The following is a 94,340-nucleotide window of genomic DNA, read 5'->3' as shown; positions in this document are numbered from 1 at the left end:
AATTCCGCGGCCAACCTGGTCTCGGTGCAGGTGACCGACGCCAACACCTCGAACGATCTGACGGTGCAGCTCAACGAGCGCAACACCAACGCGATCACGGTGAAGTCGCAGAACCTGACCACCAGCGGCCAGGGCCTGCGTCTGGACTATGCGCAAAACGACTGGACCGACCGCGCCGACATCGACAAGGCGGTCGCCAGCATCGACTACGCGAAGCAGACCCTGCGGTCGTCTTCGCAGACGCTGTCGACCAACCTGAACATCATCACGACCCGTGAGAACTTCACCAAGGAGTTCAGCGACGTGTTGACGGAGGGCGCGAGCAAGCTGACGCTGGCCGACCAGAACGAGGAAGGTGCGAACCTGCTGATGCTGCAGACCCGTCAGCAGCTCGGCACCATCGCCCTCTCGCTGGCCAACCAGTCGCAGCAGTCGATCCTGCGCGGCGGCGCAAGCCGCCGCCCGTTTCATTTGGTGCGGCGCTTTCCGGCAAACGCTTCCCGCTTCCGCGCGCCGCCGAGACAAGGACCGGGTCCGTTTCATGCCTCTGAAGTTCGTTCTCCGCCCCAATGAAAAGGTCATCATCAACGGCGCGGTCATCGGGGCCGGCGATCGCCCCGGCTCTTTCTTTCTTTACAACACCGCCAACTTCCTTCGTGGACGTGAGGTGTTGAAGGAAGAGCAGATCGATTGCATTGAGAAGAAGCTCTACTTCGTCATCCAGCTCATCTATATTTTTCCGGAAGATGCGGTGCTCAACCTGCAACGCTTTGCTTCCATACTGGCCGAGACGCGTGAAGCCCGGCCGGATTGCCGTGAGGACCTCGAGGAGATCGAACGGCTGGTCGAAGCGCGCAACCACTACCGCGCTCTGAAAATCTGCCGGAAAATGTTCAAGGGCGGGTCCGAGACCTCACCCAACGCCGCCGAGGGCGCGGCGGAGAACCCGGCGGTCGATCCGGCGCCGTGATCGAAGCGGGTGTGCAGGAGTGGGGCGGTCGGTCGGCCGACGAACTTCTGACCGACGCCATCGCACAGCATCGCGCGGGGAAACTGGAGGAAGCGCGGACCCTTTACAGCCGCATTCTGTCCGCCGCCCCGTCCCACACCGATGCTCGTCACCTGTCCGGCATCGCCGCCTATCAGGCCGGTCAGCCGGGGCAGGCGGCGGCGTGCTTCAAGGCGACCCTGGCAATCGATCCGTCCTTCGCCCCGGCTTACAACAGCCTCGGCAATCTCCTGGCCGACCGGAGCCGTCCGGACGATGCGGACCGCGCCTATCGACGCGCCGTCGCGCTTCAGGACGGCTATGCGGAAGCGCTCGGCAATCTCGGCCTCCTTCTGGAGACGCAGGAGCGGATCGACGACGCCATCGCAGCTTATGAAGGGGCGCTGCGCGCCGATCCCGGTCGGACCGCCACCCGGTTCGATCTGGCCGTCCTCCATCGGCGCCGTGGCCGTTTGGAGGAGGCCGCCTTGGGTTTCTTCCGGGTGGTTCAAGCGCAGCCGGACCATGCCGGGGCATGGCGCAGCCTGGCGCTCGTGCTGCGCGCCCTCAACCATTCCGATGCGGAGCTGTGCCTGCGCCGCGCCCTGTCCGACGATCCGACGGATCGTGAGGTGGCGCGGGATCTGGGGACGCTTCTGAACGAGCGTGGCGACTTCGCCGAGGCGGCGGCGGTTCTGGCTCCGGCGGTGGATGCCGACGCCGCTCCGGACGCGCGCCTGCTCTTCCATCTGGGCAGCGCGCTTCAAGGGGACGGACGGTTGACGGAGGCGGTTGACCGCTACCGGCAAGCGCTGTTCCTGGAGCCGCTGCTGGCTGGGGCGTGGAACAATCTCGGCGTGGCGCTGCTCGACCTGGGCGACCACGCCGCCGCGGTGACGGCGTTGCGGGCGTGCATCGCGTTGCGGCCCACCGATACGGTGGCTTTCAACAACCTGGGCACCGGTCTTGACAGCTTGGACCGGCCGGACGAGGCCGCGCGCGTCTTCCAGCGTGCCCTTTCCATTCAGCCGGACTATGGCAAGGCGCTGAACAATCTCGGCAATTCCCGCCGGGCCGCACGTCGGGCGGAGGCAGCGGCGGCGCTGTATCGGCGGGCGCTGATCGTCCAGCCGGACTATCCCGACAGCTACACCAACCTCGGCAACGTTCTCAAGGATTGGGACGACTGGCAGGGCGCGCTGCGCCTGCACCGGCACGCGGTGCGTCTGGCACCGCGGAGCGCCATCGCGCTGACCACCCTGGGCCTTGCCCTGAATGTGCTGGGACGGAACCAGGAGGCGGACACCGCCCATCGGCGCGCTCTGTCCATCGACGCCGGGCATGCGGAAGCTTACGCCAACCTCGGCATGCTGCAATGGCAGTCGGCGCACGTGGCGGAGGCGGAGCGAACCCTGCGCCGCGCCCTGCGCATCGATCCGACCCTCGCCGCCGCACGGCTGAACTTCGCCCTGGTCAGCCTCGCGACCGGCAATCTTCAGGAGGGCTGGGACGCCTATCAGGATCGGTTCAAGGCAAAGGAGTATCCGGAGCGCACCATCGCGGCGCCCCTTTGGAGGAATGATGAGGCGACCGTCCACCGCCTTCTGGTCTGGCGTGAGCAGGGGGTAGGGGACGAGCTGATGTTCGCCTCCTGCTATCCCGCCTTGGCGGATCACGTGGCGGCAGGCCGGATCGGTCAGGTCATCCTGGAGTGCGACCGCCGGCTGGTCAGCCTGATCAGCCGCTCCTTTCCCTGGGCCATCGTTCGGGCGGAAACCGCGGCTCCCGATGGAACGGAGACTTTGGTTCCTCCGGACTGTGACGCCCATATCGCCGCGGGTGCTCTCCCGCGCCTTCTGCGATCGGATCTGGCGAGCTTTCCTGCCCGTCCCTGGCTGGTGCCCGATCCGGGACTCCTCACCGTGTGGCGGGAACGGCTGGCTGCCCTGGGGCCGGGCCTGAAGATCGGCATCGCCTGGCGCAGTCAGTTGATGACGACCGAACGAAAAGCCGCCTACGTCACCCTGGGCGCCTTCGCTCCGCTGTTTGCCGTCCCCGGAACGGTCCTCGTGAATCTTCAGTACGGCGACTGTGAGGCGGAGGTCGCGGCGGCGGAGGCGCGCTTCGGCGTGACGATCCACCGCTGGGCCGACCTGAATCTCAAGGATGATTTCGAAGGTGCGGCGGCCCTGACCGCCTCGCTCGATCTGGTCATCGCGCCCGCCGTGTCCACCGGCGAACTTGCGGGAGCCCTGGGTGTGCCGGCTTGGCGCATCGGCGCCCGCGACTGGACCCAACTCGGCACCGGAGTCCGCCCTTGGTATCCGACGATGCGCCTGTTCCAGCCCCACCCCGGCGAGACGCTGGAGGCCGTCATGGCGCGCATCGCCGGGACGCTGCGCGATCTGGCGCAGCCGGTCGTGACCATGACGAGCCGTTTGCCCGTGGACGTCGCGCCGTTGATTGACGAGGCTATCGCCCGCTACCGCGGCGGGGCGTTGAAGGAGGCCGAAGACCATTGCCGGACGGCGCTGGAGGCCGTGCCGGATCATCCCGTGGCCCTGCATCTCCTGGGAATCCTCCGGCTTCGCAAAGGCGATGCCGGGGATGCGGCGGCAATCCTGTCCCTTGCGGTGAAGGCCGATCCGGGCAACGCCGCCGCCCATGCCGCACTGGCCGATGCCTGTCAGGCACTGAACCGCCACGATGCCGCTTTGGCGGCGCAACGCAACGCCGTGCTGCTCCGTCCGGGCGCGGCGGAGCATTGGCTCAACCGCACCGCCCTCCTGCGGGGGCGTGGCGAGGCCGAGGATGCGGAAGCCTGCGCGCGGCGCGCCCTGCGAATTCACCCGGTGCTCGGCATGGCGCACACCCATCTGGGGCACCTGCTCGCCGAGCGCCAGGATCGGGCGGGAGCGGAGCGGAGCCACCGGCGGGCGCTCGCCCTGACGCCGTCGGAGGTGGACGCGCTGGTGAGCCTCGGCGCTCTCCTCCTGGTGGCCGACCGGCCCGCGGAGGCGGAGCGGTTGCTGCGCCGCGCCACCGCGACCGCACCGGTCGCCGCGGTCGCCTGGAGTCACTTGGGCAACGCGCTCGACCGGCTCGGTCGCGTCGACGAGGCGTTCGCCTGCCACAGCCGGGCCGTCGACCGCGCGCCGGAGATGGCGGAGGCTCAGGCGAACCTCGCCATGCACTGGGCACGGCGGCAGCGCCCGGCCGAGGCCATCGCGGCCTATCGGCAGGCCATCCGAGCCAACCCGGCGCTGCCGACCGCCCATTACAACCTGTCGCTCCTGCTCCTGGAGCAGGGCGAGCTTCGCCCCGGATGGGCGGAGCATGACTGGCGGTTCGACACCCCCCAGTTCCGCGATCAGAAGCGCCGCTTCGCGCCAAGACCCTGGCGCGGCGAGAACATCGCCTCCGCCCGCCTGCTGGTCTGGCGGGAACAGGGGGTGGGCGACGAAATCCTCTTTGCCTCCTGCTACCCCGATCTGTTGCGCCGTGCCGGGCATCTGGTGGTGGAGTGTGACCGCCGCCTGGTGTCGCTCTTCGCGCGCTCCCTTCCCGGCGCAACGGTCCGCCCGCCGACCGTGGAGCCGCGCGACGTGGACGTGCAGATCGCCGCCGCGTCCCTGCCGCGCCTGCTGCGTTCCGATTGGAAGCGGTTCCCGGCCCAGCCCTGGCTGGTGCCCGATCCCGGACGCCTGGACCGCTGGCGGGACCGGCTGGACGCCCTGGGGCCGGGATTGAAGGTCGGTATCGCGTGGCGCAGCCAAGTCATGGATGGGGAGCGCCGGGCCGCCTACGTCACGCTCGACGCCTTCGCGCCGCTGTTCGCGCTGCCGGGAGTGGTCTTCGTCAATCTGCAATACGGGGATTGCGCGGCGGAGATCGCGGCGGCGGAGACGCGCTTCGGCGTGACCATCCACCGCTGGGACGACCTGGACTTGAAGGACGATTTCGAAGCGGCGGCGGCGCTGACCACCAATCTGGATCTGGTCCTCACGCCGGCCGTCTCCTCCGGCGAACTGGCCGGCGCCCTGGGTGTGCCGGTGTGGCGGTTCGGGCACCGCGACTGGACGCAGCTCGGCACCGCCGTCCGCCCCTGGTTCCCGACGATGCGCCTGTTCCAGCCCCGTCCCGGCGAAGGACTGGATGCCGTCATGGGCCGGATGGCGACCACGCTGCGCCGGCTCTCGTCCGCGGACGGCGAACCGCCGCCCGGTGATGTTCCGATTGATCCAGACGTCCTGCTGGAAGCCGCCGCTGCCCATCATCGGGACGGGCGGCTGGCCGATGCGGCTCCTCTGTACGAGCGTGTGCTGAAGGCCCAGGCGAACCATCCGGTCGCCCTCCACCTGTCGGGATTGCTGGCGCACCAGTCCGGCGATTCCGTCGCGGGGGCCGGGCGCATCGCCCGTGCCCTGGACGCGCTTCCCGCCTACGGGGCCGCCCAATCGAGCCTGGGAACCGTGCTGCTGGCGCTTGGCCGTGCGCCGGAGGCGGTGCGCCGGTTCCGGCTGGCACTCGCCCTGCAACCGGGCGCCGCGGCGGCGCTGACCAATCTCGGCAACGCGCTGGAGGCGGCGCACGATCTGACCGCCGCCGCCGCCGCCCACCGCCGTGCGACGCTAGCCGAACCGGCGTTGGCGGAGGCGCACGACAATTGGGGCGCCGTGCTGACCCGGCTCGGCGCGTTGGAACTGGCCGAGGGGCGCCATCGCCAGGCTTTGCGCTTGGCCCCGGACCGCGAGGGCGGGTGGCTGAATCTGGGGGTGGCGCTCCGCCGGGCGGGGCGGCTGGACGAGGCACGGCGGGCTCTGGTCCGTGCGCTGGCCCTGGCGCCGGCGCAAGGGGATGCGCTGGCCAACCTGGGGCGGCTGCTGCGCGACCGGGGTGAGACCGCGGCGGCGGAGCGCTGGTGCCGCCGCGCCCTGTCGGTGGAACCGGGGCATCCGGCGGCCGCCTTCAACCTCGGGCTGCTGGATCTGGCCCACGGCAGGCTGGCGACGGGTTGGGCCGGCTATGACGCCCGCTTCCGTGCCCGCGAGCTCTCCGGTGCCGCCCGTGCCGTTCCCGTCCCCGCCTGGGCGGGGGAGGACACCTCCGGCCTGCGCCTGCTGGTCTGGGCGGAGCAGGGGATCGGTGACGAGATCATGTTCGCCTCCTGCCTGGACGAGTTGATTGCACCAGCCGCCGCCGTGGTGGTGGAGTGCGACCGGCGGCTGGTGCCGCTGTTCGCGCGGTCCTTTCCCCGCGCGGAGTGGCGTCCGGCCCCGGCGGACCCGGAAGCGCCCTGCGCCGGCATCGACCGTCACGTCGCCATGGGATCGTTGCCGCGCCGGCTGAGGCCCCGGCTGGACCGCTTTCCGCAACGCCCGTCCTTTCTGACCGCCGACCCGAAGCGGGCCGCCCACTGGCGGGAGCGGGTGGACGCGCTCGGCGCCGGCCTGAAGGTGGGAATTGCGTGGCGCAGCGGGCTGATGACGGCGGAGCGTCGCGGAGCCTACGCACCGTTGGACGCGTGGGGGCCGGTGTTCGCGCTGCCTGGGGTGGTCTTCGTCACCCTGCAATACGGCGACTGCGCCGCCGAGATCGCCGAGGCGGAGCGCCGGTTCGGGGTGTCCATTCACCGCTGGGACGATCTGGACCTGAAGGACGACCTGGACGGCGTGGCCGCCCTGATGACGGCGCTCGACCTCGTCATCACCCCGGCGAGTTCGGTGGGGGAATTGGCGGGGGCGCTGGGCGTGCCGGTCTGGAGGTTCGGGCTGCAGGGGGATTGGACGGCGCTCGGCACCGGGGCGCGGCCTTGGTTCCCGACCATGGCGCTGATCCCCGCGCCGCCGGGACAGCCGGCGTCCGGCGCCTTGCCGACCATCGCCCGCCGTCTGGCCGGGCTCCGTCCCGAGGCTGCGCCAGCCGTCGGAAAGAAAACATAAAGAAAGCCGGGAGCGAACCGTCCGCCGCTCCCGACTTTTCGAATCGGATCGATCCGGAAGGGTGTTAATTCACCCTGTGACTGGTTCTGGCCAAGCGATCAATTTCTTCCTTGAGGTGGAGCTTCTCGAGCTTCATCCGCTTGATGGCACTATCGTCAGGCCACGAACGCTTCTCCTCGTCGAGGATGGCGCGGTCGAGACGCAGGTGCTTTTCCTGCAAGGAAGATAGGCGAGCATCAGTGTGCATGGGCTGCTCTCCGTCAGATCGAACCGGCTCCTGCCAAGTCCGGCAGGCCGGAAACCATAGTGTTCACCCATCCGTGCTGCCAAACAACCCCAAACTTTTGTCCTAGTACTCCAAAGACGGGGGGTGACCGCCCCTTACGATGGGGGGTAGGACGATTCGCCGCATAGGCCCGTCTTTTGCCGTTCGTTGCGGGATTAGACCAAAAGGTGGGGCTTCCTTGCGTGGTCATACCTCGTCGGGGTTGGGGTTTGCCGCCATCCGGGCCAGCATCCGGGCGATCCGATGGACCATGTCTGCGGAGGTCTCGTCGGGGTACGACGCGATCAGCCTTTGGGTGGGAAACCAGGGCCGCACCCCGCTGCCCATCCAGGTCCAGTCCCGGCTGCCCAGCCGCCAGACCGGCACCCCCAGCGCGCCCGCCAATTCTCCGGCGGCGGTGGCGGGCAGGATGACGAGGTCGAGCGCCGCCATCAGGGCCGCCACGCCGTCCAGGTCGTTCTTCAGATCCAGGTCGTCCCAGCGATGGACGCGCCGCATGCCGTCCGGCTCGATGGAGGCCAATTCGGCGGCGCAATCCCCGTATTGCAGGTTGATGACATGAACGCCCGGCACCTCCAGCAGCGGCAGCCAGTCGGTGATGCGGGTGTAGGCGCCTTCGCGGTGCGCTGTGATGACCTGGCTGCGCCAACTGATGCCCACCTTCAGGCCGGGGCCAAGCGCGTCCACCCGCTCCCGCCAGAGGGCGGCGCGCTGCGGATCGGGAGTCAAGAAGGACGGGCGGGCCGGAAAGCGGTCCAGCCGGTCGCGCCAGAGGGCGGGCAGGGAGCCGGCGGCGATCTGCAGGTCGCAGTCCGGCGGGTCGAAGCGCTCCCGCCCGTCGGCGGTGACGGACTCCGCCCGCACGGTCGCCCATGGGAAGGCGCGGGCGTAGAGGGACACCAGGCGCGGATCGCACTCCAGAACCACGGTTCCGGCGCTGTCCTTCAGGTCGCCGAAGACGGAGGCGAACAGGATTTCATCGCCCAGCCCCTGCTCCGGCCAAACCAGCAGGCGGCGCCCGCGCAGCGGCTCTCCGTTCCAGACCGGCAGCGCGATGCGGCGCGCCCGCTGAAGCTGGCGGGCCGAGAAACGCCGCCCGTAGCCGGCCCAGCCGGTGACGAGGTCGCCGTCCGCCAGGGCCATCAGCCCAAGGTTCCAGGCGGCAAGCGCCAGTCCGGGAGCCACCCGCAGCGCGCGGTCGAGGAAGAGCCGGCAGAGAGTCGGCCGATCCGCCATCTTAGCGAGGGTGCCCAGATTGTTCAGGGTGTCGGCGGAGTCCGGCCGCAGGGTCAGCGCGTGGCGGTAATGGGCCGCGGCGTCATCGAAGCGTCCCTCCACCTCGCAGGCGTAACCCAGATTGGTGTGGGCCGCCGGGTTGGCCGGGGCGAGACGAATGGACCGGCGGTGCCAGCGCTTGGCCTCGGCCAGCCGGTCCGGCCGGTTCATGCTCAGCCCCATGTGGGTCATCGCCTCGGGGAAGTCCGGGCGCAGCGTGATGGCGCGGCGGAAACAGGCGAGGGCTTGGTCCGGGAGGTCCAGCGACTGCCGGACGAGGCCCAGATGGTTCCAGGCCGTGGGGAAATCCGGATCGGTCCGGAGCGCCGCCGCGATGTTGCGCTCCGCCTCCTCGTGCCGGCCGGCCTGATGCTGGGTCAGGCCGAGAAGGTGGAGCGCGTCGCTGTGCCGGGGCACCAGATCGAGGACCGCGCGGTAGGCCGCCATGGCCTCGTCCAGCCGTCCCGCCCGGTGCAGGGCGATGGCGTGGTTCAGCAAGGCCTCAGGATCGGCGGGAGGCGGCGTCGTTGGGGCTGAGGAGGGAGCGGCCACGCGGTCGGGAACAGGGGCCGGAGCGGGCCGCATTGCGGCAAGGGCGCGTGCCATGCCCGCCAGCACCCCGTCGAAGGTTTCGCCGGGACGTGGCTGGAACAGGCGCATCGTCGGGAACCAGGGGCGGACGGCGGTGCCGAGCTGCGTCCAGTCGCGGTGCCCGAACCGCCACACCGGCACTCCCAGGGCGCCGGCCAGTTCGCCCGCCGCCATCGCCGGGGTGATGACGAGATCCAGATTGGCGGTCAGCGCCGCCGCGGCTTCGAAATCATCCTTCAAATCCAGATCGTCCCAGCGGTGGATGGTCACGCCGAACCGTGCCTCCGCCGCCGTGATCTCCGCCGCGCAGTCGTCATATTGCAAATTGACGAACACCACTCCCGGCAGTGCGAGCAGGGGTGCCCATTGGTCCAGCGTGGTGTAGGCGCCCTTGTGCTCGGGCGTCGCCAACTGGCTGCGCCATCCGATTCCGATCTTCAGACCCGGCCCCAGGGCATCCAGCCGGCCCCGCCACAGGGCGGTGCGGGCCGGATCGGGCTTCAGCCAGGGTGTGAACTGGTCGAACGAGGCGAGCGTTCCCCGCAACAGGCCGGGCAGGCTGGCCGCCGGAATCTGAAGGTGGACATCGGGGGGAACCATGGTTTCCCGCCCTTCGGCATCCAGCGTCTCCGCCCGCACCGTCGCGCGTGGGAAGGAGCGGGCGAACAGGCCGACCAGCCGCGGGTCGGTCTCGATGGTCACCGGCCCGCCGCCCCAGGCGATCACATCGCCATAGCAGGAGGCGAACAGGATCTCGTCCCCGATCCCCTGTTCCCGCCAGATCAGCAGTCGGCGCCGGCGCAGCCCCTCGCCGCGCCACCGCGGCGCGTCGATCCGCCGGTCGGGAAGGACCCGGCCGGCGGCGAAGCGCCGTTCGTAGCCCTCCCAGCCGCGCTCCAGCCGTCCGTGCAGAAGGGCGATGACGGCGAGGTTGTCGCTGGCGCTGGCAAGGTCCGGGTCGTGGGCCAGCGCCTCCTCGTAGCAGGCTTCCGCCTTGGTGAACTGCCCCTGCGCCCGAAGCGCGTTGCCGAGGTTGTGGATGGCTTCGGCGGCGTGGGGGGTGCGGCTGAGCACCTTGCGGAAGCACTGCTCGGCCTGGGCGGGGCGCCCCAGCTTCAGAAGAACGCTGCCCAAATCGTTCAGCGTCACCGGGTTGTCGGGCGCGCGCTTCAACGCCTCGCGGTAGGCGATCTCCGCGCCCTCGTAGGCGCCCTTGCGTTGCAGGGCTGTGCCGAGATTGTGGTGGGCCTTCGGGTCGTCGGGCCGCAGCCGCAGCGCGGCGCGGGCTTGGGCCAGCGCCTCGTCCAGCCGCCCGGCGGCGCTCAAGGCGTCGCTTAGGTTGGTGTGGGCCTCGACCATCGCAGGCGCCAGCACCGCGGCACGGGCGAAGGCGTGCAAGGCGTCGGCAAGGCGGTTCTGGGCGCGCAACGCGTTGCCCAGATTGTACCAGGCCTTGGCGTAGCCCGGCTCGAGTTCCACCGCCGCGGTGAAGGCCAGTGCCGCCAGTCCCGGCAACGCCTGCGCCTGGAAGGCGTTGCCCAGATTGTGGCGCGGCTGTGCCGACAGGGGATTCAGCGCGGCGGCCATGCGGTGGGCCTCCGCCGCGTCGGCGTGGCGGTCCAGCGCGGCGAGCGCGCTTCCCAGATTGTCGTGGTAGTCGGCGACGCCGCCGGCCTGCCGGATGGCTTCCTCGATCAGCTCGACGGCGGGACCGGGATGCCCGGCCTGGAGCGCCAGCACGCCCAGCAGATGCAGCGCGTCGGGGTGGCGCGGGTCGGCGGCCAGGACGGCGCGGTAGTCGCGTTCCGCATCGGCCAGCCGGCCCGCCCGATGGTGGGCGACGGCCCGGCCGAGCCGGGAAGCGATGTCTTCGGGTGTCGTCGGCGAAGCCTGGTCTGGGGGCTGGTTCATGAGGTTCGCCTTTTCCGTCTGCCCGATCCGGCCCCGGGTTGCGGGGCATTCCGCCGGTCTGTTGCCGGAAGGAAGTGCCATGTTCCCCGGTTCCCGGTAAAGATGCTGTTAGAAAGATGCTGTTAGCCCATGCCCCATTCAGGAGCCGTTCCGTGTCCGAGCCGAGCGATCCGCCCCGTTCCCCGTCGCCGCGTCCGGGCCTGCGCGCCCGTGGCGTGGGGAGGCTGGGTGGTTTGGCCGCTCAGGCGATGCGCCTCTATGCGGAGGCCAACGGCCTGGCCTCGGACGGGCTGGCCGCGGAGGCGGAAGCGGCCTACCGCCGCACGCTGGCGCTGAACCCGCGCTTCGCGGAGGCGCACAACAACCTCGGCAACGTGCTGCGCGTCCTGGGCCGCGCAGAGGAGGCGGTGGCGGCCTATCGCGAGGCGCTGGCCTGCGGTCTCGACCATCCGCTGGTCCATTACAATCTGGCCTCGGCCCTGAAGGCGGCGGGCGACACGGCGCTGGCGGAGCGGCATTTCCGCCGGGCGCTGGTCGAGGAGCCGGCTTATGCGGAGGCGTTCAACAACCTCGCCAACCTGCTGCGCGACGGCGACCGGCTGACCGAATCCGCCACCGCCTATCGCCGCGCGCTCGCCTTGCGGCCCGCGTGGGACGAGGCGCACGACAACCTGTCCGGCGCCCTCTACCTGCTTCACGAGGAAGGGCGGCACGAGGAGGCGGCGTGGTTCGCCCGGCTGTGGCTGCGCGACCATCCCGACCATCCGGTGGCCCGCCACATCGGCGCCGCCATCGCCGGACTGGACGTCGGCGAGCGGGCGTCCGACGCCTATGTTCGGCAGGTGTTCGACCTGTTCGCCGGGGAGTTCGACGACAAGCTGCTCGGCGAGCTGGGCTACCGCGCGCCGACGCTGCTCGCCGAGGTGCTGGAGAGAGCGGATGCAAGCCTGGACGTGCTGGACGCTGGCTGCGGCACCGGCCTGTGCGGATCCTTCCTGCGGAACTCCGCCCGGTGGCTGGTCGGGGTGGACCTTTCCCCCGGCATGCTGGAGCGCGCCGCCGCCCGTGGCCTTTACGACGCGCTGGAAGAGGCGGAACTCGGTGCCTTCCTGTCGCAGCGCCCGGAAGCCTTCGATCTGATCGTGGCCGCTGACGTGCTGTGCTATTTCGGCGCGTTGAACGGGGTGCTGGCGCAGGCTGCCGCGGCGCTACGACCCGGCGGTCGGCTGGCCTTCACGGTGGAGCGGCTGGAGGAGGGCGGGGTGCCCTGGCGGGTCAGCCCGCACGGCCGCTACGCCCATACGGAAGGCCATGTGCGGGATGGACTGACCGCCGCGGGGCTGTCCATCCTGCGCCTCGCCCCGGATACCCTGCGCCACGAAAGCGGCACGCCGGTGGCGGGGTTGGTGGTGCTGGCAACGCGGCCCTGACGGGACCGCCGGCCTCAGTCGAGCATCGGCAGGCCGGTCTCGATCCGCACCAGGGCGGCGAGCAGCGGGGCGCCGATGTCGCGGCGGACGAAGTTGCTCGCCCGGTCCGCGGCGTTGAGCGAGCCCTGGAAGCTCTTGCGCCAGCGGTCGTCGCCGTACATCACCTTCTCCGCCTTGGCCTTCTGGGCGAGCAGGCCGGGGCGGCGCCCGGCGGAATCGTCCACCAGACGGGTCAGCCGCTTCATCAACTCGTTGGCGCTGGTGGGGTCGCCGCGCTTCAGCGCCGCCTCGATCAACTCGGCCAGGGCCTCGCCTCGGATGTCGAGGTCCTGCACCTGCTCGGCGTATGACAGCGCCACCGAGGCGTCGGAGCGTCGGGCGATGCGGCCCAGCACCGCCGGGATCGTCCAGGGATTCTCGTCCTGCACGGTGCGCAGCAGGCCCAGCGCCAGATTGGTGTCGCCCAGCTCCGCCGCGGCGACGGCCAGCTCCGGCGGGCAGCAGTCGGTCTTGGTCTCGCGGAACTTGGAGAACTGCGTCTCCACCGTGTTCAGGAACAGGGTGCGGGCCGCCCCCTCCTTGCCGGCGCGCAGCAGCGTCTGGGCGACCAGACCCAGCTCCCAGCTGCAGTTGCGGGCGGTGGCGTAGGCCTTGGCCTCCTCGGCGAGCTGGCCGGCCAGCGCCATGTCGCCGCGCCACGCCGCCGCCTTGGCGATGTCGGCGAGGTTGTAGATGCGGGTCGAGCATTCCGGGATCTGCCGGGTGATGTCGAGCGCGAGCTGGCTCTGCCCCATCAGGGCGAGCGCGCGGGCGACGAACAGGTCCTGGCCGGCCCCGTCGGACGCCGCACCACGGCGCACCGCGCTGACGAAGGGGGCGATGATCTCCTTCGACCGCGCGGTGTCGCCGATCGTGTTGTAGGCGACGGCCAGCGACAGCCAATCCCAACGGGCGGCGGTGATCGGCGTTTCCACCGGGGGCAGCATCTCCGCCACCCGGTGCAGGAAGCACAGCGAGGTCATCGGCTCGTTGCAGACCAGCGAGCGGATGCGCGAGCGGAACTCGAAGAAGTCGAAGTCGCCGACGAACTGGTTGGTGACGAGCTGGACGGCCAGCGCGCTGTCCGGATACTTGACGACGATCTCGTTCAGCAGCCGGTCCGCCTCCTTCAGGAAACGGCTTTCCTCGGCGATGTCGTAGGTGTTGTCCGCCTGCCGGATCATCTGCATCGCCTGGACGAACAGGCGGTTGGCCGGACCCTGGTCGGGCAGCGGCTGCTGCTGCGCCATCGCCGGGGTGCCGGCGCCCCCCGCCGCCACGGTGAACGCCGCCAGCGCCATGAGCAGGCTCATGGCGGCGGAGGCGGCAAGACGGCGGGCGAGGGCGGGCAGGATGGCCATGGCGGTGCGGAAACCCTGGTGCGCTAGAGGACGCGGGCGTAGTTGACGACACGCTGGACGTTCGGCAGCGTGCGGGCGTGCTCGATCACGCGGTCGAGCTCGCCCTGGTGGGTGGCCAGACCCATGAGATAGACGACGCCGTTGACGGTATCGATGCTGAAATTCTGGCTATGAATCTGCGAATCGAAGGTGAGCTTCGTGCGCAGTTGCGTCGTGATCCAAGTGTCGCGGGCGCTGTCCATGATGCCCGAGTCCGTGTCCACCTGGATCTCGTTGATGACTTCCTTGACGCCTTCCACCTGCCAGCACAGGCGCACGGCGTCGAGGCGCATCTGCGCGTCGGTGGCGCGGCCGGTCAGCAGCACGCGGCCCTGATCGACCGTCAGGCCGATGCGGCTGTGCATCTCCAGCGAGTGCTGGAACCAGAGGTGGTTGATGCGGGCCTTGATCTCGGTGTCCGAGGCGAAGCCGGACAGGCCCCGATGTTCGCTGGCCGCGACGACGGCGGTGCCCCCGGCGGCGCCCAGAACGACGGGCGCGCAGCCAGACGCAAGACCCGCGACAGCGGCCATTCCGACCAGCGCCCAAAGGCGGCCAAACCCTGACACGCTCTGCCTCCGATCCCCGGCCCGCCGAAAGAACGGGCGGGCGGAAAAAGTCATGCCGCAGGTGCGTTGGCAATGGGGAATCTTGGGAGTGTCAGGCTTCATCGTGGTTTTGTCCCAGGGTGATGCACGAATGTTTCACTCGCTGCGAGCGCGAAGGAATCCGGTCTAGGCGAAGGGGGCGCGCGTTACCAGCCCAGCGATTTCGCGCGCGAGAACGCGGGCGATCTTCTGCCGCGCCTTGGGGTCGCGCAGAATCGCCTCGTCCTTCGGATTCGACAGAAAACCGGTCTCCAGCAGAACGGACGGGATGTCCGGAGCCTTGAGCACCGCGAAGTTGGCTGAACGCATCGGGTTGTCCAGCAGCAGCATGTCCTTCCCGGCCCCCTTCACGATCGCATGCCGGGCCACCAACGCCGCGTGCTTGGTGTGGCGTGCCGTCAGGTCGAGCAGGATTTCCTTCACGGCCTTCTTGGCGTCCTTCACGTCGACCCCGCCCAGCCGGTCGACGGCGTTTTCCTTGTGCGCCAGGGCCGCCGCGAAGGAGTCGGAGCTTTTCTCGGACAGGGTGTAGGCGGACAGGCCGCGGGCCTCGCGGTTGGGCGCGCTGTCGGCGTGAATGGACACGAACAGGTCGGCCCGCGCCGCGCGCGCCGCGTCCACCCGCTCGCCGAGCGACAGGAAGCGGTCGCCGTCGCGGGTCAGCGTCACCCCCAGCTTGTGCTGCCGGGACAGGAGCCGCCCGACCTCCTGCGCGATGTGCAGGGTGATCTCTTTTTCCTGCGTGCCGCGGGCGCCGATGGCCCCTGGATCGATGCCGCCATGGCCGGGGTCGAGCACCACCATGCGTTGCCGCGCCGCCGGGCGGGGCTTGGTCTGGGCACCCGCGGCGTGCGGGAACAGCAAGGCGCCGGCCCCGGCGAAGGGGACGGTCAGCGCCAGTTGAAGAAGACGTCTGCGTTCCATTCGCCCCTGATTCCGCAAGGAGTTGGGGCCGCCGAAACCAAAAATCCCGAGCGCGATCGGAAAGGCGGCGTCCGGCCCGAAGAAGCTTGTGGTTGAGCCCAAGGTGTGAGCGTTAACCAATGGGGACGCGCAAAAGGGTTGTCAAGGCTGGGCGGGTTAGCTCCGCCAAATGTCGCGGCCAAGCCGTCATGGAGGAGCATTCCGACCTATGAAGATTCGACTCTTTCCAAGAATTCCTTGATGATAACTGCCGAAAGCGCTAAAATTTTAGAAATAAGCTCGGGAGGTGGCGATGTTGAGGAAAGCCTTGTTCAACATCATCCGGCAGGAGCAGCGCGAGGTCGAAGACGAACTCGAAAAGGAAGAGCGCCGCACGGCTCCCGACGTCGGTCGGGTGGTCGCGTTGCAGCGAGAGGTCACCGATCTGCGACGGGAACTGGAACATTACCGCGACGTGTGATCGCACGAATACGAACGAATCCGTCCACCGACCCCTTTCCTGCACCGGCGGGAAAGGGGTTTTCTGTATTCACACGCGCTTTTGCGATGCCTGTGCGGCGCAATATTTTGATTCTGCATCGCAGCATAGTTCTGCTTATTTTATGTGCAGTGATCGGGCGTCGTCTTAAGCCTTGACTGGAAATTAATCACACCAAAGCCGCAAAATCGCGGAACCGGTTGATCCAAAGCAATGGACCCAGCGGAAGCGCTTGGCAGACTTCCGGGGTAGCCTGTTTGTCACAGGGGCGATTCATCCCATCCGGCCAAGCACATGAATAGGCCGGAGCGGCGGGTTGCGGGTAAGGGCGAGACCGACGACGAACCGCTGGCACGCCGGTTGCGGAGTGCCAGTCCGAACGCTCCCTGCTCCCTGGATGGAGGGCTGCCCGATGACGAACGCTGTTTCGGACGCCTTGGCCGAAGACGCCCAGAACGTCCCCGTTCACTCCCTCGTGCCCACCGTGCGGCGCCGCCGCGGCGGCCAATTGACCGCCGGACTGTCGCTGGTTTCGCAACGCTACCTGCTGCTTCTGCGCTTTGCGGTCGTCAACGCCGCGGGCTTCACCCTTCTCGCCGCCGCCTGGGCGGAAGGGCTGATCGACCCGATCATCACCACCGACAGCACGCATCTGTGCCTGCTGATCCTCCTGGTCTTCCTGGCCGGGCTGGGGCTGTCGGCGCAGCGCATCCTGCGCACCAGCCGTGAATTGAACCGCGCCAAGGAGTTCGACCCTTCCGTCCCGTCGCGCGCCGCGCGCTATCTGGCGGAGGTCCGCGGACGGGATTCCGGGGCGCGGTCGATCGCCGCTTCCTCTTTGAAGTTCAAACTGTCGGCGCGCATCGGCACGGTGCGGCAGATCTCCTCGACTCTGGTGATCCTCGGTCTGATCGGGACGGTCATCGGCTTCATCATGGCCCTGTCGGGAGTCGACCCGGAAAAAGCCGGTGACGTCGCCGCCATCGGACCGATGGTGTCGAAGCTGATCGAAGGCATGGCCGTCGCGCTCTACACCACGCTGGTCGGCGGCGTCCTGAACATCTGGCTGAACATCAACATCGGCCTGCTGTCCGGCGCCACGGTGAACCTGATCACCGAGATCGTCGCCGTGGGGGAACGCCATGCAGGCCCTTGACCAGTTCGAGGAGGACGACGCTGGCACCGTCTTCCGCGACGTCATCACGCTGGCGCTCTGCGGCTTCGTGGCGGTGGTCATCCTGCTGCTTCCCCACATCCGGCCGGAGGCGAAGCAGGCCGACACGGCGGGCGTCGCGGCACCGGGCAACGTGATGGTCGAGGCCCGCTGGCCCGACGAGCTGGACGCCGATGTGGACCTGTGGGTGGAGGCTCCGGGCGACGTGCCGGTCGGCTATTCCAACAAGTCCGGCGTCATCTTCAACCTGCTGCGCGACGATCTTGGCCGCAACGCCGACCCGACGAAGCTGAATTACGAGGCCAGTTACAGCCGCGGCATTCCGCCCGGCGAATATGCGGTGAACCTGCACCTCTACCGCAACAAGGCGACGGTCTTCCCGGTCCCGGTCACCGTGGTGGTCAGCGCCAAGCGGCCGGACGGCGACAACGCGCGCCAGCTCCTCGCCACCACCGTCCAGCTGGACCGGGAGGGGCAGGAACTGACCGTCTTCCGCTTCAAGCTGACGGAGTCCGGTGAGTTGGTCGGCGACAGCGTGCACAGCCTTTACAAGCCCCTGCGCAGCGGGAGGAAATCATGACCCAACTGCTCGACTTCCAGGTCGCCGCGGTCGCGCTGGCCGCGACGCTCGCCACCATCGCCATCTGGGCGCCGCGCCGGCTGTGGGTGAAGGTGTCGGCGGTCGCCGTCTCCATCGGCTTCATGCCCGTCGCCTACGCCGGCATGGCCGACCTGCTGAGCAAGCCGAAGCCGGTCCGCATGGAATGGGCGCAGAGCGCCGCCGCCCAGGCCACCATTCTGGGCGCCCAGATCAAGGAGGGGCAGGGGATCTACCTGTGGCTCCAGCTGGAGGGCGGGGCCGAGCCGCGCTATTACAAGCTGGCCTGGGACCAGACGCTGGCCGAACAGCTCCAGCAGGCCATGCGCGAGGCGGAGAAGAACCGGTCCGGCATGGCGATGACGCTGCCCTTCGAAAACACGCTGGACCCCGACAAGCCGAAATTCTACGCCCTGCCGCAGCCCCAGCTTCCGGAAAAGAACGGCGAAGAGGGCGGGCCGGGGCCGATGGTCTACCGCCACCCCGGAATGGACGCCTGACGCGCTGGACGCGACCGGATTGTGACGCTGGGGACGGGTTCACTCATCCCAGCTTCACATACCCCCGCTCGATCACCCGTTCCGCCGCTTCGAAGACCGCCTGCATCTCCTCGTAGGCGCGGCGGACGCGGGCCAGTTCCTCGATGGCGGCGGCGTTGGGGTGTCGGTGATCCGCCACCTTCAACCCGGCCCGCAGATAGTCGGCCCGCAGTTCCGCCACCCGTACGGCCATGCGCAGGAAGGAGGTCTGGTTGAGGTTGGGAAGCTCGCGCCCCATCACCTCGCAGTTCGCTTCCAGGACCGCCGCTTCCATGTTTTCCAGGAAGTGCATGATCCGGTGCCGCGACGTGCTTTCCGCCGCTTCCGGCGTCAGCAGCTTGTCAACCTTGCCCTTGGCGTATTCGCCGATGATCTTGCCGCCCATGCCCATGGCTCGCCTCCGCGGTCGGCCCAATGCCGAAACGGTGCATTGTCGCATGGGAATCCTTACCAAATGCTGCCGAAGGGGCGTTCCGGTATTCCCACATTGCACGATGCATCCCGCGGACGATCGTGCTACGGAATCCGCCCTTGATTCCAGGTCGCAACGGTAGGCGCGAATGTCCGGCACCGCTTCTGAATACATCCTCACCGTCTCGTGCCCCGATGCCGTGGGCATCGTCTACGCCGTGTCGGGCTTCCTGGCCGAGCGGTCGTGCAACATCATCGACAGCGCGCAATTCGGCGACCGCGGGACCAATCTCTTCTTCCTGCGCATCCATTTCTCCGCCGAGCCGTCGGGGCCGTCACAGGCGGAGCTTGAGGCGGCCTTCGCCGAGCAGGTGGCCGAGCGTTTCGGCATGACCTGGAAGCTGCACGACGCCGGGCGGCGCCAGCGTGTGCTGATCATGGTCTCGAAGTTCGGGCATTGCCTGAACGACCTGCTGTACCGCTACCGCACCGGCTATTTGCCCATCGAGATCCCGGCCATCGTGTCCAACCACCGCGACTTCTACCAGCTCGCGGCGTGGCACAACATTCCCTTCCATTACCTGCCGGTGACCAACGACAGCAAGACCCAGCAGGAGGCCCGTCTGCTGGAGATCGCGGAGCAGGAAAAGATCGATCTGGTCGTGCTCGCCCGTTACATGCAGGTGCTGTCTCCGGCCCTGTGCGAGCGGATGGCCGGGCGGGTCATCAACATCCACCATTCCTTCCTGCCCAGCTTCAAGGGCGCCAAGCCGTACCATCAGGCGCACGCCCGCGGCGTGAAGCTGATCGGCGCCACCGCCCATTACGTCACCTCGAACCTGGACGAGGGTCCGATCATCGAGCAGGAGGCGGAGCGCGTCGATCACACGATGACGCCCGACGACCTGGTGGCCATCGGGCGCGACATCGAGAACATCGTGCTGGCTCGGGCGGTCCGCTATCATGTCGAACACCGCGTCCTGCTGAATGGCGGACGCACCGTGGTCTTCAAGTAGGCGGTCTTCAAGTAGGCGGTCTTCAAGTAAAGCGGTCTTCAAACCACGCCGGCTGGCCTCCGCACCCCTCTCGGAACCTCAATGCTTCATGGCGAGCGAGGCTTCCTCGGGATGGGGGGTGAAGACGGCGCGGGTGATCGCCTGTTCGATCTGCTCGCGCGTGAAGGGCTTGGGGATCACCGGGCCCAGATGCTCCACCCCCTGCTTGGCCAGCTCATTGGGGAAGGCGGTGACGAAAATCACCGGCAGGAAACGTTGGCGGCGAAGTTCCCGCGCCACCTCGATCCCGTTGTCGCCGTCGGCCAAACGGATGTCCATCAGGGCCAGCGTCGGCGAATGGCGGGAGGCCAGCGTCAGCGCCTCGTCCATGGTGGCTGCATTGCCGCAGACGGTGTGGCCCATGCCGCGCACCGTCTCTGCCAGATCGAAGGCGATGATGGCGTCGTCCTCGACGATCAGAATCGTTGCCGTCAGCTTCGACCGCACCCGCTCGCGCGCGAAGTTCAGCCGCTCCACGGCGTCTTCCGGGGCGATCCCCAGCACGGTGGCGGCGTCCGCGACCGGCAGGTCCTCCAGGTTGACCAGCAGGTAGAGCCGGCGGTCCATCTCGTCCAGACTGTGCAGCGCGGCTTCGACCGGATGGGCGCCGGGAGCGCCGGCCCGAGCGCCGGAACTGTCCTGCAACTGGTTCAGGTGCCGGTAGAGCGAGCCGCGCGAAGGGCCCGCCGCCGCCGGCCCGTCCAGGTACCATTCCAGCGTGCGCGTCACCAGGGCATCCCCCTGCTTCGACGTGCCGGTCAAGGCTCGCGCATAGCGTCGCAAGTAAGGCAGATGTTCCATCAGGTGGCGGGTGTTGTGATCCATGACGTTTTCCCCGTACCTCCAGCCAGTGCGGACCGCCGAGGTGCACCGGCTTGCCTGCCGCGTTTTCCGGACTTTGCCGAATGTTCCCGTCCGATCGCTTACAAAGTTAATTTCATATGGCGCAGTTCGCGCCGTATCGGGAGTGACGACGAAAGGGTTATTCGGGATAGCTTGATTGGATTAAGCCGCCTAACCGATCGGGCAGAGCTGTACTTCTTTTGCTTGGGCGCAAGGTCTCTTGGGTCAGCGCACGGCCGTTGGGTTCGCTGCCTGTGCGAGGGGAGTGGAACAATCGGCAAGGGACGGTTGTTGGGAAAGCCAATGGTGTGATTCCTCCCTGAACCGCCAGTCACTGCCGCCGCAGCGCCTGTCCCAACGGGGACGCGCCGGCGGCGTTTTTTTGCGGGGCAGCGAAAAAAGCAAGCGGGTGGGCTTGCGCGGGGATGAGTGCGATATTACTGACTGTCCCCGGCGTCGCGCACCGGTGGCGGAACGGCTTTGAAGCCGCCCGGCACCGCCTCGCCAGACCCATGCCTGTCGAACCGCGTATGCCAGAGCCGCGTATGACCGAACCAGACTTCGATCCGCCAGATTCAGATCCGTCGGTGACCGATGGCATGCCGCCGGACGAACTGGCGGATTTCCACGCTTGGCGGCAGCGCGTGGTCGGCACCAACATTTCCGACAAGACTCTGTTGGCGACCGACTATCTCAATCACTTCAACGAAATCGTGATGCTGATCGAGATGATTCCGGACATGCCGGACATGCTGGAGGAATGCCTGATCTGGCAGCCCAAGACCTATCAGGAGCATTTCCGCGACAGCGGCTTCTCGGACAAGGACTTGGCCATCGAGGCGTACGGCCACGTCCCTGCCAAGTTCAAGCGGCCCTTCGAGGACACCATCGCCCAGGCGCATCAGGTGGTCCGCCACACGCTGGAGCGCGTGTCCGTCGACATCCAGGATGGGGCGAGCGACAAGCTGCGGATGGACTGCCAAACCTCCGTCGCGATGATCCACCGAATCATCCAGGTCGCCAATGGCATCATCCACGGCACCGCCCACGTCATGGAGCAGGCCGAAATCGACTTGTATCTGAGCGCCGAGTAGGCTGCGTCGCGCTCGGGATGAAAGCGCCCGAACCCTGCGCAGATGATTATTGCTTGTGCACCAAGCATTCTTTCCTTGCATGGCTCAAAAGCCGAGCGTCCAACTACAGTAAGCCTTCGAACGAAGAGGAGGCGGCGCTGCGGCGGATGCCTCCCACCGGGAGTGGAGACAGACCGTGAAGGGACCCGCCACCGCAGCGGCCGAAGCATCGGCCGGGGCGCAGGGGGACGTGTCGGTCGATGTGGAGGCAGCGGCTGACCTTGCCGCCTCCCCGGAGATGCGCCTCTGGTTGCGTCTTTCGGCGTGCGCCGTTCTGATCGGCGCCCGGCTGCGCAGCCGTCTGCGCGACGAGTTCAGCACCACCCAGCCGCGTTTCGACCTGCTGTGTCTGCTCGACCGCCAGCCGGAGGGGCTGACGATGGGAGAACTGTCGAAGCGCATGATGGTCACCAACGGCAACGTCACCGGCATTGTAGAACGGTTGACCACGGACGGGCTGGTTACGCGCGCCGCGGCGTCGAATGACCGTCGCATGCAGTTCGTCCGGATCACTCCCGAAGGCAGCGCCCTGGCGCAGGCCATCGCGGCGGCGCAACGCCGCTGGCTGGCCGAGCTGACGGGGGGAATGCCCCACAGCGACGTGGTCCAGTTGATGGGGCTGTTGGGAAAGCTCAAGAACACGGTGCGCGGCGGAGGCGTCAGGGGATGATCCGGTCCGGTCATATCGACAGTTTCACCCGCGACCGGCTGCCGCCGCCGGAGCAGATGCCCGATTTTTCCTACGACCGGCCCGAACTCACCTATCCCGAGCGTCTCAACGCCGCCGCGGCCCTGCTGGACGTCTGGCGGGAGCGCGGCTGGGACGAACGGCCCTGCGTCATCGGAAACGGCGACGTCTGGAGCTATGGCCGCTTCCGCGACACGGTGGACCGCATCGCGCGCCTGCTGACCGAACGGTTTGGCATCGTTCCGGGCAACCGGGTTCTGGTGCGCGGGACCAACACGCCGATGCTCGCCGCCTGCTGGCTGGCGGTGCTGAAGGCCGGCGCGGTGGTGGTGCCGACCATGCCGCTGCTGCGCGCGACGGAATTGGAAAGCATCATCGAGCGCGCCGCCGTCTCGCTGGCGCTGTGCGACGCGCGCTTCGCCAGGGATCTCACCGCGGCGGCGCAATCGATGGGCGGAGGGATGCCCGTCGTGACCTTCAACGGCGGCGACCTGGAGGGGCGGCTGGAGGAAACAGACGCCGGCTTCGCCGCGGTGGACACCGCCGCCGACGACGTGGCGCTGATCGCCTTCACCTCCGGCACCACGGGCAAGCCCAAGGCGACCGCGCATTTTCACCGCGACCTTCTGGCGGTGGCCGACCTGTCGCCGCAATCGCTGCTGAAGACCGGCGGCGACGACGTGTTCTGCGGCACGCCGTCGCTCGCCTTCGCATACGGCCAGGGTGGGATGCTGCTGTTCCCGCTGCGGGTGGGGGCGTCGGTCGTGCTGCTGGACCGGGCCACGCCGGAACGTCTGCTGGAGATGACCGCCCGGCACAAGGCGACGGTGATGTTCACCGTGCCGACCGTCTACCGCGCCATGACCGCGCGCATCGAGGAGGAACCGGCCCTGGCCGATGGGCTGCGGACGTTGCGCGCCTGCGTCTCGGCGGGGGAGCCGCTGCCCGCCACCACGCTGGAGGGCTGGCAGGCGGTGACGGGGATGGAGATCCTCGACAGCTTCGGTACCACGGAGATGCTGAACGCCGTCCTGCATTCGCCGCCCGGCGCCGTCCGGCCCGGCGCCACCGGGACGGTGGTTCCGGGATACGAAGCCCGCGTGGTCGACGACAGCCTGACCCCGTTGCCCCCCGGCCAGATCGGACGGCTGGCCGTGCGCGGCCCGACCGGCTGCATCTATCTGGACGACCCGCGCCAGGAGAACTACGTGCAGGGCGGCTGGAACCTGACCGGTGACGCCTTCCGCATGGATGAGGACGGCTATTTCTGGTATCACGCGCGGACCGACGACCTGATCGTCTCCGCCGGCTACAAGATTTCCGGCTTGGAGGTGGAGGACGTCCTGCTTGGCCACGAGGCGGTGGAGGAATGCGCGGTGATCGCGGCGCCCGATCCGCTGCGCGGCTCCATCCCCAAGGCCTTCATCGTCACCCGCGACGGCGTGCGGCCCAGCGACGATCTGGCGGAACGGCTGCAATGCTACGTCAAGGACCGGATCGCCCCCTACAAGTACCCCCGCGCGGTGGAGTTCCTGGAGCAGTTGCCGCGGACGGAAACGGGCAAGATCCAGCGCTACAAGCTGCGGCAGAGGGAATGGGTCGAGAACGAGGATTGACCACAGACCGGGCGGCCCACACACCGTTGGTGCAGTTCCTGCTCTTCGCGGTGGTCGGCTGCGCCGCGGCGGTCGGCCATTACGGCGTGCTGATCGCCCTGTCGGAACTGGCGGCGGCTCCGCCGGTCCTGGCCTCGGCGGCGGGATACCTCGTCGGCGGCGTCATCAGCTACCTGCTGAACTACGGCCACGTCTTCCGCAGCGAGCAGGATCATCTGCCCACCGCCACGAAGTTCGTGGCCGTCGCGGCGGTTGGGCTGTGCGTGAACAGCGCCATCATGTGGGCCTTGGCGCAGCGGCTGGGCCTGCATTACCTGCCGGCCCAGCTCACCGCCACGGCGCTGGTGATGCTGTGGAGCTTCGGTGCGAACCGCTATTGGACCTTCAAGGCCGGATCGCCTGCCGGCTGAACATTGGGGCGGGCAATGAAGGAATGGCGGTGCGGCGTCGGGCCGATGTTCTTCGCCAGACGATCGCCCCGCAACCCGGCGGCGGACAGCCGGGCCTGCAACTCCACCGGCGTATAGGTGGAGAAGCCGGCCTCGCGCCGGATGCGGCGGTAGTCGGACAGGGCCATGCGCCCCAGCCCCATCAGCGCCGCCATCAGGAAGCCGTGCCGGCGCGCCATGCCGAGCTGGCTGGCGATGTCGCGCAGCATCGGCGTGTCGGGCTCCACCACGTCGGCGATCAGGATGCGCCCCCGTGCGCCGATCAGATGGCGCCACCGGTGAAGGACGCCCTCCAACTCCTCGCGCGGGATGTATTGCAGCACGGAGACGGCCAGCACCAGATCGACGCTGCCCGTCGGCAGGGCGGCGAGGTCATCGTCGTCGAGAACCCGGATTCCCAGATGGCCGGACAGCCGCTCACGCAGGCGTTGCCGCACCGCAGGGGCGGCGTCGTACAGCCAGACGTTTCGGCAGCGCTTGGCCATCGCCTCCGCCGCCAGCGCGTCGCCGCAGCCGAAATCCAGGACGGTCCCCCCCTCTGGAAGATGGGCGTCGAGGTCGTTCTGCAGGCAGGCGAAATGCGCTTCCAGATTGCGTTGATTCGCGTAGATGGCGTTGGGCCGGTTCCAGAAATCGACCCAGCCGCTGGAACCCCGGCCGCCCGGTGGCCCGGACGTCATCCCGTTGTTCCGCCCGTTGTTCAGCATGTCCCGCATCCCTTTTTGTGGGCCGTTTCTTGCCGAGGGGAGCGTGTTGTTCGTCTCTTCACAGGGAAGAGCCCCCTCGATCCGACCGTGTCGTAATCATGGTAAGTGCGAACAATCGGAACGGTCAAGAATGACCGGCGGGGACTATGCCGCCAGGGGAGGGCGAAGAAGCGGGAGGTTGTGTCAGGGCGCCGGGAACCCGGCGAAGCGGGTGAGCCGAATGTTTTTCTCCGCGAGCAGGGTGGCGAAGGCTGGGCTCTTGAGATAGTCGTGCTCCACCTTGCGCTGGTCCACCAGCGGGTCGGCGCGGCGCAGGGCCTCGTCCGGAATGCCGGGATGGACCATCACCAGCAGCCGCCCGGCGGGGCGGTCCAGGAACCGCGCCATCAGCTCCGGGAAGGGTTGGCGTCCGGAAAAGTCGTAGACCCCGGCGAAGCGGTCGTTGGCGGGAATGCCGCGCGTCCGCGCCAGCCGCGCCAGCCCGCCGCCGAGCCCGCCGATCAGCAACGTTTTCGGCACTGCCACGCCGCGGCGCAGGACGGCACCCACCGGCTCCCCGCACAGGCGGACATAGGCGCCGGGCAGGGCGGCCAAGGCGTCGGCGACCGCATTCCGCACGGTGGGAAGTTGGTGGACGTGCTGGTGGCCGTCGATATAGGCGGGCGGGCCGCCCCAGGCCGCGGAGAAGGCATCAAGCTGGCGGGCCAACTCCTCCCGGATTTCCTTGGGATCGAGGCCGCCGCTGCAGGCCAGTGTCATCAGCCGTCCCAGTGGCGGCAGCTTCCCGTCCGGCGCCAGCTTGGGCAGGGAACCCAGCGGCGGCTGGTCGGTCAGGGTGAAATGCAGCCCGACGTCGGCCTTGCCGGCCAGTTCCTTCAGGGGCGCCGCCCCCTCCGCCCAATAGGGGCAGAGCGTCATGGCCGAGGTCGCCGTCAGGCGCCCGGCGGCGATGAGGTCGCGGATGGCCTCGTTGACGCCCGGCGACAAACCGTAGTCATCGGCGCAGAGCAGGACCGGATGCGCGGAACGCGGGGCTGGGGTGGTGTCGGTGTCGGGCATGGCGATGTAAGGTGGGAGCGAAAGCGGCGCAAAGCCGGGGAGGGGATGATGGAGTGGGACAGCCTGTGGTTCAACGGTCATGCGGCCACCATGGCTCCGGGAGGCGTCCTGCGGGACGCGGCGATCGCCGTGCAGGACGGGCGGATCGCCTGGATCGGCGCCGCCAAGGACCGCCCCGCCGGTCGCGCCGCCGAGGAGCATGACCTGGGCGGGCGCTGGGTCACGCCGGGGCTGATCGACTGCCACACCCATCTGGTCTTCGGCGGCAACCGCGCCCGCGAGTTCGAGATGCGGCTGGAGGGCGCCACCTACGAGGAGATCGCGCGGGCCGGGGGCGGCATCGCCTCGACCGTCGCCGCCACCCGCGCCGCCGACGAGGATGGCCTGATCGCCGGCGCCGCCGTGCGCCTGCAACGGCTGCTGGCCGAGGGCGTGACGGTGGTGGAGGTGAAGTCCGGCTACGGCCTCGACCTCGCCACGGAGCGGCGGATGCTGCGCGCGGCGCGGGCGCTGGGCGAGCGCTTCCCCGTCACGGTGCGGACGACCGGGCTGGCCGCCCACGCCCTGCCGCCGGAGTTCGCCGGGCGGGCCGACGACTACATCGCCCTGGTCTGCGACGAGATTCTGCCCGCCCTGGCCGTGGAGGGGCTGTTGGACGCGGTGGACGCCTTCTGCGAACGGATCGCCTTCTCGCCGGAGCAGACGGCCCGCGTGTTCGACACCGCGCGGCGGCTTGGCCTGCCGGTGAAGCTGCACGCCGACCAGCTCTCGGACGGCGGCGGGGCCGCGCTGGCCGCCCGCTATACGGCGCTGTCCGCCGACCATGTGGAGCACACCGGCGAGGAGGGCGCGCGGGCGATGGCCGCGGCGGGGACGGTGGCGGTGCTGCTGCCCGGCGCCTTCTACACGTTGCGCGAGACCAAGCTGCCGCCCATCAAGCTGTTCCGGCGCCATGGCGTGCCGATGGCGGTGTCCACCGACTGCAACCCCGGCACCTCGCCCGCCGTGTCGCTCCTGCTGATGCTGAACATGGCCTGCACCCTGTTCCGCCTGACTCCGCAGGAGGCGCTGGCCGGAGTCACCCGCAACGCCGCCCAGGCCCTGGGCATGGCCGCGACCCACGGCACGCTGGAGCCCGGCAAGGCCGCCGATTTGGCGGTGTGGGACGTCGGCGACCCGGCGGAGCTGTGCTACTGGCTGGGCGCCAACCCCTGCGCCGCGGTGGTGCGGGGCGGGCGGCTGGTGAAATCGCTCCAGGCGTAGGCTATCATCGGGGCAACGCGGACGGAGGTGACCCGGCATGTAGCCCTCTCCCCGGAGGGAAGAGGGGACCTCCAATGCAACGCCACTGTTCCCGTCTGAAAACAACAAACGCATCAAGCAAAATTCGAGAGGGACGAGTCACATGTCCGACACCAAGCCGCCGGCCAACCGCCGCGTCATCCGGGCGCCGCACGGCACGGAACTGTCCGCCAAGTCCTGGCTGACCGAGGCGCCGCTGCGCATGCTGATGAACAACCTCGACCCCGACGTCGCGGAGAACCCGGACGAGCTGGTGGTCTATGGCGGCATCGGGCGGGCGGCGCGGAACTGGGACTGCTTCGACGCTATCGTGGCGTCGTTGAAGACCCTGAACGAGGACGAGACGCTGCTGGTCCAGTCGGGCAAGCCGGTCGGCGTCTTCCGCACCCACGCCGATGCGCCGCGCGTGCTGATCGCCAACTCCAACCTCGTGCCGCACTGGGCGACCTGGGACCATTTCCGGGAGCTGGATGCCAAGGGCCTGATGATGTACGGCCAGATGACCGCCGGGTCCTGGATCTACATCGGCAGCCAGGGCATCGTGCAGGGCACCTACGAGACCTTCGTGGAAGTCGGGCGGCGGCATTACGGCGGCGATCTGAAGGGCCGCTGGATTCTGACCGGCGGGCTGGGCGGCATGGGCGGCGCGCAGCCGCTGGCCGCGACCATGGCCGGGGCGTCGATGCTGGCCGTGGAATGCTCTGCCCGCAGCATTGAGCGGCGTCTGGAAACCAAGTATCTCGACCGCTCGGCCACCAGCCTCGACGAGGCCATGACGATCCTGTGGGAGGCCCAGGCCGCCGGCACGGCGGTGTCGGTCGGTCTGCTCGGCAATGCCGCGGAGGTGTTCCCGGAACTGGTGCGCCGCGCCAAGACCGACCCGCGCTTCCGCCCCGATGCGGTGACCGACCAGACCAGTGCCCACGACCCGCTGAATGGCTATCTGCCCGCGGGCTGGACGATGGAGGAGGCCGAGACGAAGCGCCGCAGCGACCCGGCGGCGGTGGTCGCGGCGGCCAAGGCGTCGATGGCGGTCCATGTCCGCGCCATGCTGGATTTCCACGCCATGGGCGTGCCGACCCTGGACTACGGCAACAACATCCGGCAGGTCGCCAAGGACGAGGGGGTGGCCGACGCCTTCGCCTTCCCCGGCTTCGTCCCGGCCTACATCCGGCCGCTGTTCTGCCGCGGCATCGGTCCGTTCCGCTGGGCCGCCCTGTCCGGCGATCCGGAGGACATCTACCGCACCGACGCCAAGGTGAAGGAGCTGATCCCCGACAACCCGCACCTGCACAACTGGCTGGACATGGCGCGCGAGCGCATCCGCTTCCAGGGCCTGCCGGCGCGCATCTGCTGGGTGGGTCTGGGCGACCGGGCGCGGCTCGGCCTCGCCTTCAACGAGATGGTGGCGAAGGGCGAGCTGAAGGCCCCCATCGTCATCGGGCGCGACCATCTCGACAGCGGCTCGGTCGCCAGCCCGAACCGCGAGACGGAGGGGATGATCGACGGCTCGGACGCGGTGTCCGACTGGCCGCTGCTGAACGCGCTGCTGAACTGCGCCTCGGGGGCGACCTGGGTGTCGCTGCACCATGGCGGCGGCGTCGGCATGGGCTTCAGCCAGCATTCCGGCATGGTCGTCGTCGCCGACGGGACGGACGCCGCAGCCAAGCGGCTGGAGCGGGTGCTGACCAACGATCCGGGCACCGGCGTGATGCGCCACGCCGACGCCGGCTATGACATCGCAAAGGACTGCGCCAAGGAGCAGGGGCTCACGCTTCCGATGATCGGCTGAGGGGCTTGGCTGGGGTGGTGCGCGGCGGCAGGGTCGCCAGCGCCACCCCCGGCAGCACCAGAAGCACGCCCAGCAGGTGGAACATCTGTAGTTGTTCCCCCAGCAGCGCCCAGGCCGCCACCGCCGCCCACAGCGGCATGACGTAGAGCGAGGTGCCGGCCCGCGCCGGACCCATCAGGTTGATCGTCTTCTGGTAGGTCAGGAAGGCCAGGACGGAGGCGAAAAGCGCCACCCCGGCGATGCGGATGGCGGCGTCCAGGCTCAGAGGCACGGGGCGCAGGGTCAGCGTCTCCCACGCGTAGAAGGGGGCGAGCACGACGACCCCGGCCAGCGCGTTCGCCGCGAACACCGTCACCACCGGCAACGAACTGCGGGTCTGGCGCAGCAGCACCGTGTAGACCGCCCACGTCGCCGACCCCACCAGGATCAGCAGGTCGCCGGCGTTGAAGGACAGATGGAGCAGCGCCTGCGTGTCGCCGCGGGTCAGGATCACCAGCACGCCGGCCATGGCGACGGCGATTCCCGCGGCCTGCCGCGGCGTCACCTTTTCGCGCAGCCACAGGGCGGCGATCATCAGGATGATGACCGGGCTGGTGGCGTAGATCAGCGCGGCGTTGGTCGCGCTGGTGCGCTCCAGCCCCATGTAGACGACGGCGCCGCAAACGCCCTGGGCCAGCGCGCCCAGCAGAAGAAAACGCTTCCACGAGGCGCGCAGGACGTGGCGGTGCTGGATCAGGCCGGGCAGGGCCAGCGGCAGGATCATCAGGAAGGCCAGCACCCAGCGCCAGAAGGCCAGCCCGACCGGCGGCACGATGGAGGCCGCGGCCCGCCCGAACACCACGTTGGAGGCGAAGAAGGCCGAGGAGAGCAGATACAGGGCATAGGCTGTGAAGACGGCGTTGGTCTTCGCGGTGTGGGGCGGCTGGCGGTCCATGGGGCGTCCGGAGCGTGTCGGTGGGCGTCTTACGGAGCCTGCGGCCCCAGCAGCATCACCAGCTTGTAGTCGGATCGTCCGGCGGGGCACAACGTCACTTGTTCGTAGACCAGCGTCCCGTCCTGGGGATGGGTGAAGCCACGCGTGCCGCCCTCGCGCTCCAGCACGCCCTGGTCCTCCCACAGCCGGGCGAAGCGGGGGGAGTCGGCGCGCAGGCCGTCGACCAGGGCGGTCACCTCCGCATCCCCGGCGCGGCGGGCGGTGTCGGCGCGGAACTCGGCGAGCAGGCGGCGGGCGCGGTCCTCCCAGTCGGCGATGAAGCCTCGCGCGGTGGGGTTGAGGAAGACATAGCGCAGCAGGTTCCGCTCCGCCCCGCCCAGCCAGCCGGAGAAGAGATGCGCCGCAGGGGCGTTCCAGCCGCGGGCGTTCCAGACGCGGTCGAGCAGATAGGCCGGCGCCGTCATCGACTCCAGCGCCGCGAGCAGCGGAGCCGGGGGCTGGTCCGATCCGTCCGTCACGTCGGCGTCGGGATCGCGCTTGCGCGACAGCTCGAACAGGTAGGCGCGCTCCGCCGCGGTCAGCCGCAGCGCTCCGGCGATGCGCCCCAGCGCCTGGGGAGAGACGGAGACCTCGCGCCCCTGTTCCAGCCAGGTGTACCAGGTCGGGCTGAGGCCGCAGAGCTGGGCGGCCTCCTCCCGCCGCAGGCCGGGCGTGCGGCGGCGGGCGGACCCGGTCTGCGGGATGCCGGCCTCCGCCGGGGTCAGCCGCTCCCGGTGGGCGCGCAGGAAGGCGCCCAGCCGGTGCCGCGCGTCGTCGTCGGAACTCATGGTGGCAGCGCTTATACCAGGATAAGCGCTTGCCTTGTACCAGTTTGCCGGACGGCCGATGCTGGGGCATCGAGACAAGTCCGCCCCAACGAACACGAACGGGAATTGCCATCATGACCAACAGCCACCACGGCGTCGTCGCCGCACAGTACGGCCAGCGCGCCGACGCCTATGTGACCAGCGCCGTCCACGCCTCGGGCGCCGACCTGGACCAGATCGAGGACGCGCTGCGCGGCAGGAACGCGGCCCGCGTGCTGGATCTCGGCTGCGGCGGTGGCCATGTCGCCTACCGTGCCGCCCCCCACGCCGCCGCGGTGGTGGCGGTGGACGTCACCGCCCCGATGCTGGAGGCGGTGGCCCGCAACGCGGCGGAGCGCGGCCTGACCAACATCACCACCACCCAGGCCCCCGCCGAACGCCTGCCCTTCCCGGAGGGCCATTTCGACGTGGTGCTGAGCCGCTTCAGCGCCCATCACTGGCTGAACGCCGAGGCCGGCCTGCGCGAGGCGCGGCGGGTTCTGGCCCCCGGCGGGCGGGCGGTCTTCGTGGACATCGTGTCGCCGGGGCATCCGCTGCTGGACACCCACCTCCAGGCGGTGGAGCTGCTGCGGGACACCTCGCACGTCCGCAACTACAGCGCCGCGGAATGGATGGCCGCCCTGTCCCGCGCCGGCTTCGCGGTGACCGGCCTGACGCCGCGCCGCCTGCGCATGGAGTTCGCCGTCTGGACCGCCCGCACCTCCACCCCCGACCTGCGCGCCCAGGCCATCCGCGCCCTGCAGGACCACGCCTCCGACGAGGTGCGCCGCCACTTCGACATCCTGGAGGATGGCAGCTTTCTCCTGGACAGCCTGACCATCGAAGCGGAGGCTTGCTGACCACAAGAATAGGACGGGGGAGGGGGCGGCGATGGGTGACGTTCGTGTACGAAAGGCCGGTCCGGCCGATGCGGGCACGGTCACCGGCCTCGTGGCGGCTCTGCTGTCGGAACTCTCCGCCGGGCAGAACGACACGCCGCGTGCCGTCATGCTCGCCGTCGCCGAATCCCTGCTGAGCGGCGACGGCCTGTCCTGCACGGTCTTCCTGGCCGAGGACCGGGCGGGGCGCCCGCTCGGCGTCGCGACCCTGTCGGAGGGGGCCTGCATCTCCACGTTGGGCCGGTTCGGGACGATCCGGGAATTGTACGTGACGCCGGAGTCGCGCTCCGCCGGGGTGGGGCGTCTGCTGATCCGGGCCGTTCTCGACCATGGCCGCGCCCATCGCTGGACACGCGTGGAGGTGGGGGCGCCGTCCGCCGCGGACTGGCCGGATTCCTTGCGTTTCTACCAGCGCGAGGGCTTCACGGAAATCGGGCCGCGATTGAAATTCCGCTTGGCCTGAAACCTCCCGTGGAGCTTGCGTGATGCCGCTTGGTTGCGTGTTGACAGACGATTCGGCCACGCGCCAAATGAACCCGCATCACCGGCCGCCGAAAAGAACGGGCGGCCATTCGACCGAACACGGGAGGTTGTTAGGAATGAAGCGCATCCTGCTGGGTGCCGGGCTCGGCGTTGCCGCCACCTTGGCGCTTGCTGCGCCGGCCCAGGCCGCCAAGACCCTCGTCTATTGCTCCGAGGGCAGCCCCGAAAACTTCAACCCGATGGTCAACACGACCGGAACGAGCTTCGACGTCTCGCTGCCCGTGTACAACAACCTCGTGCAGTTCGAGTACGGCGGCACCAAGGTGGTCCCGGGCCTCGCCGAGAAGTGGGAGGTGTCGGAGGACGGGCTGACCTACACGTTCCACCTGCGCAAGGGTGTGAAGTGGCACAGCAACAACGACTTCAAGCCGACCCGCGACGCCAACGCGGACGACGTTCTGTGGTCGTTCAACCGTCAGTGGAAGAAGGATCATCCCTTCCACAAGGTGTCCGGCGGCGCCTATGACTACTTCAACGACATGGCGATGCCCGACCTGCTGAAGTCGATCGAGAAGGTCGACGACTACACGGTCAAGTTCACGCTGAACAAGGTCGAGGCGCCCTTCATCGCCAACCTGGCGATGCCCTTCGCGCCCATCCAGTCCGCCGAATACGCCGAGGCCCTGCAGAAGAAGAACCAGATCGACAAGATCGATCAGGCGCCGATCGGCACCGGCCCGTTCCAGTTCGTCGCCTACCAGAAGGACGCGGTCATCCGCTACAAGGCGTTCGAGCCGTATTGGGGCGGCAAGGCGCAGCTCGACAACCTCGTCTTCGCCATCACGCCCGACGCCGCCGTCCGCTACGCCAAGCTGAAGGCCGGCGAGTGCCACATCGTGCCGTACCCGAACCCGGCCGATCTGGAGGCGATGAAGAAGGACGCCGCCATCAATCTGATGGAGCAGGAAGGCCTGAACGTCGGCTATCTGGCTTTCAACGTCACCAAGAAGCCGTTCGACGACGTGCGCGTCCGCCGCGCGCTGAACATGGCCATCGACAAGAAGGCCGTGGTCGACGCGGTGTACCAGGGCGCCGGCGTCCCGGCGAAGAACCCGATCCCGCCGACCATGTGGTCGTACAACAAGGAGATCGAGGACTACCCGTACGATCCGGAGCGCGCCAAGAAGCTGCTGGCCGAGGCCGGCTTCCCGGACGGCTTCGAGACCGACCTGTGGGCCATGCCGGTGCAGCGCCCCTACAACCCCAACGCCAAGCGCATGGCCGAGATGATGCAGGCGGACCTCGCCAAGGTCGGCATCAAGGCCAAGGTCGTGCAGTACGAGTGGGGCGAGTACCGCAAGCGCCTCCAGGCCGGCGAGCACCAGATGGGCATGCTGGGCTGGACCGGCGACAACGGCGACCCCGACAACTTCCTGCACGTCCTGCTCGGCTGCGAGGCCGCGCGTCCGGGCGGGTCGAACATCGCCAAGTGGTGCTACAAGGAGTTCGACGACCTCGTCCTCCAGGCCAAGCGCACCACCGACATCGCCGCCCGCACCAAGCTGTACGAGCAGGCGCAGGTCATCTTCAAGGAAGAGGCCCCGTGGCTGACCGTCGCGCACTCGGTCGTGCACATGGCGCTGAGCAAGATTGTGGTTGATTACAAGATGGACCCGTTCGGCATCCATCGCTTCTACGGCGTCGATTTGAAACAATAAACTCAGCGTAGCAAGCGGCTTTACAAAGCGGTGGCCGGGGCATTAAACCCCCGGCTTCCCTTTGCGGATGCAGAGGTAAAAAGGGGGCCGCGGCCCCCTTGCTTTCGTTTCGAGCCCCCGGTGACGATCCGATGCTACGCTTCATCCTGACGCGGGTGAGCTTGGTGATTCCGACCTTTCTCGGCGTCACCTTCCTGACCTTCCTTCTGATCCGCCTTGTCCCCGGCGACCCCATCGAGGTGCGCGTGGGCGAGCGCGGCATCCCCCCCGAACGGCTTCTCGAACTGCGGCACGAGCTGGGGCTGGACCGGCCCCTGTGGCAGCAGTTCCTCGACTACATCGGCGGCGTCCTCCAGGGCGACCTCGGCGTGTCGCTGGTGACGCGCAATTCGGTGTTCAGCGAATTCGTGACGCTGTTCCCGGCGACGCTGGAACTGGCCGCACTCGCCATGCTGTTCGCCACGGTGGTCGGCCTGCCCGCGGGAATCATCGCGGCGGTGCGGCGCGGCTCGATCTTCGACCATGGCGTGATGGGCATCAGCCTGACCGGCTATTCCATGCCGATCTTCTGGTGGGGCCTGCTGTTGATCCTGTTCTTCTCGGTGGGGCTGGGCTGGACTCCGGTGTCCGGGCGGCTCGACCTGCTCTATTACGTGGAGCCGGTGACCGGCTTCATGCTGATCGACACGCTGATGGCCGGCGAATACGGCGCCTTCTGGTCGGCGCTGCACCACCTCATCCTGCCGATGATCGTTCTCGGCACCGTTCCGCTGGCCGTCGTGGCGCGCATGACGCGCTCCGCCATGCTGGAGGTGCTGGGCGAGGACTACATCCGCACCGCAAAGGCCAAAGGGCTGGCGGGGAGGCGGGTGATCGGCCTGCACGCCCTGCGCAACGCGCTGATCCCCGTGGTCACCGTGATCGGCCTCCAGGTGGGCACGCTGCTCGGCGGCGCGATCCTGACCGAAACCATCTTCTCCTGGCCCGGCGTGGGCAAATGGCTGATCGAGAGCATCAACCGCCGCGACTATCCGGCGCTCCAGGGCGGGGTGCTGCTGATCGCGACGACGGTGATGACCGTGAACCTGCTGGTGGACGTTCTCTACGGCGTCCTGAACCCCCGCATCCGCCATTCGCGGTGAGGTGAGCCATGACGACTCCTACGACGACGGGCGTTCCGGAGACTCTTCCGGCCGCTTCTCCGCCGGTTTCCCAGCCGCCGCACCCGCTGGTCGAGTTCTGGTACCATTTCCGGCAGAACAAGGGGGCCATGGCCGGCCTCGCCGTGATCCTGCTGATCGCGGTGGTCGCGCTGTTCGCCGAGCTGGTGGCGCCGCACGATCCCAACATCCAGTACCGCGACGCCATCCTGGTGCCGCCGGTCTGGCAGGAGGGCGGGCGCTGGGCCTTCCTTCTCGGCACCGACGACATCGGGCGCGACATGCTGTCCCGCCTGATCTTCGGGGCGCGGCTGTCGATGATGATCGGCCTGATCGTCGTCACGCTGTCGCTGGCGGTCGGGCTGGCGCTGGGCATGATCGCCGGCTTCTTCGGCGGAGTCACCGACGCGCTGGTGATGCGCTTCATGGACATCCTGCTGTCGCTGCCCAGCCTGCTTCTGGCCGTGGTGGTGGCGGCGATCCTCGGGCCGGGGCTGGTCAACGCCATGCTGGCCGTGTCCATCGTGGTCATCCCGCACTACGCCCGCCTGACCCGCGCCGCGGTGATGGCGGAAACGAGCAAGGATTACGTCATCGCCTCCCGCGTCGCCGGGGCCGGGCCGCTGCGGCTGATGCTGGTGGTCATCCTGCCGAACTGCGTGGCGCCGCTGATCGTCCAGGCGACGCTGGGCTTCTCCACGGCGATCCTGGACGCCGCGGCGCTGGGCTTCCTGGGCCTGGGCGCGCAGCCGCCGACGCCGGAGTGGGGCACCATGCTGGCCTCCTCCCTCCAGTTCCTCCAGCGCGCCCCCTGGGTCGTCACCTGGCCCGGCGTGGCCATCCTGGTGACGGTGCTGGCCTTCAACCTGCTGGGCGACGGGCTGCGCGACGCGCTCGACCCCAAGCTGAAACGCTGAACCCTTCTATTTCTGGGCTGCCATGCCTCTTCTCGATATCAAGAACCTGTCCGTCGAGTTCACCACGCGCGCCGGCACCTTCCGCGCCGTGGACGGGATCGACCTCACCGTGGACGAGGGCGAGGTCGTGGGCATCGTCGGCGAGTCCGGGTCCGGCAAGTCCGTGACCTCGCTCGCCGTGATGGGCCTGCTCGGCTCCAACGGCACGGTGGTCGCCGACCGCATGCAGTTCGGCGGCAAGGACCTCATGGCGATGAGCCCGTCGCAGCGCCGGAAGATCACCGGCAAGGACGTGGCCATGGTCTTCCAGGAGCCGATGACCAGCCTGAACCCCTGCTTCACCGTCGGTTTCCAGATCATGGAGACGCTGAAGGTGCATGAGGGGCTGTCCGGCAAGGCGCTGCGCAACCGCGCCATCGAGCTGCTGGAGCAGGTCGGCATCCCGGCCCCGGAAAGCCGCCTGTCGGCCTTTCCGCACCAGCTCTCCGGCGGCATGAACCAGCGCGTGATGATCGCCATCGCCATCGCCTGCAACCCGCGCCTGCTGGTCGCGGACGAGCCGACCACGGCGCTCGACGTGACCATCCAGAAGCAGATCCTCGACCTGCTGGTCCGCCTCCAGAAGGAGCGGGGCATGGCGCTGATCCTCATCACCCACGACATGGGCGTGGTGGCGGAGACGGCGCAGCGGGTGGTCGTCATGTACGCCGGGCAGGTCGCCGAGACGCGCCCGGTGGACGCCCTGTTCAAAGCGCCGCGCCACCCCTACACCGGCGCGCTGCTCGACGCGCTGCCGGAACGGGCTTTGGGCAAGCGCCGGTTGCCGACCATTCCCGGCGTGGTGCCGGGCATCGGCGACCGGCCGCAGGGCTGTCTGTTCAACCCGCGCTGCCGCTTCGCCACCGACCGCTGCCGCATCGAGCGGCCAGCCCTGTTCGACGTGGACGCCGGCAAGGCGCGCTGCTTCTATCCGCTCGCCGACGCTCCGGTCGGCGCCGGGGAGGTTCTGTGATGACCGACATCCTCACCGACGTCATGCCGGCCACCGGCCCGGTGGTCCTTGAGGCCATCCACCTGCGCAAGCACTACGCGGTCAAACGCGGCGCCTTTAAGCCGGCGGCCACAGTCAAGGCGCTGGACGGCGTGTCCTTCCAACTCGAAGCTGGGAAGACGCTGGCCGTGGTCGGCGAGTCCGGCTGCGGCAAGTCCACGCTGGCGCGCTCCGTCACGATGATCGAGCCGCCGTCCTCGGGCCAGCTTCTCTATGACGGGCGCGACGTGGTCGGGCGCACCGCGTCGGAGATGAAGGAGCTTCGGCGCACCGTCCAGATGGTGTTCCAGAACCCCTACGGCTCGTTGAACCCGCGCAAGACCGTGGGCTCGATCCTGTCGGAGCCGCTGGTCATCAACACCCCGATGGGCAAGCAGGAGCGGCGGGAGCGGGCCGTCGCCATGATGGCGAAGGTCGGGCTGCGCCCCGATCAGGTGGACCGCTACCCGCACATGTTCTCCGGCGGGCAGCGCCAGCGCATCGCCATCGCACGCGCGCTGATGCTGAACCCGCGGGTGGTCGTGGCGGACGAGCCGGTGTCGGCGCTCGACGTGTCGATCCAGGCGCAGGTGCTGAACCTGATGATGGACCTTCAGGAGGAGCTGAACCTCGCCTACCTGTTCATCTCCCACGACCTCAGCGTGGTCCGGCACATCGCCGACGCGGTCATGGTGATGTATCTGGGCCGTCCGGTGGAGCACGGGCCGAAGGACGTGGTCTATTCCCGCCCGCGCCACCCCTACACGCGCATCCTGATGGCCGCCACGCCGCGGGTGAACCCGGCGCTGCGGGCGGAGCGGGTGATCCCGAAGGGCGAGTTGCCCTCGCCGCTGAACCCGCCGCCGGGCTGCCCCTTCCACAAGCGCTGCCCCCACGCCACGGAGCGCTGCGCGACGCCTTCGTCAGGCGCCGCGGCCGGTCTTGTCCTGCAGGGCGTCGATGCGTTTGGAGGCTTCGGCCTTCGTCAGGTCCCCATCGAAGCCTTCGCCGGCTTCCTCGCTGAGCGTCTTCAGATAAGAGGCCTGCGCCCCGGTCATCGGCTCGTCACCCGTGGTCCAGTCGTCGGGGTCTTTTTCGCGGTTGGAATGCTCGGCGTCGCCGGTGGGCGTGGTTTTCGGATTGCTTTCCTGATTCGGCGCGTCGCCGCGATGGGACTGCGGGCGATGATCACGGCCGTTGTCACGCTTCGTGTTCATGAAATGTTCCTTTCTGCTGGAAACATTTGTCGAACAGTCCGCCCGTGGGATTGGTTCCCGGCGGCGGTCCGCCGGCTGCAGAAGCGTCGTTGAAGCGCACTCCGGAAGACGTTACCCTTTGGCGGGCTGGGGTTTTCCCCGGTCGAACAGGTGATGCCCAGCGCGAGGGGACGGAACGAAATGCCGCTGATGGTGTGGAACGACAAGCTGAGCGTCGGGATCGCGCAGTTCGACGAGGAGCACAAGCAACTGGTCGCCCTGGTCAACGAGCTGTTCGACGCGGTCCAGGCGGGGCGCAGCAAGGAGGCGCTGGGCGGCATCCTCGACAGCCTCGTCGCCTACACCAAGTCGCACTTCACCCATGAGGAGGAGCATTTCATCCGCCTCGGCTATCCGGACCGCGACGCCCACAAGGCGGAACACGACGCGCTGGCCAATCAGGTGCTGGAGGTGCAGCGCAAGTACCACGCCGGCGCCACCGCCACGCTGAGCATGGAGGTGATGAACTTCCTGAAGAACTGGCTGATCAAGCACATCCAGGGTACCGACAAGAAGTACGGTCCCTTCCTGAAGGAAAAGGGCGTGGCGTAAAGGGCCATTTCCGTAAGGACGATTGCCGGGACAGGACGCCCCGCGTCGCTCCCTTCCACTGCCCGACCGCGGGCCTCTCCCCATGCGCGTTGCGCGTCAACCCGGCAGGTCCGTCGCCGGGCGTCGGGAACTCTTGGCCGGGGCCGGGGTTCATGACGTGACGGATGACTCCTGAATGGCTCCGTCGTCGCGCAATTCCGGCGAAGGTGCGCCGATGAACGATGGCCGACAGGGAGCCGTCCCGCCACCAGCGCTTGGGCTGCCAGCGCTTGGGCTGCCAGCGCTTGGGCTGCCAGCGCTTGGGTCCGCGCGTGTTGCCGCGAATCCGTCCCCCGCTCTCCCGATCCCACCATCGCCGCCCGGCTCTCCGCGGCGCCGCCGTTGTGCGCCATCGCCGCCTGACCATGACGATCCGGAGACACACGCAACCCTCACAGGGTCAGAACCATGGAAGAACAGTGGCTTCTCAAGGCGAAATTCGTTGCCTTCAACCTGACCATTTCGGCGTTCGTATTCGTCCTGTATGCGCAGGGGTGGCTGGACCGGGTTCTGACCGGGCACATCGCCGTGGCGACCGCGATCATCGGGATCGTGTTCCTGGTCGGTCTGGTGATGTCGGCCTATCGGGTGTGGAAGATCGGTGGGGAACTGGACCGGGCCAAGCTCGGCGGCGGGCGGCTGATGAAGGTTGAGAGCGAGCGCGCCCTGGAAATCCGCCTGTTCTCCCGGATCTCGCATCTTCAGCACATCGCCAACGCGCTCGGCATGCTCGGCCTGATCGGAACGGCCTGGGGCTTCAGCCTGTTCGCCGCGAACATCACCCCGGACATGGTGGGCAACGCCGCGTCGGCCGGAGCCATGGTGACCACGCTGGCGAGCGGGCTTGGCGTGGCGATCTACGCCACGATGCTCGGCGGCGCCCTGTGCCTGTGGACCACCTGCAACCTCCAACTCCTGCGCGGGGCGACGGCGTCGTTGTGCGCGCTGATCATGGACGAGGCCCACGCCCGCTCGCGGCTTGCTCCGCGGACCGGGGCGCGAACCGAAACGTCGGACTTCGCCGCGCCGCAAGCGGCCCCCTACGGCGCCCTGCGCGGTGAGGCCGCACCATGAACGATTTCCTGGGCGAGGACCAAACCGGTGTGCTCGTCGCGCGGGACCTGCTGACGCTGCTGCTGTGCGGCTTCGTGGCCTGCGCGGTTCTGGCGGTCCCCTTCATCAACGAGGCCAAGAAGACCGAGGCCAACCAGCAGAACGAGTCCTCCGCCGCCGCGGCCGGCATGGAACCGCCGGGAAACGTCATCATCGAGGCGCGCTGGGACGACAAGCTGCGCAGTGACGTCGATCTGTGGGTGCAGGCCCCCGGCGATGTGCCGGTCGGCTACTCGAACAAGTCGGGGCTGATCTTCAACCTGCTGCGCGACGATCTGGGCGCCTATGCCGATCCCACGGAGATCAATTTCGAAACCTCCTACTCCCGCGGCATTCCTCCGGGAGAGTACACGGTAAACGTGCATATGTTCCGCAATCTTGAAAATGTGTTTCCCATCTGGGTCCGGGTGGTCGCCCGCGTCAAGGCGGAGCATGAATCGGGGGCCGCCACTGTAGCCGCAACGCGCGTCCGGCTGGACCACGAAGGGCAGGAGATCACCGCCTTCCGCTTCAACCTGAGCGAGCGAGGCGAGCTGGTGCCGGGGTCCTTGAACGCTGTGTTCAAGCCGCTGCGCTCGGCGAAAAATTGACCCGCCGGATCGAGAGTGCGCCATGGAAAGCCTGACCGTCATTTTCGGCTTTGTCGCCGTCGTCACATTGCTGCTCGTCCTGTCGGCGTTGCGCTGGGCGCGCAACCGGATGGCGCGCGTGGTGATCCTGCTGCTGTTCGCCCTGCTGCTGCCGGCGGCCTACGCCGCGCCGGCGGCGCTGCTGGGCCGGGCGAAGCCGGTTACGCTGGAATGGATGGGGTCCAACGTCCGCGAGGCGAAGGTGCTGAGCGCCACGCTGGTGGAGAACGAAGCGATCTATCTCACGCTTTTGTGGGAACAGGCGCCCAACCTCTACCGCCTGCCCTGGGATCGCCGCATGGCGGAGCAGTTGCAGGAGGCCCAGCGCGAGGCCCAGCGCAACGGCACCAACCCGATGATGCGGCTGCCGTTCGAGCGGTCCTGGGACGACCGGGAACCGCGCTTCTACGCGCAGCCGCAGCCGAAGATGCCGGACAAGCCCTATGAAAACGCCCCAGGCAACGGCGGGCCGGGCGGCAATCCGGGGATCGAGTTCCAGCACCCCGGCCAGCCGACCTGAAAATCCCTAAGGGCTGATAGAGCTTGCGGACCGCTTTCCGTCACAACCCCCGTGCAGGCCCCTTGAAGGCGGGGTGTGGCCTCGTCTACGGTTCCACGATTCCGTCCGCCTGAGCAAAGAGAGTCCCATGCCGTCCTTCGACATCGTGTCCAAGACCGACATCCACGAAATCGACAACGCGCTGAACGGCATGCGCCGCGAGATCGAGACCCGTTTCGACTTCAAGGGCTCGCGCTGCACCGTGGAGCGCACCGAGAACGACATCACCCTGCTGGCCGACGACGGCCCCAAACTGGAGCAGATGCAGGAGCTGCTGCGGGTCTATGTCACCCGGCGGAAGCTGGACGCCGGCGCCCTGGACTATTCCAAGCCGCCGGAGCGGGCGGCGGGCGATGCGCTGCGCCAGGTCGTCACCGTCAAGCAGGGGATCGCCCAGGATCTCGGCAGGACCATCGTCAAGGCGATCAAGGACGCGAAGATGAAGGTCCAGGTCTCCATCCAGGGCGACGAACTGCGCGTCACCGGCAAGAAGCGTGACGACCTCCAGGATGCCATCGCCCTGGTGCGCGGGCTGAAGATCGAACAGCCCCTGCAGTATCTGAACTTCCGGGACTGACCGACGGCAAGGGCACCGCCTGGACGGTTTTTGCCGGACGGGCGGTCATTCTTGCCGTGTAGGGCAGAAATTTTTGCCGGGTGTGCGGGCGCCGAGGGCGCTGCGCCGTCCGGTTCTCCGCCCCTTCCGGTGATGGCCCGCCCCTTGCTTGCCCTGATCCGGTAGCCGAACGCCGCAGGGTCCACACGCCATGTCGATACCGGCCAACGCCGACGCTTCCCAGTTGATGCGCATCCGGGCCGAAGAGCTTCTGGAGCGCAAAGGCACGGGTGCGCCCCGGCAGGCGGGGGAACTCGCCGGCCAGTTCGCCGCCATGTTGGAACAGCTGAACGGCGTCGGCGGCGAGGATGGCGGCGCCGGCCTGATGGCGTCCTCCGCGGCGGGTCCGGTGACGGGAAGTTCCGCGATCGCCCACCGGCTGGGCGTCGGCGCCGTCAGCGTCTTCGCGCAGAGCGGAGCGGACGAGGCATCGGGCGGCCAGACCGCCGAGGGTCACACGCCCGACATGCGGGCGCCCAACGCCGAGGAAGCCATGCAGGTGGTGCAGAGCGCGCTTCAGGCCGAGAGCGCGCCGAACTTCCGCTGGCTGACCACGCTGCTGACCCAGGGCGTCCCCGACCGCATGAAGGCAGGCTCCGCCCAGTGATGGGACGGTCGGGCCTCAGCGGACGTCCAACTGACGTTCCAGCGTGACCACCGTCTTGCCGTCCCGGGCCAGCGTCACGATGCCCTTGTAGGGTCCCTTGGGCCATCCCGACGCCGGGCGCTTCAGCCCCTGATAGGCGAACCAGACGGCCTTGTCCCCGGTGATGCCCTTGCTGTTGTCGAACAGGGTGCGGCCATCGCCGTCGAGGATGCGGATTCGCTGGGTGTCGCCGTCGCGGACGCCCATGATGTCCGACCACAGCACCAGCAGGGGCGCGTCCGGAGTCAGCACCTCCCCGGCAAATTCGCCGTGGCGGGCCGGCTCGGCCTCCGGAACGCGGCGGGTGGCGAAGCCGGCGCTGAGGCCGGCGGTCGGGCGGTAGGCCAGCGCCTTGGCCGTGGCGGCGTTCCACAGCGGAGTCATGGGCTGGCCGCAGGCGGTGAAGGGCTGCTGGCCGACGAAGGGGTCGACGACGGCGCCGTTGTGGCGCACGCCGAAATGCAGATGGGGGAACTCGGTCAGTCCCGACAGCCCGACCTCGCCCAGCCGCTGCCCGGCCTCCACCCGCTGACCGGGGGTGACCGCGACGCTGCCGCGCTTCATGTGAAGGTAGGCGGTCTGCCAGCCGTCGCCATGCTCGATGATGACGGCGTTGCCGCCCCCGACCTTCATCACCGTGTCGCGGCCGATGACGTTGACGTTCACGTCCTCCATGCCGTCGCGCACCCGCAGGACGGTGCCCGCGGCGGCGGCCAGCACGGCGACGCCCTTGTCCATCGCCGTGTAGTCAGGCAGGCGGAAGTCCGTTCCGTCATGGCCGTCGTAGCTCAGCCGGCCGCAGGCATGGTCGCGCCAGCCGGGGCCAGTGTCCTCATCGACGTAGTTCTGGATAAAGCAAGTTTCCCCAATCCGGCACGCAACCGGCAACCCGAAGGCCGGTGCCTCCGCCGCTGCGGGGCCGGCGAAGCCCAGCGCGCCCGCGACGAGGCTTGCGGACAGGAGGGTGGCGATGGCGGCGCGGATCATGCGGGCTTCCCAAGGAAAAGAGGCGGGTCTGCGAGGGCAGGGTGAGGCAAGCCCCGTTCCGATGCAACCGCAAGGAAGCCATACGCCGCCCAGCCACGGCTCTCCAGCCGGAGCCCATCTGCCGGTTCCCTGCACTGCGAGCACTTCGGACGCCAGGACAGCGGGCTTGATCGGCTTGCAGACTATCCTGAACAGGGGCGGGCTGTTTTACGCCCCGTTTATGAGCGGGGGCCGCCATGCATCCATGTCAAGGCACCCGCCACGCGCGGCCGCACGGCGTTGACTTGGCGTGCCGTCCGCGTAAACTGATGATGCCTTCTCAGAGAGGGTGCCGGCCGCCCATCAACGGGGACCGGCGGATTGGGTCATATCGCTTTCAAGAGGATGTGACATGAGCACCGCATTGGCACTGACCACGCCGTTTTCCGGCGAGTCGCTGTCCCGCTACATTGAGCAGGTCCACCGCTTCCCTGTTCTGGGCGCGGAGGAGGAGTATGTGTTGGCCACCGCATGGCGCCAGCATGGCGACATGGAGGCGGCCCGCAAGCTGGTGACCAGCCACTTGCGTCTGGTCATCAAGATCGCCACCGGCTTCCGTGGCTACGGTCTGCCGATGACCGATCTGGTCGGCGAGGGCAACATCGGTCTGATGACCGCCGTCCGCAAGTTCGAGCCGGACCGCGGCTTCCGCCTGTCCACCTACGCGATGTGGTGGATCAAGGCATCCATCCAGGAATACATCCTGCGCTCCTGGAGCCTCGTGAAGCTGGGCACCACCGGCGCCCAGAAGAAGCTCTTCTTCGGGCTGTCCCGCCTGAAGCGCAAGCTGGGCGAATTCGGCAACGGCGACCTGAAGCCGGAAAGCGTGTCCCGGATCGCCCGGGAACTCGACGTGCCGGAGAGTGACGTGGTGGCGGTGAACCGCCGCTTCGTTCAGCCGGTCGCCTCGCTCAACGCTCCGCTCTCCGCCGGGGAGGGGACGGCGGAGATGCAGGACTTCCTGCCCGACGAGCGCCCGAACGCCGAGGACAGCCTGCTGGAGCGCGACGAGGCGATGCATCGCAGCGCCATGCTGCGCGATGCTATGACGGTGCTGAAGGAGCGCGAACGCGACATCCTGACCGCCCGCCGCCTCAGCCCGTCGCCCAAGACGCTGGAGGATCTGGCCGCCGTTTACGGCGTCAGCCGCGAACGCATCCGGCAGATCGAGGAACGCGCCTTTCAGAAGCTGTCCCAGCGGGTGCGGGAACTCGCCGCAGCGGCGTAAAGGGAGGCTTGTTGCCTCCCTCTCCTTTGCAGTGTATATCGAAAGGCGTAGATCCTGGAGGGTTGGCTTCCGTTGCCGACGCCGTTCCTTCGGATGAGACGGGACGGTGTTCTCCTGCCCATGGTTGTGGTAAGGGGGGCGGTGGATGCAACAGATGTTGTGATTTCGCCGCAATTTGTTGGAAAATGCTCCGCAAGCCGTCATAATGACAACTCGGTTTCTGTGCACCCCTGGGTATCGGGTCTCGTGTCGAGCCTCGGGGGCGCCTTGGTGAGCGGGTACGGTTTTGGTCAACGTGTCTCCGGCAGAGCATCAGGGGCCTGACAGCCCGTCCGCACCGGCAATGCCGACGACATCGGCGTTTCTGGCGTCGCTGGCCGAAAGCCTGATGCACCAAGCGTCCTTCGCGTTGGTCTACGCCGACGCCGGGCGGCGCTGCCTGTTCGCCAATCCGGCCTTCGCCGCCGTTTTGCTGACGACGCCCGAAGCCCTGGCAGGGCGGTGCCTTGCCGAACTCGACCATCCGCTGGCGCGCGCCGTCGTGCAGGCGCTGGACCGCTCCGGACAGACCGGGGAGGCCGCTCCGGTGGATTGCGAGGTCGAGCACGCGGACGGCGGGCGCGGCGTGCTGACCGGCTGCGTCCTGCCGCACCGCACCGGCGATGGAGGAAATGGCTTTCTCGGGCTGTTCCAGGATGTGACCGACCCGGCCCGCATCGCCGATTTCGTCCTGCGCCGCGACCCCTTCGTGACCACCCTGCTCGACGCGGCGGTGGATGGCGTGGTGGTGGCGGACCGCAACGGCATCATCCGCACGGTCAACCGGTCCTGCCGCGACCTGTTCGGCTACGACGAGGAGGAACTGATCGGGCGGAACGTCTCCGTCCTGATGCCGCCGCCCTTCTCCCGCGATCACGACAAGTACATCGGCAGCTACCTGGAGACGGAGCGCGCCAAGATCATCGGCATCGGGCGCGACGCGCTGGGGCGGCGCAAGGATGGCGCGGTGTTCCCGATCCATCTCAGCGTCGGTCAAGCCCGCTTGGCGCGTGATGTCGTGTTCGTCGGCATCATCCGCGACATTTCCGAGCGGCTGGCGGCGGAACAGAAAGCGACCTATCTCGCCCGGCACGACCCGCTGACCGGCGTTCTGACCCGCACCGCCTTCTTGGAAGAGTGCGAGGCGGTGCTCGCTGCGCCATTTCCCGGTCAGGAGAACGGCCTGTTCGCGCTCTACGCGCTCGATGTGGACCAGTTCAGCGACATCAACGAGGCGTTCGGCTTCCATGTCGGCGACGCCGCGCTGAAGGCGATGGTCAGCCGGGTGACCGAGGTGCTGCCGCAGCAGACCTACGTCTGCCGCATCGCCGCCGACGAGTTCGCCGCCCTGTCCCGCGTGGAGAGCGCGGAGCAGGCGGAAACCCTGGCCGATCTGCTGCACGACCGGCTGACCGCCTCCATCTACGCCGACCGCCATTGGGTGCGGCTGCGCCTGTCCATCGGCGCCGCGGTGCAGGACGCCGACATCCGCACTCTGGAGGAGCTGAACGCCAAGGCCAAGCTGGCGCTTCAGGCCGCCCAGCACAACGGCGGCAACACCGTCTGCTTCTACACCCCGGAAATGGCCGCGGCGGCGACCCGGCGCATGTTCCTGACCATGCATCTCGCCCACGCCATCGAGCGGAACGAGCTGCACATGGCCTATCAACCCATCGTGGAGGCCCGCTCCGGCCGGATCGTGGGGGCGGAGGCGCTGCTGCGCTGGAACCAGCACACGCTGGGCCCGGTCTCCCCCGGCGAATTCATCCCGGTCGCCGAGGAAAGCGGCCTGATCGTTCCGATCACCGATTGGGTGCTGAACGCCGTCGTCGAGCAGATGGCGGTGTGGGAGCCGACGGGGACCCTGCCCAACCAGATCTTCATCAACATTTCCGGCCCGCAATTCCTGCGCGGCAATCTCAGCGCCCGTCTTGAGGAACTGCTGGGCCGCCACCCGGAACTGCGGGGGCGGTTGGGGTTGGAGATCACCGAGCAGGCGGCGGTGCGCGATCTGAAGGCCGCCGTGCAGACCCTGACGGAGCTGGAGGCCATCGACGTTCAGGTGGCCATCGACGATTTCGGGTCGGGCTACTCGTCGCTCAGCTATGTGCAGCAGCTTCCGGTGTCGAAGCTGAAGATCGACCGCGCCTTCATGGCGGACATCCCGGACAATCTGAAGAACGGGGCGCTGGTCCGCGCCGCGGTCGGCATGGCGCACGGCCTCGGCCTCGTCACGGTGGCCGAAGGGGTTGAGACCGAGGAGCAGCGCGACTTCCTGGTGTCGGTCGGCTGCGACCTGCTCCAGGGCTACCTGTTCGGCCGCCCCGTCGGCCCCGACGCCTTCGCGGCGATGATCCGCGCCCAGCAGCCCGCGATGGCCTGACCGTCCTGGGGGGTGGCCGGAAGGGGCTCATCCCTCCAGACGTTCCGGTTCCTTCCCGGCCAAGGTGGGCGCCTCGATGGCGCGGGCGGGCAGGCGCTCGCGGCGGGTTTCCCGGCGCTGCCAGCGGCGGAAGGAGCGTTTCGACCACCAGGATTCGATGGTCTGCCAGAACCGTTCCGGCCCCTGGAACAGCGGCACGCGGGGCTTGTCGATCGCCGAGGGCTCCAGAGCGAGTCCGACCGAGGTGATTTGCCCGTCCTGCATGTCGCGGACGATCAGCTCCACGCCGCCCATCCGCATCCGGTCGCCCAGCTCGCAACTGCCGCCGAACTCGTTGCGCAGCAGGTCGCGCAGGGACCGCTGGGCGTTGGCCAGCGACAGGGGCAGGCCGTACATCTCGGCGATCTGCTCCACCGTGGCGTCGGGATTCAGCGCCAGATCGCCATAAAAGGCGCGGTCGTCCTGGTCCAGCGGGCGGCTCTCGGCGAACAGCTTGTCGATCAGCGGCAACTGGCTGGGCGGGGTGAACAGATAGACCATGTCCCCGGCCTGGAGCGTCCGCGCCTTATGCAGCGGCACCACGCGCCCGTCGCGGATGACCAGGGAGGGGCGGGCGAAGCGCGGCGTGCGCTGGCCGCGGGCGGCGGGGCTCTTGGGATGGACGGTGTAGGCGACCATCTCCTGGTCGGCCTCGCCGGGCAGTTCCAGCTCGAACCGTTCGACCGGTCCGCGCCGCGGCGGGACGATCAGCTTCAGCCAGCGCGCCATCGGCCCGATGGTCCAGCCCTGCACCGCCAGCGACACGATCACCACCAGGAAAGCCGTGTTGAAGATCACCTGTCCGCCCGGCAGCTGGCCCAGGATCGGCACCAGCGCCAGCAGCATCGACACCGCGCCGCGCAGCCCGACCCAGGCCATGAAGGTCTTCTCGTTGGCCGAGAAGCGGAAGGGCAGCAGGCACAGCCACACCGCCAGCGGGCGCGCCAGCAAAATCAGCAGGGCGGCCAGGGCCAGGGCGGGCAGGGCGATCGCCCTGAAATCATGCGGGGTGGCGAACAGGCCGAGCATGACGAACATGACGATCTGGCTGAGCCAGGTCAGGCCCGAGTGGAACTGCCGCAGGCCCAGCGCCCCGCGCAGCTTCACGTTGCCCGCGACGAGGCCGGCGGCGTAGACGGCGAGGAAGCCGCTGCCCCCCAGCTCGTTCGTGCCGGCGAACAGGAACAGGGCGAAGGCCAGGGTGACCACCGGGTTCAGGCCGGGGTCGAGGCGGGCGTTGTTGATGAAGGCGGCCAGCCCGGCCCCGCCCAGGACGCCCAGGACCGCTCCGCCGGCGATCTGCTTGACCAGGAAGCCGACCAGTTCCAGCGGCGTGCCCCAGCCGTGCAGAGCCGCCTCCACCAGCATGGCGGTCAGCAGGATCGCCGTCGGATCGTTGCTGCCCGATTCGATCTCCAGCGTCGAGCGCACGCGGTCGCGGATGGTGATGCCGCCGACCCGCAGCAGGAAGAACACCGCCGCCGCGTCGGTGGAGCTGACCGCCGCGCCGACCAGGAAGGATTCGATCCAGGGCAGGCCCAGCAGAAAATGCGCGGCGACGCCGATGACCCCGGAGGTGATGGCGACCCCGAAGGTGGCGAGGCTGAGCGCCGGCCACGCGGCGGCGCGATAGCTCGACAGCTTGGTGTCCAGGCCGCTTTCGAAGAGGATCACGGCGAGCGCGATGGAGCCGATCAGGAACGCGCTGTCCGCATCGTTGAAGCTGATGCCTCCGACGCCGTCGATCCCGGCCACCAAGCCGACGCCGAGGAAGATCAGCAGCAGCGGCGTGCCGATCCGCAGCGCCAGATAGCTGGTCAGGATGCTGACGATCAGCAGTGACGACCCGATCAGGATGATGGTGCTCGCCGTCTCCATAGTCCTCGCGCCGGGATGGGGATGATGCCGCCTTCGCGGTACAGCCGATTTTGGCAATTCTTGGGCGCGAGTGCAACGCAGCGACCAAAATTTCCCAATGTTCCTAAAATAATACAGAAATGTCTCCCGCAACGCAGCATTGCGGCGGACTACAATCCTTCCGGGTTAATGCAACAGGCGAGGGGCATTTCATGTTTCGTATACGGCGTATTCCGGCACTGCCCCTCGCAGCCCTGACGCTTGTTCTGTCTTCCTCGGCGGCGATGGCGGGGTCCTTGCCCGGCTTGGACCGGCCGGCGGCGGGCGGCGGTGCCACGCCGATCCGGTTCGACAAGAAGGCCATCGACCTCAACGGTTGGGGCGCTCTGGAGGTTGGCCAGACGGAAAGCGCGTCGCGCCGGATGGTGGCGACCACGCCGGTGCGCGACCAATGGTTCTCCGACCCGGTTTTCATGAACGACGGCGCCTTCGGCGGACCGGACGCTCGGGCGACGTATTATTCGCCGCGCCTGCACGGATTCAACATCGGCCTCGGCTACACCCCCGTCCGCACGGAGCTGGGAGCGGCCGATCCGCTCGCCCGACATGTGGTGGAAGGCGTGGTGCGGCATGACGGCCGGCTGGGCAAGGCCCGACTGCGCCTCACCGCGGGGGCGGGCAAGGCCGCCGTCGCCAAGGACCGCGGCACGCCCCGCCGGTCCTGGGTGGTCGGCGGGCAGGTGACGCTGCCCGGCGTGACGGTCGGCGCCGGCTACCGCGAGCAGCTCCCCGACGACGGCGCTGCGCGGCGGACGCTCAACGCCGGCCTCTATCTGGAACAGGGCACGCCGCTGCAGGGCTGGACGGTCATGGGGCGGCTGGCCCACACCCAGGTCGGCGCCGAGGCCCCGCAGGAGGCCTGGTCCACCGGCCTGCGGTTCCGCATGTCGCCGAAGGTCAGCGTCACCGCCGATCTGGGCACCATGACCTATGGCGGGGATCCGTCGGACAGCACGATGCTGCGGGTCGGCACCCGAGTTCTGTTCTGAACGGTGCTCCGAACGGGCGCGATATCCCTCTTTCGCCCTTATCCAAGGGTGGTTTCCCGACGGAATCGCGCTGTCGTGGAAGCAAATTGCCTTCTCGTCTGTTTATAGGGGCGAGAAGCACCACAAGGAGGGTTTGGACATGTCTCGTTTGCGCCTGATCGGGACTGCCATTGCGCTGTTGACGCTCGCGGCCTGTTCGACCGGCGGCGTGGTGGGCGGCACGGCTGGCGCCGCTGGCGGCTACGCGGTGGACGGCAAGCGTGGCGCCATCATCGGTGGCCTGGGCGGCGCCGCGCTGGGCACGGCTCTGGATCGCTGACCGGACGCGACGGACACGATCCGTTGCCGAGGACGACAAGCGCGTCGCGCCGACCGGGTGCGGCGCGCTTTCGTTTTTTTAGGCGCGCCATTCCTTGCGCAGGATGGCGTACTGCATCGTGTTCTCGAAGATGGGATGTCCGCCGCCATCCGTTTCGAAGGATATGAACTCCACGAACAGCCCTTCCTTCCTCATGCCGAGCCTTTCGCACAGGCGCTGCGACGCGACGTTGGTTTCCTCGACATAGGCGTAGAGGCGGCGGGCCTGCTTCACTGTGAACAGATGATCGAAAAGGGCCCGCGCGGCTTCCGCCGCGTATCCGGCTCCGGCAAAATCCGCGTTGAAGTTCCAGCCGACGGAATAGGTGTCCGGCGGCTCGGGCACCTGGAACAGGTCGCCGATCATCCGGCCGGTGCTGCGCAGGCACACGGCGATGTGCTCGTCGCTTCGGCTGCGCGTTTCCACCTCGGCGGCGGCCGCGTCGAGGTTGTCCAGTTTGAGCGAGAAGAAGCAGCTTGCCCGGGGGTGACGCAGATAGGCGAGCAGGTCTGGCGCGTCCCCCTCCCGGAAGGGCCTCAGGATCAGGCGGTCGGTGGTGATGGGGTCCATGCGTCGTCTCGGCGGAAAGGAGCGGAACCGGAAGCCGGCAGATCACGAACCGGTCATTTTTGCCGCCCGGCACATCCACGCCATCCGAAATCCCATTTATACGGTTGATTGCCAAGCATATTCAGGGTTGCACAAAACTTGCTTGTCGGATTTCCAGCCCATCGGTCACGAGAAACCGTCATGCAAATTTCCAACTATATCAGCAACGTCTCCCGCGTCGTCGCCAAGTTCACGGCGCAGGACGAGAAGACCGAACCGGAGAAGGAGGCAAGCGGAGTCAGCGCCGCCGACGCCTTCCTCAAGGAGGCGCGGAAGACGCCGGCCCAACGCATCCGGGACCAGATTCTCGCCCGCATGAAGCTGGACGAGGAGTCCCTCGCTTCCATGCCGGCGGAGAAGCGCGCCGCGGTCGAGAAGCAGATCGCCGAGGAGCTGAAGCGCCAATTGTCCGGCGAGAAGGACCGGCGCGGCGCGGCGGTCGACCTGACCGCCTGACTTCGCTCAGACCGGTGGCGCGTAACCGAATACCCTCAACGCATCCTGAAGGTCGGGGAGGACGCGCTCGACGGCAGCCTCCCCTTCGCTGATGCAGTCGTCCGCCCGGTCGAACTCCGACAGGCCGATGTGACCCAGCCGCGGCGTGATGTGCACGTCCGGCGGTTCGCCCGCCAGACGGGACCGCGCGATGCGGTCGGTGACGATGCCCAGCGAGGACACCATGACGCCGAACAGGCTCGGCCCCTCGTAATCGCGCCGGAAGATGCGGCGGCTCAGCGCGCCGATGGGCACACGGAAGCCGGCGCGGGATTTGGACTCGCCATCCGGCTCGTGTTCCTCGTCGATCAGCTTCAGGAGATCGAACCCCGCCGCGGTCGGCACGGCGGCGCCGGGGCGCCGCGACTTGCCGATGATGTCGGCGGCCAGATTGACGGCGATCACCATCTGGGCGCCCAGGGCCCGGCAGGCCGACACCGGCACCGGGTTGACCAGGGCGCCGTCGACCGTCCAGCGCCCCTCGAAGCGCACCGGTGGAAAGACCCCGGGCAGAGAGAAGGAGGCGCGCAACGCGTCCACCAGCGGGCCGTTGCGCATCCACACCTCGTGCCCGGTGACCAGATCGGTGGCGATGGCGGCGAAGGGGTTGGGAAGCTCCTCGATCTGGATGTCGCCCAGATGGTGGCGCATCTCGGCGACCAGACGGTCCCCGCCGATCAGGCCGCCCCCCTGGCGCAGCCGCAGGTCCAGATAGCCGACGATCTTCATCCGGGTCAGACCGCGCGTCCACTCCTCCAGCGCGTCGAGCTTGCCGGCGAGATGGAGGCCACCGACCAACGCCCCCACCGAACTGCCGCAGACGATGTCCGCCTCGATCCCGTAGCGCGTCAGCGCCCGCAGGACGCCGATGTGCGCCCAGCCGCGGGCCACCCCGGCGCCCAGCGCCAGACCGATGCGCGGCCGGTGATGGTGCTGGCCGTAGCGATTGCCGGGACCCTGTCCGTTTCCGCCGTCCGCCGCCATGGCGCCTCCTTTGCACGGGGTGGAGCGCGTGCCGGTCGGTATCGTGCCATCCGCCCGGTTAAGGAAGCTTGATCGGTTCCGCCCCGGTGGACAAGGCCCGCAGGACAGGGCGCAGTGAGTCAAGGCCCGGTGGACAAGCACCGGCGCCATCGGCTAAGCCATCGCGATTGCGCTACAGGAAGACGTGCACGTGAGCAAAAAGAGCGGAGAACGGCTGCGCCTCGACGCGGCGACGGAACGGCTGGTCGGCCGCATGCTGCGGGAATGGGTGCGCCCCTACACCGGCAAGCTGATGGTGTCCTTCCTGCTGATGGCCGTGGTGGCGGCGGCGACCGGCGCCTATCCGCTGCTGATCGATCAGGCCTATTCGATGTTCTCCGAGCAGGACCGGGGCATGCTGCTGGTCATCCCGCTCCTGATCATCGTGATCACGGCGGTCAAGGCCCTGTCCATGTACGCCCAGACGGTGGTGACCACCGACATCGTGCAGCGGATCATCACCGATGTGCGCCTGTCGATGTTCGACCATTTGTTGCGGTCCGACACCGCCCAGCTCCACGCGGCCCCCACCGGCACGCTGACGTCCCGCTTCATCAGCGACGTGGACCTGATCCGCAACGCCCTGTCGCGGACCCTGACCGGGCTGGTGCGCGACATCCTGACGGTGATCGCGCTGGTCGGGTCGATGTTCTACCTCGACTGGGTCCTGTCGCTGATCGTCTTCCTGATCTACCCGATCGCCGCCATTCCCATCGTGAACATCGGCAAGCGGCTGCGCCGCGTGTCGCGCGACACCCAGGCACAGATGGGCGACATGACCGCCCTGCTGACGGAAAGCCTGGCCGGCGCCCGCATGGTCAAGACCTACTCGCTGGAGGATTACGAGCGCGCCCGCGCCGCCCGCGCCTTCGAGGACAACTTCGCCCTGACCATGAAGGCGACCCGCGCCCGTTCGCGCATCGACCCGATGATGGAGGTTCTGGGCGGCGCCGCGGTGGCCGGAGTGATCGCCTTCGCCGGCTACCGCATGGCGATGGGCGAGGGCTCGGTCGGCGCCTTTTCCGGTTTCGTCGGCGCGCTCCTGATGGCGGCGCAGCCCGTGCGCGCCATCGGCACGCTGAACGCCGTCCTTCAGGAAGGTCTGGCCGCCGCCCAGCGCATCTTCGAACTGGTGGACGAGAAGCCGACCATCACCGAGCAACCCGGCGCCAAGCCCCTGGCGGTGGAGCGCGCCGCCGTGTCCTTGCGCGACGTCCGCTTCGCCTACGAGGAGGGAACGGAGACGCTGAAGGGCATCGACCTGGAGGTTCCGGCGGGGGCGACGGTGGCCCTGGTCGGGCGCAGCGGGGCCGGCAAGTCCACCGTCTTCAACCTGATCCCGCGACTCTACGACGCGACCGGCGGGCAGGTGCTGATCGACGGGCAGGACGTGCGGGCGGTGACGCTGAAGAGCCTGCGCGGGGTCATCTCGCTGGTCAGCCAGGACACGGTCCTGTTCAACGACACGGTGCGGGCCAACATCGCCTTCGGGCGGCTGGACGCCCCGTTCGACGACATCGTGGCCGCCGCGAAGGCCGCCGCCGCGCATGACTTCGTCGCCCGGCTGCCGGAGGGCTATGACACGGTGATCGGCGACCGCGGCGTGAAGCTGTCGGGCGGCGAGCGGCAGCGCCTCGCGCTCGCCCGCGCCTTCCTGAAGGACGCGCCGATCCTGCTGCTGGACGAGGCCACGAGCGCGCTGGACAGCGAATCCGAGCGGCTGGTGCAGGGCGCGCTGGAACGGCTGACCCAGGGACGCACGACGCTGGTCATCGCGCACCGGCTGGCCACCGTGCGCAACGCCGACCGGATCGTCGTGATGGAGGGCGGGCGCATCCTGGAGCAGGGCACCCACGACGCCCTGATCGCGCAGAACGGCACCTACGCCCGCCTGTGCAAGCTCCAGTTCGGCGAGGACGGCGAGGCCGCGCTGTTGGCGCCCTGATCCGGCAAACCGGAACCGGGCTCAATCCGCCGCGGGCACCATCTCCACCACGGCGTTGCGCAACTCGTGGGCGGCGATGGGTTTGTGCAGCAGGGTGTGGCCGCCCGCGCGGGCTTCCGCCAGCCGCTCCGGGGCGGTGTCGCCGGTGATGATCGTCGCCGGAACCGGCGTCCTCAACCGTTCGCACACCGCCCTGATGGCGTCCAGTCCGGTCTTCCCATCGCGAAGGCGGTAATCGGCCAGAATCGCGCTCGGCCATTCCCCGCTCTCGACATGCTGAACCGCGTCCTCGATGGAGCCCGCCGTCAGCACCCGATAGCCCCAGCCCTCCAGCATCGTCTGCAGGCCGAGGCGGATCAGCGGTTCGTCGTCGATCACCAGGATCATCCCCCGCCCATCGCTCGGCGCCAGCCGGGCCGCCATCGGTTCGGAACGAGTCGCATGGCGGGCGATCAACGGCACATCGACGCAGAAGGCGGACCCGGCTCCCAGCCTTGAGCGCAGGTGAACCTTGTGTCCGAGCAGGCGGGCGAGGCGGCGCACCACCGCCAGCCCGAGGCCCAGCCCTCTGCTGCGGTCCCGTTCCTGGTTGCCGACCTGGAAGAATTCCTCGAAAATCTCATCGTGCTTGTTGGATGGGATGCCGATGCCGGAGTCCATCACCTCGATGCGCAGGCGGTCTCCCCTCCGCCGGCAGCCGATCAGCAGGCCGCCCCGTTCGGTGTAGCGCAACGCGTTTTCCACGAGGTTGCGCAGAATGCGCATCAACAGGGCCGGATCGCTGCGGATCGTCAGGGCGCAGGGAACCACGCGCAGCCGCAGGCCCTTGGCCGCCGCCTGGGGATGGTATTCGGCGCCAAGCTGTTCGATGATCGGGCCGATCGGAAGATCCTGCAGTTGCGGCACGATCAGACCGGCGTCCAGCTTCGACACGTCGAGCAGGCTGTCGAGAAGCATGCGCAGCCCGTCCATGGCCTGCCCCATGGAGTCGAGAAGCGGGGCCGCGGGGTGCCCATCCAGCCGCTCCGCCAGGGCGGATTGGAACAGCATCATCGCCTGGACCGGCTGCCGCAGGTCATGGCTCGCGGCGGCGAGGAACTTGGATTTCGCGACGTTGGCGCGGTCGGCCTCGGCCTTGGAGGCGCGCAGGGCGTCCTCGGCCCGTCGGCGTTCGGTGATGTTTCGGACGATGCCCGTGAAATAACGGCGCTCCCCGGCGGTCCATTCGGTGACCGCCAGTTCGATCGGGAAGATCGAACCGTCCTTGTGCCGTCCCTCGACCTCGCGCCCGATACCGATGATCTTCCTCTCACCCGTGCGCCGATAGGTCTGCAAATAGCCGTCGTGGGCGGAGTGGTAGGGCTCCGGCATGAGGATGCGGATGTTCCGGCCGACCGCCTCGCCGGCCTCATAGCCGAAGATGCGCTCCGCCGCCGGGTTGAAGCTCTGGATCGTGCCGGTCTCGTCGATGACCAGCATGGCGTCCACCGCGGTCTGGACGATGGCCCGGTGGCGGGCCTCGCTTTCCGCGAGCGCCGCCTCGCGCCGCCGGATGAGATCCGCGGCGTTGCGGATGGCGCGGCCCACCGCCTCGATCTCGGCCACGCCGCCGTCGGGCGGTGGCACGGGGTATCCGGCGCCCAGCGATTCCGCCGCTCCGGCCAGTTGGGAGACGGAGCGCGTGAGGCGCCGTCCGAGCAGAATCGCTGCCGCGATCCCGATCAGCAAAAGGACAAGGCCGCCACCGGTGAACAGGAGGAGGGCATGACGCGCCGGGGACGCCACCAGGGCCGTTGGGACGCTCGTCGCAACCACCCAGCCGAAGTTTCGGGACCGGCTGTAGGCCTGGATCGCCTCCACATCTTCCAGGTTGACGGCGCGGTGGATTCCATCCGGCACCGCCTGCATGCCGGTCCACAGCGCGGCGGGAAGCCGCTTGCCGACGAACTGCTCGCTCAAGTGCGAGCGTGCGATGACGACACCGTCCTGGTCGATCACCCCGGCCCGCCATCCCGCCGGAATGCGCTCCGGCGACACGATGGCCTGAAGCCGTTCCTGGGGAATGTTGAGGCTCAGCAGATAGCGGATCTGTCCATCGCGGATCACCGGGGCGGTTACCGCCAGAATTGGCGCCTGGCTCACGTCGCCTATGAAGAGGCCGGTGACCTGCGGCCTTCCCGTGTCGATCACCCTCTGGTCGGATTCGAGAATGGTGTTGTTCGGCAGATCGGTGCCCCAGGGAATCCGGGTGTTGACGTGCTGCCGGCCTTCCAAATCGCGGAGAACCACGTTGGTGCCCAGCCGGTCGCGCACGCCGGCGGCTTGTCGGTAGAAAGCGGCCAGATCGCCCGTCACCAAGCTTTCCGATGTGGTCAGCACCTCGGCGGCGGCGATCTGGCGGCTCACCTCGCGTTCCACGTCCTCAGCCAGCAGGCGTGTCCGGTCGAGCACGAGCTGTTCCGTTTGCTGGGCCTGCGCATCGACGTTGCGGATCAGGAGGAACACCGAGAAGAGGACCAGCGGAACCGCAACCGCCATAACAAGAAGGATGAGCCAGCCCCGCACCCGTTGCGGTCGCATGTGCCAAGTCAGGCGCCGTGTCGGACGCCGCGGTGTCTCTCGGTCGGGGATCATCGAATCGGCCGGAGTGCAAACACAACCTTGCGCCGGATCGCCGGACGACAGCGGCCGGTTCGGTTGGTGGCCCGGACCCGTCCAGACCGTGCCGGAGCGTGCGCCTGCACTCTTTGAAACGGCGGAAGGTGCATGGCTTTGGCGGGGCGGTCGATCCGGGGAATGTATCCGGTCCGAACGTACCGAGGCATTTCGCTGACCATTCCTGAGGTAACCGGTTGCGGGCATCTCTAAACCAGACTGTATCATACCGCGCAATAATTGGCTGATATTCCATCCACCCGCTCATGAAAGAGCATTTTGGGGCGGCCCGATCACACGACGTGTTTCTCCAGGTCGCTTCGGCGCGCGTCCGATGGCAGCGATTGGCGCCAGGGACGATCCGGTCTATGGTCCCGTCTCATGGAACCTGCCCTCGCCGACGCGATTCGCCTGCACAAATCCGGCAACCATGCGGGGGCGGAGCCGCTCTATCGTGCTGTCCTGGAGCGCGAGCCGGCGAATCGCGGTGCGCTGCAGATGCTGGCGATGCTTCTGGTGCAGACGGGGCGCCCGGCCGAGGCCGTCGGCCACTTCCGGACCATCCTGCGGCTGGAGCCCGGCGGCGTCGCCGGCTACAGCAACCTTGCCGCTGCCCTGCGCCTGGCCGGGCAGGGGGCGGAGGCCATCGCCTGCCTGCAACGGGCATTGTCCCTCGACCCGGCGAACGCGGCCTCCTGGTTCAACCTCGGCAACGGGTTGAAGCAGCAGGAGAAGGCTGCGGGTGCGGCGCGAAGCTACCGGCGGACCCTGGCGCTGGAGCCCGGCCACGCGGGAGCGGCGGTCAACCTGACGGCGCTGCGTGACCAGTGGGACGCGCGGCTGGACGAGGCGGAGCGGCGGACCGTCGCGGCGCGCCACCCGGCGGCGGACGCCGATACCTGCGCGGCGGCGGTTGAGGCACTGGTGGCGGTCGGGGACGCGGCGGCGGCGGAAGCGATGGCACGGGCCGCCCTGGAGCAGGATGAGCATCATCACCGCGCCAACCGCCTGCTGGGGCGGCTGCTGCTGGAGCGCAGCGGGGCGATGGGCGTACAGGATGGAAAGCCTTTCGCGGTCGACCGGGCGCTGGTCGAGGAGGCCATCGGCGCGCTGCGCCGGGCCGTTGCGGCCCGGCCGGACGACGATGAGGCCGACTGGCTGCACATCGCCGCGGTGGCGACACTGGTGCAGGTGGGCATGGCGTCCGACACCATGTTGCGTGACGGGGCGAGGGCCGCCTGGATCCGCCTGCGGCGCCATCCCAAGGACACGGTCGCGGCGTCTGTCGTCGGTTTCCACGCCTACCGCCGGGACCGGCTCGTCCTCGCCTCCTGGCTGAGCCGACGCTTTCGGCGGCGCTTCACCGCGGCGGAGGTGGCGCGGGAGCATGAGCTGGGCCTGTGGACCATGCTGCGCGCCGACGACGCCTTCTTCCGCGCTCTGCCGCCGGTCGAGGCGGTGCTGGAGCGCATGGCCCCCCTGGAGTGCCGCAGCGAGCCGGCGCCGGGGCCAGACGGGGAACCGCTGGTCTTCTTCTGTTGCGACGACGTCTATTTCCGCCGTTTCGCCCCAACGCTGCTGGAGTCGTTGGCGGAGCGGATGCCGGGCGCCGCGGTCGCCGTCCATGTCGTGGCGCCGTCGTCGGAGACGGAGCGGGCCATGGTCCGCTGGCAAATGGACGGACGGCTGAAGATCGGCTTCTCGCTGGACCGGCCGGACATGGCGGGTTGGACCGACATCAAGCGCGTCACCTATTACGCCTCCGCCCGCTTCCTTCGCGCCTTGCAGTGGATGCGCCGGCTGGACCGCCCGCTGATGGTGGTCGACACCGACGCCTGGATCACCGGCGATGTGCAGGCTCTCCAGGCGGACATGGAGGGATACGACGTCGGTCTCATGCTCGACGGTCGCCGCCGTGGTCCGTCACGGGAAATTCCGGTCGGGTTCGCCGTTTATGAGAACACGCCGGGCGGCGACCGCTTCCTGTCGCTGCTCGGCTCCTACATCGGGCATTTCCTGGCGGGGGCGGAGGTCTATTGGATGCTGGACCAGATGGCCCATTACGCGGTGCTCGACTGGCTGAACCGTCATGAACCGGTCCGCGTGCGCCGCTTCGACTTCCTGAGCTTCCCCTATTGCCGCTTCGTCGGGGCGAAGTGACGCGCCGTCGGTATCACTCCCGCCCGAGAACCCGGTCGACCACCGTGTCGGCCCATTCGCGGGAGCGGAAGCTGGCCTTGGCCTCCACCGGGTCGTAGACGCGCTCCACCCAGTCCCAGAAGGCGATCGGGCGCTTCTCGTTGTAGGCGGCGTACAGCTCGAAAAAATAGTCGAGGATGCCCGTCTTCGCCTGCTTGAAGTGGCCGTACTTCCAGTGAAGCTGCTTGGTTGCCCGCTCCAGCGGCACGCCCTCGTGGATGAAGAGGTAGAGCGCCGACATGAAGCCGGCGCGATCCGCCCCCGACTTGCAGTGCAGCAGCGCCGGATACTGCATGGTCGCGAACAGGTCGCGGGCCTTCAGCAGCGTGTCCTTCTTCGGCATGTCGCGGGAGTTGACGGGAAAGTCCACCAGCGTCAGCCCGGCCGCCCGGCAGGCTTCGGCCTCCAGGATGTAGGAGGCGCAGTCGCGGCTGCCGCGCAGGTTCAGGATGGTCTTGACGCCGCGCCGCGCCGCCTCCCGGATGTGCGAGGGAGAGGGCTGGCTCGCCCGGTACATGTTGGGGGAGATGCGGTATGTGTTCGAGTAAACCAGCCGGAAGCAGGCGTGGTCGATGAACACGCTTTCGACATGCCCGAGCGCCCGTTGCAGCGGGGAGATCATGCGCCCGCGCGCCCGCTTGATCCCGTCGGCCAACGCGGTGGTCGTATAACGGCGCAACATCTTCCTGGTGGTGGCCACGCAGCAGTCTCCAAATCGACAAGGCCGCCAAGATAGGCACACTTAGCGTGGCGTCAAGGCCGCCGCGCCGCTGGGCAGTGCGGCGGTTTGGTCATCCGGCCCGCAGGACCCGCCCGTAGATGTCGTACCGCGCGGCCAGCGACAGCACGATCTCCATATAGAGGTTGATCAGGCCGTTGGCGTAGAAGGCCGGGCAACCGGTGTAATGGCGCTCGCCCGCCTGCGCGGTCGGCTCGATCAGGTCGGCGTTCAGGACGATCATACCGCCCGGCGCCTCCGCGTCGTAGACGAAGGCGGTCTGGTGGCGGGGCAGGGGGTGGATGGCCTGATGGTCGTCGGCCTCGATGTGGCCGGCCCCCATGAACTGGCAGAGCATGCCGAGGCTGCCCATGGCGAGCGGCAGCACCTGCTTCAGGCTGCGGCGCGACAGGTCGTCGTATTCGGCCGGGGTCAGGCCGGGCTTGAGCATGGGCGCCGACTCGCACAGGTTCCAGCAGACGTGGAGCGCGGTGTGGCTGCCGGTCTTGGTGATTGACAGCATGTCGTAGCCGGACGGCGCGTGCAGCACCGACGCCTCCAACGTGTTGGCGAGGACGAAGCCGGCCGCGGCGAGCGGGGTGATGGCGCCCTCCGCCCGGCAGCGCTCCTCCTCCAGCGTCACCTTGATCGCCCAATCCTTGATGATGGCGTCCAGCAGGTGGCACACGCTGTCGCGCAGGAAGCCGATCAGCGTCTCCGCCGGGGCGGCGTCCAGCCCGGCGGCGTCGGCGACGTCCAGCCCGTGCGGCGAGTCCGGCGGGTTGCACAGCAGAAGATGGCCGTCGGCATCGAGCGGCATGCGGTTGGTGATGTGGTCGCGCAGATCGTTGTAGAGGAAGGCCAGCAGCGTGTTGATGGCGACCTTCTCGTAATCCTCCTTGCGGGTGTCCGCGTGGGCCGGGCACTGGCCGGCGAGGCGCTGAAGCTCCTCGGTGAAGAGGTAGTTCGGGTCCTCGGTGATGCGGTGCAGGATCGGCGCGAGGTTGACCCGGGTCATCCCGGCCTCCTCATGGGCGGCGAGATAGGTCAGGGCGAAGTCGTTGGAGCGGGCCATGATGGGGACGTCATTCCGTATGTGAGGACGGTCAGCGGTCGCGAAGCCGGTCGTAGACGCCGTAGTCCATGGCGATGCTGGCCACGATGTCGAGATACAATTTGATGAAGCCGGGCGTGTAGAAGGCAGGGCAGCCGGTGTAGTGCCGCTCCTCGGGCTTGGCGAAGCGGGTGATCGGTTCCGGGTTCAGGCAGATCAGCCCGGCCTCGTCGAGGACGAAGGCCGTCTGGTCCTTGGGCAGCAGATGGATGGCGAGCCCGTCGTGGGGTTCGATCCCCGACGCTTCCATGTAATGGACCAGCATGCCCAGGCTGGCCATCGACAACGGCACCACCTGCTTCAGGCTGCGCCGGACGAGGTCGTCGTAGGCCGCCGCATCCCTGCCCGGAAGCAGCAGGGGGGCGGCCTCCACCATGGCCCAGCAGATGTGGATGGCGGTGTGGCTGCCGGTCTTGGTGATCGACAGCATGTCGTAGCCGGCGCGCTGGTAGAGGGGCGAGTCCTCCAGCGTCGTGCGCAGGATGAAGGTGGCGGCAGCGGCGGCGGAGATCTCGCCCGTGCCCTGGGCCCGGTAATGCTCCTCTTCCGTCAGCAGGTCGGCGGCCCAGTCGGTGATGAGGCCGTCCAGCAGATGGCAGGTGGCGTCGCGCAGGACCGAGGCCATCACGTCGAGCGGGGCCGCCGCCATCGCCGCACGGTCGGCCGGGTCGATGCCGTGCGGGGAGCGTGGCGGGATCGGCAGCATCACCTGCCCGCGCTCGTCCAGCGGCAGCTTGGTCGCCACATGGTCGCGCAGCCGTTCGAACAGGTAGGCGAGCAGCGTGTTGACCGTCACCTTGTCCGCGTCGTCGGCGTTGGGGGCGGCGTGCATGGGGCACTGGCCGCCGCCGCGGCGCAACTCCTCGCTGAACAGGAAGGCCGGGTCCTTCTGGATGGTCTGGAGGATGTGGGCGATCGAGACGCGCTCCAGCCCGGCATCGGCGTGAGCCTTGATGAAGTTGCTGGCGAAATCGTTGGAACGGGACATCGTGGCCTTGCCGGAACGGAGTAATCCCGTTCAGCCTAGGGCGAGTGGTGGGGCCGTTGCAACGGCAACCTCTGTGACCGGTTGCCGCTTCTCGGTTGAAATGTGCGGTTTTACCCCTCGGGAACCAGCCAGTCGACCGTGCAGCCGCCGCCGGTGGAGGGCAGGGTGGCGTGCAGCGCCGGCAGCATGGCGCGCAGCGTGTCGTCCAGCGTCCAGGGTGGATTGACGATAAGCAGCCCGGACCCGTTCAGCCGCAGGTGCGTGTCCTCGGGGTGCCACGTCAGCTCCACCCTCAGGATCTTGCGGATGCCGGTGTTCTCCACCGCTTCCTGAAAGCGCCAGACGGCGGCACGTTCCTTGATCGGGTACCACAGGGCGTAGATGCCGGTGGACCAGCGCTTGTGCGCCGCCTTCAGCCCCTCGGCCATGCGGGCGAACTCGTCCGGCTGCTCGAAGGGCGGGTCGATCAGCACGAGTCCGCGCTTCTCGCGCGGCGGCAGATGGGATTTCAGCGCCTGATAGGCGTCGGTCTTGAAGGCCGAGACCTGACGGTCCCCGGCGAATTCAGCCCTCAGGGTCTGCCAGTCGTCAGGATGCAGTTCATTGAGGAGCAGCCGGTCCTGCTCGCGCAGAAGCGCCCGCGCCAGCCGCGGCGATCCGGGGTACCAGCGCAGCCGTCCGTCCGGGTTCAGCGCGTTCACCGCGTCCAAATAGGGCCGCAGCGCCGGATGCTGCGCCGGCTGGCCGAACAGCCGTCCGATTCCGTCCTGGAACTCCAGCGTCTTGCGTGCCGGTTCGGAGTCCAGGTCGTAGCGCCCGATGCCGGCGTGGGCGTCGAGCACGCAGAAGGGCGCCGGCTTGGCGCGCAGATGATCGATGATCAGCGCCAGGACGGCGTGCTTCATCACATCGGCGGGGTTGCCAGCGTGGAAAATGTGACGGTAGTTCATGGGGCAGGGATTTAGCCCATCGGGGCGGTCCGCGCCATCCCCCGCGAACTGGGATCAGTCGAGAGAGGCGACCTGCTGGGCGTTGCGGAAGGTGCGGCGGGTGCTCGGCGCGATGCTGGCGGGCTCGGACTCGCCACAGCGGGCCGATTCCAGCAGCTTGGCGCTCTTCGGGTCCAGTTCGTTCAGGTGCTGCCAGATCTTGCAGACGTAGTTCTGGGCCTGGCGGGTGGAGCCGCCGTTGTAACGGGCGACGGCGGTCTTCCAGCTTCCCTGCTCGCCATGAAGGCGAAGGAGGAGACGGCCAGCGTAATAGACGTTCTCACGGGGATCGACGATCCGCTCCACCGGCTGGAACTCGCCGCGGTGGGTGCCCAGCGAGATCTGCATGCAGCCGACATAGACGTTCTGGCGGATCTGGCCACGCTTGTCGCGGAGATGCCGGGCGGCGTCGTTGGCGTTGCGGGCGTAGACGGGGCGGCCCTCTACGCTCATGGCGAAGGGGGTCGGGGCGCCATCCTGGCCGCTTTCCACCAGGGCGATGGCGACGAGAAGGCCGGAGGGGATGTTGAACTTGCGCTCGGCTTCGACGGCGTGGGAGACGCAGCTGCTGTCCTGGGCGGCGGCGGGCTTGGCGGGGAGGACCGGAGCGGCGGCTAAGCCCAGTACAAGAGCGATCCAGCCGCCATACGTGCGTCGCACGCGCTGAGTTCGGTCTTGCATATCCTCGGTCCCCTCTTCGTTGCCGGGTTCATCCGGCTTCGTTTTGGCCCCCCGCGCGGGGCCGCCATTACCGGTCACCGAGTCGCTTACGGTGACCGCCTCCTACCCGAAAGTTCAGCGCCCACCATCGGGCGCCGAAGCCACACTTCCAAAAATTTTATACAGCGTCAATCTATTTGCTGCCCGGTAATACCACGCCTTTCGATCGAACGATGTCACAAGGCGGCGGGAAAAACCCACCCAAGGCCTCGGACTTAGCCACCAAGGCACTGATTCCGAAGCGCTTTGAAAAACCGAAAGAGGTGGATTGTGCGAAAGGCGTACAAATTCGTCCAGTCGGCCTAATGCGACGGTCTGACGCTCGATTCGCCGGCGAACGACCTCCTTCGGATGCCTCTTGCGCACGCGTGCAAGCTGGTGCAGGAGTTCGTGTCTTCTTCCGCTTTCCGGAGTCTCCCGGAGCGGGGGACGGCGACAGCGCATCTCCCATAGCGAAGTGATCGTGGATCGCGATTCGACGGCTCAAGCCGACCGGGAGGGGGCAGGCCCCCTCGTCCAGCCCGGAGACGTTCCGGGCATTCTGTTCCAGACTGGCTATGACCGCCTCTACGCCGCCGACGCGGCGGGGGCGGCGCGTGCCTTCCGGCTCGCCTGCGCCGCCGACCCGGGGTCGGGCGAGGCCTGGGGCGCTCTGGCCGACAGCACGCGGGATGCGGGCGAGGCCGCCGGGGCGCTGGCCGCCTGCGGGCGGGCGGTGGCGCTCGACCCCGCCATGTGGCCCTGGCGGGTCGCTCTGGCCGAGGCCTTGCGCACCGCGGGCCGGTTCGAGGAAGCCGTGACCACCGGGCAGGTGTTGACGGCGGAACGGCCCGATTCCGCGACGGCCCGGCTCGGTCTCGCCCGCGCCCTGGCGGCGGCGGGCCGGCGGGACGCGGCGCTGGAGGAGTACCGAGAGGCCGTGGCCCTGCGTTCCGGCGACCGCGAAGCGGCTCTGGAACTGGCGGCCCTGCTGGTCGAGACCGGCGATGCACTGGGCGCGGTCGAACTGCTTCAGCCCCTGTCCCGCCGGGATCCGGAGGATGCGGACCTGCATGCCGCCATCGGGCGGGCCTGGATCGCGCTGCAGGATCCGGCGAAGGCCCTGACGGCGCTGCGCCGGGCTCAAGGACTCGACCCGGACGGGCGACTCGGCTGCGCGGCGCTGATCACCGCGCTGGAAAGCGGCGCGGGGGAGGACCTGTCGGCGGCCTATGTGCGCGCCCTGTTCGACCGCTACGCCGACCGCTTCGACCAGGATCTGGTGGACAAGCTGGGCTACTCCGCGCCGGCCCTGCTGCGCGAGGCGGTGGACCGGTTGGGCACGGCGGCGGGGTTGCGCGTTCTGGACCTCGGCTGCGGCACCGGGCTGGCGGGGGTGGCGTTCCGCCCGCTGGCGGCGCATCTCGCCGGGGTCGATCTGGCCCCGCGCATGGTCGAGAAGGCCCGCGCCCGCGCATTGTATGATGAGCTGTCGGTCGGCGACGTGGCCGCGGCGGTGGAGGCGGCGCCCGGCGCCTGGGACCTGCTGGTCGCCGCCGACGTGCTGGTCTATCTCGGCAACCTGACCGCCCTGTTCGAGGGTGCCGCCAAGGCCCTGCGTCCGGCGGGCCGCTTCGCCGCGACGGTGGAGCGTCTGGACGGCGAGGCGGCGACCTCCGGCTACGCGCTCGGCGCGTCGCGCCGCTACGCCCACAGCGAAGCCTATCTGCGGGAGATGGCGGCGGCGGCAGGTCTGACGGTGCTGCTGATGGAGCCCTGCTCCCCCCGCCGGGAGAAGGGCGTGGGCGTGCCGGGTCTTCTCTTTATAATGGAGAAGTCGGAAAACTGATAAAAACGCCGTTCGGGACGGGGGCGTCCGTCACGCCTCCGCCTGGAAGGGCTGCAGGCTGAGCAGGGCGCAGTCCCAATAGGGGCGTGGGCCGAAGCGTTCGGCCAGGAAATCGACGAAGACGCGGACCTTCGGCGACAGGTGCCGGTTCTGCGGGTAGACCGCGAAGACGTTCGATTCCGCCATGTAATAGTCGAGCAGCAGGCATTGGAGCTGCCCCTTGGACAGCGCTTCTCCGCACAGGAAGGTGGGCAGCACGATGATGCCGACGCCGGCGATGGCGGACTCGCGCAGCAGGTCGCCGTTGTTGGTGCGCAACGATCCCGACACCCGGACCGACCGCATCGCGTCACCGACGCGGAACTGCCACTGCTCGGCGGTCGGGATGTTGGTGTAGATCAGGCAGTTGTGGTTGGACAGCTCATCCGGCGTCTGAGGTATCCCGTGCTTTTCCAGATAGGCCGGGCTGGCGCAGACCACCTGCCGGTTGGGGGCCAGACGCTTGGCGATCAGCGAACTGTCGCGCAGCCGCCCGATGCGCACCGCCAGATCGTAACCCTCGTCGATCAGATCGACGTAGCGGTCGTTCAGGTCCATCTCGATCTCGATGGACGGGTAGCGCTCGAGGAACTCGGCGACCGCCTTTGCCAGATGCAGCAGCCCGAAGGACACCGGCGCGTTGACCTTCAACCGCCCGCGCGGAGCGGCGTGCAGGTCGGCGACGGCCTGCTCCGCCTCCTCCAGGTCGGCGATGATGCGGGTGCAGCGATCGTAATAGGCCTGCCCGACCTCGGTCAGGCTGAGCTTGCGCGTGGTGCGGTTCAGCAGCCGCGCCCCCAGCCGGTTCTCCAGCTCCGCGATGCGGCGGGAAACCACGGACTTGGACAGGTTCAGGCGCTCCGCCGCGCTGGTGAAGCTCTTGGTGTCCACGACCTTGATAAAGGCCATCATGTCGTCGAGGCGATCCATGCCATTGTTCTACACCCGGGAACAATGAAGTTCCAGCGCCCTGGATTTGCCGAAACGAGGCAACGCGCTATCTTTTGGGACGCCGCAGCCTCCGGCGCGGCCGCAACGACAGAGGGGAGACGAGACATGGCGAAGGTTCTGGTGCTCTATTACAGCAGCTACGGCCACATCTCCACCATGGCGCAGGCGATGGCCGAGGGCGCGCGCTCCGTTGCCGGCACCGAGGTGACTGTGAAGCGCGTGCCGGAGCTGGTCCCCGAGGAGGTGCGGCAGAAGGCGCACTTCAAGGAAGAGCCGAACATTCCCATCGCCGACCCGAACGAGCTGGCCAACTACGACGCCATCATCCTGGGCGTGCCGACGCGCTACGGCAACATGCCGGGCCAGATGAAGAATTTCCTCGACCAGACGGGCGGCCTGTGGGCTAAGGGCGCGCTGGTCGGCAAGGTCGGTGCCGCCTTCTCCTCCTCCGCCACCCAGCATGGCGGGCAGGAGAGCACGATCCTCACCACCCACACCGTGCTTCTGCATCTCGGTATGGTGATCGTCGGCCTGCCTTACAGCTTCCAGGGCCAGATGGGCGTGGACGAGGTGATGGGCAACAGCCCCTACGGCGCCAGCACCATCGCGGGCGGCGACGGCTCCCGCCAGCCGAGCGCGGTCGAGTTGGACGGTGCCCGCTACCAGGGGCGGCACGTCGCGGAGATCGCCAAGAAGCTGCACGGTTAAGGGCTGAAGCGCTGCTCTCCCGCCTTCGGGCGGGAGAGGGGGCACCGGACAGAGGGGAGTTCAGGGCATGGGCCTGTTGATCGACGGCCGCTGGCACGACCAGTGGTACGACACCAAGAACAGCGGCGGCGCCTTCGTCCGTCCGGAAACCCAGTTCCGCAACTGGGTGCGGGCCGACGGTTCGACCCCGTTCCAGCCGGAGGCCGGGCGCTATCACCTGTTCGTGTCGCTGGCCTGCCCCTGGGCGCACCGCACGCTGATCCTGCGCAAGCTGAAGGGGCTGGAGGATGCCATCGGCGTCACCGTGGTCGATCCGCTGATGCGCGAAGAGGGCTGGACCTTCCCCGACCCCGACCCGATCACCGGCTCCACCCGCCTGCACGAGGTCTACACCAAAGCCGATCCCACCTACTCGGGACGTGTCACCGTCCCGGTGCTGTGGGACAAGAAAACCGGGACCATCGTCAGCAACGAGTCCGCGGAGATCGTCCGTATGCTGAACCGGGAGTTCGACGCCTTCGGCGACGCCGCGCTGGACTTCTACCCGGCGGAGCTGGCGGAGGAGATCGACCGGCTCAACGCCTTCGTCTACGACCGCGTGAACAACGGCGTCTACAAGGCCGGCTTCGCGACCAGCCAGGAGAAGTACGAGCAGGCGTTCGACGCCCTCTTCGCGGCGCTCGACGAACTGGACGAGCGGCTGGCCGGGCGGCGCTATCTGCTGGGGAACCGGCAGACCGAGGCCGATTGGCGCCTGTTCACCACGTTGGTGCGGTTCGACGCCGTCTATGTCGGCCACTTCAAGTGCAACCTGCGCCGCATCGCCGACTACCCGAACCTGTCCGGCTATCTGCGCGACCTCTATCAGGTGCCCGGCGTGGCGGAGACGGTCGATTTCCACCACATCAAGCGGCACTACTACGCCAGCCACACCATGATCAACCCGACCGGAGTCGTGCCGAAAGGGCCGGCGCTGGATCTCGATGCGCCGCACGGCCGTGACTCGGTGGGATGACGGGGTGGCGTGACCGGGCCTCAGGGCTTGTAGCAGCGGGCCATGTCCTGCTTCTGGCCGATCATCTCACACTGGAAGCTGTTGGAGAACTTGAAGCGGAACGGCCCGGTCTTGCGCACGCTGACCAGGGTCTGTCCGCCGGGGTTCTTGAAGGCCACCCAGGCCGAGGAATCGAAATGGGTGGTGATCCCGTTGCTCAGCCGCACGCGGCCCTGGTTGTCCTTGATGACCTGAACACCGGTGTTGAAGGCCATGACGCCGTTCGGCGATTCGGACGCCACGGCGAGGCCGTTCGTGCAGTTCACTCCCTCCGGTTGCACCGCGACGCACTCATAGGGACGCGGCTGCGACGCGGTGAGCACCATGGCGTAGATCGCCACTTCCAGAACGTTCATGGGCATGCGGAATCTCCCGGCAATCCGCACAAGGGTGCAGCGATGCACCGTGTACAGAATAATTCCGCCGTGGTTACGAAAAGTATAATGTCGCGGTCAAGGTTCTACCCTTTGGCGGCCAGTGCTTTTTCCAGCTTCTCGCGCAGCCCGGGCGGGGTCAGCGGCTTGACCAGATAGCCGGTGGCCCCGGAGCGCAGGGCCGACAGGACGACGTCGGACCCGTCGTGCTTGGTCAGCATGATGACCGGCGCCCGCCCATCCAGCGCTTCCAGGAAGGCCAGACCGCCCATCGGCGTCATGTCCACGTCGCAGAAGATCGCGTCGAAATCGACCCGGTTGCAACGAGCCAGCGCCTCCGCCCCGTCGGCGGCCTCGATCACCGTGCCGACGCCCAGCTGCTTCAGCAGCCGCACCGAAACGCTGCGGGTCACCACCTCGTCCTCGACGACCAGCACCGCGCACGAATTGAACGACACGGCCATCCTCGCGCTTCGCCCCGGGGGTTACCCATTTGGGTTACGCAAGCATGATATATCAGCGCGAAAAAAACTCAAATGCGTGCGATGAGAATCTTCACGTCGGCCAGGGCGCGGTCGAGGGCCGCCGCATCCCGACGCGCCACCGCCGCATCGCCGCACAGGGCCGCCGCCTCCACCGAGCCGAAGAGGTCGGCAACCCGCCCGGCCCCGGCGGTTCGGGCGGCGCCCGCCGCCGAATGGGCGGCCAGCCGGACGCCGTCCAAGTCGCCCGCGGCCAGCCGTTCCTTCAGAGCGCGCGACAACTCGTCGGCGTTTTCCAGGAACAGGGCATAGAGCATCGTGACGGTGGGGCCGGGGCCACCGAAGTTGCGCAGCATCGGCTCCACGTCGAGAATGTCCCGATCGCACGGAACTGCGGTGGCGAGAGACGTTTCGGATAGGCTGGGCGGTGGCTGGGGCACGGCTGCGGCTCCCGGCAGGACACGGTATGGCCGTACAGTGCGTGCGGTAATTCAACCCGGTCAAGCCGAGGCGGGCGCGGCGAATGGACGCTTCGGCGCCGCAACATCCAGATACGGAACCGGGGAACGCGGCGCCTGTTCCCCAACGTCGTCAATGACAGCCGGAATGCCCGAGCGATGGCCGACGCAACCGAGGAAGAGCTTCTGGACACTGTGATCGTCGGCGGCGGCCCTGCGGGGCTGACCGCGGCGATCTATCTGGCGCGCTACCGTCGCCGCTTCCTGGTCGTGGATTCCGGTGCCAGCCGGGCCTCCTGGATTCCGCTGTCCCACAATCATGCGGGCTTTCCGGACGGAGTGACCGGTGACGAGCTGCTGGCCCGCATGCGCGCCCAGGCGGAGCGCTACGGCGCCCGGATCGTACCGGGAACGGTGACGGCGGTGGAGCGGGGCGACGATGGCTACCGCGTGCGGACGGAGGACGGACGGCTGTTCCGCGCCCGCACCGTGCTGGCGGCGACCGGCGTGATCGACCGTGAGCCGCAACTGCCCAACCTCTATCAGGCGGTGCAGCGGGGGCTGGTCCGCCATTGCCCGATCTGCGACGGGTTCGAGGTGACCGGCCACCGCATCGGCGTCATCGGCCATGGCACCGGGGCTTTGGGGGAGGCGCTGTTCCTGCGCACCTATTCCCGCGACATCACCGTCCTGACGCTGGGCGAGCCGATGAATCTGGAGGAGGCGGAGGAGCGCCGCATGGCCGAAGCCGGCCTCCGCGCCGTTGAGGACCCGGTGGTGGAAATCCACACCGAGGGCGGGCGGATCGCCGCCCTGACCACGGCGTCCGGCGAGCGGCTGACCTTCGACACGCTGTACTCCGCCCTGGGCTGCCACCCCCGCGTCGAGCCGGTGAAGGGGCTGGGCGTGCGCACCGGCCCGGACGGGCGGCTGGTCACCGACGGGCACCAGCAGACGGGGATCGAAGGGCTCTACGCCGCGGGCGACATCGTGGAGGGCTTGAACCAGATCTCGGTCGCCATGGGGCAGGCCGCGATCGCCGCCACCGCCATCCATCGCCGACTCCTGGCGGAGGATGGCGACCTCTGACGTTCGACGCCTCCCTATCCAGCGGCCCGCACCGCCGGGCAAAATGTCGCATTTGACATTAATGAGCGGTAATACCAGTCCAACGGCTCAGGCTATGCTCTTGGTTTGATGGACATTCCAGGGAAGGCATAAAGGGTTATGCCTTTTGGGCTCGGCCGGACGTTTACACCTGATTAAGAATTTGGGCTTTAGGACTTTCGCCATTGCGAAAGGCGGTCCGTGCGGCGGGGTGTGGCCCGCTGCACAGCGGGGCGAGCGACGGGGCGTCATGATGACGCCATCAACCAACCCGCCGATCAACCCGGGCAGCCTGCCAGAACGAACGGAACCTGCTCCATGGCCCAATCCGTGACCCGCGCGCTTCAAGCCATCAAACGCCACAACGCCAAGCCGGAGCAGATCGACCACGCCATCCTCAGCGCCATCAACGTGACGCTGTGCATGCAGTCCGGCGGCAACGACCGGGTCGCGGAAGGCTTCAACCAGGACATCGCGCTGAGCGGACGGGCCTTCGGCGTCCGGAGCTGATCTACTCCTCCTTTTCCTCCCGCTTCCGCAGCTCGTCCTGCAGGAGATAGCGGGCCTCCGGCGGCAGATCGCCGATGGCTTCGGCCAACACGCGCAGGCGCCGCCGCAGCCCATAGACGGTGTCCAGCAGCGACAGCACGACCGGCATCGCCTCGTCGTCGAGCGCCAAATCCTCCCGCAGGTCGCAGATCAGTTCCAGCCGGGCCATGTCGGCCGCGCTGAAGACGAAACCGGTCCCCTCGTGCCGCGGCCGCAACCAGTGCCGCTCCACCCACACCGTCAGCTGGGCGGAGGAGACGCGCCGGCAGGTGGCCAGCACCTCCTCGGTCCGCCATCCCGCGCCGCCCTGGTCCATGTCGTTCCGGTCCATCTCACGCGGCCTCCATGTCCCGCCTCGGGTTGTGGTCGGTCTTCCAGTCCCGGACGAACGCCTCCAGCGCCGGGTCGGGCGCGTCGGGCAGGGCGATGCGCAGGGTCACATACTGGTCGCCGCGCACGCCGTTCGCTCCGGGAAGGCCCTTGCCCTTCAACCGCAGCCGCGTGCCGTTGTTCGCCCCCTTCGGAACGGTCAGCATCACCGGCCCGTCGATGGTCGGCACGCGCACCTTGCCGCCCAGCACCGCCTCGGCCAGAGTCACCGGCAGATCGAGTTGGACATCGTCGCCGTCACGCCGGAACCAGGGGTGGGGGGTGACCTTGACCGTCACCAGCGCGTCGCCGGGCGGACCGCCGTTGCTGCCGGGCAGGCCCTGGCCCTTCAGGCGGATGGTGCCGCCATCCTCCAGCCCGGCGGGCAGGTCGATGTCCAGCGTCTTCCCGTCCGGCATGGTGACGCGGCGCTTGCCGCCCTTGGCCGCCGCCAGGAAGTCGACCGTCAGCGCCATGCTGAGGTTGCCGCCCTTCATCGGCATGGTGGCGCCGCGGGCGAAGCCGCGTCCGCCGAACAGGTCGGAGAAGATGTGTTCCAGATCGTCCGACGCGAAGCCTTCCGCGTGGGCGTAACGGGCGCCCGCCGGGCCTTCCGCGAAGTCGCGGTAATACTGGCGCTGCGGCCGTTCCTGACCGGAGTCGTCAATCTCCCCGCGGTCGAAGCGGGCGCGCTTGTCGGGATCGGACAGCAGGCTGTAGGCGGCGCTGATATCCTTGAAGCGCTGCTCGGCTTCCGCCTTGCCGGGGTTGAGGTCGGGATGGTGCTTCTTGGCCAGCTTCCGGTAGGCCTTGCGGATCTCGTCGTCCGAAGCGGAAGGTGAAACGCCCAGAATCTCGTAAGGATTGCTCATGGCGATGACCGTGATTGAAAAGCGTGGGTCAGCGGCTAAGGGGTGAGCACGTTCGACGTGTATGTGTTCAACGCTCCCCCGCAAATCAAGAGGGTTGCCCTTCCGTCCGGCGCACGGCGCCTGTGCTTGCGGCCGGGATGACGACGGGGTGGAGCGCGCCAATATGAGACGGGCCGGACTTGGTTCCGGTTGAACGGTTCCAAAGGGAGATGGTCAGGGAGGGAGCCCCGTCATGCCGCACACGCACCGGTCCTTCATGCCCACGGATCAGGCGGCCGCCGACCTGCGGCGGCGCCACAAGATCGCGAACGTGCTGCAATCCCTCCTCCTGCTCGGCGGGATGGTGCTGCTGCTGGCGCTGTGCGGGATGATCCTGGCGGGGGTGGAGGGGGTGCTGTGGGCACTGCTTGGCGGCGCCATCAGCCTGCTGTTCAGCCCGCGCCTGTCGCCGCGCATGGTGCTCGGCATGTTCGGCGCCCGCCGCCTGACCTATGCGGAGGCCCCGGTCCTGTTCGACGCGCTGGCGGCCATCGCCCGCCGGGCGGAACTGCCCGCGGTGCCGGAATTGTGGTACGTCGCCAGCCCGGCGCTGAACGCCTTCGCCGTGGGCAGCCGCCGCCGGTCGGCCATCGCGGTCACCGACGGGCTGCTCCGCGCGCTCAGCCTGCGGGAACTGGCCGGCGTGTTGGCCCACGAGGTCAGCCACGTGCGCAACAACGACCTGACCGTGATGGGGCTGGCCGACACGGTGACCAGCCTGACCCGGCTGATGTCGGTCTTCGGCATGGCCCTGCTGATTCTCAACCTGCCCCTGCTGATGATGCGGCAGGAGGCGGTTCCCTGGCTGCTGGTGCTGCTGCTTATCGCCGCACCCTGGATCGGCGTGCTTCTGCAACTCGCCCTGTCGCGCACCCGGGAATTCGACGCCGACCTCGACGCCGCCCACCTGACCGGCGACCCGGAGGGCGTGGCCTCGGCGCTCGCCCGGATCGAGCGGCTTCAGCACAGCCCGTGGGAAGGCCTGCGCTTTCCCGGCCGCCGCCGGGCGCAGAACATCCCGTCGCTGCTGCGCACCCACCCGGAGACCGAGGAGCGTGTGAGCCGCCTGATGGCGCTGCGCACCCCGCCGCCGGTCCTGCCGGAACTCGCCGCCCACCCCCTTCATGCCCGGCCGCACCTCGCCATGCCGACGGCGCTGCGGCGCCCGCGCTACCGGCTCGGCGGCTACTGGTACTGAGGTTACAGGGCCGGCGTCCGCCTCTCCTGGACTCGCGCTGCCCGGCTGGGTAGAACCGACGGGCGCGGTCGGGCAATTTTCCCAAATCCCAGGCTTGTCCGGGGAAAAAGGGGAGAGCCCGCGGCGGTCGGTTGGCTACAGAAGGCGGGTCCCCTCCATGACCTTTCAAGGGCGTTTGGTCCTCCTGATCTCCGGGCTGGTGACGCTGGCGGTGGCGCTGGTCACGATCCTGCTGGCCTGGACGACCCATTCGGCGATCCAGTCGCGGGTGGAATCGGATGGTCGCAGCGCGGCGACCCTGCTGGCCCGCACCGCCACGCTGGCGCGCGAGGTCCCGCGCGACGTCGAGGCGCTGCTCGGCGACCGGCTGCTGTCGGAGGCGACGCTCACCGCCCACCTCGTCGCGGTGATGGAGGCGGGCAAGGCGCCGATCAAGGCGGTGACCGACCGGCTGAAGGCCGTCGCGGACGGCGGTGGGCCGGAAGAGATCTGGGTCACCGACAACCGGGGCCGCGCCTATCTGCACAACATTCCCGGCCCCGACATCACCTTCGGCCCCGATGGTCGGGCGCAGCCGCGCCAGGCGCCCTATTACGGCCTGCTGAACCGCGCGCCGGAGAAGGTGGTGACCGACGCCGCCACCGAAGGCGGCAAGCTGATGAAATTCGCCGGCGTGGCCGGTGTGGACAAGCCGCGCATCGTCCAGGTCGGTGCCGACGTGCGCCGGCTGGGCGACATCGTCCGCAAGGCCGGGGTGGACGGGGTGATGGCCTCCCTGCTGGCCGGCGGCACGGTGGAGGGCGCGTGGCTGCTGGATCGCGACGGACGCCTCGCCGTGCACGCCACCGGCCCCAGCGCCGGGCCGCTGTCGGAACGGGCGGTGGAGGCGGCGAAGGCCGCGGCGGCGGCCGGCGAGACCGGCCTTCTGCGCGAGGGCGACCGCCTGACCGCCTTCGCCCCGGTGTCGGCGGTGGCCGGGCAGGGGGCGGGCATCGCGGTGGTCCGCCTGCCGGCGGAGGACCTGTCCTCGGTGGTCGGCCGCCATGTGAAGATCGGCGTGCTGGTCGGGCTGCTCGTCCTGGCGGCGGGAGTCTACGGCGCCGTCCGCTTCGCGCGCAGCCAGATGGCCCCGATCGAGCGGCTGGGCGAGGCCGTCGCCGCGGTGGAGGCCGGGCGCTTCAACCCCTTCACCCTGAACGAGGCGATGGAGCGCAACGACGAGATGGGCCGCCTCGCCCGCGTCTTCCGTAGCATGGCGCTGGAAGCGTCCTACCGCGAGGAGACGCTGGACGCCCAGCTTCTGATGCGCACCGCCGAACTGGAGACCCGCACCGAGAAGCTGGCCGCCGCCGAACATCTGATCGAGGAGGAGCAGCGCGCCGCCCGCGACGTGCAGGCGAATCTGCTGCCGCAGCAGCTTCCCGCCGGGCGCGACAGCCAGTTCTTCGGCCTGCTGGTCCCCGGCCCGGCGGTCAGCGGCGACTTCTACGACGTGATCGAGCTGGACGAGCGTCATTGCCTGCTGGTGGTGGCGGGCGTGTCCGGCTGGGGCGTGCCGGCGGCCTTCCTGATGCTGCTGGTGCGCGGCGCGATCCGCGAGGCGGCGGCCCGGCCCGGCATGACCCCCGCGGCCATCCTGGCGGCGGCCAACGACCGGCTGTGCGGGCAGAGCCCCTTCGACGGCTTCGCCACCGCCTTCGTCGCCCTCTACGACCGTGAGACCGGAATGCTCAGCCATTCCAGCGCCGGCAACCGCGCGCCCTGCCGCATCCGGGCGGACGGCAGCGTGCTGACCCTGGCCGACGCCGGCGGCCCGGCGCTGGGCGTGCGCAAGGGCATTCCCTACGGCGAGGCGGTGACCCGGCTGGAGCAGGAGGACACGCTGTTCCTGTGCACCGAGGGCGTGCTGCGGGCGGTGAACGCCGGGCGCGAACCGTTCGGGGAGGAGCGTCTGGCCGCCGTCCTGCACCAGGGCCGCGGCCTGTCGGCGCGCGACCGCTCCGAACTGCTGCTGCGCGCGGTGGAGGCCCATGTGGGTCCGGGTGGGCAGACCGGTGACATCGTCTGCCTGACCGTCCGCCGCCTGTTGCCCGCGTCCGAACTGGCGCCGGAGTCCGAAGCGGCGGTGTGACGCTCTGCGCCCCCATCTCAGTCCTGGGTTCCGCCGTTCAGCTTCGGTTCAGTCGCCTCCGGACAGGATCGGCAGGACTTGCCTGTTTCTGCCGATGAGGGGACTTCCGATGTCCAACACCTATTCCGCGGCCGCCGCTAGGCCACCCGTCAAGACCCGCTACGACGGGGTGACGCTGTTCCTGCACTGGAGCGTCGCCCTGCTGATCCTCGTGGCCTTCGCCATCGCGCAGGGGCGTGGGCTGGTGCCCCGCGGGCCGGAGCGGACCGCCCTGATGGATGTCCACCGCTCGCTCGGCGTCCTCGTGCTGGCCCTGGTGGCGCTGCGCATGGTCTGGCGCGCCGTCAGCCCGCCGCCGCCGATGCCCGCCGACACCGCGTCGCTTCTTCTGCTCGCCGCCAAGGCTGGGCACCTGGCGCTCTACGCCCTGATGATCGCCGTGCCGCTGGCCGGCGTGCTGATGACGCAGGCCAACGGCCATCCCGTCCTCGTCTTCGGCCTGTTCACGCTGCCCGCGCTGGTCGGCGAGGACAAGGCCTTCGGCCACACGCTGGAGGAGGCCCACGAGCTTCTCGGCACCGCCATCATCGTGCTGGCCGGCCTCCACGCGGCGGCGGCTCTGGTCCACCAGTATGTGCTGAAGGACGGGACCCTGAGCCGCATGCTTCCCTGGGGAAACCGCTGAGATGAGAAAAGGGCGGACGGCGCGGACACCGGGTTGCCGGTGGGCGCCGCCCGCCGAGTGGCGAGGTCCTGCCTCCTCCATGGATGGACCCATGCTCGGGTCCCCCATGGTTTGATGAACCCGCCCAAGCGGCTTCTCTTCCCGACGCAATGGCGGTACCGCCCCCCGCTTTGACGCGTCCCTCCTGTTTTCCGGCTGTCCAGCGGGGGAGCGGGGGAGGTGGCGCGGTGAGGGGCAGGGCGATTTGTATGGCGGCGGGAGCCGCGTTGCTGGCATCGGCGCCCGCCGGGGCGGTGCCGTTCGACCGGGTGTTCGTCTTCGGCGACAGCCTGTCCGACACCGGCCGCGTCTATGAGCTGACGCGCGGCGGCATTCCGCAGAGCCCGCCCTATTATGACGGGCGTTTCTCCAACGGCCCCGTCTGGGTCGAGCGGCTGGCCCCGCTGATCGGCAGCCAGCCCGACCAGAAGACCAACTTCGCCTATGGCGGCGCCGAGACCGGCACCCTGTCGCAGACCGGCGTTCCCGGCATCCAGGGGCAGGTCGGGCAGTTCCTGCTCAGCCGCCCAAGCGGTACCGGCGGCGGACTGTTCGCGGTGTGGGCGGGTGGCAACGACTATTTCAACCGCGTCGCTGCCGGGTCGGACCCCGCGGGCCTCGTCACCCAGACGGTCGGCAACATCGTCACCACGGTGGAGCGTCTGGCGGCGCTCGGCGGGAAGACCTTCCTGGTGCCGAACCTGCCGGACCTCGGCACGATTCCGGATACCCGCAATTCCGACCGCGCCGCCCTGCTGAACGCCGTCACCGCCTCCCACAACACGCTGCTGTCGCAGGCGATGGCCGATGTGGAGAAGCGGCTGGGAGTCACCGTCGTGGTGGCGGACGTCAACGCGCTGTACCGCGCGGTGGCGGCCAACCCGACGGCCTACGGCTTCACCAACACCGTCACGCCCTGCGTGTCGGAGAACGCACCGACCGGCGCCTGCGGGACCGAGGCGCAGGCCGACCAGACCGTCTATTGGGACGAGATCCACCCGACCCGCGCCGCCCACCTGTTGATCGCGCAGTACATGCAGGGCGCCCTGCTCGCCCTGAACGACGCGGCGGAGACGGTGGCGATGCAGCCGGAGCTGGCCTTCGAGGCGACGCGGAGCTGGCACCGCGCGCTGCTCGGCTCCATCGCCGGCCCCGCCACGACGCGGGTGGAGGCGCCGCTCGGCAGTGGCGAGCTGAGGGCCTTCCTGATCGGCGACGCCGCCTGGGGCCGCCTCGGCGGCACGGCCGAGAGGCAGGGTTTCCGCTTCAACACCCAGTCGGGCGGCGTCGGCGCCGAACTGCCGGTCGGGCCGGCGTCGCGCGTCGGGCTGTCGGTCGGCGGGTCGCGCGGCCACGCCAAGCTGGACGAGGGGGCGGGCACGCTGGACATGACCAGCACCATCATCGGCCTGCACGCAGTGACTGAGGCGCAAGGCTTCCTGCTGGCCGTGGCGGGCAGCGTCTCCTTCGACCGCTACGGCGACATCGACCGGACCACCGGATTCGCGCCGTTCCCCAACGCCTCGGCGGAGACGGACGGGCGCACCTATGCCCTGTCGGTCGCCGGGGGCTACACGGCGCAGCTCGGGCCGGTGGCGCTGGGGCCGCGGCTGGGACTGCGCTACATCCACACGCGCATCGACGGCTATCAGGAAAGCGGCGCCGGCCTGTTGTCGCTCGGCGTCGAGCGGCAGAGCGCCGAATCGCTGGAGAGCAGCGTGGGCGCCGAAGCTTCCACCATCGTGGAAATCGGGCGGACGGTGCTTCAGCCCAGCCTGGGCATCGCCTGGGAACACCAGTTCGCGGAGGACGCGCGCACCGTCACCGTCCGCCTGCCCGGCGGGGCGGCCAACAGCGTGAGCCCCAGCGGCGGCGGCCGCGACTCCCTGGTGATCGGCGCCGGCCTGTCGGCCCAGCTCTGGCAGGCGGTCGGCGCCACGGTCGGCTACCGCGGCGAACTGTCGGGCGCGGACGGCCACAACCACGCCTTCACCGCCCGCTTGCGGATGAGCTTCTGAGGAAACGTCTATTCCATCCTTCCGGAAGGCTTTTTCCTGCTGGCGTTGCGGCGCCGCAAGAGGAACAATCGGTGCCGGCGCGTCGCCCCCGGGCACGCCCGCCCGAAAGAATAAAGGGAGGATTTTCATGGCCTATAAGCACATCCTCGTGCATCTCGATTCCGGCCCGCAGGTGGAAACCCGCCTCGACGCGGCCATTGCGCTGGCGAAGACCAGCGGCGCCTTCCTGCGCGGCCTGTTCGCCCAACCGGACCGCAGCGCCACCAGCATCATCGCCCGCCGCTCCAGCGATCATCTGGAGCAGGCCGCCGCCCGCAGCGAGGCGATGTTCCGCGACAAGCTCCAGGCGTCGGGCCTGCAGGGGCAATGGCACGGCCTGACCCATGGCGAGCACAACCACGTCATCCGCGAGGTCATCATCTGGTCGCGCTTCGCCGACCTGACGGTGCTTGGCCAGTTCGACCGCAGCGCCCCCGCCGACGGCGTGGCGCCGGAGGAGCTGAACGAGCAGGTGGTGCTGAACTCGGGCCGCCCGGTGCTGGTGCTGCCCTTCGCCGGTACCTTCCCGGTGATCGGCAAGCGCGTCGCCGTCGCCTGGAACGCCGAGCGCGAGGCCGCCCGCGCCCTGGCCGACGCCATGCCCTTCCTCCAGGCCGCCGAAGAAGTCACCGTCATCACCGTTCTGACCCAGGCCGCCCCGCCGGCCGGGACGGAGCCGCAGCGCATCGGCCTGCTCGACCATCTGGCGCTGCACGGCGTGACGGCCGACCAGACGCATTTCACCGTGACCGACATCGGCGCCATGGACGCGCTTCTGGCCCGCAGCATCGATTCCGGGGCCGATCTCTTGGTGATGGGCGCGCACGGCCATTACGGCTTCCCCTTCCTGCACCGCGGCGGCGGGACGCGCCATGTCCTGCGCACCTGCCCGGTGCCGCTGCTGCTGTCCCACTGACGTCGACGAGTTGACGGAAACAGGCGGCGGGCTTTCCTCCGCCGTGCCGGGCGGCCATGTAGAGGCTGACCCGGTACCGGCTGGAGAGCGTGCATGTCCTGGCTCCGCGTCTTCCTGATCGCCTGTCCCGTCATCGTCCTGGCGGCGCTGTTCGCCGCATGGGCGGCGACGGGCTTCGACCTGTTCGGACTCAGTCTGCCGGGCCTGCTCGCCCTGGTCGGCGGCGCCGTGCTGACCAGCGCCGTCGCCATCGGGCTGATGGCCTTGGTCTTTCTCAGCAACCGCAGCGGCCACGACGAGGCGGCGGGCCGCCCCGATCCCACGGACGGGCCGGACCGGCTCTGAAGCCCAGACCACGATTGGGGCCATTGGGCCTTTCTTCCGTCTGATGTCCGCATGGTCGGCGGAACGCCTGCGACTCCCCACCGTTGCTCAATGGACGAAAAAGCCCCGGCTGTTGCGGCCGGACAGGCCATGCCTGCGGCCGGGGCGGGAAGGAGGGAAACGCCACGATGGACGAACACCGCATCCGCCACCGTGCCTACGAGATCTGGGAGCAGGAGGGGCGCCCCGAAGGCCGTCGCGCCGAGCATTGGGAGCGGGCCTGCCGCGAACTCCAGGAAGAGGACGAGCGGGCGAAGGAGAAGGATTCCGAACCGCGCGATCCCGCCCGCGCCTCCGCGGATACCGGCGCGGGCATCTGACGTCCATCACACCCTTTCCTCCAAGGAGACGCCATGCCGCCCCGCCGTGATCCCGCATCCTTCATGTGGTCGGAGGCCGTCGAGCTGCTGGACCGTGCCGAGCGGCTGCACCGCCAGTTCTTCCGCCCGGCCCCGCCGGGTCCGCGCCGCGCCTGCTGGACCCCGCCCATCGACGTCTACGAGACGGAGGACGCGGTGACCATCGTCGTCGCCCTTCCCGGCGTCGGTGCGGACCAACTTCACGTCGCCGTCGAGGACGGCGTTCTGGTGGTTGCCGGCGAGCGCACCCTGCCGCTGGGCTGCGACGGGATCATTCACCGGCTTGAGATTCCCCATGGCCGCTTCGAGCGGCGGATCGAACTGCCCGCCGGGGCCTTCCGCATGGGACGGCGCGAGCTGTCGGCGGGCTGCCTCGTGCTGACGCTCGACAAGACGGGATGAAGGACGTTCGAATGACTGACTCACCGATTGGCGAGCATGCTGCCGAAGCGACGCCGACCCCCCAGACGCCACCCGCCTCATCGCCCGCCTCTGGGCTGCCGGAGGATGTGATCCCGGTCATCCCGGTGCGGAATCTCGTGCAGTTTCCGGGGGTGGTTCTGCCGGTGACGGTCGGGCGGGCGCGCTCGGTCGCCGCCGCGCAGGAGGCGGCCCGCACCGAGCGGCCGGTCGGCATCCTGCTCCAGCGCGACGAGGCGGTGGAGGATCCGACCGGCGCCGACATGCACCGCGTCGGCACGACCGCCAGCATCCTGCGCTACGTCACCACGCCGGACGGCTCGCACCATCTGGTGTGCCAGGGGCAGCAGCGCTTCCGCATCGTCGAATGGGTGCCGGGCCATCCCTTCATGGCCGCCCGCGTCGAGATGGTGGAGGAATCCGACACCGCCACGCCGGAGGTCATGGCCCGCTTCCTGAACCTGCGCAACGAGGCGGTGGAGGCGCTGCAACTGCTGCCCCAGGCCCCGCAGGAGCTTCTGGCCGCAGTCCAGGCCATCGAAAGCCCCGGCGAGCTGGCCGACATGACCGCCAGCTACATGGACCTGAAGCCCGCCGAGAAGCAGGAGGTGCTGGAGACGTTCGACCTGCCGGAGCGGCTCGACAAGGTCGGCGGCCTGCTGGCCCGGCGGATCGAGGTGCTGCGGCTGTCCCGCGACCTCCGCGAGCGCACCCGCGAGGCGATGGACGAGCGGCAGCGCGAATACCTGCTGCGCGAGCAGCTGCGCGCCATCCAGAAGGAGCTGGGAGAGGCCGACGAGGGGCGTCAGGCCGAGATCGGCGAGCTTCAGGACGCCATCGCCAAGGCCGGCATGCCGCCCGACGTCCGCGAGCACGCCGAGAAGGAACTGCGCCGGCTGGAGCGCATGCCGGAGGCGGCGGCGGAATACTCGATGGTGCGCAGCTACCTGGACTGGCTGATCGAGATGCCGTGGGACCGCCGGTCGGAATCCCGCATCGACATCGCCGAGGCCCGCCGCATCCTCGACGAGGACCATTACGGGCTGGAGAAGGTCAAGCGCCGCATCCTGGAATTCCTGGCGGTGCGCAAGCTGAACCCGGAAGGGCGCAGCCCCATTCTGTGCTTCGTCGGCCCGCCGGGGGTGGGCAAGACCTCGCTCGGCCAGAGCATCGCGCGGGCGACCGGGCGGGCCTTCGCCCGCGTCTCGCTGGGCGGCGTCCATGACGAGAGCGAGATCCGCGGCCACCGCCGCACCTATGTCGGCGCGCTTCCCGGCACCATCGTCCAGGCCATCCGCAAGGCCGGAACGCGCGACTGCGTGCTGATGCTGGACGAGATGGACAAGCTGGGGCAGGGCTTTCACGGCGACCCGTCGGCCGCCCTGCTGGAGGTGCTGGACCCGGAGCAGAACGCGACCTTCCGCGACCATTACCTGGGCGTGCCCTTCGACCTGTCGAAGGTGATGTTCATCGCCACCGCCAACATGCTGGACACCATCCCCGGTCCGCTGCGCGACCGCATGGAGGTGATCGAGCTGTCCGGCTACACCGAGGACGAGAAGCTGGAGATCGCCAAGCGCTACCTGCTGGCCCGCCAGCTCGCCGCCAACGGGCTGACGGCGGAGCAGCTGGAGATCCTCGATGACACGCTGCGGGCGATCATCCGCGACCACACGCGGGAGGCCGGGAACCGCCAACTGGAACGGCTGATCGGCGCGGTCGGACGCTACGCCGCCGTGCGCATCGCCGAGGGCGAGGTCGAGCGGATGCGGGTGGAGCCGGGGGACCTGACGGCGATCCTGGGGCCGCCGCGCTTCGAGAACGACGTGGCGATGCGCACCAGCGTGCCCGGCGTGGCGACCGGCCTTGCCTGGACGCCGGTCGGCGGCGACATCCTGTTCATCGAGGCCAGCCGTTTCCCTGGCTCTGGCCGGCTGATCCTGACGGGTCAGCTGGGCGAGGTGATGAAGGAGAGCGCGCAGGCCGCCCTCAGCCTCGTCAAGTCGCGGGTGAAGGACCTCGGCCTCGACCCGGAGGGGCTGGATCGCTTCGACATCCACATCCACGTCCCGGCGGGGGCCATTCCGAAGGACGGGCCGTCCGCCGGGGTGGCGATCTTCACGGCCCTGGTGTCGCTGCTGTCGGGGCGCTGCATCCGTTCCGACACGGCGATGACCGGGGAGATCAGCCTGCGCGGGCTGGTGCTGCCGGTCGGCGGCATCCGCGAGAAGGTGGTGGCGGCCCAGCGCGCCGGGCTGAAGACGGTGATGCTGCCCGCCCGCAACCGCAAGGATTTCGACGACATTCCCGCGGCGGTGCGCGAGCGGCTGAGCTTCGTCTGGCTGGAACGGGTCGACGACGCCGTCCGCGCCGCCCTGGTGTCGGAGCCCTCCGCGGAGGCGGCGGAGCGCAAGGCCGGGTAGCGTTCTCCGCCGGGGCTAGGACCCTTGCGCACCGGGGGTGCGGTGCGCCACATGAAAGGCGCGCCCGCGTGGAGCGCGCACAGGAGACGATCATGACGCCCGAGGAACGCACCCTCCTTTCCGATCTGTTCACGCACCTGCGCGAGGTGGAGACCCAGCCCCGCGATCCGGAGGCGGAACGCTTCATCCAGCAGATGATCCAGGGCCAGCCCGCCGCCGCCTACTACATGGCGCAGTCGGTCCTGGTGCAGCAGCAGGCGCTGACCGCCGCCCAGCAGCGCATCGACGATCTGGAGCGGCAGGTGAGGGAGGCGCAGTCCCGCGCCCAGCAGACCCAGCCGCAGCCGTCCGGCGGCAGCTTCCTGTCCAACGCGCTCGGGCTGGGGCGCAGCCCGTGGGCCGGCGGGGGCAACCGTCCGGCGGAACAGCGGCCCGCTCCGGTTCCCCAGGCTCCCCAGGGGCCGGCCTACAACCCCATGCAGCCGCCAATGCAGTCGCCCGGGGCGCCGTCGCGCAGCCCGTGGGGGGCCGCTCCGCAAGGCGGCGGGCAACCCGGTTACGGTCAGCCCGCCTATCCGCCCCAGCCCGGTTACGCACCGCAGCCCGGCTTCGGCCCGCAGGGCTACGCGCCGCGCGGCGGCGGGTTCCTGAGCGGTGCCGCCCAGACTGCGGCCGGTGTGGCCGGCGGCATGCTGGCGGCCAGCGCCATCTCCTCGATGCTCAGCCATTCGCCAGGACCGTTCGGCGAGGCCGCCGCGGCTGCGGGCCAGACGGCCAGCCATGGCGAGACGGTCATCAACAATTACTACGGCGACTCCGCCGACCAGGGCGCGGACCAGGGGGGCGCGGACCAGGGCTTCCCGCCGGAGGACAACAACCTCCAGAACGTCGACTATCAAACCGACGATTCCTCGTTCGACGACGGCGGCGGCGATGGCGGTGGAGACGACAGCTGGATCTGACCTTATCCAGCCCTTGCCTTATCCAATCTTTGGCAAAGGCGCGCCAACCTTTGGGAAAGGGCCGGTGCGCCTTCACGTCGCCATCACAGTTAATATAAATTAAACAGTTAGGTCCCTACGGTGCGTTGGGCAAGGAAGGCCATTTCCCCCGATCCTCACGCAGACCCGAGGCCCATGACGACGCTCGTTCAGCCCCAGCCGACCGAAGACGCCGAGCGCAACGACGCTGAGCGCAAGGCCTCCGCCACCCAGATGTACCATGAGGTGGCGCGGATCATCGAACGGATGCACCGCCGGTTCCTCGACGTTCTGCGAATCGAGCTGTCCCGCATCGGCATCGACGACATCAGCCCGGTGCAGGTCATGATGCTGCTGAACATCTCCAACGGAGAGATCAGCGTGCGCGACCTGATCGAGCGCGGCTACTACCTCGGCTCCAACGCCTCCTACAACCTGAAGCAGCTGGTGGACAGCGGCTATGTGGACCGCTCCGCCTCGCCGCGCGACAAGCGGGCCGCCCGGCTGAAGCTGTCGACCAGGGGCCTGGAACTGTGCGAGCGGCTGCGCCACATGGCGTCGGTCCATTCCGACGGCCTGATCCGCAGCGATGGCGACAGCCAGGATTTCGAGGTCACCTACCGCACGCTGCGCCGTCTCGAGCGCAAATGGACGGACGTCATCCGCTCCGACGAAACGGAAATCCTCTAACGCGCATTGACCTTCCTCAGTGTGCGCGGCGGTAGGCCGTGCCACGGTAAGGCCGCTGGGCCTTATGGGGGAAGTGGGATGAAGTTCGCCGTCGGCACGCAGGATTACCGCAGCATCGCCACCCATGGCGGCCGCACCCGCCGTTTCCTGGTCTTCGAGGCCGAAGCGGGCGGCGATCCCACCGAGGTCGGGCGGATCGAGCTTGCCGAGGACGAGGTGCTCCACCTTGCCGGCGACGGGCGCCCGCACCCGATCGACGCGGTGCGGGTGGTCATCACCGGCTCCTCCGGCGAGGGCTTCATCAACCACATGAAGCGCCGCGGCATCGAGCCGGTGACCACGTTGGAGACCGACCCGGTGCAGGCGATCCGCGACTGGTTCGCCGGGACCGTCAAGACGGCCCCGCCGCCCGAGCATCCCCACGAACATCACGATCACGGCCCCAAGGACGCCCCGCAAGAGTGTCACAAGGCGCCGGCCTGATTCGTCACACAGGGAAGGACACGCTGGCGGTGGTGCCGGCGGCGTCGCTTTCCGTGTTCAGCGTGTCGCCGAGCTGGGCGGCCAGCGCTTCGGCCAGCATCAGCCCGTCCTCCGCCGTCGTGTCGAAGCCGGCGGGCAGGGCGCGCCCGTTGTCCTCGACGATCAGGCGGGCGCGACCATTGTTCTCCTGCGTCACCGAGACGCGAATCCAGCCCTGCTCCGGAAAGGCGTGGTGCAGGCTGTTGGTGATCAGTTCAGCGGTGATCAGGCCCAGCGGCATGGCCTCGTACAGGCCGATCTGGATGGGATCGCTCTTCACCTCGATGGGTACGTTGGCGAGCCCGCCGGGGGTCCCATGCTTCACCGCGTCGGCGAGCGATTCGATGTAGCGGCCCAGATTCACATGGGTGCCGGTCCCCGACTCGTGGAGCTGGCGGTAGAGGATCGCCAGCGCTTCGATGCGGACCAGCGTCTGCTCATAGGCGGCGCGGGCGTCCGGGTCGCGGATGCGGCCCGTCTGCAGCTTCAGCAGGCTGATGACCAGCTGAAGGCTGTTCTTGGCCCGGTGCTGAAGCTCGCGCAGTTCGGCCTCCAGCTCCCGGATGCGTTCCGCGATTGGGTCCTCCGGCGCTCCCGAACCGGTGGCGGGGCGATCAGCAGGCAGGGCGACCGGCTGGAACCGGAGGGGATTGGGCATCACGCAATTCTCGGCTGAGGCTGGGCAACGTTTTACTTAGGTACAGAACAATTTATGCGCTTGAACCCACTCCCGAATTGGTTCTGAGGAAGTACCCCTCTGCGCATATCCAATTCGTTCGTTCACGATCGGACGGAGGGGCAGGGCTTATGAGTCTGGCGGACGAAGGGTCGGAATCGCGGGCAGGCGGGGCAAGCCGGAAAAAGCGTTTCCCCGGTCGTCCCGTCGTGGCATGAGTGCCGCCATGCGTTTGAGAACTCTGGTAATTCCCTTCTGCGCCCTGCTGGCTGTGGCCGGCGGCTGCGTTGCGGTGGCCGGAAACGGCGGGCCATCCGCATCCTCCGTTCCGATCGCACTGGACCCGGACCGCCCGGATCTTGCGGAACTCGGTGCTCTGCAATTCCGCGGCGCCCTCCGTCTGCCCGATGGGGCGGGCGTGGGGGGCTTGTCCGGCCTCTGGGTCAGCGACTCGGGCGACCGTTTCGTCGCGATCTCCGACAATGGGAAGAGCGTTACGGGGCGGCTGACCTACGACGCCGAGGGAGGTCTGGCCGGTGCCGGACGCTATGATGTCCGCCCCCTGATCATCGACAAGGGCCCGAACTACCGCGGCCGGCTCAATGACTCGGAAGATCTTGTCCGCCTTCCGGACGGCGGCTGGCTGGTGCCGTTCGAGCGCAACCACCGCATCCTGCGCTACGGTGGCGCCGACCGGCCAGAGGGAACGCCGCGGAAGATTCCGGTGCCGCCCGGGCTGGAAAACGCTCCCGCGAACGGCGGGGTCGAGGCGCTGGCTGCGCTGCCGGACGGCCGCATCCTGGCCATCGAGGAAGGCGACGACGACGGCGTCCGCGAACGCCACGCCTGGATCGCTCCCGCCGATCCGAAGGCGCGCGGCGACTGGCAGCCGCTGACCTACCGCGCTGCGCCGCGCTTCCGCCCCACGGCCGCGGCGCCATTGCCGGACGGCGGGGTGCTGGTGCTGGAGCGGCGGGTGTCCCTGCTGGGCGGCTGGGCGGCGCGCATCGTGCATGTGCCGGCGGACTCGCTGCGCGGCGGCGCCACGATGGATGGGGCGGAACTGGGGCGGCTGGAGCCGCCGCTGCTGACCGACAATTTCGAAGGGCTGGCGGTGCGGACCGGTGCGGATGGCGACCTGCTCATCTACATCGTTTCCGATGACAACCGCAGTCCGCTCCAGCGGACTTATCTGATGATGTTCCAGCTTCCGGTCGGCGCTCTGAAAGCCACCGTCGCGAGGCGCTGATCGGAAAGCGCCTCCGCGGTGAGCGGCGTCGCTCAGAAGTTGGCGTAGGGGCCGCCCTGGCTGGGCATGTCCGGAGCGCCCGGAGTGCCCGGATTTCCCATCGGCTCGCGGTGATGATGGACACGGGCGATGCTTGGGGCGAGGTCCTGAAGTTCGATGAAATTGTCGGCCTGACGGCGCAGTTCGTCGGCGACCATCGGCGGCTGGGAGCGCACGGTGCTGATGACGCTGACCCGCACGCCCTTGCGCTGCACCGCCTCGACCAGCCTGCGGAAATCGCCGTCGCCGGAGAAGAGCAGGATATGGTCGACCCGCTCGGCCATCTCCATCACGTCGATGGCCAGCTCTATGTCCATGTTGCCCTTGATCTTGCGCCGACCGGAGGCGTCGGTGAACTCCTTGGTCGGCTTGGTCACCATGGTGTAGCCGTTGTAGTCTAGCCAGTCGACCAGCGGGCGGATCGGCGAATATTCCTGATCCTCCACCAACGCGGTGTAATAGAAGGCGCGCACCAGTCGCCCTTCGGAGGCGAAGCCGTCGCGAAGACGCTTATAGTCGATATCGAAGCCCAGGGACCGGGCGGCAGCGTACAAATTGGCGCCGTCGATGAACATCGCCAGACGCTCTTCCTTATAAAAGAGCTTCGTAACATCCTTCGGCAAAGTCGTATTCCGATCCAATTCCGTAATCCTTCCACGATGGATTGAATTATATGTCAGGCATACGCGAAATTGCGATTCACCAGATAAGTAAAGTAGGCGGTCGTCTTCGCGCGAGCAAGGGGGAGCGCGGGCGCGGGCGCGCCGCGGGCGGGGTACGGCGGGCGGACCCGACAAGGCTCGAAGCGCTTGCGCAGGCGCGAACGCATCAATATATTCGGATGCCTTCGCAGATCCCGGAGTTGGTTTGGTATGGCCCGCGTTACCGTCGAAGATTGCGTCCTCAAGGTTCCGAACCGGTTTGAACTGGTCATGATGGCGGCCCAGCGCGCGCGTGAGATCGCGTCCGGTGCTCCGCTGTCGATCGACCGCGACAACGACAAGAACCCGGTCGTTGCCCTGCGTGAGATCGCCGATGAGACGGTGATGCTTGAGCATCTGAAGAACGCCCTGATCAAGGGCCACCAGAAGCACGTCGAGCCGGACGAGCCGGAAGAGGAAATCGTCGAGTTGATGGCCGGCGAGCACGACTGGGCCGCCCGCGGCGATACGTCGCTGGAGGACGAGGACGGGATGAGCGAGGCGGAGGAGGTTGGCGAAGGCGACGACCTGCTGTCCGATATGGAAAGCGATCCGGCGGCGGCCTTTGGCGAGACCGAGGACGATGTCGTCGGCCGCGATGCGGACGGGGATCTCTGACGCTGACCGATAGCGACCGGCCTTGGGGGGCGGTGGCCCCCCTTTCCGTCCAAGAACCAAGACATTTGCGAAACTTCATGGCGCACGCTGCGCCGGGTCGGGTGGCATGATCCGGCAATATGAGCTTGTCGAACGCGTCAAGGCGTACGACCCCTCGGCGGACGAGGAGTTGCTCAACCGCGCCTACGTCTTCTCCATGAAGGCGCACGGATCGCAGACCCGCGCCTCGGGCGATCCCTATTTCCTCCATCCGCTTGAGGTCGCCGGCATCCTGACCCAGCTCAAGCTGGACGCCGGGACCATCGCGACGGCGCTGCTGCACGACACGGTCGAAGACACGGTCGCCACGCTGGAGGACATCGAGAAGCACTTCGGCAAGGAGATCGCCCGTCTGGTCGACGGCGTGACCAAGCTGTCGCGCCTGGAACTGCACAGCGAGCAGGCCAAGCAGGCCGAGAATTTCCGCAAGCTGGTGCTGGCCATGTCGGAGGACATCCGCGTCCTCCTGGTCAAGCTGGCCGACCGGCTGCACAACATGCGCACGCTGTTCCACCTGAAGAACCCGGACAAGCGCAAGCGCATCGCCCGCGAAACGATCGAGATCTACGCGCCGCTCGCCGAACGCATCGGCATGCATCAGGTCAAGGACGAGCTGGAGGATCTCTCCTTCGCGGAGCTGAATCCGGACGCCCGCGACAGCATCCTGGCCCAGCTCTCCCGCCTGCGCACCGAGGGCGAGAACCGCGTCCAGCGGATCATCCAGGAACTCCGCGGCACGCTGGCGGAGGAGGGGCTGCCAAACGCCGGGGTCACCGGGCGCGAGAAGACCGCCTATTCGATCTGGCGCAAGCTGCAGCGCAAGAATGTCAGCTTCGAGCAGCTGTCGGACATCATGGCCTTCCGGATCATGGTGGACACGGTGCCGGAATGCTATCAGGCGCTGGGCGTCATCCACGCCCATTACCCGGTCGTTCCGGGGCGCTTCAAGGATTACATCTCGACGCCCAAGCCCAACGGTTACCGCTCGCTCCACACCGGGGTGATCGGTCCGGAGCGCAACCGGATCGAGGTGCAGATCCGCACCAGCGACATGCACGAGATCTGCGAGCTCGGCGTCGCCGCCCACTGGGCCTACAAGCAGGGAGAGCAACGCACCCAGCAGGGGCGCGAGTACCGCTGGCTGCGCGAGCTTCTCGACATCCTGGAGCACGCCCAGAAGCCCGAGGAGTTTCTGGAGCACACCAAGCTGGAGTTGTTCCAGGACCAGGTCTTCTGCTTCACACCGAAGGGCGACCTGATCGCGCTGCCGCGCGGGGCGACCCCGGTGGACTTCGCCTACGCCGTCCATTCCGAGGTCGGCGACCACTGCGTCGGCGCCAAGATCAACGGGCGGATGCTGCCGCTGCGCACGCAGCTGCAGAACGGCGATCAGGTCGACATCATAACCTCCAAGGCCCAGACCCCGGTTCCGGGCTGGGAGCGTTTCGTCGTCACCGGCAAGGCGCGGGCGCGCATCCGCAAGTTCCTGCGCACCCAGCAGCGCACCCAGTACATCGAGCTGGGCCGCGCCATCCTGCAGCGCCAGTTCAAGTCGGAAGGCTACGAGTTCTCGGAGAAGGCGCTGGAAGGTGTCGTCAAGATCTTCCAGCAGCCGAGCGCCGACGACCTGCTGGCCAGCGTCGGGTCCGGCCTGCATTCGGGCCGCGAGGTCTTCCACGCCGTCTTCCCCGGCCACAAGCCGCATGTGGCGACGACCAAGGAAGGCGACGACAAGAACTCCATCACGGTGCCGAAGCCCAAGCCGAAGGCGAAGGGCAACAACGCGCCGCTGCCGATCCGCGGTCTGATTCCCGGCATGGCCGTCCATTACGCCCGCTGCTGCCACCCGCTGCCGGGCGACCGCATCGTCGGCATCGTGACCACCGGCAAGGGCGTGACCATCCACACCATCGACTGCGAGACGCTGGAGAGCTTCCACGAGTCGCCGGAGCGCTGGATCGACGTCGCCTGGGACATCGGACCGGACAGCCCCGAGGAGCATGTCGGGCGCATCTCGCTGGTGGTCAACAACGAGCCGGGCTCGCTCGGCACGCTGTCCACGGTCATCGGCAAGAACGGCGGCAACATCACGAACCTGAAGATCACCAGCCGCAACACCGACTTCTTCGAGCTGCTGATCGACATCGACGTGAAGGACGCCAAGCATCTGACCAACATCATGGCGGCCCTGCGCGCCACCCCCGCCATCAACGCGGTTGAGCGGGCGCGGGGGCGGTGAGGGTGCCCGCGCGGTAGTGCCCACCAAGAGCACCCATCGGAAGCGAGAGAAGCATGTCCAGCCCGACCATCTTCAGCCGCCTGATCGCCGGGGATCTGCCCTGCGCCGTGGTGTATGAGGATGCGGAGACCTTCGCTTTCATGGACGCCGGGCAGGTCAATCCCGGCCATGTGCTGGTCGCGCTGAAGCGCCCGGCCCCGACCATCCTGGACGTGACGGAGGACGAGGCGGCGGCCCTGTTCCGCACCGTTCACAAGGTCGCCCGCGCCGTCCAGGCGGCCTTTTCACCCGAGGGGATCACGCTTCTCCAGACCAACAGGCCGGCGGGTTGGCAGACGGTGCCGCACATCCACGTGCATGTGGTGCCGCGCTATGAGAACGACCGCGCCGATCTGGTCTGGCCCCGCCACGACCCGCCCATCGAAGAACTGAAGGCGCTCGCCGCGCGGATCGCCGCCCATCACGTCGTCGAATGACGGCGTGACGCGACGCGACGCCACCGCTATATAGCAGGAGAACCGGTGCCCGCCGGATGCAGGATGCGGGGCCGGTGTGACACCGGAGTTTCGAGCCTATGCCCCGCCCTTTGCGCCTCGGCGTGAACATCGACCATGTGGCGACCGTCCGCAACGCGCGGGGCGGGCGTTACCCCGATCCCGTGCGCGCGGCAAAGCTCGCCGCGGAGGCCGGGGCCGACGGCATCACCGCCCACCTGCGCGAAGACCGCCGCCACATCATCGATTCCGACATCGAGCGGCTGATGGCGGAGATCCGGCTGCCGCTGAACCTGGAGATGGCGGCGACCGACGAGATGCTCGGCATCGCGCTGCGCCACCGGCCGCACGCCTGCTGCCTCGTCCCGGAGAAGCGCACGGAGGTCACCACCGAAGGCGGGCTGGACGTCGCCGGGCAATTGGAGACCCTGAAGCGCACCGTCGGCGATCTCGGCGCCGCGGGCATCCGCGTCTCGCTGTTCATCGACCCGGAACCGGCGCAGCTCGACGCGGCGAAGGCGCTGGGCGCGCCCGTGGTGGAGCTGCACACCGGCGCCTATTGCGACGCGCCCGCCGGGGCGGAGCGCGCGGCGGAGCTGGAGCGCATCGTCCGGGCGGCGGCCCACGCCGAGGCCATCGGCCTGGAATGCCACGCCGGCCACGGGCTGAGTTACGAAACGGTCGGGGCGATCGCCGCCATCCCGACCATCGTGGAACTGAACATCGGCCATTTCCTGATCGGCGAGGCGATCTTCGTCGGGCTGGGCAACACGCTCCAGCGCATGCGCGCCGTCATGAAGGACGCCCGCGCGGCTGGAGGCCTCTCATGATCCTCGGCATCGGCAACGACCTGATCGACATCCGCCGGATCGAGCAGTCGCTGGACCGATTCGGGGACCGCTTCATCGCCCGCATCTTCACTGACGTGGAGCGCGCCAAGTCCGAGCGCCGCGCCGGAGCCGCCGGCAAGCACAGCGCGCGGGCCGCGACCTACGCCAAGCGCTTCGCCGCCAAGGAGGCCTGCTCCAAGGCGCTGGGCACCGGGTTCCGCGACGGCGTGTTCTGGCGCGACATGGGGGTGGTGAACCTGCCTTCTGGCCAGCCGACCATGCGCCTGACCGGCGGGGCGCTGGAGCGGCTGCAGGCGATCATCCCGCCGGGCATGCAGGCGCGCATTCACGTGACGCTGACCGACGAGTACCCGATGGCGGAGGCCTTCGTCATCATCAGCGCCGAACCGGCCGACACGTCCGCCACAACCTCCATCACCACCTCCACGGCACCCCCCGCATGACCATGAACAGAGAGACCGCCTTGACCGGCAAATCCAAAGAGACAGGCGGCTTTGCCGAGACGGTGAAGACGGTCTTCTACGCGGTCATCATCGCCTTCGGCGTGCGGACCTTCGCCTTCGAGCCCTTCAACATCCCGTCCGGGTCGATGATCCCGACGCTGCTGATCGGCGACTACCTGTTCGTGTCCAAGTTCTCCTACGGATACAGCAAATACACGGTCGGCTTCGGGCTGCCGCTGTTCGAAGGCCGCATCATGGGTCACGCGCCGGAGCGCGGCGACGTCGCCGTGTTCAAGCTGCCGCGCGACAACAAGACCGACTACATCAAGCGCGTCATCGGTCTGCCGGGCGACACCGTCCAGGTGACCGGCGGCGTTCTGCACATCAACGGCCAGCCGGTGAAGCGCGAGCGGATTGAGGACTATGTGTCCCGCGACGCGCTGGGCCGTGAGGTCCGCATCGCGCAGTTTGTCGAGACTCTGCCGGGCGGGCGCAGCCACCGCATCATCGAGGAATCGGACAATGGTCCGCTCGACAACACCCCGGCCTTCAAGGTGCCGGCGAACCACCTGTTCATGATGGGCGACAACCGCGACAACTCGCTGGACAGCCGCGTCCCGTCGCAGGTGGGGTATGTCCCGATGGAGAATCTGGTCGGGCGCGCCGAATTCCTGTTCTTCTCGTTGGAGGACGGGACGCGCTTCTTCGAAGTGTGGCGCTGGCCGGCGGACCTGCGGTTCAGCCGCCTGTTCAACGCCGTGAAGTGAGCCCCGCACAGCACCGGGGCGTGGAGACCGTATTATTGTGAGCCCTGAAGAACGGGGGACCCCCATGGCGTCCGACGCGGACGTGAGCGCCGATTCCGCCGACCTTGCGGAGCTGGCCGCGGCCATCGGCCACCGTTTCGCCGACCCGCAACGGCTGGCCGACGCGGTCACCCATCCCAGCCTGATGGGGCTGGAACGCAACGTCCGCGGCGGCCGGCCCGAGCAGGGACCCGGACTGGCCTATGAGCGGCTGGAGTTCCTGGGCGACCGGGTGCTCGGCCTCGTCATCGCCGAATGGCTTCTCGAACGCTTCCCCAACGAACGCGAGGGCGCGCTCGCCAAGCGGCATGTCTCGCTGGTCCGGCGGGAGGCGCTGAGCCGCGTCGCCGACGCGCTGCGGCTGGGGCGCTACCTGCGCCTGTCCCCGTCGGAGGCGCAGGGCGGCGGGCGCAGCAACAACACCATCCTGGCCGACGCCTGCGAGGCGGTGATCGGGGCGCTCTATCTGGACGGCGGCATGGA

General features: G+C 68.5%; 89 protein-coding genes and 1 pseudogene (1 of these 90 cut by a window edge). 60 read left to right on the top strand and 30 right to left on the bottom strand.

From position 1 onward, the window contains the following. The 3 genes from AC1DVI_RS04900 to AC1DVI_RS04890 form a co-directional block, all read left to right on the top strand. A partial coding sequence (locus AC1DVI_RS04900) for a flagellin (protein WP_476956978.1) occupies window positions 1-573 on the top strand: 573 nt, incomplete at its 5' end. Continuing rightward, window positions 542-970 carry a flagellar biosynthesis repressor FlbT gene (locus AC1DVI_RS04895; protein WP_149168131.1) on the top strand — a complete coding sequence of 143 codons (429 nt, stop codon included), beginning with the start codon at window positions 542-544 and terminating at the stop codon, window positions 968-970. The genes AC1DVI_RS04900 and AC1DVI_RS04895, both read left to right, overlap by 32 nt. Further along, a complete protein-coding gene (locus AC1DVI_RS04890; protein WP_476956977.1) occupies window positions 967-6,930 on the top strand; it encodes a tetratricopeptide repeat protein in 5,964 nt (1,987 codons plus the stop codon). The genes AC1DVI_RS04895 and AC1DVI_RS04890 overlap by 4 nt, the downstream gene beginning before the upstream one ends. A gap of 64 nt (window positions 6,931-6,994) precedes the next feature. On the opposite strand, the gene AC1DVI_RS04885 is transcribed toward AC1DVI_RS04890, so the two are convergent. Continuing rightward, window positions 6,995-7,177, bottom strand: coding sequence for a YdcH family protein (locus AC1DVI_RS04885; RefSeq protein WP_040134215.1), 183 nt, complete (start codon window positions 7,175-7,177; stop codon window positions 6,995-6,997). 225 nt (window positions 7,178-7,402) lie between these two features. Continuing rightward, entirely contained in the window at window positions 7,403-10,993 is a 3,591-nt protein-coding gene (locus AC1DVI_RS04880) for a tetratricopeptide repeat protein (RefSeq protein ID WP_476956976.1), read from the bottom strand. Between the two features lie 152 nt (window positions 10,994-11,145). On the opposite strand from AC1DVI_RS04880, the gene AC1DVI_RS04875 reads away from it, so the two are divergent. Continuing rightward, entirely contained in the window at window positions 11,146-12,423 is a 1,278-nt protein-coding gene (locus AC1DVI_RS04875) for a class I SAM-dependent DNA methyltransferase (protein ID WP_476956975.1), read from the top strand. Between the two features lie 14 nt (window positions 12,424-12,437). Here the strand turns inward: AC1DVI_RS04875 and AC1DVI_RS04870 are convergent, their stop codons facing one another. From AC1DVI_RS04870 to AC1DVI_RS04860, 3 genes are all read right to left on the bottom strand, one after another. Next, the gene (locus AC1DVI_RS04870; protein ID WP_476956974.1) at window positions 12,438-13,823 is read right to left on the bottom strand and encodes a hypothetical protein; all 1,386 of its coding nucleotides are present in this window, start codon (window positions 13,821-13,823) and stop codon (window positions 12,438-12,440) included. A 23-nt stretch (window positions 13,824-13,846) separates the two neighbouring features. Continuing rightward, the gene (locus AC1DVI_RS04865; protein WP_244621374.1) at window positions 13,847-14,395 is read right to left on the bottom strand and encodes a BON domain-containing protein; all 549 of its coding nucleotides are present in this window, start codon (window positions 14,393-14,395) and stop codon (window positions 13,847-13,849) included. 201 nt (window positions 14,396-14,596) lie between these two features. Then, on the bottom strand, window positions 14,597-15,394 hold the full coding sequence (locus AC1DVI_RS04860) for an N-acetylmuramoyl-L-alanine amidase family protein (RefSeq protein WP_476956973.1): 798 nt from the start codon (window positions 15,392-15,394) through the stop codon (window positions 14,597-14,599). A gap of 307 nt (window positions 15,395-15,701) precedes the next feature. On the opposite strand from AC1DVI_RS04860, the gene AC1DVI_RS04855 reads away from it, so the two are divergent. The 4 genes from AC1DVI_RS04855 to AC1DVI_RS04840 all read left to right on the top strand — a co-directional run bounded on the left by AC1DVI_RS04855 (window position 15,702) and on the right by AC1DVI_RS04840 (window position 18,144). After that, a complete protein-coding gene (locus AC1DVI_RS04855) occupies window positions 15,702-15,854 on the top strand; it encodes a hypothetical protein (protein WP_158282581.1) in 153 nt (50 codons plus the stop codon). Window positions 15,855-16,284: 430 nt separating this feature from the next. Continuing rightward, window positions 16,285-17,028: a MotA/TolQ/ExbB proton channel family protein gene (locus tag AC1DVI_RS04850; protein ID WP_476956972.1), complete on the top strand. Its 744-nt coding sequence runs from the start codon at window positions 16,285-16,287 to the stop codon at window positions 17,026-17,028. Beyond that, window positions 17,015-17,626: a hypothetical protein gene (locus AC1DVI_RS04845; protein ID WP_014198652.1), complete on the top strand. Its 612-nt coding sequence runs from the start codon at window positions 17,015-17,017 to the stop codon at window positions 17,624-17,626. Before AC1DVI_RS04850 ends, AC1DVI_RS04845 begins: the two co-directional genes overlap by 14 nt. Continuing rightward, the gene (locus AC1DVI_RS04840; protein WP_149168125.1) at window positions 17,623-18,144 is read left to right on the top strand and encodes a hypothetical protein; all 522 of its coding nucleotides are present in this window, start codon (window positions 17,623-17,625) and stop codon (window positions 18,142-18,144) included. The genes AC1DVI_RS04845 and AC1DVI_RS04840 overlap by 4 nt, the downstream gene beginning before the upstream one ends. 43 nt (window positions 18,145-18,187) lie before the next feature. On the opposite strand, the gene AC1DVI_RS04835 is transcribed toward AC1DVI_RS04840, so the two are convergent. Beyond that, a complete protein-coding gene (locus AC1DVI_RS04835; protein WP_149168124.1) occupies window positions 18,188-18,574 on the bottom strand; it encodes a hypothetical protein in 387 nt (128 codons plus the stop codon). Between the two features lie 169 nt (window positions 18,575-18,743). Between AC1DVI_RS04835 and purU the strand changes: the two genes are divergently transcribed. Then, a complete protein-coding gene (gene purU, locus AC1DVI_RS04830; RefSeq protein WP_476956971.1) occupies window positions 18,744-19,610 on the top strand; it encodes a formyltetrahydrofolate deformylase in 867 nt (288 codons plus the stop codon). A 78-nt stretch (window positions 19,611-19,688) separates the two neighbouring features. On the opposite strand, the gene AC1DVI_RS04825 is transcribed toward purU, so the two are convergent. Further along, window positions 19,689-20,474: a response regulator gene (locus AC1DVI_RS04825; protein ID WP_476956970.1), complete on the bottom strand. Its 786-nt coding sequence runs from the start codon at window positions 20,472-20,474 to the stop codon at window positions 19,689-19,691. Window positions 20,475-21,037: 563 nt separating this feature from the next. Between AC1DVI_RS04825 and AC1DVI_RS04820 the strand changes: the two genes are divergently transcribed. The 4 genes from AC1DVI_RS04820 to AC1DVI_RS04805 all read left to right on the top strand — a co-directional run bounded on the left by AC1DVI_RS04820 (window position 21,038) and on the right by AC1DVI_RS04805 (window position 24,339). Then, the gene (locus AC1DVI_RS04820) at window positions 21,038-21,586 is read left to right on the top strand and encodes a hypothetical protein (RefSeq protein WP_476956969.1); all 549 of its coding nucleotides are present in this window, start codon (window positions 21,038-21,040) and stop codon (window positions 21,584-21,586) included. A 175-nt stretch (window positions 21,587-21,761) separates the two neighbouring features. Continuing rightward, window positions 21,762-22,295 (top strand): MarR family winged helix-turn-helix transcriptional regulator, encoded by a 534-nt coding sequence (locus AC1DVI_RS04815; RefSeq protein WP_476956968.1) that lies wholly within the window; start codon window positions 21,762-21,764, stop codon window positions 22,293-22,295. Further along, the gene (locus AC1DVI_RS04810; protein WP_476956967.1) at window positions 22,292-23,929 is read left to right on the top strand and encodes an AMP-binding protein; all 1,638 of its coding nucleotides are present in this window, start codon (window positions 22,292-22,294) and stop codon (window positions 23,927-23,929) included. The genes AC1DVI_RS04815 and AC1DVI_RS04810 overlap by 4 nt, the downstream gene beginning before the upstream one ends. Continuing rightward, window positions 23,926-24,339 (top strand): GtrA family protein, encoded by a 414-nt coding sequence (locus tag AC1DVI_RS04805; protein ID WP_149168117.1) that lies wholly within the window; start codon window positions 23,926-23,928, stop codon window positions 24,337-24,339. Before AC1DVI_RS04810 ends, AC1DVI_RS04805 begins: the two co-directional genes overlap by 4 nt. Here AC1DVI_RS04805 and AC1DVI_RS04800 read toward each other — a convergent pair. Further along, the gene (locus AC1DVI_RS04800; protein WP_476956966.1) at window positions 24,303-25,085 is read right to left on the bottom strand and encodes a class I SAM-dependent methyltransferase; all 783 of its coding nucleotides are present in this window, start codon (window positions 25,083-25,085) and stop codon (window positions 24,303-24,305) included. The genes AC1DVI_RS04805 and AC1DVI_RS04800 overlap by 37 nt on opposite strands. 183 nt (window positions 25,086-25,268) lie before the next feature. Continuing rightward, window positions 25,269-26,144, bottom strand: coding sequence for a ChbG/HpnK family deacetylase (locus tag AC1DVI_RS04795; protein WP_476956965.1), 876 nt, complete (start codon window positions 26,142-26,144; stop codon window positions 25,269-25,271). A 48-nt stretch (window positions 26,145-26,192) separates the two neighbouring features. Between AC1DVI_RS04795 and hutI the strand changes: the two genes are divergently transcribed. After that, window positions 26,193-27,407, top strand: a complete 1,215-nt coding sequence (gene hutI / locus AC1DVI_RS04790; RefSeq protein WP_476956964.1) for an imidazolonepropionase — start codon at window positions 26,193-26,195, stop codon at window positions 27,405-27,407. A 142-nt stretch (window positions 27,408-27,549) separates the two neighbouring features. After that, a complete protein-coding gene (gene hutU / locus AC1DVI_RS04785) occupies window positions 27,550-29,238 on the top strand; it encodes a urocanate hydratase (protein ID WP_476956963.1) in 1,689 nt (562 codons plus the stop codon). On the opposite strand, the gene AC1DVI_RS04780 is transcribed toward hutU, so the two are convergent. Together AC1DVI_RS04780 and AC1DVI_RS04775 are read right to left on the bottom strand one after the other, a co-directional pair. Further along, window positions 29,216-30,172 (bottom strand): DMT family transporter, encoded by a 957-nt coding sequence (locus AC1DVI_RS04780; protein ID WP_476956962.1) that lies wholly within the window; start codon window positions 30,170-30,172, stop codon window positions 29,216-29,218. The genes hutU and AC1DVI_RS04780 overlap by 23 nt on opposite strands. Window positions 30,173-30,201: 29 nt before the next feature. Continuing rightward, a complete protein-coding gene (locus tag AC1DVI_RS04775) occupies window positions 30,202-30,999 on the bottom strand; it encodes a helix-turn-helix transcriptional regulator (RefSeq protein WP_476956961.1) in 798 nt (265 codons plus the stop codon). Window positions 31,000-31,112: 113 nt separating this feature from the next. Here AC1DVI_RS04775 and AC1DVI_RS04770 point away from each other — a divergent pair, with 113 nt between their 5' ends. The 7 genes and pseudogenes from AC1DVI_RS04770 to AC1DVI_RS04740 form a co-directional block, all read left to right on the top strand. Continuing rightward, window positions 31,113-31,877, top strand: a complete 765-nt coding sequence (locus tag AC1DVI_RS04770) for a class I SAM-dependent methyltransferase (protein WP_476956960.1) — start codon at window positions 31,113-31,115, stop codon at window positions 31,875-31,877. 31 nt (window positions 31,878-31,908) lie between these two features. Next, on the top strand, window positions 31,909-32,379 hold the full coding sequence (locus AC1DVI_RS04765; RefSeq protein ID WP_476956959.1) for an N-acetyltransferase family protein: 471 nt from the start codon (window positions 31,909-31,911) through the stop codon (window positions 32,377-32,379). 136 nt (window positions 32,380-32,515) lie between these two features. Beyond that, the gene (locus tag AC1DVI_RS04760; RefSeq protein WP_476956958.1) at window positions 32,516-34,117 is read left to right on the top strand and encodes an ABC transporter substrate-binding protein; all 1,602 of its coding nucleotides are present in this window, start codon (window positions 32,516-32,518) and stop codon (window positions 34,115-34,117) included. 131 nt (window positions 34,118-34,248) lie between these two features. Then, a complete protein-coding gene (locus AC1DVI_RS04755; protein ID WP_476956957.1) occupies window positions 34,249-35,259 on the top strand; it encodes an ABC transporter permease subunit in 1,011 nt (336 codons plus the stop codon). Between the two features lie 8 nt (window positions 35,260-35,267). Continuing rightward, on the top strand, window positions 35,268-36,194 hold the full coding sequence (locus AC1DVI_RS04750) for an ABC transporter permease subunit (protein WP_476956956.1): 927 nt from the start codon (window positions 35,268-35,270) through the stop codon (window positions 36,192-36,194). A 22-nt stretch (window positions 36,195-36,216) separates the two neighbouring features. Further along, the gene (locus AC1DVI_RS04745; RefSeq protein WP_376994608.1) at window positions 36,217-37,206 is read left to right on the top strand and encodes an ABC transporter ATP-binding protein; all 990 of its coding nucleotides are present in this window, start codon (window positions 36,217-36,219) and stop codon (window positions 37,204-37,206) included. Continuing rightward, a pseudogene (locus AC1DVI_RS04740) lies at window positions 37,206-38,138 on the top strand (dipeptide ABC transporter ATP-binding protein); the annotation flags it as partial. The gene AC1DVI_RS04745 and the pseudogene AC1DVI_RS04740, both read left to right, overlap by 1 nt. A 9-nt stretch (window positions 38,139-38,147) precedes the next feature. On the opposite strand, the gene AC1DVI_RS04735 reads toward AC1DVI_RS04740, so the two are convergent. Further along, window positions 38,148-38,282: a DUF3072 domain-containing protein gene (locus tag AC1DVI_RS04735; RefSeq protein WP_476956979.1), complete on the bottom strand. Its 135-nt coding sequence runs from the start codon at window positions 38,280-38,282 to the stop codon at window positions 38,148-38,150. A 339-nt stretch (window positions 38,283-38,621) separates the two neighbouring features. On the opposite strand from AC1DVI_RS04735, the gene AC1DVI_RS04730 reads away from it, so the two are divergent. The 6 genes from AC1DVI_RS04730 (at window position 38,622) to AC1DVI_RS04705 (ending at window position 42,595) form a co-directional block, all read left to right on the top strand. Further along, on the top strand, window positions 38,622-39,032 hold the full coding sequence (locus tag AC1DVI_RS04730; RefSeq protein WP_149164917.1) for a bacteriohemerythrin: 411 nt from the start codon (window positions 38,622-38,624) through the stop codon (window positions 39,030-39,032). A 447-nt stretch (window positions 39,033-39,479) separates the two neighbouring features. Next, the gene (locus tag AC1DVI_RS04725) at window positions 39,480-40,145 is read left to right on the top strand and encodes a MotA/TolQ/ExbB proton channel family protein (RefSeq protein WP_149164918.1); all 666 of its coding nucleotides are present in this window, start codon (window positions 39,480-39,482) and stop codon (window positions 40,143-40,145) included. Next, window positions 40,142-40,774 carry a hypothetical protein gene (locus tag AC1DVI_RS04720; protein WP_476956955.1) on the top strand — a complete coding sequence of 211 codons (633 nt, stop codon included), beginning with the start codon at window positions 40,142-40,144 and terminating at the stop codon, window positions 40,772-40,774. The genes AC1DVI_RS04725 and AC1DVI_RS04720 overlap by 4 nt, the downstream gene beginning before the upstream one ends. 22 nt (window positions 40,775-40,796) lie before the next feature. After that, entirely contained in the window at window positions 40,797-41,333 is a 537-nt protein-coding gene (locus AC1DVI_RS04715) for a hypothetical protein (RefSeq protein ID WP_476956954.1), read from the top strand. Between the two features lie 127 nt (window positions 41,334-41,460). Beyond that, complete coding sequence (locus tag AC1DVI_RS04710) at window positions 41,461-41,949, top strand: YajQ family cyclic di-GMP-binding protein (protein ID WP_476956953.1); 489 nt, start codon at window positions 41,461-41,463, stop codon at window positions 41,947-41,949. A gap of 190 nt (window positions 41,950-42,139) precedes the next feature. After that, window positions 42,140-42,595 (top strand): hypothetical protein, encoded by a 456-nt coding sequence (locus AC1DVI_RS04705; RefSeq protein WP_476956952.1) that lies wholly within the window; start codon window positions 42,140-42,142, stop codon window positions 42,593-42,595. Between the two features lie 15 nt (window positions 42,596-42,610). Here the strand turns inward: AC1DVI_RS04705 and AC1DVI_RS04700 are convergent, their stop codons facing one another. Further along, window positions 42,611-43,621 (bottom strand): M23 family metallopeptidase, encoded by a 1,011-nt coding sequence (locus tag AC1DVI_RS04700; protein WP_476956951.1) that lies wholly within the window; start codon window positions 43,619-43,621, stop codon window positions 42,611-42,613. Between the two features lie 391 nt (window positions 43,622-44,012). Here AC1DVI_RS04700 and rpoH point away from each other — a divergent pair, with 391 nt between their 5' ends. Continuing rightward, the gene (gene rpoH / locus AC1DVI_RS04695; protein ID WP_476956950.1) at window positions 44,013-44,888 is read left to right on the top strand and encodes an RNA polymerase sigma factor RpoH; all 876 of its coding nucleotides are present in this window, start codon (window positions 44,013-44,015) and stop codon (window positions 44,886-44,888) included. Between the two features lie 343 nt (window positions 44,889-45,231). Further along, on the top strand, window positions 45,232-47,310 hold the full coding sequence (locus tag AC1DVI_RS04690) for a putative bifunctional diguanylate cyclase/phosphodiesterase (protein ID WP_476956949.1): 2,079 nt from the start codon (window positions 45,232-45,234) through the stop codon (window positions 47,308-47,310). A gap of 27 nt (window positions 47,311-47,337) precedes the next feature. Here the strand turns inward: AC1DVI_RS04690 and AC1DVI_RS04685 are convergent, their stop codons facing one another. After that, window positions 47,338-49,227: a potassium/proton antiporter gene (locus tag AC1DVI_RS04685; protein ID WP_476956948.1), complete on the bottom strand. Its 1,890-nt coding sequence runs from the start codon at window positions 49,225-49,227 to the stop codon at window positions 47,338-47,340. 275 nt (window positions 49,228-49,502) lie between these two features. Here AC1DVI_RS04685 and AC1DVI_RS04680 point away from each other — a divergent pair, with 275 nt between their 5' ends. Further along, on the top strand, window positions 49,503-50,255 hold the full coding sequence (locus tag AC1DVI_RS04680; RefSeq protein ID WP_476956947.1) for a porin: 753 nt from the start codon (window positions 49,503-49,505) through the stop codon (window positions 50,253-50,255). A gap of 139 nt (window positions 50,256-50,394) precedes the next feature. Continuing rightward, window positions 50,395-50,574, top strand: coding sequence for a hypothetical protein (locus AC1DVI_RS04675; protein WP_014198692.1), 180 nt, complete (start codon window positions 50,395-50,397; stop codon window positions 50,572-50,574). Between the two features lie 78 nt (window positions 50,575-50,652). Here the strand turns inward: AC1DVI_RS04675 and AC1DVI_RS04670 are convergent, their stop codons facing one another. Continuing rightward, window positions 50,653-51,183, bottom strand: coding sequence for a GNAT family N-acetyltransferase (locus AC1DVI_RS04670; RefSeq protein WP_476956946.1), 531 nt, complete (start codon window positions 51,181-51,183; stop codon window positions 50,653-50,655). Between the two features lie 180 nt (window positions 51,184-51,363). On the opposite strand from AC1DVI_RS04670, the gene AC1DVI_RS04665 reads away from it, so the two are divergent. Next, a complete protein-coding gene (locus AC1DVI_RS04665; RefSeq protein ID WP_476956945.1) occupies window positions 51,364-51,678 on the top strand; it encodes a hypothetical protein in 315 nt (104 codons plus the stop codon). Between the two features lie 6 nt (window positions 51,679-51,684). Here AC1DVI_RS04665 and AC1DVI_RS04660 read toward each other — a convergent pair whose 3' ends face one another. Beyond that, window positions 51,685-52,701 (bottom strand): patatin-like phospholipase family protein, encoded by a 1,017-nt coding sequence (locus AC1DVI_RS04660; RefSeq protein WP_476956944.1) that lies wholly within the window; start codon window positions 52,699-52,701, stop codon window positions 51,685-51,687. Window positions 52,702-52,891: 190 nt separating this feature from the next. On the opposite strand from AC1DVI_RS04660, the gene AC1DVI_RS04655 reads away from it, so the two are divergent. Further along, the gene (locus AC1DVI_RS04655; protein ID WP_149164932.1) at window positions 52,892-54,685 is read left to right on the top strand and encodes an ABC transporter ATP-binding protein; all 1,794 of its coding nucleotides are present in this window, start codon (window positions 52,892-52,894) and stop codon (window positions 54,683-54,685) included. A 21-nt stretch (window positions 54,686-54,706) separates the two neighbouring features. Here AC1DVI_RS04655 and AC1DVI_RS04650 read toward each other — a convergent pair whose 3' ends face one another. Then, window positions 54,707-57,223, bottom strand: a complete 2,517-nt coding sequence (locus AC1DVI_RS04650; protein WP_476956943.1) for a hybrid sensor histidine kinase/response regulator — start codon at window positions 57,221-57,223, stop codon at window positions 54,707-54,709. 498 nt (window positions 57,224-57,721) lie between these two features. Here AC1DVI_RS04650 and AC1DVI_RS04645 point away from each other — a divergent pair, with 498 nt between their 5' ends. Then, window positions 57,722-59,500: a tetratricopeptide repeat protein gene (locus AC1DVI_RS04645; protein ID WP_476956942.1), complete on the top strand. Its 1,779-nt coding sequence runs from the start codon at window positions 57,722-57,724 to the stop codon at window positions 59,498-59,500. Between the two features lie 13 nt (window positions 59,501-59,513). Here AC1DVI_RS04645 and AC1DVI_RS04640 read toward each other — a convergent pair whose 3' ends face one another. From AC1DVI_RS04640 to AC1DVI_RS04620, 5 genes are all read right to left on the bottom strand, one after another. After that, complete coding sequence (locus AC1DVI_RS04640; RefSeq protein WP_476956941.1) at window positions 59,514-60,239, bottom strand: protein tyrosine phosphatase family protein; 726 nt, start codon at window positions 60,237-60,239, stop codon at window positions 59,514-59,516. Between the two features lie 91 nt (window positions 60,240-60,330). Next, window positions 60,331-61,332, bottom strand: a complete 1,002-nt coding sequence (locus tag AC1DVI_RS04635; RefSeq protein WP_476956940.1) for a hypothetical protein — start codon at window positions 61,330-61,332, stop codon at window positions 60,331-60,333. 31 nt (window positions 61,333-61,363) lie between these two features. Beyond that, on the bottom strand, window positions 61,364-62,359 hold the full coding sequence (locus AC1DVI_RS04630; protein ID WP_476956939.1) for a hypothetical protein: 996 nt from the start codon (window positions 62,357-62,359) through the stop codon (window positions 61,364-61,366). Between the two features lie 110 nt (window positions 62,360-62,469). Next, the gene (locus AC1DVI_RS04625) at window positions 62,470-63,309 is read right to left on the bottom strand and encodes a 23S rRNA (adenine(2030)-N(6))-methyltransferase RlmJ (RefSeq protein WP_476956938.1); all 840 of its coding nucleotides are present in this window, start codon (window positions 63,307-63,309) and stop codon (window positions 62,470-62,472) included. Between the two features lie 54 nt (window positions 63,310-63,363). Then, the gene (locus AC1DVI_RS04620) at window positions 63,364-64,008 is read right to left on the bottom strand and encodes a transglycosylase SLT domain-containing protein (RefSeq protein ID WP_476956937.1); all 645 of its coding nucleotides are present in this window, start codon (window positions 64,006-64,008) and stop codon (window positions 63,364-63,366) included. A gap of 523 nt (window positions 64,009-64,531) precedes the next feature. On the opposite strand from AC1DVI_RS04620, the gene AC1DVI_RS04615 reads away from it, so the two are divergent. Then, complete coding sequence (locus AC1DVI_RS04615) at window positions 64,532-65,896, top strand: class I SAM-dependent DNA methyltransferase (RefSeq protein ID WP_476956936.1); 1,365 nt, start codon at window positions 64,532-64,534, stop codon at window positions 65,894-65,896. Between the two features lie 30 nt (window positions 65,897-65,926). Here AC1DVI_RS04615 and AC1DVI_RS04610 read toward each other — a convergent pair whose 3' ends face one another. Further along, on the bottom strand, window positions 65,927-66,865 hold the full coding sequence (locus AC1DVI_RS04610; RefSeq protein WP_476956935.1) for a LysR family transcriptional regulator: 939 nt from the start codon (window positions 66,863-66,865) through the stop codon (window positions 65,927-65,929). Window positions 66,866-66,991: 126 nt separating this feature from the next. On the opposite strand from AC1DVI_RS04610, the gene wrbA reads away from it, so the two are divergent. Both wrbA and AC1DVI_RS04600 read left to right on the top strand, forming a co-directional pair. After that, window positions 66,992-67,594 carry an NAD(P)H:quinone oxidoreductase gene (gene wrbA, locus AC1DVI_RS04605; protein WP_035679158.1) on the top strand — a complete coding sequence of 201 codons (603 nt, stop codon included), beginning with the start codon at window positions 66,992-66,994 and terminating at the stop codon, window positions 67,592-67,594. Window positions 67,595-67,661: 67 nt separating this feature from the next. Beyond that, window positions 67,662-68,609 (top strand): glutathione S-transferase family protein, encoded by a 948-nt coding sequence (locus tag AC1DVI_RS04600; protein ID WP_476956934.1) that lies wholly within the window; start codon window positions 67,662-67,664, stop codon window positions 68,607-68,609. Between the two features lie 20 nt (window positions 68,610-68,629). On the opposite strand, the gene AC1DVI_RS04595 is transcribed toward AC1DVI_RS04600, so the two are convergent. From AC1DVI_RS04595 to AC1DVI_RS04585, 3 genes are all read right to left on the bottom strand, one after another. Next, entirely contained in the window at window positions 68,630-69,010 is a 381-nt protein-coding gene (locus AC1DVI_RS04595; RefSeq protein WP_149164942.1) for a hypothetical protein, read from the bottom strand. Between the two features lie 98 nt (window positions 69,011-69,108). Next, the gene (locus AC1DVI_RS04590) at window positions 69,109-69,486 is read right to left on the bottom strand and encodes a response regulator (RefSeq protein WP_149164943.1); all 378 of its coding nucleotides are present in this window, start codon (window positions 69,484-69,486) and stop codon (window positions 69,109-69,111) included. 68 nt (window positions 69,487-69,554) lie between these two features. Further along, the gene (locus AC1DVI_RS04585) at window positions 69,555-69,944 is read right to left on the bottom strand and encodes an Hpt domain-containing protein (RefSeq protein WP_476956933.1); all 390 of its coding nucleotides are present in this window, start codon (window positions 69,942-69,944) and stop codon (window positions 69,555-69,557) included. 177 nt (window positions 69,945-70,121) lie between these two features. Here AC1DVI_RS04585 and AC1DVI_RS04580 point away from each other — a divergent pair, with 177 nt between their 5' ends. Beyond that, complete coding sequence (locus tag AC1DVI_RS04580) at window positions 70,122-71,051, top strand: NAD(P)/FAD-dependent oxidoreductase (protein ID WP_476956932.1); 930 nt, start codon at window positions 70,122-70,124, stop codon at window positions 71,049-71,051. Window positions 71,052-71,387: 336 nt separating this feature from the next. After that, complete coding sequence (locus AC1DVI_RS04575; RefSeq protein WP_014198714.1) at window positions 71,388-71,579, top strand: hypothetical protein; 192 nt, start codon at window positions 71,388-71,390, stop codon at window positions 71,577-71,579. 1 nt (window position 71,580) lies between these two features. Here AC1DVI_RS04575 and AC1DVI_RS04570 read toward each other — a convergent pair whose 3' ends face one another. Both AC1DVI_RS04570 and AC1DVI_RS04565 read right to left on the bottom strand, forming a co-directional pair. Further along, on the bottom strand, window positions 71,581-71,949 hold the full coding sequence (locus AC1DVI_RS04570; protein ID WP_476956931.1) for a chaperone modulator CbpM: 369 nt from the start codon (window positions 71,947-71,949) through the stop codon (window positions 71,581-71,583). Window position 71,950: 1 nt separating this feature from the next. Beyond that, a complete protein-coding gene (locus AC1DVI_RS04565) occupies window positions 71,951-72,859 on the bottom strand; it encodes a DnaJ C-terminal domain-containing protein (RefSeq protein WP_476956930.1) in 909 nt (302 codons plus the stop codon). A 232-nt stretch (window positions 72,860-73,091) separates the two neighbouring features. On the opposite strand from AC1DVI_RS04565, the gene AC1DVI_RS04560 reads away from it, so the two are divergent. The 12 genes from AC1DVI_RS04560 to AC1DVI_RS04505 all read left to right on the top strand — a co-directional run bounded on the left by AC1DVI_RS04560 (window position 73,092) and on the right by AC1DVI_RS04505 (window position 85,663). After that, the gene (locus AC1DVI_RS04560; protein WP_476956929.1) at window positions 73,092-74,096 is read left to right on the top strand and encodes a zinc metalloprotease HtpX; all 1,005 of its coding nucleotides are present in this window, start codon (window positions 73,092-73,094) and stop codon (window positions 74,094-74,096) included. A 157-nt stretch (window positions 74,097-74,253) separates the two neighbouring features. Further along, window positions 74,254-76,227, top strand: a complete 1,974-nt coding sequence (locus AC1DVI_RS04555) for a PP2C family protein-serine/threonine phosphatase (protein WP_476956928.1) — start codon at window positions 74,254-74,256, stop codon at window positions 76,225-76,227. A gap of 109 nt (window positions 76,228-76,336) precedes the next feature. After that, window positions 76,337-76,912 (top strand): cytochrome b, encoded by a 576-nt coding sequence (locus AC1DVI_RS04550; protein WP_476956927.1) that lies wholly within the window; start codon window positions 76,337-76,339, stop codon window positions 76,910-76,912. 248 nt (window positions 76,913-77,160) lie between these two features. Continuing rightward, window positions 77,161-78,969, top strand: coding sequence for an autotransporter domain-containing protein (locus AC1DVI_RS04545; protein ID WP_476956926.1), 1,809 nt, complete (start codon window positions 77,161-77,163; stop codon window positions 78,967-78,969). 127 nt (window positions 78,970-79,096) lie between these two features. Further along, window positions 79,097-79,924 carry a universal stress protein gene (locus AC1DVI_RS04540; protein ID WP_476956925.1) on the top strand — a complete coding sequence of 276 codons (828 nt, stop codon included), beginning with the start codon at window positions 79,097-79,099 and terminating at the stop codon, window positions 79,922-79,924. A gap of 93 nt (window positions 79,925-80,017) precedes the next feature. Further along, on the top strand, window positions 80,018-80,269 hold the full coding sequence (locus tag AC1DVI_RS04535) for a hypothetical protein (protein WP_014198724.1): 252 nt from the start codon (window positions 80,018-80,020) through the stop codon (window positions 80,267-80,269). A gap of 167 nt (window positions 80,270-80,436) precedes the next feature. Further along, entirely contained in the window at window positions 80,437-80,628 is a 192-nt protein-coding gene (locus AC1DVI_RS04530) for a DUF2934 domain-containing protein (RefSeq protein WP_476956924.1), read from the top strand. Window positions 80,629-80,661: 33 nt separating this feature from the next. After that, window positions 80,662-81,069, top strand: coding sequence for an Hsp20/alpha crystallin family protein (locus AC1DVI_RS04525; protein ID WP_476956923.1), 408 nt, complete (start codon window positions 80,662-80,664; stop codon window positions 81,067-81,069). An 11-nt stretch (window positions 81,070-81,080) separates the two neighbouring features. Beyond that, window positions 81,081-83,510: an endopeptidase La gene (gene lon / locus AC1DVI_RS04520; protein ID WP_476956922.1), complete on the top strand. Its 2,430-nt coding sequence runs from the start codon at window positions 81,081-81,083 to the stop codon at window positions 83,508-83,510. 92 nt (window positions 83,511-83,602) lie between these two features. Further along, on the top strand, window positions 83,603-84,472 hold the full coding sequence (locus AC1DVI_RS04515) for a DUF2076 domain-containing protein (protein WP_476956921.1): 870 nt from the start codon (window positions 83,603-83,605) through the stop codon (window positions 84,470-84,472). A 174-nt stretch (window positions 84,473-84,646) separates the two neighbouring features. Further along, a complete protein-coding gene (locus AC1DVI_RS04510) occupies window positions 84,647-85,180 on the top strand; it encodes a MarR family transcriptional regulator (protein WP_476956920.1) in 534 nt (177 codons plus the stop codon). A 78-nt stretch (window positions 85,181-85,258) separates the two neighbouring features. Then, window positions 85,259-85,663, top strand: coding sequence for a NifB/NifX family molybdenum-iron cluster-binding protein (locus tag AC1DVI_RS04505; RefSeq protein ID WP_476956919.1), 405 nt, complete (start codon window positions 85,259-85,261; stop codon window positions 85,661-85,663). A gap of 4 nt (window positions 85,664-85,667) precedes the next feature. Here the strand turns inward: AC1DVI_RS04505 and AC1DVI_RS04500 are convergent, their stop codons facing one another. Next, entirely contained in the window at window positions 85,668-86,360 is a 693-nt protein-coding gene (locus tag AC1DVI_RS04500) for a sensor histidine kinase (RefSeq protein WP_137116284.1), read from the bottom strand. A gap of 244 nt (window positions 86,361-86,604) precedes the next feature. Here AC1DVI_RS04500 and AC1DVI_RS04495 point away from each other — a divergent pair, with 244 nt between their 5' ends. After that, window positions 86,605-87,627, top strand: a complete 1,023-nt coding sequence (locus tag AC1DVI_RS04495; protein WP_476956918.1) for an esterase-like activity of phytase family protein — start codon at window positions 86,605-86,607, stop codon at window positions 87,625-87,627. A gap of 32 nt (window positions 87,628-87,659) precedes the next feature. Here the strand turns inward: AC1DVI_RS04495 and AC1DVI_RS04490 are convergent, their stop codons facing one another. Beyond that, on the bottom strand, window positions 87,660-88,241 hold the full coding sequence (locus AC1DVI_RS04490) for a LabA-like NYN domain-containing protein (protein WP_476956917.1): 582 nt from the start codon (window positions 88,239-88,241) through the stop codon (window positions 87,660-87,662). Window positions 88,242-88,538: 297 nt separating this feature from the next. Here AC1DVI_RS04490 and rpoZ point away from each other — a divergent pair, with 297 nt between their 5' ends. The 7 genes from rpoZ to rnc all read left to right on the top strand — a co-directional run. After that, entirely contained in the window at window positions 88,539-88,985 is a 447-nt protein-coding gene (gene rpoZ, locus AC1DVI_RS04485; RefSeq protein WP_035679203.1) for a DNA-directed RNA polymerase subunit omega, read from the top strand. A 106-nt stretch (window positions 88,986-89,091) separates the two neighbouring features. Further along, window positions 89,092-91,263, top strand: a complete 2,172-nt coding sequence (locus tag AC1DVI_RS04480) for a RelA/SpoT family protein (protein WP_476956916.1) — start codon at window positions 89,092-89,094, stop codon at window positions 91,261-91,263. Window positions 91,264-91,316: 53 nt separating this feature from the next. Further along, entirely contained in the window at window positions 91,317-91,739 is a 423-nt protein-coding gene (locus AC1DVI_RS04475) for an HIT family protein (protein ID WP_476956915.1), read from the top strand. 98 nt (window positions 91,740-91,837) lie between these two features. Next, entirely contained in the window at window positions 91,838-92,587 is a 750-nt protein-coding gene (locus AC1DVI_RS04470) for a pyridoxine 5'-phosphate synthase (RefSeq protein ID WP_476956914.1), read from the top strand. Further along, window positions 92,584-93,051, top strand: a complete 468-nt coding sequence (gene acpS, locus AC1DVI_RS04465) for a holo-ACP synthase (RefSeq protein WP_476956913.1) — start codon at window positions 92,584-92,586, stop codon at window positions 93,049-93,051. Before AC1DVI_RS04470 ends, acpS begins: the two co-directional genes overlap by 4 nt. Beyond that, window positions 93,048-93,818, top strand: coding sequence for a signal peptidase I (gene lepB / locus AC1DVI_RS04460; protein WP_145623485.1), 771 nt, complete (start codon window positions 93,048-93,050; stop codon window positions 93,816-93,818). The genes acpS and lepB overlap by 4 nt, the downstream gene beginning before the upstream one ends. Before the next feature lie 64 nt (window positions 93,819-93,882). Continuing rightward, window positions 93,883-94,340, top strand: the 5' portion of a protein-coding gene (gene rnc / locus AC1DVI_RS04455; protein WP_476956912.1) for a ribonuclease III. Its footprint extends 292 nt past the window's final position; only the first 458 of its 750 coding nucleotides appear in the window; the start codon lies at window positions 93,883-93,885; its stop codon lies beyond the right edge, outside the window.

The organism is Azospirillum sp. P4_B5 (assembly GCF_056402275.1).
This window is presented reverse-complemented; position numbering and strand designations above follow the sequence as displayed.

Excerpts from the sequence above, each read along its gene's own strand:
- AC1DVI_RS04845 (WP_014198652.1), top strand. The coding sequence starts at position 17,015 with ATGCAGGCCCTTGACCAGTTCGAGGAGGACGACGCTGGCACCGTCTTC.
- AC1DVI_RS04810 (WP_476956967.1), top strand. The coding sequence starts at position 22,292 with ATGATCCGGTCCGGTCATATCGACAGTTTCACCCGCGACCGGCTGCCG.
- AC1DVI_RS04800 (WP_476956966.1), bottom strand. The coding sequence starts at position 25,085 with ATGCTGAACAACGGGCGGAACAACGGGATGACGTCCGGGCCACCGGGC.
- wrbA (WP_035679158.1), top strand. The coding sequence starts at position 66,992 with ATGGCGAAGGTTCTGGTGCTCTATTACAGCAGCTACGGCCACATCTCC.
- AC1DVI_RS04760 (WP_476956958.1), top strand. The coding sequence starts at position 32,516 with ATGAAGCGCATCCTGCTGGGTGCCGGGCTCGGCGTTGCCGCCACCTTG.
- AC1DVI_RS04755 (WP_476956957.1), top strand. The coding sequence starts at position 34,249 with ATGCTACGCTTCATCCTGACGCGGGTGAGCTTGGTGATTCCGACCTTT.
- AC1DVI_RS04595 (WP_149164942.1), bottom strand. The coding sequence starts at position 69,010 with ATGCCCATGAACGTTCTGGAAGTGGCGATCTACGCCATGGTGCTCACC.
- AC1DVI_RS04665 (WP_476956945.1), top strand. The coding sequence starts at position 51,364 with ATGCAAATTTCCAACTATATCAGCAACGTCTCCCGCGTCGTCGCCAAG.
- AC1DVI_RS04880 (WP_476956976.1), bottom strand. The coding sequence starts at position 10,993 with ATGAACCAGCCCCCAGACCAGGCTTCGCCGACGACACCCGAAGACATC.
- AC1DVI_RS04550 (WP_476956927.1), top strand. The coding sequence starts at position 76,337 with ATGTCCAACACCTATTCCGCGGCCGCCGCTAGGCCACCCGTCAAGACC.
- AC1DVI_RS04555 (WP_476956928.1), top strand. The coding sequence starts at position 74,254 with ATGACCTTTCAAGGGCGTTTGGTCCTCCTGATCTCCGGGCTGGTGACG.
- AC1DVI_RS04690 (WP_476956949.1), top strand. The coding sequence starts at position 45,232 with ATGCCGACGACATCGGCGTTTCTGGCGTCGCTGGCCGAAAGCCTGATG.
- AC1DVI_RS04720 (WP_476956955.1), top strand. The coding sequence starts at position 40,142 with ATGAACGATTTCCTGGGCGAGGACCAAACCGGTGTGCTCGTCGCGCGG.
- AC1DVI_RS04580 (WP_476956932.1), top strand. The coding sequence starts at position 70,122 with ATGGCCGACGCAACCGAGGAAGAGCTTCTGGACACTGTGATCGTCGGC.
- AC1DVI_RS04795 (WP_476956965.1), bottom strand. The coding sequence starts at position 26,144 with ATGCCCGACACCGACACCACCCCAGCCCCGCGTTCCGCGCATCCGGTC.
- AC1DVI_RS04765 (WP_476956959.1), top strand. The coding sequence starts at position 31,909 with ATGGGTGACGTTCGTGTACGAAAGGCCGGTCCGGCCGATGCGGGCACG.
- AC1DVI_RS04475 (WP_476956915.1), top strand. The coding sequence starts at position 91,317 with ATGTCCAGCCCGACCATCTTCAGCCGCCTGATCGCCGGGGATCTGCCC.
- AC1DVI_RS04835 (WP_149168124.1), bottom strand. The coding sequence starts at position 18,574 with ATGGGCATGGGCGGCAAGATCATCGGCGAATACGCCAAGGGCAAGGTT.
- AC1DVI_RS04780 (WP_476956962.1), bottom strand. The coding sequence starts at position 30,172 with ATGGACCGCCAGCCGCCCCACACCGCGAAGACCAACGCCGTCTTCACA.
- AC1DVI_RS04825 (WP_476956970.1), bottom strand. The coding sequence starts at position 20,474 with ATGGATCACAACACCCGCCACCTGATGGAACATCTGCCTTACTTGCGA.
- AC1DVI_RS04645 (WP_476956942.1), top strand. The coding sequence starts at position 57,722 with ATGGAACCTGCCCTCGCCGACGCGATTCGCCTGCACAAATCCGGCAAC.
- lon (WP_476956922.1), top strand. The coding sequence starts at position 81,081 with ATGACTGACTCACCGATTGGCGAGCATGCTGCCGAAGCGACGCCGACC.
- AC1DVI_RS04820 (WP_476956969.1), top strand. The coding sequence starts at position 21,038 with ATGACCGAACCAGACTTCGATCCGCCAGATTCAGATCCGTCGGTGACC.
- AC1DVI_RS04870 (WP_476956974.1), bottom strand. The coding sequence starts at position 13,823 with ATGGCCATCCTGCCCGCCCTCGCCCGCCGTCTTGCCGCCTCCGCCGCC.
- AC1DVI_RS04725 (WP_149164918.1), top strand. The coding sequence starts at position 39,480 with ATGGAAGAACAGTGGCTTCTCAAGGCGAAATTCGTTGCCTTCAACCTG.
- acpS (WP_476956913.1), top strand. The coding sequence starts at position 92,584 with ATGATCCTCGGCATCGGCAACGACCTGATCGACATCCGCCGGATCGAG.
- rpoZ (WP_035679203.1), top strand. The coding sequence starts at position 88,539 with ATGGCCCGCGTTACCGTCGAAGATTGCGTCCTCAAGGTTCCGAACCGG.
- AC1DVI_RS04535 (WP_014198724.1), top strand. The coding sequence starts at position 80,018 with ATGTCCTGGCTCCGCGTCTTCCTGATCGCCTGTCCCGTCATCGTCCTG.
- AC1DVI_RS04770 (WP_476956960.1), top strand. The coding sequence starts at position 31,113 with ATGACCAACAGCCACCACGGCGTCGTCGCCGCACAGTACGGCCAGCGC.
- AC1DVI_RS04590 (WP_149164943.1), bottom strand. The coding sequence starts at position 69,486 with ATGGCCGTGTCGTTCAATTCGTGCGCGGTGCTGGTCGTCGAGGACGAG.
- AC1DVI_RS04730 (WP_149164917.1), top strand. The coding sequence starts at position 38,622 with ATGCCGCTGATGGTGTGGAACGACAAGCTGAGCGTCGGGATCGCGCAG.
- AC1DVI_RS04850 (WP_476956972.1), top strand. The coding sequence starts at position 16,285 with ATGACGAACGCTGTTTCGGACGCCTTGGCCGAAGACGCCCAGAACGTC.
- AC1DVI_RS04495 (WP_476956918.1), top strand. The coding sequence starts at position 86,605 with ATGCGTTTGAGAACTCTGGTAATTCCCTTCTGCGCCCTGCTGGCTGTG.
- AC1DVI_RS04895 (WP_149168131.1), top strand. The coding sequence starts at position 542 with ATGCCTCTGAAGTTCGTTCTCCGCCCCAATGAAAAGGTCATCATCAAC.
- AC1DVI_RS04610 (WP_476956935.1), bottom strand. The coding sequence starts at position 66,865 with ATGGATCGCCTCGACGACATGATGGCCTTTATCAAGGTCGTGGACACC.
- AC1DVI_RS04625 (WP_476956938.1), bottom strand. The coding sequence starts at position 63,309 with ATGAACTACCGTCACATTTTCCACGCTGGCAACCCCGCCGATGTGATG.
- AC1DVI_RS04515 (WP_476956921.1), top strand. The coding sequence starts at position 83,603 with ATGACGCCCGAGGAACGCACCCTCCTTTCCGATCTGTTCACGCACCTG.
- AC1DVI_RS04675 (WP_014198692.1), top strand. The coding sequence starts at position 50,395 with ATGTCTCGTTTGCGCCTGATCGGGACTGCCATTGCGCTGTTGACGCTC.
- AC1DVI_RS04685 (WP_476956948.1), bottom strand. The coding sequence starts at position 49,227 with ATGGAGACGGCGAGCACCATCATCCTGATCGGGTCGTCACTGCTGATC.
- AC1DVI_RS04505 (WP_476956919.1), top strand. The coding sequence starts at position 85,259 with ATGAAGTTCGCCGTCGGCACGCAGGATTACCGCAGCATCGCCACCCAT.
- rpoH (WP_476956950.1), top strand. The coding sequence starts at position 44,013 with ATGAGCACCGCATTGGCACTGACCACGCCGTTTTCCGGCGAGTCGCTG.
- AC1DVI_RS04660 (WP_476956944.1), bottom strand. The coding sequence starts at position 52,701 with ATGGCGGCGGACGGCGGAAACGGACAGGGTCCCGGCAATCGCTACGGC.
- AC1DVI_RS04860 (WP_476956973.1), bottom strand. The coding sequence starts at position 15,394 with ATGGAACGCAGACGTCTTCTTCAACTGGCGCTGACCGTCCCCTTCGCC.
- AC1DVI_RS04540 (WP_476956925.1), top strand. The coding sequence starts at position 79,097 with ATGGCCTATAAGCACATCCTCGTGCATCTCGATTCCGGCCCGCAGGTG.
- AC1DVI_RS04480 (WP_476956916.1), top strand. The coding sequence starts at position 89,092 with ATGATCCGGCAATATGAGCTTGTCGAACGCGTCAAGGCGTACGACCCC.
- AC1DVI_RS04570 (WP_476956931.1), bottom strand. The coding sequence starts at position 71,949 with ATGGACCGGAACGACATGGACCAGGGCGGCGCGGGATGGCGGACCGAG.
- AC1DVI_RS04700 (WP_476956951.1), bottom strand. The coding sequence starts at position 43,621 with ATGATCCGCGCCGCCATCGCCACCCTCCTGTCCGCAAGCCTCGTCGCG.
- AC1DVI_RS04530 (WP_476956924.1), top strand. The coding sequence starts at position 80,437 with ATGGACGAACACCGCATCCGCCACCGTGCCTACGAGATCTGGGAGCAG.
- AC1DVI_RS04565 (WP_476956930.1), bottom strand. The coding sequence starts at position 72,859 with ATGAGCAATCCTTACGAGATTCTGGGCGTTTCACCTTCCGCTTCGGAC.
- AC1DVI_RS04490 (WP_476956917.1), bottom strand. The coding sequence starts at position 88,241 with ATGTTCATCGACGGCGCCAATTTGTACGCTGCCGCCCGGTCCCTGGGC.
- AC1DVI_RS04710 (WP_476956953.1), top strand. The coding sequence starts at position 41,461 with ATGCCGTCCTTCGACATCGTGTCCAAGACCGACATCCACGAAATCGAC.
- AC1DVI_RS04630 (WP_476956939.1), bottom strand. The coding sequence starts at position 62,359 with ATGTCCCGTTCCAACGATTTCGCCAGCAACTTCATCAAGGCTCACGCC.
- AC1DVI_RS04575 (WP_014198714.1), top strand. The coding sequence starts at position 71,388 with ATGGCCCAATCCGTGACCCGCGCGCTTCAAGCCATCAAACGCCACAAC.
- AC1DVI_RS04510 (WP_476956920.1), top strand. The coding sequence starts at position 84,647 with ATGACGACGCTCGTTCAGCCCCAGCCGACCGAAGACGCCGAGCGCAAC.
- AC1DVI_RS04840 (WP_149168125.1), top strand. The coding sequence starts at position 17,623 with ATGACCCAACTGCTCGACTTCCAGGTCGCCGCGGTCGCGCTGGCCGCG.
- AC1DVI_RS04545 (WP_476956926.1), top strand. The coding sequence starts at position 77,161 with ATGGCGGCGGGAGCCGCGTTGCTGGCATCGGCGCCCGCCGGGGCGGTG.
- AC1DVI_RS04885 (WP_040134215.1), bottom strand. The coding sequence starts at position 7,177 with ATGCACACTGATGCTCGCCTATCTTCCTTGCAGGAAAAGCACCTGCGT.
- purU (WP_476956971.1), top strand. The coding sequence starts at position 18,744 with ATGTCCGGCACCGCTTCTGAATACATCCTCACCGTCTCGTGCCCCGAT.
- AC1DVI_RS04775 (WP_476956961.1), bottom strand. The coding sequence starts at position 30,999 with ATGAGTTCCGACGACGACGCGCGGCACCGGCTGGGCGCCTTCCTGCGC.
- AC1DVI_RS04735 (WP_476956979.1), bottom strand. The coding sequence starts at position 38,282 with ATGACCGGGGCGCAGGCCTCTTATCTGAAGACGCTCAGCGAGGAAGCC.
- AC1DVI_RS04745 (WP_376994608.1), top strand. The coding sequence starts at position 36,217 with ATGCCTCTTCTCGATATCAAGAACCTGTCCGTCGAGTTCACCACGCGC.
- AC1DVI_RS04715 (WP_476956954.1), top strand. The coding sequence starts at position 40,797 with ATGGAAAGCCTGACCGTCATTTTCGGCTTTGTCGCCGTCGTCACATTG.
- hutI (WP_476956964.1), top strand. The coding sequence starts at position 26,193 with ATGGAGTGGGACAGCCTGTGGTTCAACGGTCATGCGGCCACCATGGCT.
- lepB (WP_145623485.1), top strand. The coding sequence starts at position 93,048 with ATGACCATGAACAGAGAGACCGCCTTGACCGGCAAATCCAAAGAGACA.
- AC1DVI_RS04670 (WP_476956946.1), bottom strand. The coding sequence starts at position 51,183 with ATGGACCCCATCACCACCGACCGCCTGATCCTGAGGCCCTTCCGGGAG.
- hutU (WP_476956963.1), top strand. The coding sequence starts at position 27,550 with ATGTCCGACACCAAGCCGCCGGCCAACCGCCGCGTCATCCGGGCGCCG.
- AC1DVI_RS04600 (WP_476956934.1), top strand. The coding sequence starts at position 67,662 with ATGGGCCTGTTGATCGACGGCCGCTGGCACGACCAGTGGTACGACACC.
- AC1DVI_RS04560 (WP_476956929.1), top strand. The coding sequence starts at position 73,092 with ATGCCGCACACGCACCGGTCCTTCATGCCCACGGATCAGGCGGCCGCC.
- AC1DVI_RS04750 (WP_476956956.1), top strand. The coding sequence starts at position 35,268 with ATGACGACTCCTACGACGACGGGCGTTCCGGAGACTCTTCCGGCCGCT.
- AC1DVI_RS04525 (WP_476956923.1), top strand. The coding sequence starts at position 80,662 with ATGCCGCCCCGCCGTGATCCCGCATCCTTCATGTGGTCGGAGGCCGTC.
- AC1DVI_RS04650 (WP_476956943.1), bottom strand. The coding sequence starts at position 57,223 with ATGGCGGTTGCGGTTCCGCTGGTCCTCTTCTCGGTGTTCCTCCTGATC.
- AC1DVI_RS04635 (WP_476956940.1), bottom strand. The coding sequence starts at position 61,332 with ATGGCCCGCTCCAACGACTTCGCCCTGACCTATCTCGCCGCCCATGAG.
- AC1DVI_RS04865 (WP_244621374.1), bottom strand. The coding sequence starts at position 14,395 with ATGGCCGCTGTCGCGGGTCTTGCGTCTGGCTGCGCGCCCGTCGTTCTG.
- AC1DVI_RS04500 (WP_137116284.1), bottom strand. The coding sequence starts at position 86,360 with ATGCCCAATCCCCTCCGGTTCCAGCCGGTCGCCCTGCCTGCTGATCGC.
- AC1DVI_RS04470 (WP_476956914.1), top strand. The coding sequence starts at position 91,838 with ATGCCCCGCCCTTTGCGCCTCGGCGTGAACATCGACCATGTGGCGACC.
- AC1DVI_RS04705 (WP_476956952.1), top strand. The coding sequence starts at position 42,140 with ATGTCGATACCGGCCAACGCCGACGCTTCCCAGTTGATGCGCATCCGG.